Annotated in this window: 100 protein-coding genes, 11 tRNA genes, 6 rRNA genes, 3 riboswitches and 1 other annotated feature (2 of these 121 only partly in view); of the genes, 21 read left to right on the top strand and 96 right to left on the bottom strand. The window is 43.0% G+C overall.

Features of this window, described 5'->3' with window-relative positions; genetic code table 11:
• Positions 1–149, top strand: partial view of a TolB-like translocation protein gene (locus tag ACZ5B7_RS01565; protein WP_464492354.1) — the final stretch only. The gene continues 1,126 nt to the left of window position 1, outside the view; the window shows 149 of its 1,275 coding nt (coding positions 1,127–1,275); its start codon lies beyond the left edge, outside the window; its stop codon occupies positions 147–149.
• Between the two features lie 44 nt (positions 150–193).
• Here the strand turns inward: ACZ5B7_RS01565 and rrf (ACZ5B7_RS01560) are convergent.
• The 17 genes from rrf (ACZ5B7_RS01560) to ACZ5B7_RS01480 all read right to left on the bottom strand — a co-directional run bounded on the left by rrf (ACZ5B7_RS01560) (position 194) and on the right by ACZ5B7_RS01480 (position 24,197).
• Positions 194–310, bottom strand: a 5S ribosomal RNA gene (rrf, locus tag ACZ5B7_RS01560).
• A gap of 86 nt (positions 311–396) precedes the next feature.
• Positions 397–3,331, bottom strand: a 23S ribosomal RNA gene (locus ACZ5B7_RS01555).
• A gap of 310 nt (positions 3,332–3,641) precedes the next feature.
• A 16S ribosomal RNA gene (locus ACZ5B7_RS01550) occupies positions 3,642–5,191 on the bottom strand.
• The 16S, 23S and 5S rRNA genes sit together here, the layout of an rRNA operon.
• Positions 5,192–5,525: 334 nt before the next feature.
• A complete protein-coding gene (gene ptsG / locus ACZ5B7_RS01545) occupies positions 5,526–7,595 on the bottom strand; it encodes a glucose-specific PTS transporter subunit IIBC (RefSeq protein ID WP_464492353.1) in 2,070 nt (689 codons plus the stop codon).
• A 182-nt stretch (positions 7,596–7,777) separates the two neighbouring features.
• A complete protein-coding gene (gene glcT, locus ACZ5B7_RS01540; protein WP_464492352.1) occupies positions 7,778–8,620 on the bottom strand; it encodes a glucose PTS transporter transcription antiterminator GlcT in 843 nt (280 codons plus the stop codon).
• A gap of 119 nt (positions 8,621–8,739) precedes the next feature.
• The gene (locus ACZ5B7_RS01535; protein WP_464492351.1) at positions 8,740–10,068 is read right to left on the bottom strand and encodes an NCS2 family permease; all 1,329 of its coding nucleotides are present in this window, start codon (positions 10,066–10,068) and stop codon (positions 8,740–8,742) included.
• 109 nt (positions 10,069–10,177) lie between these two features.
• Positions 10,178–10,279: riboswitch (purine riboswitch) on the bottom strand.
• Positions 10,280–10,380: 101 nt separating this feature from the next.
• Positions 10,381–11,922, bottom strand: coding sequence for a glutamine-hydrolyzing GMP synthase (gene guaA / locus ACZ5B7_RS01530; protein ID WP_423800439.1), 1,542 nt, complete (start codon positions 11,920–11,922; stop codon positions 10,381–10,383).
• Between the two features lie 126 nt (positions 11,923–12,048).
• Positions 12,049–12,150: riboswitch (purine riboswitch) on the bottom strand.
• 33 nt (positions 12,151–12,183) lie between these two features.
• On the bottom strand, positions 12,184–14,373 hold the full coding sequence (locus ACZ5B7_RS01525) for a transglutaminase TgpA family protein (protein WP_464492350.1): 2,190 nt from the start codon (positions 14,371–14,373) through the stop codon (positions 12,184–12,186).
• Positions 14,373–15,590, bottom strand: coding sequence for a DUF58 domain-containing protein (locus ACZ5B7_RS01520; protein ID WP_464492349.1), 1,218 nt, complete (start codon positions 15,588–15,590; stop codon positions 14,373–14,375). The genes ACZ5B7_RS01525 and ACZ5B7_RS01520 overlap by 1 nt, the downstream gene beginning before the upstream one ends.
• A gap of 1 nt (position 15,591) precedes the next feature.
• On the bottom strand, positions 15,592–16,548 hold the full coding sequence (locus ACZ5B7_RS01515) for an AAA family ATPase (RefSeq protein WP_213148353.1): 957 nt from the start codon (positions 16,546–16,548) through the stop codon (positions 15,592–15,594).
• A gap of 132 nt (positions 16,549–16,680) precedes the next feature.
• Positions 16,681–17,511, bottom strand: coding sequence for a 5'-methylthioadenosine/S-adenosylhomocysteine nucleosidase (locus ACZ5B7_RS01510; RefSeq protein WP_464494412.1), 831 nt, complete (start codon positions 17,509–17,511; stop codon positions 16,681–16,683).
• A 252-nt stretch (positions 17,512–17,763) separates the two neighbouring features.
• Entirely contained in the window at positions 17,764–18,729 is a 966-nt protein-coding gene (gene aes / locus ACZ5B7_RS01505; protein ID WP_464492348.1) for an acetyl esterase, read from the bottom strand.
• Positions 18,730–18,734: 5 nt separating this feature from the next.
• Positions 18,735–18,863: a hypothetical protein gene (locus ACZ5B7_RS01500; protein ID WP_464492347.1), complete on the bottom strand. Its 129-nt coding sequence runs from the start codon at positions 18,861–18,863 to the stop codon at positions 18,735–18,737.
• Positions 18,864–18,889: 26 nt separating this feature from the next.
• Positions 18,890–20,446: a BCCT family transporter gene (locus ACZ5B7_RS01495; RefSeq protein ID WP_464492346.1), complete on the bottom strand. Its 1,557-nt coding sequence runs from the start codon at positions 20,444–20,446 to the stop codon at positions 18,890–18,892.
• A gap of 138 nt (positions 20,447–20,584) precedes the next feature.
• On the bottom strand, positions 20,585–21,664 hold the full coding sequence (locus ACZ5B7_RS01490) for a tartrate dehydrogenase (RefSeq protein WP_464492345.1): 1,080 nt from the start codon (positions 21,662–21,664) through the stop codon (positions 20,585–20,587).
• On the bottom strand, positions 21,664–23,115 hold the full coding sequence (locus tag ACZ5B7_RS01485) for an aldehyde dehydrogenase family protein (RefSeq protein WP_464492344.1): 1,452 nt from the start codon (positions 23,113–23,115) through the stop codon (positions 21,664–21,666). Before ACZ5B7_RS01485 ends, ACZ5B7_RS01490 begins: the two co-directional genes overlap by 1 nt.
• Complete coding sequence (locus tag ACZ5B7_RS01480; protein ID WP_464492343.1) at positions 23,112–24,197, bottom strand: aromatic ring-hydroxylating oxygenase subunit alpha; 1,086 nt, start codon at positions 24,195–24,197, stop codon at positions 23,112–23,114. The genes ACZ5B7_RS01485 and ACZ5B7_RS01480 overlap by 4 nt, the downstream gene beginning before the upstream one ends.
• Before the next feature lie 340 nt (positions 24,198–24,537).
• Between ACZ5B7_RS01480 and ACZ5B7_RS01475 the strand changes: the two genes are divergently transcribed.
• Complete coding sequence (locus tag ACZ5B7_RS01475) at positions 24,538–25,887, top strand: sigma-54 interaction domain-containing protein (RefSeq protein WP_464492342.1); 1,350 nt, start codon at positions 24,538–24,540, stop codon at positions 25,885–25,887.
• Positions 25,888–25,957: 70 nt separating this feature from the next.
• Here ACZ5B7_RS01475 and tatC read toward each other — a convergent pair whose 3' ends face one another.
• The 3 genes from tatC to ACZ5B7_RS01460 form a co-directional block, all read right to left on the bottom strand.
• Entirely contained in the window at positions 25,958–26,719 is a 762-nt protein-coding gene (gene tatC, locus ACZ5B7_RS01470; protein ID WP_464492341.1) for a twin-arginine translocase subunit TatC, read from the bottom strand.
• Between the two features lie 67 nt (positions 26,720–26,786).
• Positions 26,787–26,993 carry a twin-arginine translocase TatA/TatE family subunit gene (locus tag ACZ5B7_RS01465; RefSeq protein ID WP_213148362.1) on the bottom strand — a complete coding sequence of 69 codons (207 nt, stop codon included), beginning with the start codon at positions 26,991–26,993 and terminating at the stop codon, positions 26,787–26,789.
• An 85-nt stretch (positions 26,994–27,078) separates the two neighbouring features.
• Positions 27,079–28,830, bottom strand: a complete 1,752-nt coding sequence (locus tag ACZ5B7_RS01460; protein ID WP_464492340.1) for an alkaline phosphatase D family protein — start codon at positions 28,828–28,830, stop codon at positions 27,079–27,081.
• A gap of 374 nt (positions 28,831–29,204) precedes the next feature.
• On the opposite strand from ACZ5B7_RS01460, the gene ACZ5B7_RS01455 reads away from it, so the two are divergent.
• Positions 29,205–30,179: an L-lactate dehydrogenase gene (locus ACZ5B7_RS01455; RefSeq protein WP_464492339.1), complete on the top strand. Its 975-nt coding sequence runs from the start codon at positions 29,205–29,207 to the stop codon at positions 30,177–30,179.
• A gap of 55 nt (positions 30,180–30,234) precedes the next feature.
• Here ACZ5B7_RS01455 and ACZ5B7_RS01450 read toward each other — a convergent pair whose 3' ends face one another.
• The 3 genes from ACZ5B7_RS01450 to groES all read right to left on the bottom strand — a co-directional run bounded on the left by ACZ5B7_RS01450 (position 30,235) and on the right by groES (position 32,792).
• Positions 30,235–30,675, bottom strand: a complete 441-nt coding sequence (locus tag ACZ5B7_RS01450) for a hypothetical protein (RefSeq protein ID WP_464492338.1) — start codon at positions 30,673–30,675, stop codon at positions 30,235–30,237.
• A 152-nt stretch (positions 30,676–30,827) separates the two neighbouring features.
• Complete coding sequence (gene groL, locus ACZ5B7_RS01445; protein WP_464492337.1) at positions 30,828–32,462, bottom strand: chaperonin GroEL; 1,635 nt, start codon at positions 32,460–32,462, stop codon at positions 30,828–30,830.
• A 42-nt stretch (positions 32,463–32,504) separates the two neighbouring features.
• On the bottom strand, positions 32,505–32,792 hold the full coding sequence (gene groES / locus ACZ5B7_RS01440; RefSeq protein WP_464492336.1) for a co-chaperone GroES: 288 nt from the start codon (positions 32,790–32,792) through the stop codon (positions 32,505–32,507).
• Positions 32,793–33,093: 301 nt separating this feature from the next.
• Here groES and ACZ5B7_RS01435 point away from each other — a divergent pair, with 301 nt between their 5' ends.
• Both ACZ5B7_RS01435 and ACZ5B7_RS01430 read left to right on the top strand, forming a co-directional pair.
• Positions 33,094–33,816 (top strand): lysostaphin resistance A-like protein, encoded by a 723-nt coding sequence (locus ACZ5B7_RS01435; RefSeq protein WP_464492335.1) that lies wholly within the window; start codon positions 33,094–33,096, stop codon positions 33,814–33,816.
• Positions 33,813–34,016: a YdiK family protein gene (locus ACZ5B7_RS01430; RefSeq protein WP_213121189.1), complete on the top strand. Its 204-nt coding sequence runs from the start codon at positions 33,813–33,815 to the stop codon at positions 34,014–34,016. Before ACZ5B7_RS01435 ends, ACZ5B7_RS01430 begins: the two co-directional genes overlap by 4 nt.
• 414 nt (positions 34,017–34,430) lie before the next feature.
• Here ACZ5B7_RS01430 and ACZ5B7_RS01425 read toward each other — a convergent pair whose 3' ends face one another.
• The 6 genes from ACZ5B7_RS01425 to moaC all read right to left on the bottom strand — a co-directional run bounded on the left by ACZ5B7_RS01425 (position 34,431) and on the right by moaC (position 39,267).
• The gene (locus tag ACZ5B7_RS01425) at positions 34,431–35,306 is read right to left on the bottom strand and encodes an IS3 family transposase (RefSeq protein ID WP_464494408.1); all 876 of its coding nucleotides are present in this window, start codon (positions 35,304–35,306) and stop codon (positions 34,431–34,433) included.
• 11 nt (positions 35,307–35,317) lie between these two features.
• Entirely contained in the window at positions 35,318–35,611 is a 294-nt protein-coding gene (locus ACZ5B7_RS01420; protein WP_213140605.1) for a transposase, read from the bottom strand.
• A 163-nt stretch (positions 35,612–35,774) separates the two neighbouring features.
• Positions 35,775–37,388, bottom strand: a complete 1,614-nt coding sequence (locus tag ACZ5B7_RS01415; RefSeq protein WP_464492334.1) for an acyl-CoA dehydrogenase family protein — start codon at positions 37,386–37,388, stop codon at positions 35,775–35,777.
• Positions 37,389–37,514: 126 nt separating this feature from the next.
• A complete protein-coding gene (locus ACZ5B7_RS01410; RefSeq protein ID WP_464492333.1) occupies positions 37,515–37,940 on the bottom strand; it encodes a DUF4395 domain-containing protein in 426 nt (141 codons plus the stop codon).
• 152 nt (positions 37,941–38,092) lie between these two features.
• Complete coding sequence (locus ACZ5B7_RS01405) at positions 38,093–38,746, bottom strand: redox-sensing transcriptional repressor Rex (RefSeq protein ID WP_464492332.1); 654 nt, start codon at positions 38,744–38,746, stop codon at positions 38,093–38,095.
• Positions 38,747–38,778: 32 nt separating this feature from the next.
• Positions 38,779–39,267, bottom strand: a complete 489-nt coding sequence (gene moaC, locus ACZ5B7_RS01400) for a cyclic pyranopterin monophosphate synthase MoaC (protein WP_464492331.1) — start codon at positions 39,265–39,267, stop codon at positions 38,779–38,781.
• A gap of 162 nt (positions 39,268–39,429) precedes the next feature.
• On the opposite strand from moaC, the gene ACZ5B7_RS01395 reads away from it, so the two are divergent.
• Positions 39,430–41,349, top strand: a complete 1,920-nt coding sequence (locus ACZ5B7_RS01395; RefSeq protein WP_464492330.1) for an ABC-F family ATP-binding cassette domain-containing protein — start codon at positions 39,430–39,432, stop codon at positions 41,347–41,349.
• 436 nt (positions 41,350–41,785) lie between these two features.
• On the opposite strand, the gene tsaD is transcribed toward ACZ5B7_RS01395, so the two are convergent.
• The 19 genes from tsaD to ACZ5B7_RS01300 form a co-directional block, all read right to left on the bottom strand.
• Positions 41,786–42,811, bottom strand: coding sequence for a tRNA (adenosine(37)-N6)-threonylcarbamoyltransferase complex transferase subunit TsaD (gene tsaD / locus ACZ5B7_RS01390; protein ID WP_464492329.1), 1,026 nt, complete (start codon positions 42,809–42,811; stop codon positions 41,786–41,788).
• The gene (rimI, locus tag ACZ5B7_RS01385) at positions 42,808–43,257 is read right to left on the bottom strand and encodes a ribosomal protein S18-alanine N-acetyltransferase (RefSeq protein WP_213148376.1); all 450 of its coding nucleotides are present in this window, start codon (positions 43,255–43,257) and stop codon (positions 42,808–42,810) included. Before rimI ends, tsaD begins: the two co-directional genes overlap by 4 nt.
• Before the next feature lie 18 nt (positions 43,258–43,275).
• On the bottom strand, positions 43,276–43,977 hold the full coding sequence (tsaB, locus tag ACZ5B7_RS01380) for a tRNA (adenosine(37)-N6)-threonylcarbamoyltransferase complex dimerization subunit type 1 TsaB (RefSeq protein WP_464492328.1): 702 nt from the start codon (positions 43,975–43,977) through the stop codon (positions 43,276–43,278).
• Entirely contained in the window at positions 43,974–44,429 is a 456-nt protein-coding gene (tsaE, locus tag ACZ5B7_RS01375) for a tRNA (adenosine(37)-N6)-threonylcarbamoyltransferase complex ATPase subunit type 1 TsaE (protein WP_464494411.1), read from the bottom strand. The genes tsaB and tsaE overlap by 4 nt, the downstream gene beginning before the upstream one ends.
• A gap of 162 nt (positions 44,430–44,591) precedes the next feature.
• A tRNA-Asp gene (locus ACZ5B7_RS01370) sits at positions 44,592–44,668 on the bottom strand.
• A gap of 3 nt (positions 44,669–44,671) precedes the next feature.
• Positions 44,672–44,745, bottom strand: a tRNA-Met gene (locus ACZ5B7_RS01365).
• A 29-nt stretch (positions 44,746–44,774) separates the two neighbouring features.
• A 5S ribosomal RNA gene (gene rrf / locus ACZ5B7_RS01360) occupies positions 44,775–44,891 on the bottom strand.
• Positions 44,892–44,978: 87 nt separating this feature from the next.
• A 23S ribosomal RNA gene (locus ACZ5B7_RS01355) occupies positions 44,979–47,913 on the bottom strand.
• 317 nt (positions 47,914–48,230) lie between these two features.
• A 16S ribosomal RNA gene (locus ACZ5B7_RS01350) occupies positions 48,231–49,780 on the bottom strand.
• 114 nt (positions 49,781–49,894) lie between these two features.
• Positions 49,895–49,968: transfer RNA gene (locus tag ACZ5B7_RS01345), tRNA-Gly, on the bottom strand.
• A gap of 14 nt (positions 49,969–49,982) precedes the next feature.
• Positions 49,983–50,059, bottom strand: a tRNA-Pro gene (locus ACZ5B7_RS01340).
• 22 nt (positions 50,060–50,081) lie between these two features.
• Positions 50,082–50,155, bottom strand: a tRNA-Arg gene (locus ACZ5B7_RS01335).
• Positions 50,156–50,214: 59 nt separating this feature from the next.
• Positions 50,215–50,300: transfer RNA gene (locus tag ACZ5B7_RS01330), tRNA-Leu, on the bottom strand.
• 63 nt (positions 50,301–50,363) lie between these two features.
• Positions 50,364–50,448 (bottom strand) — tRNA-Leu (locus tag ACZ5B7_RS01325).
• 7 nt (positions 50,449–50,455) lie between these two features.
• Positions 50,456–50,530: transfer RNA gene (locus tag ACZ5B7_RS01320), tRNA-Gln, on the bottom strand.
• Positions 50,531–50,593: 63 nt separating this feature from the next.
• A tRNA-Glu gene (locus ACZ5B7_RS01315) sits at positions 50,594–50,665 on the bottom strand.
• 12 nt (positions 50,666–50,677) lie between these two features.
• A tRNA-Ser gene (locus tag ACZ5B7_RS01310) sits at positions 50,678–50,768 on the bottom strand.
• 4 nt (positions 50,769–50,772) lie between these two features.
• Positions 50,773–50,847: transfer RNA gene (locus ACZ5B7_RS01305), tRNA-Asn, on the bottom strand.
• Between the two features lie 120 nt (positions 50,848–50,967).
• Entirely contained in the window at positions 50,968–51,444 is a 477-nt protein-coding gene (locus tag ACZ5B7_RS01300) for a SprT family protein (protein WP_464492327.1), read from the bottom strand.
• A gap of 94 nt (positions 51,445–51,538) precedes the next feature.
• Here ACZ5B7_RS01300 and cmpA point away from each other — a divergent pair, with 94 nt between their 5' ends.
• On the top strand, positions 51,539–51,649 hold the full coding sequence (gene cmpA / locus ACZ5B7_RS01295; protein WP_213148129.1) for a cortex morphogenetic protein CmpA: 111 nt from the start codon (positions 51,539–51,541) through the stop codon (positions 51,647–51,649).
• Positions 51,650–51,666: 17 nt separating this feature from the next.
• Here cmpA and ACZ5B7_RS01290 read toward each other — a convergent pair whose 3' ends face one another.
• The 6 genes from ACZ5B7_RS01290 to acpS form a co-directional block, all read right to left on the bottom strand.
• The gene (locus tag ACZ5B7_RS01290; RefSeq protein WP_464492326.1) at positions 51,667–53,841 is read right to left on the bottom strand and encodes a Tex family protein; all 2,175 of its coding nucleotides are present in this window, start codon (positions 53,839–53,841) and stop codon (positions 51,667–51,669) included.
• Positions 53,842–54,953: 1,112 nt separating this feature from the next.
• Positions 54,954–55,304 (bottom strand): type II toxin-antitoxin system endoribonuclease NdoA, encoded by a 351-nt coding sequence (gene ndoA / locus ACZ5B7_RS01285; protein ID WP_007083556.1) that lies wholly within the window; start codon positions 55,302–55,304, stop codon positions 54,954–54,956.
• Positions 55,305–55,308: 4 nt separating this feature from the next.
• Positions 55,309–55,590, bottom strand: a complete 282-nt coding sequence (locus ACZ5B7_RS01280) for a CopG family ribbon-helix-helix protein (RefSeq protein ID WP_213120931.1) — start codon at positions 55,588–55,590, stop codon at positions 55,309–55,311.
• Positions 55,591–55,774: 184 nt separating this feature from the next.
• Positions 55,775–56,932, bottom strand: coding sequence for an alanine racemase (gene alr / locus ACZ5B7_RS01275; RefSeq protein WP_464492325.1), 1,158 nt, complete (start codon positions 56,930–56,932; stop codon positions 55,775–55,777).
• Positions 56,933–57,063: 131 nt separating this feature from the next.
• Positions 57,064–58,077, bottom strand: a complete 1,014-nt coding sequence (locus ACZ5B7_RS01270; RefSeq protein ID WP_464492324.1) for a LolA family protein — start codon at positions 58,075–58,077, stop codon at positions 57,064–57,066.
• Positions 58,078–58,242: 165 nt separating this feature from the next.
• Positions 58,243–58,596 carry a holo-ACP synthase gene (gene acpS / locus ACZ5B7_RS01265; RefSeq protein WP_423800406.1) on the bottom strand — a complete coding sequence of 118 codons (354 nt, stop codon included), beginning with the start codon at positions 58,594–58,596 and terminating at the stop codon, positions 58,243–58,245.
• A gap of 90 nt (positions 58,597–58,686) precedes the next feature.
• Between acpS and ACZ5B7_RS01260 the strand changes: the two genes are divergently transcribed.
• On the top strand, positions 58,687–59,277 hold the full coding sequence (locus tag ACZ5B7_RS01260) for a rhomboid family intramembrane serine protease (protein ID WP_423800405.1): 591 nt from the start codon (positions 58,687–58,689) through the stop codon (positions 59,275–59,277).
• Positions 59,278–59,285: 8 nt separating this feature from the next.
• Here ACZ5B7_RS01260 and ACZ5B7_RS01255 read toward each other — a convergent pair whose 3' ends face one another.
• The 8 genes from ACZ5B7_RS01255 to ACZ5B7_RS01220 all read right to left on the bottom strand — a co-directional run bounded on the left by ACZ5B7_RS01255 (position 59,286) and on the right by ACZ5B7_RS01220 (position 68,330).
• Complete coding sequence (locus ACZ5B7_RS01255) at positions 59,286–60,737, bottom strand: PH domain-containing protein (RefSeq protein ID WP_464492323.1); 1,452 nt, start codon at positions 60,735–60,737, stop codon at positions 59,286–59,288.
• Positions 60,727–61,206 (bottom strand): PH domain-containing protein, encoded by a 480-nt coding sequence (locus tag ACZ5B7_RS01250; RefSeq protein WP_464492322.1) that lies wholly within the window; start codon positions 61,204–61,206, stop codon positions 60,727–60,729. Before ACZ5B7_RS01250 ends, ACZ5B7_RS01255 begins: the two co-directional genes overlap by 11 nt.
• Before the next feature lie 79 nt (positions 61,207–61,285).
• The gene (gene uvsE / locus ACZ5B7_RS01245) at positions 61,286–62,248 is read right to left on the bottom strand and encodes a UV DNA damage repair endonuclease UvsE (protein ID WP_464492321.1); all 963 of its coding nucleotides are present in this window, start codon (positions 62,246–62,248) and stop codon (positions 61,286–61,288) included.
• A 98-nt stretch (positions 62,249–62,346) separates the two neighbouring features.
• Positions 62,347–63,837, bottom strand: coding sequence for a DEAD/DEAH box helicase (locus ACZ5B7_RS01240; RefSeq protein ID WP_464492320.1), 1,491 nt, complete (start codon positions 63,835–63,837; stop codon positions 62,347–62,349).
• A 220-nt stretch (positions 63,838–64,057) separates the two neighbouring features.
• Positions 64,058–64,747: an alpha/beta hydrolase gene (locus tag ACZ5B7_RS01235; RefSeq protein ID WP_464492319.1), complete on the bottom strand. Its 690-nt coding sequence runs from the start codon at positions 64,745–64,747 to the stop codon at positions 64,058–64,060.
• A gap of 79 nt (positions 64,748–64,826) precedes the next feature.
• Complete coding sequence (locus ACZ5B7_RS01230; protein WP_464492318.1) at positions 64,827–66,203, bottom strand: UDP-N-acetylmuramoyl-tripeptide--D-alanyl-D-alanine ligase; 1,377 nt, start codon at positions 66,201–66,203, stop codon at positions 64,827–64,829.
• Between the two features lie 96 nt (positions 66,204–66,299).
• Positions 66,300–67,376: a D-alanine--D-alanine ligase gene (locus ACZ5B7_RS01225; protein WP_464492317.1), complete on the bottom strand. Its 1,077-nt coding sequence runs from the start codon at positions 67,374–67,376 to the stop codon at positions 66,300–66,302.
• A gap of 174 nt (positions 67,377–67,550) precedes the next feature.
• On the bottom strand, positions 67,551–68,330 hold the full coding sequence (locus tag ACZ5B7_RS01220) for a hypothetical protein (RefSeq protein ID WP_213148141.1): 780 nt from the start codon (positions 68,328–68,330) through the stop codon (positions 67,551–67,553).
• A gap of 275 nt (positions 68,331–68,605) precedes the next feature.
• On the opposite strand from ACZ5B7_RS01220, the gene mgtE reads away from it, so the two are divergent.
• From mgtE to uptA, 3 genes are all read left to right on the top strand, one after another.
• Positions 68,606–69,964 carry a magnesium transporter gene (mgtE, locus tag ACZ5B7_RS01215; RefSeq protein ID WP_464492316.1) on the top strand — a complete coding sequence of 453 codons (1,359 nt, stop codon included), beginning with the start codon at positions 68,606–68,608 and terminating at the stop codon, positions 69,962–69,964.
• Positions 69,965–70,087: 123 nt separating this feature from the next.
• Positions 70,088–71,272, top strand: coding sequence for an FtsW/RodA/SpoVE family cell cycle protein (locus ACZ5B7_RS01210; RefSeq protein ID WP_464492315.1), 1,185 nt, complete (start codon positions 70,088–70,090; stop codon positions 71,270–71,272).
• Positions 71,273–71,417: 145 nt separating this feature from the next.
• A complete protein-coding gene (uptA, locus tag ACZ5B7_RS01205) occupies positions 71,418–72,011 on the top strand; it encodes an undecaprenyl phosphate transporter UptA (RefSeq protein ID WP_464492314.1) in 594 nt (197 codons plus the stop codon).
• Between the two features lie 37 nt (positions 72,012–72,048).
• Here the strand turns inward: uptA and ACZ5B7_RS01200 are convergent, their stop codons facing one another.
• From ACZ5B7_RS01200 to argS, 6 genes are all read right to left on the bottom strand, one after another.
• A complete protein-coding gene (locus ACZ5B7_RS01200; RefSeq protein WP_464492313.1) occupies positions 72,049–72,363 on the bottom strand; it encodes a DMT family transporter in 315 nt (104 codons plus the stop codon).
• Complete coding sequence (locus tag ACZ5B7_RS01195) at positions 72,363–72,704, bottom strand: DMT family transporter (protein ID WP_213148146.1); 342 nt, start codon at positions 72,702–72,704, stop codon at positions 72,363–72,365. Before ACZ5B7_RS01195 ends, ACZ5B7_RS01200 begins: the two co-directional genes overlap by 1 nt.
• Positions 72,705–72,769: 65 nt before the next feature.
• A riboswitch (guanidine-I (ykkC/yxkD leader) is annotated at positions 72,770–72,874 on the bottom strand.
• Positions 72,875–72,952: 78 nt separating this feature from the next.
• Positions 72,953–73,471 (bottom strand): methylated-DNA--[protein]-cysteine S-methyltransferase, encoded by a 519-nt coding sequence (locus ACZ5B7_RS01190; RefSeq protein ID WP_423800392.1) that lies wholly within the window; start codon positions 73,469–73,471, stop codon positions 72,953–72,955.
• Positions 73,472–73,530: 59 nt separating this feature from the next.
• Positions 73,531–74,727, bottom strand: coding sequence for an MFS transporter (locus tag ACZ5B7_RS01185; RefSeq protein ID WP_464492312.1), 1,197 nt, complete (start codon positions 74,725–74,727; stop codon positions 73,531–73,533).
• A gap of 94 nt (positions 74,728–74,821) precedes the next feature.
• Positions 74,822–75,292 carry a DinB family protein gene (locus ACZ5B7_RS01180; protein WP_464492311.1) on the bottom strand — a complete coding sequence of 157 codons (471 nt, stop codon included), beginning with the start codon at positions 75,290–75,292 and terminating at the stop codon, positions 74,822–74,824.
• Between the two features lie 71 nt (positions 75,293–75,363).
• Positions 75,364–77,061 (bottom strand): arginine--tRNA ligase, encoded by a 1,698-nt coding sequence (gene argS, locus ACZ5B7_RS01175; protein ID WP_464492310.1) that lies wholly within the window; start codon positions 77,059–77,061, stop codon positions 75,364–75,366.
• Between the two features lie 53 nt (positions 77,062–77,114).
• Positions 77,115–77,330 (bottom strand) — a binding site (T-box leader).
• Between the two features lie 112 nt (positions 77,331–77,442).
• On the opposite strand from argS, the gene ACZ5B7_RS01170 reads away from it, so the two are divergent.
• A complete protein-coding gene (locus ACZ5B7_RS01170) occupies positions 77,443–77,694 on the top strand; it encodes an alpha/beta-type small acid-soluble spore protein (RefSeq protein WP_213148151.1) in 252 nt (83 codons plus the stop codon).
• Between the two features lie 53 nt (positions 77,695–77,747).
• Here ACZ5B7_RS01170 and ACZ5B7_RS01165 read toward each other — a convergent pair whose 3' ends face one another.
• The 3 genes from ACZ5B7_RS01165 to ACZ5B7_RS01155 form a co-directional block, all read right to left on the bottom strand.
• Positions 77,748–78,326 (bottom strand): TetR/AcrR family transcriptional regulator, encoded by a 579-nt coding sequence (locus ACZ5B7_RS01165; protein WP_464492309.1) that lies wholly within the window; start codon positions 78,324–78,326, stop codon positions 77,748–77,750.
• A gap of 212 nt (positions 78,327–78,538) precedes the next feature.
• Positions 78,539–78,721 carry a type II toxin-antitoxin system antitoxin gene (locus ACZ5B7_RS01160; protein WP_464492308.1) on the bottom strand — a complete coding sequence of 61 codons (183 nt, stop codon included), beginning with the start codon at positions 78,719–78,721 and terminating at the stop codon, positions 78,539–78,541.
• Positions 78,722–78,733: 12 nt separating this feature from the next.
• On the bottom strand, positions 78,734–79,600 hold the full coding sequence (locus tag ACZ5B7_RS01155) for an SPFH domain-containing protein (protein ID WP_464492307.1): 867 nt from the start codon (positions 79,598–79,600) through the stop codon (positions 78,734–78,736).
• A gap of 182 nt (positions 79,601–79,782) precedes the next feature.
• On the opposite strand from ACZ5B7_RS01155, the gene ACZ5B7_RS01150 reads away from it, so the two are divergent.
• Positions 79,783–80,364, top strand: a complete 582-nt coding sequence (locus tag ACZ5B7_RS01150) for an undecaprenyl-diphosphatase (RefSeq protein ID WP_464492306.1) — start codon at positions 79,783–79,785, stop codon at positions 80,362–80,364.
• Positions 80,365–80,630: 266 nt separating this feature from the next.
• Here the strand turns inward: ACZ5B7_RS01150 and ACZ5B7_RS01145 are convergent, their stop codons facing one another.
• Genes ACZ5B7_RS01145 through ACZ5B7_RS01135 form a run of 3 tightly spaced genes read right to left on the bottom strand, consistent with a single transcriptional unit; the run spans position 80,631 to position 83,197 of the window.
• Positions 80,631–81,413, bottom strand: a complete 783-nt coding sequence (locus ACZ5B7_RS01145; RefSeq protein ID WP_464492305.1) for an ABC transporter permease — start codon at positions 81,411–81,413, stop codon at positions 80,631–80,633.
• Between the two features lie 6 nt (positions 81,414–81,419).
• Positions 81,420–82,223 carry an ABC transporter permease gene (locus tag ACZ5B7_RS01140; RefSeq protein ID WP_464492304.1) on the bottom strand — a complete coding sequence of 268 codons (804 nt, stop codon included), beginning with the start codon at positions 82,221–82,223 and terminating at the stop codon, positions 81,420–81,422.
• Positions 82,220–83,197 (bottom strand): ABC transporter ATP-binding protein, encoded by a 978-nt coding sequence (locus tag ACZ5B7_RS01135; RefSeq protein WP_464492303.1) that lies wholly within the window; start codon positions 83,195–83,197, stop codon positions 82,220–82,222. Before ACZ5B7_RS01135 ends, ACZ5B7_RS01140 begins: the two co-directional genes overlap by 4 nt.
• Before the next feature lie 172 nt (positions 83,198–83,369).
• Here ACZ5B7_RS01135 and ACZ5B7_RS01130 point away from each other — a divergent pair, with 172 nt between their 5' ends.
• Positions 83,370–84,287 (top strand): nuclease-related domain-containing protein, encoded by a 918-nt coding sequence (locus tag ACZ5B7_RS01130; protein ID WP_464492301.1) that lies wholly within the window; start codon positions 83,370–83,372, stop codon positions 84,285–84,287.
• Positions 84,288–84,928: 641 nt separating this feature from the next.
• Here the strand turns inward: ACZ5B7_RS01130 and ACZ5B7_RS01125 are convergent.
• The 8 genes from ACZ5B7_RS01125 to ACZ5B7_RS01090 all read right to left on the bottom strand — a co-directional run bounded on the left by ACZ5B7_RS01125 (position 84,929) and on the right by ACZ5B7_RS01090 (position 93,673).
• The gene (locus ACZ5B7_RS01125) at positions 84,929–86,119 is read right to left on the bottom strand and encodes a M14 family metallopeptidase (protein WP_464492300.1); all 1,191 of its coding nucleotides are present in this window, start codon (positions 86,117–86,119) and stop codon (positions 84,929–84,931) included.
• Between the two features lie 76 nt (positions 86,120–86,195).
• Positions 86,196–87,107 carry a class I SAM-dependent methyltransferase gene (locus tag ACZ5B7_RS01120; RefSeq protein WP_464492299.1) on the bottom strand — a complete coding sequence of 304 codons (912 nt, stop codon included), beginning with the start codon at positions 87,105–87,107 and terminating at the stop codon, positions 86,196–86,198.
• 141 nt (positions 87,108–87,248) lie between these two features.
• Complete coding sequence (locus ACZ5B7_RS01115; RefSeq protein ID WP_464492298.1) at positions 87,249–88,646, bottom strand: FAD-binding oxidoreductase; 1,398 nt, start codon at positions 88,644–88,646, stop codon at positions 87,249–87,251.
• A 110-nt stretch (positions 88,647–88,756) separates the two neighbouring features.
• Positions 88,757–90,136 carry a dihydrolipoamide acetyltransferase family protein gene (locus ACZ5B7_RS01110; protein WP_464492297.1) on the bottom strand — a complete coding sequence of 460 codons (1,380 nt, stop codon included), beginning with the start codon at positions 90,134–90,136 and terminating at the stop codon, positions 88,757–88,759.
• Positions 90,137–90,165: 29 nt separating this feature from the next.
• Positions 90,166–91,146 carry an alpha-ketoacid dehydrogenase subunit beta gene (locus ACZ5B7_RS01105; RefSeq protein WP_464492296.1) on the bottom strand — a complete coding sequence of 327 codons (981 nt, stop codon included), beginning with the start codon at positions 91,144–91,146 and terminating at the stop codon, positions 90,166–90,168.
• Positions 91,146–92,210, bottom strand: a complete 1,065-nt coding sequence (gene pdhA, locus ACZ5B7_RS01100) for a pyruvate dehydrogenase (acetyl-transferring) E1 component subunit alpha (RefSeq protein ID WP_464492295.1) — start codon at positions 92,208–92,210, stop codon at positions 91,146–91,148. Before pdhA ends, ACZ5B7_RS01105 begins: the two co-directional genes overlap by 1 nt.
• 169 nt (positions 92,211–92,379) lie before the next feature.
• Complete coding sequence (locus ACZ5B7_RS01095; protein WP_213148163.1) at positions 92,380–92,937, bottom strand: DJ-1/PfpI family protein; 558 nt, start codon at positions 92,935–92,937, stop codon at positions 92,380–92,382.
• Positions 92,938–93,070: 133 nt separating this feature from the next.
• Positions 93,071–93,673: a DedA family protein gene (locus ACZ5B7_RS01090; RefSeq protein WP_241114080.1), complete on the bottom strand. Its 603-nt coding sequence runs from the start codon at positions 93,671–93,673 to the stop codon at positions 93,071–93,073.
• A 172-nt stretch (positions 93,674–93,845) separates the two neighbouring features.
• Here ACZ5B7_RS01090 and ACZ5B7_RS01085 point away from each other — a divergent pair, with 172 nt between their 5' ends.
• The 5 genes from ACZ5B7_RS01085 (at position 93,846) to ACZ5B7_RS01065 (ending at position 100,121) form a co-directional block, all read left to right on the top strand.
• A complete protein-coding gene (locus tag ACZ5B7_RS01085; protein ID WP_464492294.1) occupies positions 93,846–94,682 on the top strand; it encodes an alpha/beta hydrolase in 837 nt (278 codons plus the stop codon).
• A 184-nt stretch (positions 94,683–94,866) separates the two neighbouring features.
• Positions 94,867–95,586 (top strand): response regulator transcription factor, encoded by a 720-nt coding sequence (locus tag ACZ5B7_RS01080; protein ID WP_213148165.1) that lies wholly within the window; start codon positions 94,867–94,869, stop codon positions 95,584–95,586.
• Entirely contained in the window at positions 95,583–96,992 is a 1,410-nt protein-coding gene (pnpS, locus tag ACZ5B7_RS01075; protein WP_464492293.1) for a two-component system histidine kinase PnpS, read from the top strand. Before ACZ5B7_RS01080 ends, pnpS begins: the two co-directional genes overlap by 4 nt.
• A gap of 186 nt (positions 96,993–97,178) precedes the next feature.
• Complete coding sequence (locus tag ACZ5B7_RS01070) at positions 97,179–99,083, top strand: PhoX family protein (RefSeq protein ID WP_464492292.1); 1,905 nt, start codon at positions 97,179–97,181, stop codon at positions 99,081–99,083.
• A gap of 126 nt (positions 99,084–99,209) precedes the next feature.
• On the top strand, positions 99,210–100,121 hold the full coding sequence (locus ACZ5B7_RS01065) for an EAL domain-containing protein (protein ID WP_464492291.1): 912 nt from the start codon (positions 99,210–99,212) through the stop codon (positions 100,119–100,121).
• 97 nt (positions 100,122–100,218) lie between these two features.
• On the opposite strand, the gene ACZ5B7_RS01060 is transcribed toward ACZ5B7_RS01065, so the two are convergent.
• Positions 100,219–101,148 carry a phosphate ABC transporter substrate-binding protein gene (locus tag ACZ5B7_RS01060; RefSeq protein ID WP_464492290.1) on the bottom strand — a complete coding sequence of 310 codons (930 nt, stop codon included), beginning with the start codon at positions 101,146–101,148 and terminating at the stop codon, positions 100,219–100,221.
• Between the two features lie 533 nt (positions 101,149–101,681).
• Between ACZ5B7_RS01060 and ACZ5B7_RS01055 the strand changes: the two genes are divergently transcribed.
• Positions 101,682–101,864 (top strand): hypothetical protein, encoded by a 183-nt coding sequence (locus tag ACZ5B7_RS01055; RefSeq protein WP_213120976.1) that lies wholly within the window; start codon positions 101,682–101,684, stop codon positions 101,862–101,864.
• 26 nt (positions 101,865–101,890) lie between these two features.
• On the opposite strand, the gene phoU is transcribed toward ACZ5B7_RS01055, so the two are convergent.
• From phoU to ACZ5B7_RS01025, 6 genes are all read right to left on the bottom strand, one after another.
• Positions 101,891–102,550, bottom strand: a complete 660-nt coding sequence (gene phoU, locus ACZ5B7_RS01050; protein WP_464492289.1) for a phosphate signaling complex protein PhoU — start codon at positions 102,548–102,550, stop codon at positions 101,891–101,893.
• A 14-nt stretch (positions 102,551–102,564) separates the two neighbouring features.
• A complete protein-coding gene (pstB, locus tag ACZ5B7_RS01045) occupies positions 102,565–103,338 on the bottom strand; it encodes a phosphate ABC transporter ATP-binding protein PstB (protein WP_464492288.1) in 774 nt (257 codons plus the stop codon).
• Between the two features lie 12 nt (positions 103,339–103,350).
• Positions 103,351–104,160, bottom strand: a complete 810-nt coding sequence (gene pstB, locus ACZ5B7_RS01040) for a phosphate ABC transporter ATP-binding protein PstB (RefSeq protein ID WP_464494410.1) — start codon at positions 104,158–104,160, stop codon at positions 103,351–103,353.
• Positions 104,161–104,188: 28 nt separating this feature from the next.
• Entirely contained in the window at positions 104,189–105,076 is an 888-nt protein-coding gene (gene pstA / locus ACZ5B7_RS01035) for a phosphate ABC transporter permease PstA (RefSeq protein WP_464492287.1), read from the bottom strand.
• Complete coding sequence (pstC, locus tag ACZ5B7_RS01030) at positions 105,076–105,996, bottom strand: phosphate ABC transporter permease subunit PstC (RefSeq protein ID WP_464492286.1); 921 nt, start codon at positions 105,994–105,996, stop codon at positions 105,076–105,078. The genes pstA and pstC overlap by 1 nt, the downstream gene beginning before the upstream one ends.
• Positions 105,997–106,073: 77 nt before the next feature.
• Entirely contained in the window at positions 106,074–106,985 is a 912-nt protein-coding gene (locus ACZ5B7_RS01025; protein WP_464492285.1) for a phosphate ABC transporter substrate-binding protein, read from the bottom strand.
• Between the two features lie 222 nt (positions 106,986–107,207).
• Here ACZ5B7_RS01025 and ACZ5B7_RS01020 point away from each other — a divergent pair, with 222 nt between their 5' ends.
• Complete coding sequence (locus ACZ5B7_RS01020; protein WP_464492284.1) at positions 107,208–107,417, top strand: hypothetical protein; 210 nt, start codon at positions 107,208–107,210, stop codon at positions 107,415–107,417.
• Between the two features lie 90 nt (positions 107,418–107,507).
• Here ACZ5B7_RS01020 and glmS read toward each other — a convergent pair whose 3' ends face one another.
• From glmS to rocF, 7 genes are all read right to left on the bottom strand, one after another.
• Positions 107,508–109,310: a glutamine--fructose-6-phosphate transaminase (isomerizing) gene (gene glmS, locus ACZ5B7_RS01015; protein WP_464492283.1), complete on the bottom strand. Its 1,803-nt coding sequence runs from the start codon at positions 109,308–109,310 to the stop codon at positions 107,508–107,510.
• A 449-nt stretch (positions 109,311–109,759) separates the two neighbouring features.
• Positions 109,760–111,112, bottom strand: coding sequence for a phosphoglucosamine mutase (glmM, locus tag ACZ5B7_RS01010; RefSeq protein WP_464492282.1), 1,353 nt, complete (start codon positions 111,110–111,112; stop codon positions 109,760–109,762).
• A gap of 36 nt (positions 111,113–111,148) precedes the next feature.
• Positions 111,149–112,366: a CdaR family protein gene (locus ACZ5B7_RS01005; RefSeq protein ID WP_464492281.1), complete on the bottom strand. Its 1,218-nt coding sequence runs from the start codon at positions 112,364–112,366 to the stop codon at positions 111,149–111,151.
• Complete coding sequence (cdaA, locus tag ACZ5B7_RS01000; RefSeq protein WP_213148181.1) at positions 112,359–113,186, bottom strand: diadenylate cyclase CdaA; 828 nt, start codon at positions 113,184–113,186, stop codon at positions 112,359–112,361. The genes ACZ5B7_RS01005 and cdaA overlap by 8 nt, the downstream gene beginning before the upstream one ends.
• 126 nt (positions 113,187–113,312) lie before the next feature.
• Positions 113,313–113,936 (bottom strand): zf-HC2 domain-containing protein, encoded by a 624-nt coding sequence (locus ACZ5B7_RS00995; protein WP_464492280.1) that lies wholly within the window; start codon positions 113,934–113,936, stop codon positions 113,313–113,315.
• 19 nt (positions 113,937–113,955) lie between these two features.
• Positions 113,956–114,519 (bottom strand): RNA polymerase sigma factor SigW, encoded by a 564-nt coding sequence (sigW, locus tag ACZ5B7_RS00990; protein WP_423800353.1) that lies wholly within the window; start codon positions 114,517–114,519, stop codon positions 113,956–113,958.
• A gap of 261 nt (positions 114,520–114,780) precedes the next feature.
• A protein-coding gene (gene rocF / locus ACZ5B7_RS00985) for an arginase (protein WP_464492279.1) crosses the window boundary here: on the bottom strand, positions 114,781–115,343 show its 3' portion. 337 nt of this gene lie beyond the right edge of the window; the window shows 563 of its 900 coding nt (coding positions 338–900); its start codon lies beyond the right edge, outside the window; its stop codon occupies positions 114,781–114,783.

Raw genomic sequence — 115,343 nt, 5'->3', positions numbered from 1 at the left:
CCCACTTTAATAAAAGAGAAAAACATTGGATTAAAAACATTACGGTGCCAAGCAGTTATTATGAAAGGTGGAATTGGGATGAGGTATTTGATTTATATACTGAGGTGATGCGTGGGGACGGTTCTCATGCATCATTCAATCCTAAATAGCCAACAAAAAAAGACAACCATTTTTAGGTTGTCTTTTTTTGTTGGCCCGGCAGCGTCCTACTCTCACAGGGACTTGCGTCCCAACTACCATCGGCGCTGAGAAGCTTAACTTCCGTGTTCGGGATGGGAACGGGTGTGACCTTCTCGCCATTACTACCAGACCTATTTATTTAGAGGTTTCATTCCCTCAAAACTAGATAACGCAGAAGAAGTTTAGTAAAAACGAGTTCACCTTATTTATTATGACTTGGTTAAGTCCTCGATCGATTAGTATCAGTCAGCTCCACACGTCACCGCGCTTCCACCTCTGACCTATCAACCTGATCATCTTTCAGGGATCTTACTAGCTTGACGCTATGGGAAATCTCATCTCGAGGGGGGCTTCATGCTTAGATGCTTTCAGCACTTATCCCGTCCGCACATAGCTACCCAGCGATGCCTTTGGCAAGACAACTGGTACACCAGCGGTGCGTCCATCCCGGTCCTCTCGTACTAAGGACAGCTCCTCTCAAATTTCCTGCGCCCACGACGGATAGGGACCGAACTGTCTCACGACGTTCTGAACCCAGCTCGCGTACCGCTTTAATGGGCGAACAGCCCAACCCTTGGGACCGACTACAGCCCCAGGATGCGATGAGCCGACATCGAGGTGCCAAACCTCCCCGTCGATGTGGACTCTTGGGGGAGATAAGCCTGTTATCCCCAGGGTAGCTTTTATCCGTTGAGCGATGGCCCTTCCATGCGGAACCACCGGATCACTAAGCCCGACTTTCGTCCCTGCTCGACTTGTAGGTCTCGCAGTCAAGCTCCCTTGTGCCTTTACACTCTGCGAATGATTTCCAACCATTCTGAGGGAACCTTTGGGCGCCTCCGTTACACTTTAGGAGGCGACCGCCCCAGTCAAACTGCCCACCTGACACTGTCTCCCACCCCGATCAGGGGTGCGGGTTAGAATTTCAATACAGCCAGGGTAGTATCCCACCGACGCCTCCACCGAAGCTGGCGCTCCGGTTTCTCAGGCTCCTACCTATCCTGTACAAGCTGTACCAAAATTCAATATCAGGCTACAGTAAAGCTCCATGGGGTCTTTCCGTCCTGTCGCGGGTAACCTGCATCTTCACAGGTACTATAATTTCACCGAGTCTCTCGTTGAGACAGTGCCCAGATCGTTACGCCTTTCGTGCGGGTCGGAACTTACCCGACAAGGAATTTCGCTACCTTAGGACCGTTATAGTTACGGCCGCCGTTTACTGGGGCTTCGATTCAGAGCTTCGCTTGCGCTAACCCCTCCTCTTAACCTTCCAGCACCGGGCAGGCGTCAGCCCCTATACTTCGCCTTGCGGCTTTGCAGAGACCTGTGTTTTTGCTAAACAGTCGCCTGGGCCTATTCACTGCGGCTCTTCGGGGCTATTCACCCCAAAAAGCACCCCTTCTCCCGAAGTTACGGGGTCATTTTGCCGAGTTCCTTAACGAGAGTTCTCTCGCTCACCTTAGGATTCTCTCCTCGCCTACCTGTGTCGGTTTGCGGTACGGGCACCTTTTATCTCGCTAGAGGCTTTTCTTGGCAGTGTGGAATCAGGAACTTCGGTACTATAATTCCCTCGGCATCACAGCTCAGCCTTACGGTGAACGGATTTTCCTATTCACCAGCCTAACTGCTTGCACGCACATATCCAGCAGTGCGCTTACCCTATCCTCCTGCGTCCCCCCATCACTCAAACGATAAAGAGGTGGTACAGGAATATCAACCTGTTGTCCATCGCCTACGCCTTTCGGCCTCGGCTTAGGTCCCGACTAACCCTGAGCGGACGAGCCTTCCTCAGGAAACCTTAGGCATACGGTGGATGAGATTCTCACTCATCTTTCGCTACTCATACCGGCATTCTCACTTCTAAGCGCTCCACCAGTCCTTACGGTCTAGCTTCAACGCCCTTAGAACGCTCTCCTACCGCGGACACCACAAGGTGTCCACCCACAGCTTCGGTGATACGTTTAGCCCCGGTACATTTTCGGCGCAGAGTCACTCGACCAGTGAGCTATTACGCACTCTTTAAATGGTGGCTGCTTCTAAGCCAACATCCTGGTTGTCTAAGCAACTCCACATCCTTTTCCACTTAACGTATACTTTGGGACCTTAGCTGGTGGTCTGGGCTGTTTCCCTTTTGACTACGGATCTTATCACTCGCAGTCTGACTCCCACGGATAAGTCATTGGCATTCGGAGTTTGTCTGAATTCGGTAACCCGATGAGGGCCCCTAGTCCAAACAGTGCTCTACCTCCAAGACTCTAACTACGTGAGGCTAGCCCTAAAGCTATTTCGGAGAGAACCAGCTATCTCCAAGTTCGATTGGAATTTCTCCGCTACCCACACCTCATCCCCGCACTTTTCAACGTGCGTGGGTTCGGGCCTCCATCCAGTGTTACCTGGACTTCACCCTGGACATGGGTAGATCACCTGGTTTCGGGTCTACGACTACATACTAATTCGCCCTATTCAGACTCGCTTTCGCTGCGGCTCCGTCTCTTCAACTTAACCTCGCATGCAATCGTAACTCGCCGGTTCATTCTACAAAAGGCACGCCATCACCCATGAACGGGCTCTGACTACTTGTAGGCACACGGTTTCAGGATCTCTTTCACTCCCCTTCCGGGGTGCTTTTCACCTTTCCCTCACGGTACTGGTTCACTATCGGTCACTAGGGAGTATTTAGCCTTGGGAGATGGTCCTCCCTGCTTCCGACCGGATTTCACGTGTCCGGCCGTACTCAGGATCCACTCAGGAGGGAACGAAGTTTCGACTACAGGGCTTTTACCTTCTATGGCCGGCCTTTCCAGACCGCTTCATCTACCCCGTTCCTTTGTAACTCCATGTTGAGTGTCCTACAACCCCGAAAGGCAAGCCTTTCGGTTTGGGCTGTTCCCGTTTCGCTCGCCGCTACTCAGGGAATCGCGTTTGCTTTCTCTTCCTCCGGGTACTTAGATGTTTCAGTTCCCCGGGTCTGCCTTCAATACCCTATGTATTCAGGTAAAGATACTGCTCCATTACGAACAGTGGGTTTCCCCATTCGGAAATCTCCGGATCGGCGCTTACTTACAGCTCCCCGAAGCATATCGGTGTTAGTCCCGTCCTTCATCGGCTCCTAGTGCCAAGGCATTCACCGTGCGCCCTTTCTAACTTAACCTAAAAGGTTTTACTTACTCTTAAAAATAAGAGAGAAAAACTAAAATGGCGATTACTCGGTTCTTACTTGGTTACTTCTTCTTTTACGATTATCTAGTTTTCAAGGAACAAGGCTACTGACTTCAATCACATCATGATTAAACATCAGAGCGTTACTTCTTGCAGCCTTGCGACGAGCTGAGGATTCACTTCCTCGAGTTACTGCGGCGCAGGAGCAAAAAAATAAGGTTTTGAGAGATAATTCCCTCAAAACTAAACAAACAGAAAACAGTCAACTTCTTATCAGTCCAAAAGGACTGCATTATCCTTAGAAAGGAGGTGATCCAGCCGCACCTTCCGATACGGCTACCTTGTTACGACTTCACCCCAATCATCTGTCCCACCTTAGGCGGCTGGCTCCTTACGGTTACCCCACCGACTTCGGGTGTTACAAACTCTCGTGGTGTGACGGGCGGTGTGTACAAGGCCCGGGAACGTATTCACCGCGGCATGCTGATCCGCGATTACTAGCGATTCCGGCTTCATGCAGGCGAGTTGCAGCCTGCAATCCGAACTGAGAATGGTTTTATGGGATTGGCTCCACCTCGCGGCTTCGCTGCCCTTTGTACCATCCATTGTAGCACGTGTGTAGCCCAGGTCATAAGGGGCATGATGATTTGACGTCATCCCCACCTTCCTCCGGTTTGTCACCGGCAGTCACCTTAGAGTGCCCAACTGAATGCTGGCAACTAAGATCAAGGGTTGCGCTCGTTGCGGGACTTAACCCAACATCTCACGACACGAGCTGACGACAACCATGCACCACCTGTCACTCTGTCCCCCGAAGGGGAAATTCATATCTCTAGGAGTGTCAGAGGATGTCAAGACCTGGTAAGGTTCTTCGCGTTGCTTCGAATTAAACCACATGCTCCACCGCTTGTGCGGGCCCCCGTCAATTCCTTTGAGTTTCAGCCTTGCGGCCGTACTCCCCAGGCGGAGTGCTTAATGCGTTAGCTGCAGCACTAAAGGGCGGAAACCCTCTAACACTTAGCACTCATCGTTTACGGCGTGGACTACCAGGGTATCTAATCCTGTTTGCTCCCCACGCTTTCGCGCCTCAGCGTCAGTTACAGACCAGAAAGCCGCCTTCGCCACTGGTGTTCCTCCACATCTCTACGCATTTCACCGCTACACGTGGAATTCCGCTTTCCTCTTCTGCACTCAAGTCCCCCAGTTTCCAATGACCCTCCACGGTTGAGCCGTGGGCTTTCACATCAGACTTAAAGGACCGCCTGCGCGCGCTTTACGCCCAATAATTCCGGACAACGCTTGCCACCTACGTATTACCGCGGCTGCTGGCACGTAGTTAGCCGTGGCTTTCTGGTCAGGTACCGTCAAGGTACCGGCAGTTACTCCGATACTTGTTCTTCCCTGACAACAGAGCTTTACGACCCGAAGGCCTTCATCGCTCACGCGGCGTTGCTCCATCAGACTTTCGTCCATTGTGGAAGATTCCCTACTGCTGCCTCCCGTAGGAGTCTGGGCCGTGTCTCAGTCCCAGTGTGGCCGATCACCCTCTCAGGTCGGCTACGCATCGTCGCCTTGGTGAGCCGTTACCTCACCAACTAGCTAATGCGCCGCGGGCCCATCTGTAAGTGTCAGCCGAAACCGACTTTCAACCTTCCCTCATGCAAGGGAAGAAATTATCCGGTATTAGCTCCGGTTTCCCGAAGTTATCCCAGTCTTACAGGCAGGTTGCCCACGTGTTACTCACCCGTCCGCCGCTAACCACCAGGAGCAAGCTCCCAGTGATTCGCTCGACTTGCATGTATTAGGCACGCCGCCAGCGTTCGTCCTGAGCCAGGATCAAACTCTCCAATAAAGTTGAGTTGATTAGCTCAAAAATGTTACGTTGGCTCATGTTTTCTATTTATATAGAAGAAACATGATAATTATTGTTTGTTGACGTTTTTGTTTGTTTAGTTTTCAAAGAACTATTTTTTAAAATCGCTTCATCAGAAGCAACTCTATTAATATATCACATCGTTCTTTCTAAGTCAACAACTTTTTTGAAGTACCTACTATCAATTTGTTGTTAACTCTTCGGTAACGACTGCTTTAATATACTATCACCCTGGATTAAATTCGTCAACTGTTTATATAGATTTTTTTCAAAAAAATAACCGGCCCTTATAAAGAGCCGGTAACTTAATACATTACTTTGTTATTTTAATAATACCTTCTTGCTTTATTTCTACAAGCCCCTGCTTTTCAATAACTACTTTTTCGCCTTCAGTTAAATTAGTAAAGACGATTGGTGTAATCGTTGATTTGGCATGCTCCTTAATATAAGCAATATCAAACTTTAACAGCGGCTGGCCTTTTGTAACACGGTCATTTTCAGACACCAATGTTTCAAAGCCTTCACCCTTCAGGTTAACCGTGTCGATACCTACGTGAACAAGAATTTCACGGCCGTTATCAGAAAGAATGCCTAGGGCGTGCTTTGTTGGGAACAGGTTAACAATTTTACCGTCGACAGGAGATACAACCATGCCTTCCTCAGGAACAATTGCAAAGCCATCACCCATCATTTTACCTGCAAATACCTGATCCGGCACTTCAGTGATTGGTTTGATTTCCCCTTTAATAGGAGAAACAAATACATCTTCACCCTTATGTTCAGATTGAAGCGCTTCAGGGTTTACCTCTTCAATTTGCTGCTGCACGCCTTTTTCCGGCGCATTGACAGCGGTTGTGCGCGGACGCTTTCCTTCCATTATATCCTTCATTTGACCCTTAATCGTTTCAGAACGCGGGCCGAAGATAGCTTGAATATTGTTTCCGACCTCAAGGACACCCGCTGCCCCAAGCCGCTTCAATTCATTTTTGTCCACTTCTTTAATATCATTAACGGATACACGAAGGCGGGTAATACATGCATCTAAGTGAGCAATATTTGCTTTGCCGCCCATGGCATCCAATATATTAGAGGCTAAATCGCCAGAGCTTGCTTTGCCAGTCGGCGCCTGGTTTTCTTCTTCCTCCAGTTCGCGGCCTGGTGTTTTCAAATTAAACGTGCGAATTGCGAAACGGAAACCAAAGTAATAAATAACAGCAAACACAAGACCGACAGGAATAACAAGCCAAGCATGCGTCTGCGGGTTAATTAACCCGAATAGAATGTAGTCGATTAAACCTCCGGAGAAAGTCATCCCGATTTTTACATTTAACAGGTGCATCGTCATAAATGACAATCCAGCAAAAATGGCATGGATTCCAAACAAAATTGGTGCAACAAATAGGAATGAGAATTCAATCGGTTCAGTGATACCTGTTAAGAAAGAAGTTAAGGCAGCAGATGCCATTAAGCCCCCGACAAATACTTTCTTCTCTGGTCTTGCTTCATGATAGATAGCAAGCGCTGCAGCTGGAAGACCGAACATCATGAACGGGAATTTACCTGTCATAAACGTACCGGCAGTCAGATTCTTCACGTGGTCTGAAATCTGGGCCATAAAGATCCGCTGGTCACCGTGAACTACCTCACCGGCATGAGTTGTATAGCTGCCAAACTCATACCAGAATGGAGCGTAGAAAATATGATGCAGTCCAAAAGGAATTAATGAACGCTCAATAACCCCAAAGACAAACGCCGAAAGCGTTAAGTTTGCATTTACCATGTTATTAGAGAACGCATTCAATCCGTGCTGGATTGGAGGCCAAATAACCAACATGATTAAACCTAAAATGATAGCTGTTCCTGCCGTAATAATCGGAACAAACCGTTTACCAGCAAAGAATCCCAAATAAGAAGGCAACTCAATTTCAAAGAACTTATTATATAATCCTGCGGCGATAATACCAACGATAATCCCGCCAAATACACCTGTCTGGAGGGTAGGAATCCCGAGGACACTAACATAGCTTGTGCCATTAATATCCTTTGCATCAATTCCTAAAACTGTCCCCATTGTGACATTCATAATCAAGTAGCCAATAATCGCTGCAAGTCCGGCTGTACCTTCTCCGCCAGCTAATCCGACAGCAACCCCGACAGCAAATAACAACGGCAGGTTACCAAAGACAATATCTCCGGCATTTTTCATTACATTAGCAACCATTCTGACCCCTTCATTATCTAAGAAAGGTGCCAAGTTTAATAAGGCCGGGTTAACAAGCGCTGCACCTAACGCCAGCAGAATCCCTGCAGCCGGCAGTAATGCAACCGGTAACATTAATGCTTTACCGACTTTTTGTAAGACACCAAAAGCTCTCTTAAACATATTTAAACCTCCTGAAATTGTATTCTAGCTCATTAAATGAATGCTTTTTATAAAAAAGACGCAAAAAAGGCATGAGCAAAAGACCAATTGAATGAAGATATGGGTATAGAGTTCCCATACATCCTCATTTCAATCAATTTTTTACTCATGCCTGATCGAATCAGTAACACGTAAATTGATGACTATTTAAATTTGTTTTGCAGCCGCTGCAAATGCATCGTCAGATAGACAGCTTCTGCATCGAACACTTTCATTTTTAAAGCTTGCTGCATTACCTTAATGAGCTTCCATGCAAGATTATAGCACACCGGATATTCATCCTTCAATAGGGAAGCGATTTTTTCTGGCTCTTCCACTTTTTCCCCATTTCTGACACGTTCTATCGTAAAACGAAGATGGCGGACCAGCCTCATATAATCAATGCTTTCCTTATCAATTTCAACCAGTAACTGCTCTTCCACCATATCCACTAATCTGCTGATCAACTGGGAATGCTGATTAACCTCAGAAAGATTCTTATTCGTTATGGCACTATGAATGTGGAGAGCAATAAAACCAATCTCCCCCACCGGAAGTTCAATACCGGTTTTATCTTTAATCAATTCCACGACTTCCTTCGCCACCTCATATTCATGACGATAGAGCGCTTTCGTTTCAACCAAAAATGGATTGCCCATTTCCATCCCTTGCGAGACACGCGTTAGCGCAAACGTTAAGTGATCGGTTAAAGCAACATGAATATGTTCATTTAGCTCTGAACGAGTACGCTGCTTTATTAGGTTAATGGCGGAAATGATTACTTCGTGAACATTTTGGTCAATAAAAGGAAGAAGTTTAATATAGTTTTCCTGCTCTTTTTCATTTTTAAGAACAAATAGCTTTTCAACTTTTTCCGTATCAATAAAATCGCCCTGTTTACGGTTAAAGCCAATGCCTTTGCCGATAATGACAACTTCCTTGTAGGCAGGGTGTTCAGCAATCAATACATTATTATTTAAAGCCTTATTTATCTGAAGTTTTGCCATACCCTTAATCCTCATTTCGAATAAAAACAATCAGTATTACCATACTAAAAGACGCCCATCAGGAAGTCAACGACAAAAAAGGAACTGTGAAAAATATCCACAGCTCCTTCATAAAGGATTTATTTTAAGAAAATAAAATACAGTACAAAGATAACAAAGAAGAAGTACATAATCGGATGAATTTCTTTCGCTCTGCCCTTTACCAGCATTGTAATCGGATAGAAGATGAAGCCAATCGCAATTCCCGTTGCGATACTGTAAGAAAGCGGCATTGCAATGATGGTTAAAAACGCCGGAACGGCAATTTCAAACTTAGTCCAGTCAATTTTTCCTAAAGAAGAAACCATCAGTACCCCCACAATAATTAATGCAGGAGCAGTAACCGGTGCTGTAATGACTGATAATACCGGGAAGAAGAATAATGATAAAAGAAATAATGCAGCAGTTACCAGTGACGCAAATCCTGTTCTGGCACCGGCAGCAACCCCCGCTGTTGATTCGATATACGAGGTGGTTGTTGATGTTCCAAGGACAGCACCGACAGTTGAAGCAACAGAGTCAGAAACCAAGGCTCTTCCTGCATTTGGTAGTTTACCGTCCTTCATTAATCCTGCCTGACCGGCAACCGCAACAAGTGTCCCTGCGTTATCAAAGAAATCCACAAACAAGAAGGTAAGGATAATACCCAGCATAGCTGTTGTATAAAACGAACTGTCTCCAAAGGAAGAAAACGCAGCACCAAAGGTTGGTGAGATACTTGGTACATGGCCAATAACTTTGTCAGGAACTTTAATTTCGCCAAAAATCATTCCTACGATTACCGTGATGATCATTCCGTAGAATACTGCACCACTAATTCCTCTTGTCATCATGATAACTGTTACTAAGATGCCAAAAATAGCCAATAATGTCCCTGGGGCTGACAAATCTCCCAGACCAACAAGTGTTGCATCATTGTTCACGATAATTCCAGCACTCTGTAATCCGACAAAGGTAATAAATAAACCGATACCAGCACCAACTGCATGTTTCAATTCAATTGGAATGGCATTAATAATTTTCTCCCGAAGACCTGTCAGCGTCAGTAAAAAGAAGAATACGCCGGAAATGAATACAGCACCCAAAGCATGCTGCCAAGGAATTCCGCTTCCTAGTACCACTGTATAAGCGAAGAAAGCATTTAATCCCATCCCCGGTGCTAACGCAAGCGGATATTTACCGAGAAGACCCATAATAATAGAACCTAATGCCGATGCTAATGCTGTAGCTACAAACACTGCTCCATAATCCATTCTCATTGCATCAGGAAGATCTTTAACAGATGCAAGTGACAGCGTTAATGGGTTAACAACCAAAATATAAGCCATTGCTAAAAACGTAGTCAGCCCGCCCATAAATTCGCGGCGATAATTTGTGCCTACTTTTTCAAACTCAAAGTACTTTTGCATTTTTATTCCCCCTGTTTTTTCCCTTTATTTTATGCAAAAAAACGTTCCGGCATTCTACCGGAACGTTGACTCTTGGCAGGTGAAAACAGAGAAAAGAATAAAAATGCCTCTCTATTAAACACTGCCTCGTAGTCAAGCCATTTACGGTGGCTCGGTAGAAACTTTTGGGCCATATCCCCAATATTATACGACGCAATTCGACAATATCTTCATTTGACTTTTTTATTTTAACAGCGTTTTTTATGTTTGTAAACAATAAAAACGAACGATACTAAAAAATATTTTTAGTATCGTTCGTTTTTTTACTTCCTCTTATTCCCATTCAATTGTTGCAGGTGGTTTGCTGGTGATGTCATAGACAACGCGGTTGATGTGCGGGACCTCGTTTACGATTCTTGTCGAAATAACTTCAAGGACATCCCACGGAATCCGTGCCCAGTCAGAAGTCATACCGTCAATCGAGGTGACTGCGCGAATCCCGATTGTATAATCATACGTACGGGTATCTCCCATGACACCGACGCTGCGGATATCCGGAAGCACGGTGAAGTATTGCCAAATATCGCGGTCAAGCCCTGCCTTTTTAATTTCCTCGCGGAGAATCCAATCTGATTCGCGGACGATTTCTAATTTATCTTCCGAGATTTCACCAAGGACACGAATACCAAGGCCCGGTCCCGGGAATGGCTGTCTCCAGACAATTTCATCTGGAATTCCCAGCTCGGTACCTAAGGCACGTACCTCATCTTTAAATAAAGTGTTTAATGGTTCGATTAATTTAAATTGCATGTCCTCAGGAAGCCCGCCAACATTATGGTGGGATTTAATCGTTTGCGCTGTTGCTGTACCGCTCTCGATTATATCGGTATAAAGCGTTCCTTGTGCTAAAAATTCAATGCCCTCAAGCTTGGCCGATTCATCATCGAACACATAAATAAATTCATTGCCGATAATTTTCCGTTTTTTCTCAGGGTCAGAAACACCTGCTAACTTTGATAAGAAACGGTCTTTAGCATCAACCTTGATAACATTCATATGGAAACCTTCAGTGAAAGTCTTCATAACGCTGTCTGCTTCGTTTTTCCGTAATAAGCCGTGGTCGACAAAAATACAGGTTAACTGGTCGCCAATAGCTTTATGAATTAATACGGCTACAACCGAAGAGTCTACCCCGCCGCTAAGCGCGCAAAGAACCTTTTTATCTCCGACAGTTGCGCGGATTTTTTCCATTTCCATTTCAATGAAGTTCTCCATTGACCAATCGCCGCTGCAGTCGCAAACGTTGAATACGAAATTCTTCAAAAGGTCATTTCCGTAAACTGAATGTCGCACTTCCGGATGAAACTGAACTGCATAAAGTCTTCTGTCAGCATCGCTCATCGATGTAATCGGACAGGACGGGCTTGTTGCATCAATAGTAAACCCTGCCGGTGCTTCTACAACAAGGTCACCATGGCTCATCCAGACAACCTGCTCTTCCGGCAGACCGCCAAATAGAGCTGATTGGTTCTCTACCTTCATTGTAGCTTTTCCATATTCACGATGCTTCGCTTGTTCAACCTTGCCGTTAAAATGAACAGTCATTAACTGCATTCCGTAGCAAATCCCAAGAATCGGCAGACCCATTTCAAAAATTTCTTCGTCACAGCGGAAGGAATTTTCATCATACACGCTATTCGGGCCACCGGAAAAAATGATTCCCTTCGGATTCATCTTGCGGATTTCTTCTGCTGTAATTGTATGCGGATGAAGTTCGCTGTAGATACCAAACTCACGAATTCGGCGTGTGATTAATTGATTATACTGACTCCCAAAGTCTAACACGACAATCATATCTTGCTTTCCAGACAACATGCCCACCCCTATTTTTATAAAATTTAGTTTAGTTTTCCCGTTTTTTCACAAAAAAACAAAAAAACTAGAATTCCCGCCCATAAGAAAAAGGAAGGCAGAATTCTAGTTTTCTCGTAAAAGATTATACTTAACCAATTCTGCCTTCATAGTCAGGCCCTTTACGGCGGCCCGGTAGAGACTCTCGAACCCTATCATCGAGGATATATGAAGGTTTACACCTATTAAATTACACCATATTGTAACAATAGGTTGATTTTTTGGTCAAGCGATTGTCTTTTTAATTAAATTTTCCCACAATTCACGCGCTTCCTTCCAGCTTCCCTCCGGAAGGTTTTGATGGTATAAGTACTGCTCATACGCCTGTGTTAAGCGAGTCATTTCCCTTGTAGAAAAGAATGTATCGATATAGCGGGCATAGTTACGAAGTGTTTGATTTTCCTTACGCTTTAACCCGTAACGGTGGAGCTGACTAAGTAAAACCAAATAGGCCACACCAATGGTTTCATCCTTTTTCCTAAAACGGTACCGCAGCATGACGAGATACGGGAACCATTTGCCGCGAATTCGATACAAAAGCGCAATAACAGCAGCAGCAAACACACCGCCAAACACAATCCATTTCCACTCATTCTTGAAAAACAACTGGATATTTCTCCAGATATCCTTGATATCAAAGGAGTTATCCTTCTTTTTATTTGCTGTTTCTTCGAGCGGCTTCTTTTCCGGTTTTTTAACAGGTGCAGGCGCAGGGGTTTGCGTATTTGTGGAAGTCTGCCCTGATGTAAAGTTAATGTTAATACTGTTTGAGAACCCTTTTGTCGGTTCAAAAGGAATCCAGCCTTGAGTCGGGATAAATACCTCTACCCAGGAATGAGCATTATTATTAGTGATTGTGTAAAGCTCCTTCGTTTCGTCATCCCGGCTGTATTCTAGGAACTCTCCTCCCGTAAATCCCTTTACCCAGCGGGTTGGAATGCCAATCGAGCGGAGCATGACGGCCATTGAGCTGGAAAAATTATCGCAGTACCCTGTTTTCGTATCGAATAAAAATTGGTCCACATAATCGTCTTTTCCCCCTGGGATCGCAACATTTTTCTGGTCATAGGTGTATTCTGTATTTCCAAAATACCGCTCGACCGCTCTTGCCTTATCGAACCAATTCGTTTCGGAAGCGGTGACCTCTTCTGTTAATTGTTTGATTCTTGGCGGCAGCTCTTCCGGAATCTGGGTATACCTTTTGTAAAACTCCTCGTTCATCACAGCCGGGTCATAGCCTGTCGTTTTTCTTAAATCTACGGCTTTGTATTTAGGCACTTTAAAATCAACGGTATAATCCACATTGCCGATATTTCTGATTTTCTCCGTATTTGTATCAATTTGAATCGGATACTGTTCAGGCAGCTTTGGTTGGAAATCGATGAACTTTTGAATTCCGGCCGGATAAACAACAAAAGAAACAAACTCCCCAGCCGGATTGACTTTAGCCGTTTCATTGGTGGTTTCCACATTACCTGGAATAGATAATACCGGCACTAAATCAGTCTGTCTAAAATCAATGGTTGTCGATCCCGATGCAAGCCAGCCCTTTCCGGTATACACATCCTTCGTTTCAACCTTCCAATAGTTCTTGCCATTCGACTCAACCGTAAAAACAGTGGTATCATCCCCAATAAACGGACCGCCCAATCGGGAGTCATTCGTCCCATAGCCAATCCGGCTGATACCGCCGATGCCATCTCCGCCTCCCTTGCTACCCGCCGCTTTTAAATAAGGAACCGGGTCGGGCCAAATCGGCGCTGCCTTCGGAGCAGCAATTCCAACAATCACGCTTAAGGCAACCATAATAACAAGCGGCACCATCCATTTTTTCATAAAAGCGGAGTCGCTGTTGATATTTTCTCTTCGATTGATGCGGAAAAACGTCAGCATGCCGATCACAGCAAATCCAGCTACCACAGTCTGGACGATGGCAAATTTGGCATCATAGATGGTAAACGTATCGAGAACCGTGATATACAGTAACGTCATAAAGAAAAAGATAAAAATCCGTTGCTGCCGCAGGAGCCAATAATGGATGAGGTAGACCATGATCCACATTAGGATAAAAAACAGCAGGGTGCGGAATTCGTTTGATAATTCGTCCCAGTTTCTCGCCACAATGAACCATAAGTTATTGATGATATCTTCGGAAAAGGACCCTAACCACCCGGAGTGAAAAAAACCTCCCTCGTAGTGGAACCGATTAATCGAAAAAAGAATGAAAGCAATCTTAATCAACCATTGCCAAAACCATCTCATTTGCAGATAGGACAGGGCAAATGCAATAATCAAAAAAACAATAAATGTTTCGATATGGTCCGTATCTGTTAATTGTTCCACCGGCCTAAGCCATTCCCATAGCAGCAAAAATCCAAAGGTATATAAAAGAAGGGTTGGGAAATCTCTTTTCATTAATATAACGACACCTCCGAGAAGGCAGATGCGAATTGACCGTCATGAACCAATATCACTCGGACGCCGCGGGCGTTTGCTACTCCAATGAGCGAGCGTTCATTGCCATCAGGCGCTTCATGTTCACCTTTGATAAGGAAAAGGGTAATCGCCCCTTTTCTTTGGCCGTGAAAGCTGGCTTTTTCAATCAAAGACTTGGTTAACTGGGCTGTGACGAGCATGAATGAAACGGTTTGCTGAATAAATAGGCCATCAGCTTCAATGACCTTTTCTAGCGGTGAAAAGCTTTTTGCCTCGATTTTGGCGAGATGATAGAAAAGCTGCTGCAGCTGCTGTTCCCCGCCTCTGATTGAAAACGAGGCTCGTTCCTTGCTGATGGTAAGAAGGCCTGTTTGCGCCCCTTTTTTCAAAACAGCCCTTAGTAAAGAGGCCGTGAACGAAACTACTGCTTCAAAGCGTTTATCCGGTACACAGTCCATCACCACAAATACATCATGAGACTGCCGCTGTTCAAACTCTTTTGTCATAATTTCATTCCGCTTGGCAGTTGCCTTCCAGTTAATCCAGGAAAATCGGTCGCCCGGCTGGTAGTCCCTGACGCCGACCGCCATGGTCGTATCGCGCTGGATCCGTTCGCGGGATGCTGTCAAACCTTGGTCATACTGATGCTCAAAGGGACGGTAAAGGAGCTCGGTATAGGCCGGATAGACAATGATTTTCCCTTCAGCTGGGTGTGTTTTTTCCTTTTCAAATAAGCCTAGCGGGTCGCCGGCCCTAAGGGTAAAGGTTTGAAAAAAATGCTCGCCGCGCGGCAATTTATCGATGGTATATTCATAGGTAAACTCTTTTTTAAACCCGGGAAACAGAATGGCCTTCGGGGAGCTGGCTTTATCGGCATATTCTAATGATTGGTCCAGGTTATCTTGGACGATTAAATAAAATAACGGAAAGCCTTTCGACCTTTTTATCTGGACGGTTACTTTTAACGGCTCCCCGGCATTGTAATTCGTTTTGGGCAGAACCCTTTTGACTTCCAATTCGTTCAAAGAATAGAAGGAAAGTGCAACGCAATAAATCGCAAACGGCAGGAAGCTGTAAAACAGAAACCAGCTGACAAATCCCCCTTGGAACATTGCATAGGAGAAGGTCAGGAAGATCAAGAAAAATAACAGGATAAACTTCCAAGCCCTTTTAGTGAATTTCCATAGTTTTTTCATTTTACTTCACAAGCCTTTGGACAGGAACGGGAACTCTGTTAACTACACGGTTCACTACTTCCTCCGAGGTGATCCCTTCAAATTTAGCTTCCGACTTTAAAATAATCCGGTGCGACAGGACGTATGGCGCTAAATATTGAATATCATCCGGCAGCACATAGTCACGTCCAAAAATAAAGGCATAGGCTTGCGCAGCTTTCATCAGAGCAATGGATCCCCTTGGGCTTGCGCCGAGGTATACACTCCCATACCCCCTTGTCCGGTTAACGATATCCACGATATAACGCTTGATCGTATCATCGACAAAAACCTCTTTGACCTCTTGTTGTAGCGCCCGCAGGCCCTCCAGATCAATAACAGGCTGAAGGTCCTCGATTGGCGGCACCTTTTGAGCACGGTTCAATACCTCGATTTCTTCCTGAATGTCCGGGTAGCCCATCTTCATTTTTAATAAAAAGCGGTCAAGCTGTGCTTCCGGAAGCGGATATGTACCTTCATATTCTATTGGGTTTTGCGTCGCCATGACGAAAAACGGTTTTTGGAGTTTGTGGGTCACTCCGTCAATCGTGACACTCGCTTCCTCCATGCCTTCAAGTAGTGCCGACTGCGTCTTCGGCGAAGTCCGGTTAATCTCATCCGCGAGGATAATATTACCCATCAGCGGGCCAGGGCGAAATTGAAACTCCATTTCCTTTGGGTTATAAATGGACACCCCGGTTACATCTGATGGCAGCAGGTCCGGGGTGAACTGAATTCTCCGAAAGTTAGCATTAACTGATTTAGCTAAGGCACGAACCATCATCGTTTTTCCGACACCCGGCACGTCTTCAAGCAGAACATGGCCTCCTGCCAGCAGCGCGACAAGGCTTAGTTCCGCGACATTTCTTTTTCCAATCATAACCTTTTCAATGTTCGCGAGAATTTTATCTATTGTGGGATTCCATTGTTCATGGGCCAAGGCTGACTCCTCCTTATTCAAAAAACCAAATAATTACATTCCATCTATGTATTCGATTTTTCTCCGAAAAATTCCTGTGAAAAAGACACAGATATTTCAACTATTAGACGGATGATAAGGAGGAAATGTTTCTTACTTTTCTGTTAAATTGTAAATGTACGTTTTAACAAGTTTATACACATAACTCTGGCCTGCTGTTTCTGTATCGGGGTTGTATCTTTCACCGTTTACAATGTTATTAGAGACAATTCGAATCCCCAAGAACGGGACTTGGAAGCTTTCTGCAACTTGGGCGGATGATGCTGCTTCCATTTCTTCCACAGAGGTGCCGAATAGGCTGTTCAGCCAATTGATTCGGTCCACTTCGTTATTCCATACATCCGATGAACCGATTGTACCTTCGACAACTTTTCCTTTGTGATACTGTTCCCTTATTTTCATAGCATCAGCAAGCAATCCTTGATCCCCTTCGAAGTAGCGGATTTGCCCCGCCTTCACCTCTTCTTCACTTTCTTCCGAAGCGGTTAAGTCCATCGGCATCCACCTAGTCGGGGCAATCCCATGATTTTTCTCTCTTATTTCTGTTTTAAACGAGCCGATATTGGTCACTCTTTTTCCGACGACAATATCAAAAACATGTATATCAGGAACATGGCCGCCTGAGGTGCCTTGATTAATAATAGCAATCGGGTGATATTTGACGATAGCAATGGCCGTAGCCGCCGCGGCATTTTCCATTCCTTTCCCTGTTTTTGAAACGATAACCGGATAGCGGTTGATTTCGCCTTTATAAAAAACAAACGATCCATACTTTTCCTTTTTAACTTTTTCTAATCCCTGAATTAACTGGTCAACCTCGACCGGCATGGCCCCTTGTATTATTATCGGCCTTTGTGCTGATTTTGCGTGTACCTCTATTTCGCACATTAAAAATAGGTTTAACAAAAATAAGGCTGCTGCCATTATTTTTCGAACAATCATACAGGCAACTCCTTTCACAGAATCATTCAAATAAAACAAAGCCCTCCTTATTATCAGAAACTAACTCCTGATTTATGAACCGAGTGTTTATCCTGTTATGATAGTTCGAAGACAGGAAAAAAATTTTTATATTTAATCTAAAGAAATGCAAAAAACCACTTCCTAGATTTTTTAGGAAGTGGTCTCTGCTAATGTTATAAATTTTACTAGACTGTTTCACCAGCTTAGCAGGAATTACCTCATACAAGATTTATAGAAATTTGCACCTTTTTGAATTGCCTCTTTGGATTCCGGAAGAATACGAGAATGGTGTAAAAAGGCATGGATCACGCCTTTATATTCTTCTAACTCTGCTTTAACATTATTATATGCTAATATATCATATAATAGTTTACTGTCATCCTGAAGCGGATCCAAATCGCCATAAGCAATATAGCACGGGGGCACTCCTTTAGTTAAATCATTCGAAAAACAGTCATAGTAACGTAAATCTGCATTTCCGTCACCTAGATACATTTTTGAATAGGCCATTAAATCTTTACGGCTTAATCCATCATAATCGCCGCCAAATAAGCGCATTGATTTCGAGTCAGTGAGTCCATAAGCACCGTAATAAAGAAGTAAAGAACGTATATAAGACACATCTTTCTTTGTATCCCGCAAATATAAAGCCGTTGCTAAGGATAAATTGGCTCCACCTGAATCCCCTGCAAGGGTAATATCATCCCTATCAACATCATATTCTTCCGAATGACTTCGCAACCAATCAACTAAGAAAGCACACTCTTCAACTTGTGTAGGATAGTTAAATTCAGGAGCTAGGTGATAGTCGATGCCTATTACGACTGATTCCGTTTCTTCCATTAACAAGCGCATAATTTTACTATGTGTGTCAAGATTCCCTACTACAAACCCGCCGCCATGGATATAAACAATTGCACCTTTTCCAGTCCTTCGCATTGGGTAGTGGAAACGAATTGCAATGGGTCCGTATGGTCCTTCCACCTCTAAATCAAAGGTTTTTCCCGGTTCAGGACCGCCTTCGTTCCAAAACTTTCTTTCCTTCACATAGTTTTCACGCATCTCTTCAAAAGTTACATCAGTTGAAAATGCATCTTCAACAAGTTCATTTTGTTTTGTTAATGTTTCTAGCATTTTAGGAGTCATCATTTTGTAAGCATTATATTTGTTCGGTTCCAATTTTTCTAGTCTCCTTCAATGTTATTATTTTTTTCAAATAATAACTTTACGTTCCACACGATAAAAAGTAACATTCCGATTTGCAGCACTTTTTCAGCAATAAGTTCCCAGCCATGCAGATAATATAAATCCATCCTGTGATTTCCCCCTCAACATAAAATTATACTTGCGGCTTATCTTTCATTAGCTGTTTAATGAATGCAGTTATCATTAATATAAAGAAAAACAAATAAGGATACGATAGAGTAGTTGCCAGTGATTTTACCGCATTTAAAGCATCGTTTCCACCTAGGGTAGTGGCAAAAATCCCCGTTAAAGCGATAATGGTAATGAGTATAACCCATACGCCACTTCTAACAGGAGCTGCTTCTTTTCCATCTATATCTGTCATTCGTGCTAATGATAAAGCGGCACTTGTCACTGTTGTTGAAATAAACATAATCAAGAGAACGATTGTTGCAATAGAGGTTAACTTTGGCCAAGGCATGGTCTGCAAAATAGCAAAGAAGGTCATATCTGGGCTTTCCATAGCGTGTTTAGCAATTTTTCCAGTTCCCAAAACGGCATCTAAAAGAGCGATTCCGCCAAACGCAGCATGCCAAATCAACATAAATAGTACCGGTATTGTCATAGTGGCGAAGGCAAATTGGCGAATCGTTCTGCCTTTTGAAATAGATGCAATGAATACGCCCATAAAAGGTGTCCATGAAATCCACCACATATTATTAGCAACATCCCATGTGGTTGTATAGGTAGGATCCTTACTAAATAAAAACATATCGAAATTTCTTGGAATCAGTTGATCAATATATGTTCCCAGCATTTGCACAACTTGATTTAATATATAACGCGTTGGTCCAAATAATATGGCAAAAAGCAAAATTACAATGGCCAAATAGACATTCCAATCGCCTAACACTTGCATTCCCTTACCGACTTTCTTAGTTGTAGATGCAAAAAAACAGACGATAAGCAATATGATTAATACAAGATACGGAAGGACTCCTTTAATAGAAATGTCCATTACCAGTTTAATCCCGGTAGCGATTTGTACACTTCCTAGCCCCATGGTGGCTGCAATGGTCATGGCAGAGCATACAATGGCTAAAATATTCATCGTGTTTTTCGTTGCAGGGACCCATTTTCTCCTGCCGAAGCTTTTTTCAATGACATCACCTGGCAAATAGCGGATGTTATGTTTTGTAACAAAGTAAGCCATGACTAAACCCACAACACTAAAAATAGCCCAAACAGAAACGCCCCAATGGTAAAGGGCTGTCCCCATTGCTTCTTTGGCTGCTTCCATTTTATTTGGAGCCTCCGTGCTGCTCGGTGCTAAATAATAGGCATAAAGAGGCTCATTTACACCAAAATAAATGATTCCTATACCAATGGAGGATGTAAACAACATTGCTAGCCACGAAAACATAGAATAATCCGGCTTGGCATCTTTGCCACCTATGACGACCTTCCCGTATTTTGAAATTCCCAATGCAACTAAAAATCCCATACATAAAACTGGAATTAACATGGCAGTCCACCCATACTGAGTAGCAAATAGATTCTGAATAAAGGTCATAATTTTCGCAAGTGTACTCGGGCTAATTAACGAAAAGATAGAAAAAAATGCAGTAATTAAAGCGGAAATAAGGAAAATAGTCGTGAAAATCTTTGGTTTTTTTACAGTAGTCTCTTTTATGACAGTCTCTCCTTGCACAATGATCCTCTCCTATCCTAGCATATATTAATTAAAAGGTTACTCCGTTTATTCTATCAATCTCTCTAAATATTTTAATCAGATAGAATTTTCCAATAATTCGGAGCGTATTATGATAAAAAATAATATTTATACAGTTTATTTCTCACCTATAAGAACGACCAGAATTTCCGCCACCCGTTTTCCAACTTCAGAGGTGGAATTTGCCCCCTTCATATCAGGCGTCAATACCTTGCCTTCCACAAGCAATTCCTCGATGGCATCAAGAACCAGCTTGCCATAGTTTTCGTATCCCAAATGATCTAACAGCTGACTCACTGACCAAATCGTCGCCAGCGGATTAGCCAATCCTTTACCTGCAATATCCGGTGCAGAGCCATGAATTGGCTCAAACATCGATGGGAAGTTTCTTTCTGGATTAATGTTTGCACCGGCAGCCAGTCCAATTCCTCCAGCTAGAGCTGCACCTAAATCTGTTAAGATATCACCAAATAAATTTGAAGTAACCACCACCTCAAATCGTTTCGGATTGGTAATCATCAGCATCGCTGCTGCATCAACGAGATAGGAAGCCGTTTTCACATCCGGGTAGTCTTTGCTGACTTCCTCAAATACTTGGTCCCAGAAAACCATCGAATAGTTTAAGGCATTTCCCTTACTGATACTAGTTAGAGATTTACCTTCTTTTCTTGCTGTTTCAAAAGCGTAGCGGATCACCCGTTCAGTGCCTTTGCGGGAAAACACTCCGGTTTGCAGCACGACTTCATTTTCTTGGCCCTTAAATAACCAATCACCAGCCCCGGCATACTCCCCTTCACTGTTTTCACGGATAAACAGCATGTCCACATCTTTCCGATTAATATCATTCAATGGACATGGGGCGCCATTGATTAACTTAATTGGACGGATATTGATGTATTGGTCAAAGCTTTTTCTGATTTTCAACAACAAATCCCATAAGGAAATATGGTCAGGTACACCCGGAAATCCGACTGCACCTAGAAAAATAGCGTCAAAACCCTTGAGCTTTTCGATTCCATCCTCATCCATCATGACACCGTGTTTAGAATAGTACTCACAGCCCCATGGAAAATATGTGTACTCGAACTTTAGGCTGCCATCTAACTCTGCAATTTTATTTAAAACCTTTATTCCTTCCTGCAATACCTCGGGGCCGATTCCATCCCCGGGTATTACAGCAATATTATATGTGCTCATTATTTGTCTCCTCGGTTCCAAACAACTAATTTCAATTCTGTCATTTCCTCAACTGCATATTTGATCCCTTCGCGTCCAGTTCCGCTTTCCTTCACACCGCCATATGGCATATGGTCTACCCGGAAAGTAGGAATGTCGTTGATCATCACCGCCCCGACTTCTAGCGTTTCGCTTGCAAACAAAGCCTTATCAACATTTTTTGTATAAACCCCAGCCTGGAGCCCGTATCTTGAATCATTTACATATTCAATTGCTTCTTCAACGGAACCTACCTTATTCACAATTACAACCGGAGCAAATACTTCCTGGCAAGACACCTTTTGTTTCGGGTCAACATTGGTTATAATAGTCGGCTCTAAAACCCCATCTCCTGTAAGCTTACCGCCAGCTGCTATCTCTGCGCCATTTTGCTTCGCTTCTTCAATCCAGTATGCCGCGCGCTCTGTTTCTTTTTTGGAAATTAACGCTGATATATACGTATCAGGGTTTAACGGGTCACCTATTTTTAATAGTTTTGCCGCCGCCGCAAACTTTTCAACAAATTGATCATACACATCTTCATGGGCATACACGCGCTGTAAAGAAATACATACTTGGCCTTGGTTGGAGAAAGCCCCCATCACACAGCGGTCGATGATTTGATCAATATTTGTATCTTTATCCAAAATAACTGCTGCATTAGAGCCAAGTTCTAAAGTTGTTCTTTTCAACCCCGCCTTATTGCGAATCGCAATTCCAACTGCCGGGCTGCCGGTAAATGTAATCATCGCAACTCTGTCATCGCGGATGATCGCTTCCCCTACAACCGAACCAGAACCTGTTACCACATTTAATACACCGTCCGGAAGGCCTGCCTCTTTGAAAAGCTCTGCAATGTAAAGAGCGGATAATGGTGTTTGCGAAGCCGGCTTTAACACAATGGAATTGCCTGATGCAATCGCTGGTCCTACCTTATGGGCCACTAGATTCATAGGGAAGTTGAACGGCGTGATCGCACCGATCACCCCAATCGGCTTGCGGAGAGTATAACCGACTCTTCCTACACCGCCGGGAGAAGCGTCAAAAGGAAGAGTTTCCCCGTGAATTCTTTTTGCCTCTTCCGCTGCAAATTTATAGGTTTCGATTGTTCTTGAAACCTCTCCTCTCGCAAAAGAAATCGGCTTAGCTGACTCACTTGAAATAACTTCTGCCGCTTGCTCTAACCTTTCTTCTAATAGTTTTACGACATTCTCCAAAATGGCTGCCCGCTGATAGGACGGCATTTTTGAAATTACTCGAAATCCTGCTTGAGCTGATTTTATGGCGTCCTTTGTCAGTTTTTCATCTGCCAACGCAATCTCAGCAATCAGTTCTCCAGAATATGGGGAGTAAAGAGGGGCATATTCTGCCGCCTCTACGTCTGCTCCATTAATAAACAAATGCTTTTTCTCAGCTGCTGCCACCTTACTCATCGTCTTAACGCCTCCAATACCATGTCATGGAATTGTACAATTGCTTTTTCGGAGGAAGAATAAACTCCTTGGTTAAAGGCACGGGAACGGAATCCAATCTGCTCCAACTCTACTAACTCCACATCTTCTTGTCTTACTTGCTCCGCAAATGTTACAAGGTCCTGTTCTTCTTGGGATAAATTCTCATCCCTGAAATAGTAAGTGTACACTCCTAAAGTTGTTTCTTGGTCAATCGGAACCATTTGAATAGTTGCCATATTGGCAGGTCCTGGATAGATTGTTACCATTAGGTTTGGCCATAACCAGTAGAACTCCCCACCTTGGAATTCAGCTTCATTTAAGTCAGTTGTACCCATTGTTTTATCCGGTTTAACCACTGATGCTTGAACGGAATAGTTTTGGCAAGTAACAATTTGATAGTTTTTCATATCAAGAGTTGCTACAAAGCTAGGGTGTGCAACATGGCAGTGGTCACACTCTAAATAGTTGTCGATAAACGCTTTCCAGTTTGCTTTAATCACACGCGTTTTTTGGTTAATTCTCTTAAGTTCGCCTAAGAATGGGAACTTTGCTAGACGATCGAAGAAATCGCCGTACACTTCAGCTAAAGGTGCAGCATGATCATCAAGATTAACGAAAATGAGTCCCTCTCCAATTTCCATTCTTACAGATCGTAAGCAGCGATCGCTGACACAATGGGCATCTTCGCCAGTGAAGTTTGGAGCCTTATTCAACTGTCCATCTAAATGGAATGTCCAGCCGTGGTAGCCGCAGGCAAAAATTTTCTTCGTTCCAGCGTCTTCTTTTTCAAGTTTTGTTGCACGGTGCGGGCAGACATTGTAAAATGCACGAATCACTTCGTCTTTGCCGCGGGTAACAAGAATTGGCTCGCCTGCCACTTCACAGGAAAAGAACTGGCCGACTTTCTCAACTTGGCTTACATGACCAACTAACTGCCATGACTTAGCGAACACATCATTCATTTCCTGCTGATACACCTTTGGGTCTGTGTATAAATCATAAGTTAATGTTCTTTCATAAACTTTGTTCGACTTGTTTACGACTGGATTATAAGTTGCCATACTAATTCTCTCCTTTTATCCTAAAATTCTTTATTAACAAGATAAATTGCTATGAATCTTCTAGATTACGTAATTGAGTCAGAAACAATTCATCTTACTTGTTCCCAATAAACGAGAGAATTCAGAATAAACCGTTTACAAAGGAACGAATATTTTGTTAAATTGTATTAGTGTGATTTAAATCACTTATTTTTATAAATGCAAGTATCATGCCAATTATTAAATCCGCGTTATAATTAGGAAAAGTGCCAATTTTCATTCAATTCTTAGCCTAAAATCGAGTTGTTTCCAACTCATTCGAATCACATTCAACTCAAACTCATTAAGGAGCTGTCCTCCTATGTTAGAAAATATCCAAATACCCGAAATAACAGGTGAAACATTAAGAAAGATCTTGGATCATTCCTCTGACGAAATATTTGTCATTGACCGGGATCAAAGGATTATTTTTGTTAATAGTGTTTGCGAAAAGCATTATGGTTTAAAGCCAGAGGATGTCGTCGGAAAACTAAATGCGGAATTATTTGAAATGGGGTATTGGAAGCCCTCGATTGTTCCTTTGGTATTTAAGGAAAAAAAGCCAGTAACCATCCGGCAGTCCACCTATATTGGGGCTGAGCTATTAACGACGGCAGTTCCCATATTAAACGAGGATAATGAAATTGAACTAATTGTCACGACCTCACAAGAGATGCAAACGTTTAAGCAGATTAAAAAAGAAAGAGAAAATCATCCAGCAGAATCTCATCACTCCACTCCAATCACGAATTGTCAAAAAATGAAGGACATTCTGAAGGTCTGTGAAAAAATTGCGAAGGTAGATTCAACCATATTAATTCAAGGGGAATCCGGAACAGGAAAAGGCGTGCTGGCTCAGTACATTCATGACATAAGCAAGCGGAAAAACAAAACATTTCTGAAGCTAAACTGTGCAGCCCTGCCTGAAGACCTGCTCGAATCAGAGCTTTTCGGTTATGCCGAAGGAGCATTTACCGGTGCCAGCAAGCATGGTAAAAAGGGATTACTGGAGATAGCGGATCAAGGGACATTGTTTCTGGACGAAATTGGTGAGCTTCCTTTGTCGCTGCAAGCAAAATTATTGCAGGTCATCCAGGACAAACAATATCTGCCGATTGGCGGTTACGAAATGAAAAAAGTGGATGTCCGGATCATCGCAGCCACAAACCGAGATTTAGTTGAAATGGTGGGGAAGAAAGATTTTCGCGAGGATTTATTTTACCGTTTAAATATCATCGATATTCACCTTCCACCGCTAAGGGAGCGCAGAGAAGACATTATTCCTCTGACTTATAATTTTTTATATAAATTTAATAAAAAATATGAGATGAATAAAATTATCTCTCAAGAATGCATGAATATCTTTTATGGATACTCATGGCCGGGAAACATCCGCCAGCTTGAAAATGTAATGGAAAGGCTAGTTGTCACCAGCGACTCTACCATCCAGAGATATGACCTGCCTGAGCTCATTTCGCAAAACATCCAGCCGCAAACTCAGTACAGCCTTCCCGCAAAACTTGACGATGCCATTGAGCAGGTAAAGAAAACGTTAATTGCCCAGTCGTATAAAAAATATAAGAGTTCGAGAAAAGTAGCAAAGGATTTAAATATCAGCCAGACCCGGGCAGTAAAGCTAATCAGCCAGTATTGCGGAGAAGTTGAGGAGTAATTGATAGAGGATTTATTCAAAAAAAGGTTGCGGGAGTTCTCCCGCGACCTTTTTTCTTAGCCAATAGGCATTATGAATATGACTGTCCGCTTTCTGCTAAGCCATGGTTTTCTAGAGCGGCCTCAAGCTGCAATTTTTTTCTGTACACAATTCTAGACAGTGATACGCTCACTTCATATAGGACAAGCAATGGGACAATCACCAGAACATCCGAGAGGAAATCTGGCGGAGTGATAAGAACGGATACGACAATCAGTCCAAAATAGGATAGTTTCCTAGCCTTGGCCAGCCTAACCGGATTGAGAATCCCTAGTCTCGTTAAAAACATGACAACAAGCGGCATTTCAAACAGAAATCCAAACGGAAGTGTAAGGTTGATCATGAACCTGAAATATTTTTCCGCGGTGAACATCGTTTCAAATTGTCCAGCTGACAGTTTGGTTAAAAATCCGAGAACGATTGGAAACAGCACAAAATACCCGAATGAGATCCCCGCTATAAACAGCAGGAATAGCCCAGGTATGAACCTTAAGGTTACCACCCTTTCTTCACGATGCAGTGCGGGTGCCACAAAGCGCCAAATCTGGTAGGCAGCAACCGGAATGGCTGCCGCGATTGCAAATACAGCCGCAATCATCATGTAGACCCAAAGGATGTCACTTGGACCAAGGACTGCCAGTTTTCCATCAAGATCTTTTACAAGCCATTTATAAATATCCTGCGCAAAAATAAAACTGGTGATGAGAAAAATAATAAATGCCAGCAACGTGATAATCAGCCGCCGCCGAAGCTCCTCTAAATGATCTCCCAGATGCAGCTCTTTGTTTTCCATCCTTTGAACCCTCCTATTTTTTACACAGAAAGAGAGCGGACGTGTAGCCTCGCCTGCTCTCTTTCCATTAGTTTTCTTTTTTCACAGCGGAAAGCGCGGGTTTTTTCGCTTCCTCTTTGTTGTCATCAGATACTAAATCCTTTGCCGCACTTTTGAATTCGGTTAATGTCCGACCAAATGCCCGGCCGATTTCCGGCAGCTTGGATGGCCCGAATATGATCAGAGCGATGACAAGCACTAAAATTAATCCTGGAATACCGATATTGGACAGCATTGTGGATCATCTCCTTTTTACGTAAATGGCAGCCACCAGTTTGTTGCAAATAACTATGTGCCATTCATCCATTTTTCTGTTTGATTTAATTAGGAACGGCTTCTTTTTTGCGCTTTTTCTCCAATTGAATTTCATGCGCACGGGCATGGGCACGGTGGCGGTCTTCTTCCACTTCTGCAGACATTTGGACACCCATAGGCACCGTAGTGGTTGCTATTTCCTTTAGCCCGTTCTCGTCTTTCTCATAAACAAATGATGCTCTTGTTGAAATATCTGCTCCCAGCTCGGTCACGAATGGAACGACACGATAATCGGCGCGCCATTGTTCTGGAGTGACCTGGCAGCGAACGTAACCGCGGTAATTATTAAAGAATTTGATGTGCGGGTTGTCCGCTAAAGTTTTCGCCGTGTCAGCACGCAAATCGGAGCCGTTTCCACCGGAAGTAATCGAAGTCCCGACAAACTCGGCGCCAAAAATTGGAGCATCAGGATTGTTATAGTCAGTAGTCAGGTTGCTAGCCCAGCTTGCATGAACGTCTCCTGTAAGAACAATTACGTTATCCATGTTCTTGCCGGCAATAAAATCTGTCACACGTTGGCGTTGGGCCGGATAGCCGTCCCATGAATCCATGCTGAACTTCGGCGGAGTACTTGCAGATTTGCGCTGTGCAAAGAAAATCTGCTGAGCAAGAACGTTCCAATGAGATTTCGAGTTTCCTAGATTGTCAAACAGCCATTGTTCCTGTTGAGCACCAAGAAGAGTCCGTTTTGGATCTAAGGATTCAGGTGTATGAGCTTTCGATCCATCTCCATTCGCCTGGTCATCACGGTACTGGCGTGTATCAAGGACAAAGAAGTTTGCCAAATCACCATAAGTGAAATCCCGGTATAATTGCATGCCGCCGTCTTGAGGAAACTGCGACTTGCGAAGCGGCATATGCTCGTAATAAGCCTGATAAGCAGCGGCACGACGCTTGATAAACGCTTCAACAGACTGTCCTTTTTCAGGGGTAATATTTGCGTAATTGTTTTCCACTTCATGGTCATCCCATGTCACCACCCAAGGGAATGCAGCATGCGCTGCTCTGAGGTGTTCATCGGAACGATACTGGGCATAGCGGTTGCGGTAGTCTTCAAGAGTGATTATTTCGTCACCTTGATGGGCACGGACATTACCCGTATCCGAAAGATATTCATTTGTGCCGTATTCATATATGTAATCTCCGAGATGGAACACAAGATCTAGGTCCTCTTTGGCCAAATGCTTGTAGGCCGTATAATAGCCGTGTTCAAACTGCTGGCAGGAAGCGAATGCGAATGTCATGCTTGCTACACTGGCACCTGCTGCAGGAAGTGTCTTTGTTTTTCCAACAGGGCTTAGTTCATTTCCACACTTGAAACGGTAATAATAAACCGCATTGGCCTTTAGGCCGCTCACTTCAACGTGAACAGAGTGACCGAGACTGGGTGAAGCATGTTCTGTTCCCCGCCCGATGACGTTGCGGAAGTTTTCATCAGTAGCAAGCTCCCAATTGACCGGAACGACATGAGACGGCATTCCTCCGCCATTCAATGGATCCGGAGCTAGTCTTGTCCACAAAACGACGCTGTCTGACAGGGGATCGCCAGAAGCAACACCAAGGGTAAATGGGTAGACACTGAAATTTGGAGCAGCTTCTACCTTAAAGCCGCCCAATGAATTAGCAATGGCCAGCCCTAGGGACACCCCCGCTATCTTGCCGGCTCCTTGAAGGAAACTGCGGCGGTCAATATTTTTTTTCATACTATCTTCGGTAAACTTCCTTACTAGTTCGTCCAATGCTCTCTCATTTGTCATGATTTTTCTCCTCTCAGGATTAAAATTCTGAACCACAAATTTGATTATATTTGGCATTTGTTAATGGCGTATAAAGATATGTAAATAGATGGATATTCCGGTGAAGACCCCCATTTTATAATAATTAGACTTTCAGATGATAAATGGCTGGATGTTCCTCAATAAATGGGGTTATCTCTTTAATCAACGGCAAATTATCCTAATTTTTCATAGTCCTATTTTCTTGGTTTTTTTTATTTTATTTTCAAAAGAAATTTACAAACAAAAATATGTATTGATCGATATGAGGAAGGAGTTAGTAAATTGACAAAAAATAAAAATTATTTTCCCTATTGTGATAAAATGTTTACATTGATTGTTTAGGAGGTTAACCAATGAAAAGAAATAAGTTAGTTGTAGTAGGAGTGGGCCATGTCGGCTCTTATGTTCTCGCAGATGCCATGAAATTAGGATTATTTGCGGAAATTGCAGTCATTGATATCGATAAGGATGTTGCTTTTGGCGAAGCGCTTGACCAAGCGCACGCAACCTCTCTTACCTATATGTCGAACACAACGGTCCGTTCCGGTGATTATTCCGAATGTGCCGATGCGGACGTGATTATCTGCGCTGCCGGCCCGAGCATGCTGAAAAGCGAAGATGATAAGATGCCGGACAGAGCCCAATTGGCAGCTGTTAATGCAGAGGTCATTCGTGAAGTCATGACGGGAATTACGAAATATACAAAAGACGCGATCATTATTTTGATTACAAATCCGTTAGATACTATGGTCTACATAGCAGAAAATGAATTCGGTTATCCGAAGGGGCGGGTATTTGGAACCGGCACGATGCTTGATTCCGCCCGCCTTCGTAAAATCATTGCCGACAATTATGACATCGATCCAAAAAGCGTAACAGGTTATATGATGGGCGAACACGGCCATACCGCTTTCCCTGTGTTAAGCCGCTTAAATGTGCAGGGCTTTGGCGAAAAAGAATTAGACCAAGTTTTTCAAGGTAAAGAACCATTAAGTCGTGAGAAAGTTAAGCAGCAGGTGGTAAAGGCAGCCTTTGATGTGTTAAATGGTAAAGGGTGGACCAATGCCGGTGTTGCCCAGGCCGCAGTTACACTAGCTAAGGCGGTTATGCTGGATGAACGCAGTGTGTATCCTGTTTGCACAACCTTACACGGACAATATGGCTATGATGGCGATGTTGCCTTAAGTATGCCATGCATCGTCGGCAGAAATGGTGTGGAGCAGCAATTGGAAATTTCAATTGATTCTCAAGAAATGGAATGGCTGCATCAATCGGCTGAGTATATTAAAGAGGCGATGAAAGTAGCAAAGACAGGTAAGAATTCGTAATAACAACAACAAAACCACTTCCTAATTAGCTATAGGAAGTGGTTTTTGCAATTGATTATTTAGTATAGTAACGTTTTCTTTGTTTTTCCTTTGAAGCGGCATTATAATTATTTAATTTTGTAAAACGTTTCTTCTTTTTTACGTACTTTTCATTAAGTACAACCACTTTCCGGTTTTCTGTGGTCATGTATTTTCGGTAAATTGATCTATATTTTTCAACTCCGAAATGACCTAATATATAAATTGGGAGGATCATGCATACGTGGATGACCAATTGCAAAATTAAGCCAAATTCAGTCCCAAGGACGTATTTAGTCATTACAGCATGGGCCAAAAGAGAAGCCATTAAAATGATTACTACATTACAAATATGGAAAGGGACAGTATCTGTCTTTTCATGTAATACCCGCTCTAGTTCGGACTTAATATAAAGAGTTGTAAATACTGAGATCACAATCACGAACAGGGAAACAAAGTATGTAAGAATAGTGTACATTTTTTCCGATCCCCCCACTCTCATGTTTTGAAACAAATAATTATATATTCATTTTAACACAAGAAATGGAAAAAGAAGCTTCCCACAAGTTTATTCAACTTATGAAAAGCTTCCGATTTGACGTTTATAAACCCTAGATATTGGGGCTGATATTACATCATGCCGCCCATTCCACCCATTCCGCCCATGTCAGGCATACCCATGCCTGCACCAGCTGGTTCTGGCTTATCAGCAACAACTGCTTCAGTTGTTAAGAACATAGCAGCAACAGAGGCAGCGTTTTGAAGAGCTGAACGAGTAACTTTAGTTGGGTCAACGATACCAGCATCGATCATGTTTACCCATTGGCCGCTAGCAGCGTTGAAGCCTGTACCTACTTCTTCATGCTTTAAGCGCTCAACGATAACAGATCCTTCAAGACCAGCGTTAGTAGCGATTGTGCGGACTGGCTCTTCCATCGCACGTAAAACGATGTTGATACCTGTTTGCTCGTCGCCTTCAGCTTGAAGCTCAGCCACTTTGCTGTATACGTTAAGAAGGGCAACACCACCACCGGATACGATACCTTCTTCAACTGCAGCACGAGTTGCGTTTAATGCGTCTTCGATACGAAGCTTACGCTCTTTTAATTCTGTTTCAGTTGCAGCACCAACTTTGATAACTGCTACACCGCCAGCCAATTTAGCAAGACGCTCTTGTAATTTTTCCTTGTCGAATTCAGAAGTAGTTTCTTCTAATTGAACGCGGATTTGGTTTACGCGGGCTTGGATTGCTTCAGTGCTTCCTGCACCTTCAACAATTGTTGTGTTTTCTTTTGTGACAACGATTTTAGCAGCGCGTCCTAAAGAAGCAATTGTAGCAGACTTAAGGTCACGGCCAAGCTCTTCAGTGATCACTTCAGCACCAGTTAGAGCAGCGATATCTTCAAGCATTGCCTTACGGCGGTCACCAAAGCCTGGAGCTTTAACAGCAACAGCATTGAATGTTCCGCGAAGCTTGTTCAGTACTAAAGTTGCAAGTGCTTCACCTTCAACATCTTCAGCAATCAGCAATAATGGCTTGCCTTGCTGTACCACTTGCTCAAGAACAGGCAGGATTTCTTGAATGCTTGTAATCTTCTTATCAGTGATTAATACAAATGGATTGTCTAAGATAGCTTCCATTTTGTCAGTATTTGTTACCATGTATGGAGAAGCATAGCCACGGTCAAATTGCATACCTTCAACTACATCCAATTCAGTAGTGAAGCCTTTAGATTCTTCGATTGTAATAACGCCGTCGTTGCCTACGCGCTCCATTGCTTCAGCGATTAATTGGCCAACTTCTTTGTCATCAGAAGAAATAGCGGCAACTTGAGCGATAGACTCTTTGCCTTCAATTGGTTTAGAAATAGCTTTAAGCTCTGCTACAGCAGCAGTAACTGCCTTTTCGATACCTTTACGGATGCCCATTGGGTTAGCGCCTGCAGTTACGTTCTTTAAGCCTTCGCGAATCATCGCTTGAGCAAGAACTGTTGCAGTTGTTGTACCGTCACCGGCAACATCGTTTGTTTTGCTGGCTACTTCAGCAACAAGCTTTGCACCCATGTTTTCAAATGCATCTTCTAATTCGATTTCTTTTGCAATCGTTACACCGTCATTTGTGATTAATGGTGAACCGAATTTTTTCTCAAGAACCACGTTGCGTCCTTTAGGTCCAAGAGTAACTTTAACTGCATCTGCAAGTGTATCAACACCGCGAAGCATTGCGCGGCGAGCGTCTTCACTAAACTTAATCTCTTTAGCCATTGTTAAAAAACCTCCTCTTATAATTAAAGCTAGTTATTTTTCTTATTCTCCAACTACAGCAAGGATGTCGCTTTCACGTAAAATTAAGTATTCAGTACCTTGGTATTTCACTTCAGTACCAGCGTATTTTGAGAAGATGATGCGATCGCCTACAGAAACTTCAACAGCTACGCGCTCGCCATTGTCAAGCACACGGCCAGTACCTACAGCTACAACTTTTCCTTCCTGAGGCTTTTCCTTTGCTGTATCCGGTAATACGATACCGCTTGCAGTTTTTTCTTCTGATTCAACGAGTTCGATGATGATGCGATCACCTAATGGTCTTAACATTCAAACAACCTCCTCAAATATGTGTTATTCGGTCATTTATTAGCACTCGACTATGATGAGTGCTAACACAATTATTATAATAATCAATCTAAAAATCTTTTGCAAGTCTGATGCATAAAATTTATTAAAAAAAGTTACCCTTTTTTTCCACCTTATAAAGTATGGATAAAATCCATATTTCTATTCAATCTTTTCAAAGCAGGCATTATAAATTGAAACTAATTTGTTATTAAAGGTAGAATGAAGAATAGTGATTGATTACATTTCGATTGGAAAAAATAGATGGAAAAGGAGTTTTGATTTGAAAAAGGAATACTGGATTGTCCTTATTGTTTATATTGCCATGCAGCTTTCCAGCTTTGCTGGGATTCCTGCATTTATGTTTGGATTTCGCCTTTTTGGATGGAGGCAGGAATTTGTGGTACCGGTTTGGCTGATCACAAGTTTCACCCTTGCCTTTCTCATCATTCTTGTTATCCTAAGAAAAGAAATGAAGCCTGAGGTCCATAGTGAGAGAAACACTTCAATCGGACATTCGATAAAGTGGGCGATTTTAGGGGTTTTCCTTGCCCTTTTTGCCCAATATACGGCTGCCATCATTGAGCGCCTTATTGGGATTGAATTGGGCTCTAAAAATACACAGGAAATCCTCACGATCATTAATGCCTTTCCCTTGGCCATTCTTGTAACGAGTATTATCGGCCCTATTTTAGAAGAAATTGTGTTTCGAAAAATTATCTTTGGGGCTTTTTATAAACGGTTTAATTTCTTTATTTCTGCCCTAATCAGCTCGGTGGTCTTTGCGCTTGTCCATATGGAGCCTGAGCATCTGCTTATTTACTCGGCGATGGGCTTTACCTTTGCTTTTCTTTATGTAAAAACCAAACGCATCCTGGTGCCGATTTTCGCCCATGTATCCATGAACACGATGGTCGTCCTTGTTCAGTCGGTCTATAAGGACGACATTGAGCGGCTGATCCGTGAGGCAGAGGCAGTTCAAAACTTTATCGGAGGATTTCTATGAGACGTTCACCTTTGTTTTCCGGTTTGATTTATTTAATACTTGGTGCCCTGTTCACCTATTTTGCTATCGATGATGTCCAAAACAATGGCTGGGGCTTCTTCAGCTACCTTTTGGTCATCCTCGCAACCTTTGATTTTGGGTCAGCCTTAAAGATGATTGCAATTCATTTTAAGTACAGGGATAAAATGAATAAACAATGATGTCTTTATTTTTGATTGGACCAATGAAAGCCATTTTCCTTTCTGAATCCACTTAAAAAGTCCTTCATTCGGCTAATGAAGGACTTTTCCCTTTCAGCTTTCACTCTTAATGTTCTTCATCCCGCCTATCAAGGACATTTCCCTTTCCGAATTCACTCAAATTGTCTTTGATACCGCCTATCAAGGACATTTCCCTTCCCAATTTCACTCAAATTGTCTTTGATACCGCCTATCAAGGACATTTCCACTCCTGATTTCACTCAAATTGTCCTTGATTGGTCTTCTGTCAAGAAAGTGGACAGTAAAATTTAAGACTTTTAGAAACCAAACCACTACCGCACTTCGTTTGGTACGGTATTAGAAATGATCAGTCGAAAAGCATGACTGCTCATTTCCTAACACCAAATGGCTATATTATGAGGTATATGCAACTTCATCTTGCCGGTGGTTTCTCTCGAATTGATTCGGTGAATTGTGCCCTAAAGTAGAGTGTTTTCGTTTTTCATTATAAAAACTATTTAAATAATGATTAATGGCTTTTACGGCTTCAGCCCTGGTCTTAAAGCGTCTTCTGTAGATCAAGTCTTTCTTGATTGTGGCATGAAAAGACTCAATACATGCATTGTCGTAAGGATCGCCCTTTCTGCTCATACTGATATGCATGTTTTTCCCTTTCAGGATGTCGATATAATCATTTGAACAATACTGGGACCCACGGTCCGAATGATGGATTAACCCTTCACTAGGCTGCCTTGTAACAATCGCCATATTTAATGCTTGTATGGATAGCTCCTTTTTCATATGTGAAGCCATACTCCAGCCTACGATTTTTCTTGAGAATAGATCCATAACGGATGATAAATAAACCCAGCCTTCAAGCGTCCAAATGTACGTAATGTCAGTTACCCATGCTCGGTTGGGCTTTTCAACATTAAATTGGCGATTAAGCAGGTTAGGATAAATGTGTAAATCATGATTTGAATTAGTAGTAATGACAAACTTTTCTTTTGGTGTGGCTGTTAAACCCATCTCTTTCATCATACGTGCAACCGTCTTTTGAGAAATGGTATAACCCCACTCCACCAAGTCGGCATGGACCCTGGGGCTCCCATACGTACCATAGCTCTCGTGAAATGATTTACTTATTTTTTGCTTGATTTCTTTACGGTAGGCATCTTTCTCAGATTGAGGTTTATTCTGGATCCTTAGCCATTTATAATAGCCACTTGATGATACTTTAAGAACTTTGCACATCTTCGCCACAGCGTGCTCATCAGAGTGGGCTTGAATGAACGTATAAATTACGCTTGGTTTTTCGTGAAGATGTGCATGGCCTTTTTTAGAATTTCGTTTTCCTCTTTCAATTTTTGTATCTCTTTCTCGTGTTGCTTTTTCAGTTTTTCAAGTTCTGTGGGTGTAAGATAGTTTTCTCCAGCTTTCCCAGCACTTGTTTTAGTCCTGTAAGCTGCCACCCATCGACTAACAGTTTTAGGGGAGATCTCGAGTTCAAAAGCTACCTGGGAGGCTTTTTTCCCCTCCTCAACGATTAACTTTGCAACATATTCTTTATACTCTTGAGAATGATGTTTACCCATGTGAACACGTCCTTTTAAATGATGATTGTATTATAATCTAAATCTCATTTTTACGTGTCCACTTTTTAGACTAACCTCATGATACCTCCTATCAAGGACATTTCCACCCCCAATTTCACTCAAATTGTCCTTGATACCGTCTATAATGTTACGCCCCGCTCCATTAATTGACCTCTTTTAGAGCTATCAGCTGGTAAGCCTTAAAGAAGGAGTCACAGAACGCATCCCATTCTTCCGCGGCTTCCATCGATGCTTCACTTACTTCTCCTAAAACAGGTCTTTGCAGCAAGTCCTCTAGTTGGTCCGTAAACTTTTTAATCGTCTCTGAATCGGCTCCCTCAAGAACGCTTGCCACAAACTCGGCAGGTGAATACCAATCAGAAACCCTGCCCAAATCGCGGTAAATTTGCGTTAACAGCAGATTACGCGGTCCCTCCCACTGTTCGTTTACGACCACATCGCGGAAGATACGCGGCAGCGACGAAAATTCCTCCATTACTCCATGGCCGGCAAACACGGAGATAGCCTCCCGTAAAATTTCCGCTCCCTCATTCGTTGCACAGATTTTCTGCAGCAAGACAAGTTCACGCAGATTAAATAACTTTTTCCTAACTTCAATTGGATGGTCCGATTTAATTCCTGGATTAAGCGGCTTATCCAACTGCAAGAAAAGATTATAGATTTTGAATGCCCCCGCCGTCGTTCGCTCAGCGGCATGCTGGATTCGTTTCAACTTGCTTGCTGCGAGTGGATAGTCTTTTACCTTCTTCCCAAAAACACTTCGGAAATCACTGTACAAATTTGCCTCCCGAGAGGCCCTCAGCATAAACCCAGCACAGGCAATCCCAATTTCCAACCGCGACAAGGTCAATACAATTCCGACTGCAACTGCAATCCCCTTATCCTTTGGACCGATTGGATAGGCACGCGCCCCCTTATATTGAATCTCCCCAGTTGGCAGCTCGGCTGTTCCCAGCTTCCATTTGATCCGATTAATCTCGTACCCGTTGCGTTTCTCCTTCTCCTTATCCCCCGGAAGCCAGGATGGTACGATAAATGTCGAAACTTTGTCAGTTCCCGATATTTTTGCCGTCACCACAGAATAATCGGCATGAGCCGCAGAACAGAAAAACTTATTCCCATACAAACGATAACACTTGCCTTCCGGAACCGCCTCCAAAACATTAGCCGGCAAATCAGAACCACCCTGGATTTCTGTCATAAATTGAGCGCCAATGGCAAATTCGCCGTTTAGCCCTTCTTTTGTATGATGTAATATATCTTGAAGTTCTGGATATTCTTCATCCGGAAATTGGTCAAGCAAAGCCACTAAACCATGTGTACATGTCAGCGGACAGGTCACTCCTGCCTCACCCAGCTGATGGATCAGCATTCTTTTCACAAAGCTTTCCCAAGGTGTCATGTTACTGGAAAAAAGACCTTCTCCGAAAATTTCATTCTCTAATTGATGAACTTCTTGAGGACGAACAATCCGGTCAATCCGATGATTAAAAGCATCAAAGTGAAGCATATAGGGGCGGACTTCCGGTCTGGCAATTCTTTCGGCTAACCGGTTCCATTTTGCAGATACTATTGGTGAAAAGGATAATAGTTTTTCGTGGATTTGGCTGTGCTGAGAACCCGTAAATTTCTTGACCACTTTTTGTAAAAACGGTTCATCACGGTACCAATCAAGGTTGTCACGTTTTTCGAGAAATTCATCAAAGCTGTAAGAATTTTTTCCTCTTGCTTCTGTCTCTTGGGAAACAAGCTTCATAAAAACGCCACTCTCCTCATGAATGATAATTCATAATTTTCAATTTAATTTTAAATGTAAGGATATGGAAGCGTCAAATATAAGCAGAAAAACAAAAAAAGAGGCTGAATAATTCAGACCTCTCCTTTATTGGTGCGCCCTTCTATAACGGTATTGGTTCCACTGAAAATGAATAAAGCATCCGATGCAAAAACCTAGAATTGCCACAAAGGCAGCCACCGCGACAAGAATCGTGAACACATAGCCAACACCATTCCATCCCAGCAGGAATCCTACAAATCCAATTCCCAAACACGATACGGCAATTTTTTGATTAAATTGCTGCTGCTCCCAATCCTCAGGGATATAAGCCTTTGGGTCCTTTCTTAAAAATAGTTTTGCTATTTGCATAATCGGATTAAATTCGAATAAAAGACCAGACATACCGGCAACAAATGGTACTAACAAAAACCATTCCTGTCCGGATAACCATGTTAACACAACACTTAAAACAATTGTCCACTGGTTTGTTTTCACGAGCGGACGTGGGATTGAACGAACTGTTTCTGTCATTTTAATCCCAACCTTTCCTATTGGATTACAATAATTACTTGTGTAATCATTTTACCCGCTTCAACTCCTTTTGTATAGTGATCTGTTTAGGAAAAATGTTTCAAAACGAAAAATGGGCCTCTCACCATTTTGGCGAGAAGCCCATTGATTATTTATTCTTCTACTTCGTCGTTTGGATAATGCTTTAAAAAGTAAACAAGTGATTGCAGCTCCACCGCCAGGTCAATATGATGCACGCGGATCGATGAAGGTACATTCAGTCTCGCTGGTGTAAAGTTTAAAATCCCTTTTACATTCGTTTTCACAAGCTTATCTGTAATCTGCTGTGCAACCGGGGCCGGCACCGTCAAAATCGCCACCGAAATATTTTCATCGATCAAATACTGTTCTATATCGTCCATCGAATAAACGGGAACATCGCCTATCGAACCGCCAATTTTTCCGGGGTCCACATCGAAGGCGCAAGCGATTTTTGTATTATTATTTTTTAAAAAATTGTAGTGTAAAAAGGCTGTGCCGAGATTACCCACCCCGATTAACGCTACCTTTGTTAATTCATCTTGATCAAGTGTTTTCCGGAAAAACGATAACAAATAGTTTACGTTATAGCCGTACCCCTTTTTCCCAAGGGCCCCGAAATAAGAGAAATCCCTGCGAATAGTGGCCGAGTCCACCTTTACTGCTTCACTCAATTCTGCAGATGACACCCTCTGCTTGCCAGAAGAATGAAGGTTTTGTAAAAATCGATAATATAAGGGCAGACGCTTTGCTGTTGCCTGTGGTATTTTCATCGTTTCATTGGACATATTTCTCCCACCCTTCAATTTTAATGGATATATTAGATTTCTCTTCTAAAATCACCGTTTTTGCCGCCGGTTTTTTCCACCAGAAAGGTTGGTCCAATCACCATCCCTTTATCAACTGCCTTACACATATCATAGACGGTCAGGGCACAAACAGAGGCGGCTGTTAGCGCTTCCATCTCAACCCCCGTACTGCCTTTGGTTTTCACTGATGCAGCAATATGCAGTGTATATTGTTCCTGCCCGGCCTGCTCCCACGAAAAACTAATATTGATACCTGTTAATGGAATCGGGTGGCACATTGGAATGATATCCCATGTCTTTTTCGCTGCCATCACTGCAGCAACCTGGGCAACTGCTAAGACATCGCCCTTTTTCATTTCGTGGTTTGTGATTTTTTCATAAATTTCAGTGCTTACTGTTATGCTAGACTGGGCAATTGCCGTGCGTGCCGTTTCCGGCTTATCGCTGACATCGACCATCTTGGCCCGGCCTTCTTCATTAAAATGAGTAAATTCAGCCATAAAAAAATCCTCCTACAAAAAATAATACAATATTTTTATGTCCATGTGTGTGAAACTTTGAACTATCAGTATATTTTTTTATAATTCCATTAAAAATTTCACTTCATTGCCGACATTCGGGTAATACGGTAAACTAGTCGTAAGGTAATAGAGGTGAAAAAAATGATTTTATTACAGGTTAACCAATTACAAAAATATTATGGTGCTGAACTTATTTTATCGAATATAAAACTGGAATTACAAACCCGTGACCGTGTTGCCCTTGTCGGACGCAATGGAGCGGGGAAATCAACGTTATTGAAAATCATCGCCGGCGAAATGGGCTATGACGGCGGCGAAATCATCAAACCAAAGGATGTTACCGTTGGTTATTTGGCGCAAAATACGGGTTTGGAGTCCAATCTGTCCATTTGGGAGGAAATGCTGACGGTTTTTGAGAACCTGCAGGCGATGGAAAAATCGCTCCGGAAGCTGGAGAAGCAAATGGCCGATCCTGCTGTTTTCGGAGACCCAGGAAAATACGAACGGGTATTAAAGGAATATGATGAATTGCAAATAAAGTTTAAAGAGCAAGGCGGCTATCAGTATGAAGCCGATATCCGCTCTGTATTGCATGGGTTAAATTTTTCCGATACTACGTTAATGATTTCAAGTCTAAGCGGCGGACAAAAAACGCGTCTTGCGCTAGGCAAGCTATTGCTGACAAGACCTGATATTTTAATTTTGGACGAGCCAACCAACCACCTGGATATCGAAACCCTTTCCTGGCTGGAGCAATATCTGCAGGGCTATGATGGCGCGATTTTAATTGTTTCGCATGACCGCTATTTTTTGGATAAAGTGGTTACAGAGGTGTATGAACTATCACGCCGCCTGATTCAGCGATTTACCGGTAATTATAGCACTTATCTTGAGCAGAAAGCTGCCAATTATGAACGCGACATGAAGCTTTATGAAAAGCAGCAGGAGGAAATTGCCGCGTTAAAGGATTTCATCCAGCGCAACATCGCACGGGCCACTACTACTAAGAGAGCGCAAAGCCGTCGGAAGAAGCTTGAAAAGATGGAAGTCATGGACCGCCCATCAGGGGATGAAAAATCCGCTTCTTTCTCATTTGAAATTGAGCGGCAAAGCGGCAATGATGTACTGACTGTTGATTCTCTTGCTGTCGGCTATGATGGAGAGAAGGTTTCCGAGGATATTTCCTTTCGTGTGTATAAAGGCGACAGCATTGCCCTTGTCGGCCCTAACGGAATCGGGAAGTCGACCCTTTTAAAAACAATTATTAAAAAGCTTCCCGCTTTGGCTGGAACTATTCAATACGGAACCAATTTGTCCATCGGGTATTACGATCAAGAACAAGCCAACCTAACCTCCAATAAACGGGTCTTAAACGAACTATGGGATGAATATCCACTGAAACCGGAAAAGGAAATCCGTACGGTGCTTGGGAATTTCTTATTTTCCGGTGACGATGTGCTTAAAAACGTTTTGTCATTAAGCGGCGGCGAAAAAGCCCGCTTAGCCCTTGCCAAGCTAATGCTCGAGAAAGCAAATTTATTAATATTGGACGAACCTACCAACCATTTGGATTTGGACAGCAAGGAAGTACTTGAGAATGCCTTAATTGATTATCCAGGTACTATTTTGTTTGTCTCACACGACCGTTATTTTATTAACAGAATCGCAACCAAGGTACTAGAATTGAGCCCCACGGGCAGCACTGAATACCTCGGCGACTACGATTATTATGTGGATAAAAAGCTGGAGCAGGAGGAACTTACGGCACTCGCATTGGCTGCCTCCCAGAAGAAGGTTTCTGCTTTAGAGCCTGCTGAAAAAAACAGTTATCAACAGGATAAAGAAACGAAAAAACTGGAACGCCAGCGAAAACGCAAATTGGAAGAAATCGAGGAACGCATTTCGGAGCTTGAAGAAGAGATTCAGAATTATGAACAGCAATTATGCGAGCCAGAAGTTTTTCAGGACCATGAAAAGGTTTTAGAGATTAATTTAAAAAATGAAAAGGCTAAGACCGAGCTTGACGAATTAATGGAAGAATGGGCCGAGCTGGCAGAATAATGTGGATAACCGGACTGTTGGAGTCCGGTTTTTTGTTGTGCTTGTAATCCAAAAGGCCTAATTTTCCACAGAATTATTCACATTGTAAATGCCATTATTTCAGTTATCCAATTAACTTTTCCACATTATCCACAAAAAAATGTCGATTTATCCACATTATCAACATTACCCACTGAATTATCCACAAGTCATTTGAATTTTCCACTTTTTCAAAAAAATCTTATCCACAAAATTGCTATTTTTATATTAGCCAAGTTTAATCAAATGTTTGTTTAACTCTTAAAATGCCTATATTTTAAGCATTTGCCGTTTTCAATCAATCGTTTGATTAGTTTATTGCCCATATCAATTAAACGTTTGATTAGTTTATCAACCAAATCAATCAAACGTTTAATTAGATTTTTTTATTAAAAAAACCCTTCCTTGTTAGGAAAGGTCAGGTGTTATATGTTTCAATATCCAATCCAGGTATTGCGTTTAATGATAAGTCTCCTCTAATACCTTTTTCAAACATGACACTTCCAGCGGCAGCTATCATGGCTGCGTTGTCTGTGCATAAGGATAATGGAGGAATGACTAATTCAACATCCGCCTTATCTGAAAATGCCTTTTCCAGGGCTGCTCGAAGCCCCTTATTGGCCGCTACTCCTCCGGCCAATAATATTTGGTTGACACCATATTCTGCAACGGCCCTTACGGTCTTCGTCACCAATACGTCAATGACACTTTCCTGAAAGCTCGCGGCCAGATTCTCTGAAGCAATCGTCTCACCGCGCTGCTCGGCATTATGAACCGTATTAATGACCGCTGATTTTAAGCCGCTAAAGCTAAAATCATAGGAGCCTTCCTCCAGCCAGGCACGGGGCAAATCAATAGTCGGACTGCCTTCATGGGCCAAACGGTCAATATGCGGACCGCCTGGATATGGCAGATTCAACGTTCTCGCAACCTTATCATAGGCTTCACCCGCTGCGTCATCCCTTGTTTCGCCAATTACCTCAAATTGTCCATGCTCTTTCATGTAGACAAGCTCCGTATGGCCCCCTGAGACCACTAAAGCCAACAAAGGGAATTTCAGCTCTGTCACCAGCCTGTTTGCATAAATATGACCGGCAATATGATGGACGGGCACAAGCGGTTTATTATGAGCAAACGCGAGTGCTTTGGCGGCATTGACGCCAATTAATAGGGCACCCACCAGACCTGGCCCTTCCGTTACCGCAACGGCATCAATTTCAGCAAATGATAGATTCGCCTGCTTTAATGCCTCTTCTATCACGATCGTGATCTGTTCAACATGATGGCGTGAGGCAATTTCCGGAACGACCCCGCCAAACCGTTTATGACTTTCGATCTGCGAGGCAACCACATTGGCCGTTATCTCTCGGCCATTTTTGATAATCGCCACCGCCGTTTCATCACAGCTTGTTTCAATACCTAATATCAACTGATCTTTTTTCATAAATTCACCCACATTACCAGCGCATCCTCCAAATTATCTGAGTAATAATTTTTCCGGATTCCGCCATTTTGAAACCCTAGTTTGCGATAAAGAGACTGAGCGACATGATTCGTTACCCTTACCTCTAAGGTCATGCTTCTTGCACCCCTCTCACGGCAGACGGATATCAGCTTTCGCATCATCATCTCCCCAAGCTTTTTGCCGCGGTATTCAGGAAGAATCGCGACATTCGTCACATGACCTTCATCAATAACAACCCAAACTCCACAATAGCCAATAATTTTATTTTCATGTTCGAGGACGATATAAACAGCAAAGTTATTATTGTGCATCTCATTATAAAATGCTTCCCTGCTCCAAGGGGTTGTAAATGATGCATGCTCAACCTCTAATACTTGATCGATATCCTCTTCCCTCATATAGCGAAAAACATAAGAATCTTCCATCTTTCTCTATCCTTATCTTTATAAAGTTTTCCCTTGCGCCTCTAACCACTTTGCTTCCGCTTCTGCTAACCGAATGTAATTAGGGACAAAGGTGTGTACATCTTCCCCTTGTTTGTCTTTTCCCAGCATGGCCAGCTCGGACGGACGGGGATTGTTTTCTGTTATGCTTGAAAAAACGGCCTGAGTACCAAGTCTCTCTGTTATTCTTTCACGGTGAATTGACAGATCATTGCCGACAAATAGAACCGGTTTGTCCAATTCGGATAACTTTCCTGCCCAGTCAACCGCCATTGTTAATTGATCAGGCTCAATTACTTTTAGCTCTCCATTCTCGACTTGATACAGACCTGTATAAACCTGTCCCCGTCTCGCATCGAATATCGGGGAAATAAGCCCGTCAAAATATCGCCCGGGCCCTGCTGCCAGAATTTCAAGGCTTGATATTCCAACAAGTGGAATGTTTAAAGTCCATGCTAGCGTTTTTGCTATCGTAACGCCGATTCTAACGCCTGTATAAGATCCTGGGCCTTTGGCGACGACGATTTTTGTTAAGTCGGACGGCACCCTTTCACAATCCTTCATTAACGTCTGAATGGCAGGCATGATCCGGACAGAATGGTTCTTTTTCAAATTTGTTATGTACTCGCCAAGTACTTCTTTCTCTTCTAAAAGTGCTACTCCTAAGGCATAATTAGACGTATCAATTGCTAAAATGGTCATGCCAAAATCTCCTTACATAATTGCTCATACCGCTCACCTTTTGGTACCAATACCAATCTTCTATGGTCTTCCCGCTCGCGATATAAATAAATAGTCAGCAGTTCCCCTGGCAGCTGGTCTTCAATTAAATGAGCCCACTCAACCACTGAAACCCCATCGCCTTCAAAATATTCATCAAAGCCCAGGTCTTCCATGGAATCTGCTACCCGATAGACATCCATATGATATAATGGCAGCTTGCCTTTATATTCTTTAATAATCGTAAAAGTTGGACTGTTAACAGTTTTTTGTACATCTAAACCTTTTGCCAAGCCCTGGGTAAAGGTGGTTTTTCCTGCACCCAAATCACCCTCAAGTGCAATCACATCACCCGGCTGCAAAAGCTCAGCCAATCTTGCGGCAAAATGTCCAGTTTCCTCCGCATTAGCTGTGTTCCATTCAAATTGGTTCATAGCATCACCTTTTAACCTTACCATATCTATATCTTCATTTTACCTTAATTACGTGCAAAAAAAACCTTAGGAAGCCTCCTAAGGGTATAATTATATATGTATGAACAAAAATAGGCATAAAAAAAGCCGAAACATTGTTTCGTGCTTGTTTTTACGTATAAATGGCGGTCTGGACGGGACTCGAACCCGCGACCTCCTGCGTGACAGGCAGGCATTCTAACCAACTGAACTACCAGACCGAATTGCGGGGGCAGGATTTGAACCTGCGACCTTCGGGTTATGAGCCCGACGAGCTACCGGACTGCTCCACCCCGCGATAATAAAAAGTGTTTAATTTAATAAACAGCCTGGCAGCGTCCTACTCTCACAGGGACTTGCGTCCCAACTACCATCGGCGCTGAGAAGCTTAACTTCCGTGTTCGGGATGGGAACGGGTGTGACCTTCTCGCCATTACTACCAGACCTATTTATTTGGAGGTTTGATTCCCTCAAAACTAGATAATGCAGAAGAAGTTTAGTAAAAACGAGTTCACCTTACTTAATTATGACTTGGTTAAGTCCTCGATCGATTAGTATCAGTCAGCTCCACACGTCACCGCGCTTCCACCTCTGACCTATCAACCTGATCATCTTTCAGGGATCTTACTAGCTTGACGCTATGGGAAATCTCATCTCGAGGGGGGCTTCATGCTTAGATGCTTTCAGCACTTATCCCGTCCGCACATAGCTACCCAGCGATGCCTTTGGCAAGACAACTGGTACACCAGCGGTGCGTCCATCCCGGTCCTCTCGTACTAAGGACAGCTCCTCTCAAATTTCCTGCGCCCACGACGGATAGGGACCGAACTGTCTCACGACGTTCTGAACCCAGCTCGCGTACCGCTTTAATGGGCGAACAGCCCAACCCTTGGGACCGACTACAGCCCCAGGATGCGATGAGCCGACATCGAGGTGCCAAACCTCCCCGTCGATGTGGACTCTTGGGGGAGATAAGCCTGTTATCCCCAGGGTAGCTTTTATCCGTTGAGCGATGGCCCTTCCATGCGGAACCACCGGATCACTAAGCCCGACTTTCGTCCCTGCTCGACTTGTAGGTCTCGCAGTCAAGCTCCCTTGTGCCTTTACACTCTGCGAATGATTTCCAACCATTCTGAGGGAACCTTTGGGCGCCTCCGTTACACTTTAGGAGGCGACCGCCCCAGTCAAACTGCCCACCTGACACTGTCTCCCACCCCGATCAGGGGTGCGGGTTAGAATTTCAATACAGCCAGGGTAGTATCCCACCGACGCCTCCACCGAAGCTGGCGCTCCGGTTTCTCAGGCTCCTACCTATCCTGTACAAGCTGTACCAAAATTCAATATCAGGCTACAGTAAAGCTCCATGGGGTCTTTCCGTCCTGTCGCGGGTAACCTGCATCTTCACAGGTACTATAATTTCACCGAGTCTCTCGTTGAGACAGTGCCCAGATCGTTACGCCTTTCGTGCGGGTCGGAACTTACCCGACAAGGAATTTCGCTACCTTAGGACCGTTATAGTTACGGCCGCCGTTTACTGGGGCTTCGATTCAGAGCTTCGCTTGCGCTAACCCCTCCTCTTAACCTTCCAGCACCGGGCAGGCGTCAGCCCCTATACTTCGCCTTGCGGCTTTGCAGAGACCTGTGTTTTTGCTAAACAGTCGCCTGGGCCTATTCACTGCGGCTCTTCGGGGCTATTAACCCCAAAAAGCACCCCTTCTCCCGAAGTTACGGGGTCATTTTGCCGAGTTCCTTAACGAGAGTTCTCTCGCTCACCTTAGGATTCTCTCCTCGCCTACCTGTGTCGGTTTGCGGTACGGGCACCTTTTATCTCGCTAGAGGCTTTTCTTGGCAGTGTGGAATCAGGAACTTCGGTACTATAATTCCCTCGGCATCACAGCTCAGCCTTACGGTGAACGGATTTTCCTATTCACCAGCCTAACTGCTTGCACGCACATATCCAGCAGTGCGCTTACCCTATCCTCCTGCGTCCCCCCATCACTCAAACGATAAAGAGGTGGTACAGGAATATCAACCTGTTGTCCATCGCCTACGCCTTTCGGCCTCGGCTTAGGTCCCGACTAACCCTGAGCGGACGAGCCTTCCTCAGGAAACCTTAGGCATACGGTGGATGAGATTCTCACTCATCTTTCGCTACTCATACCGGCATTCTCACTTCTAAGCGCTCCACCAGTCCTTACGGTCTAGCTTCAACGCCCTTAGAACGCTCTCCTACCGCGGACACCACAAGGTGTCCACCCACAGCTTCGGTGATACGTTTAGCCCCGGTACATTTTCGGCGCAGAGTCACTCGACCAGTGAGCTATTACGCACTCTTTAAATGGTGGCTGCTTCTAAGCCAACATCCTGGTTGTCTAAGCAACTCCACATCCTTTTCCACTTAACGTATACTTTGGGACCTTAGCTGGTGGTCTGGGCTGTTTCCCTTTTGACTACGGATCTTATCACTCGCAGTCTGACTCCCACGGATAAGTCATTGGCATTCGGAGTTTGTCTGAATTCGGTAACCCGATGAGGGCCCCTAGTCCAAACAGTGCTCTACCTCCAAGACTCTAACTACGTGAGGCTAGCCCTAAAGCTATTTCGGAGAGAACCAGCTATCTCCAAGTTCGATTGGAATTTCTCCGCTACCCACACCTCATCCCCGCACTTTTCAACGTGCGTGGGTTCGGGCCTCCATCCAGTGTTACCTGGACTTCACCCTGGACATGGGTAGATCACCTGGTTTCGGGTCTACGACTACATACTAATTCGCCCTATTCAGACTCGCTTTCGCTGCGGCTCCGTCTCTTCAACTTAACCTCGCATGCAATCGTAACTCGCCGGTTCATTCTACAAAAGGCACGCCATCACCCATGAACGGGCTCTGACTACTTGTAGGCACACGGTTTCAGGATCTCTTTCACTCCCCTTCCGGGGTGCTTTTCACCTTTCCCTCACGGTACTGGTTCACTATCGGTCACTAGGGAGTATTTAGCCTTGGGAGATGGTCCTCCCTGCTTCCGACCGGATTTCACGTGTCCGGCCGTACTCAGGATCCACTCAGGAGGGAACGAAGTTTCGACTACAGGGCTTTTACCTTCTATGGCCGGCCTTTCCAGACCGCTTCATCTACCCCGTTCCTTTGTAACTCCATGTTGAGTGTCCTACAACCCCGAAAGGCAAGCCTTTCGGTTTGGGCTGTTCCCGTTTCGCTCGCCGCTACTCAGGGAATCGCGTTTGCTTTCTCTTCCTCCGGGTACTTAGATGTTTCAGTTCCCCGGGTCTGCCTTCAATACCCTATGTATTCAGGTAAAGATACTGCTCCATTACGAACAGTGGGTTTCCCCATTCGGAAATCTCCGGATCGGCGCTTACTTACAGCTCCCCGAAGCATATCGGTGTTAGTCCCGTCCTTCATCGGCTCCTAGTGCCAAGGCATTCACCGTGCGCCCTTTCTAACTTAACCTAAAAGGTTTTACTTACTCTTAAAAATAAGAGAGAAAAACTAAAATGGCGATTACTCGGTTCTTACTTGGTTACTTCTTCTTTTACGATTATCTAGTTTTCAAGGAACAAGGCTACTGACTTCAATCACATCATGATTAAACATCAGAGCGTTACTTCTTGCAGCCTTGCGACGAGCTGAAGATTACTTCTTCGAACTACTGTGGCGCAGGAGCAAAAAATTAAGTTTTGAGAGATAATTCCCTCAAAACTAAACAAACAAGAAACAATCAAACAAACATGTATTGTCTGGCTCATATGTCCAGCTTATATCCTTAGAAAGGAGGTGATCCAGCCGCACCTTCCGATACGGCTACCTTGTTACGACTTCACCCCAATCATCTGTCCCACCTTAGGCGGCTGGCTCCTTGCGGTTACCCCACCGACTTCGGGTGTTACAAACTCTCGTGGTGTGACGGGCGGTGTGTACAAGGCCCGGGAACGTATTCACCGCGGCATGCTGATCCGCGATTACTAGCGATTCCGGCTTCATGCAGGCGAGTTGCAGCCTGCAATCCGAACTGAGAATGGTTTTATGGGATTGGCTCCACCTCGCGGCTTCGCTGCCCTTTGTACCATCCATTGTAGCACGTGTGTAGCCCAGGTCATAAGGGGCATGATGATTTGACGTCATCCCCACCTTCCTCCGGTTTGTCACCGGCAGTCACCTTAGAGTGCCCAACTGAATGCTGGCAACTAAGATCAAGGGTTGCGCTCGTTGCGGGACTTAACCCAACATCTCACGACACGAGCTGACGACAACCATGCACCACCTGTCACTCTGTCCCCCGAAGGGGAAATTCCTATCTCTAGGAGTGTCAGAGGATGTCAAGACCTGGTAAGGTTCTTCGCGTTGCTTCGAATTAAACCACATGCTCCACCGCTTGTGCGGGCCCCCGTCAATTCCTTTGAGTTTCAGCCTTGCGGCCGTACTCCCCAGGCGGAGTGCTTAATGCGTTAGCTGCAGCACTAAAGGGCGGAAACCCTCTAACACTTAGCACTCATCGTTTACGGCGTGGACTACCAGGGTATCTAATCCTGTTTGCTCCCCACGCTTTCGCGCCTCAGCGTCAGTTACAGACCAGAAAGCCGCCTTCGCCACTGGTGTTCCTCCACATCTCTACGCATTTCACCGCTACACGTGGAATTCCGCTTTCCTCTTCTGCACTCAAGTCCCCCAGTTTCCAATGACCCTCCACGGTTGAGCCGTGGGCTTTCACATCAGACTTAAAGGACCGCCTGCGCGCGCTTTACGCCCAATAATTCCGGACAACGCTTGCCACCTACGTATTACCGCGGCTGCTGGCACGTAGTTAGCCGTGGCTTTCTGGTCAGGTACCGTCAAGGTATCGGCAGTTACTCCGATACTTGTTCTTCCCTGACAACAGAGCTTTACGACCCGAAGGCCTTCATCGCTCACGCGGCGTTGCTCCATCAGACTTTCGTCCATTGTGGAAGATTCCCTACTGCTGCCTCCCGTAGGAGTCTGGGCCGTGTCTCAGTCCCAGTGTGGCCGATCACCCTCTCAGGTCGGCTACGCATCGTCGCCTTGGTGAGCCGTTACCTCACCAACTAGCTAATGCGCCGCGGGCCCATCTGTAAGTGTCAGCCGAAACCGACTTTCAACCTTCCCTCATGCGAGGGAAGAAGTTATCCGGTATTAGCTCCGGTTTCCCGAAGTTATCCCAGTCTTACAGGCAGGTTGCCCACGTGTTACTCACCCGTCCGCCGCTAACCACCGGGAGCAAGCTCCCAGTGATTCGCTCGACTTGCATGTATTAGGCACGCCGCCAGCGTTCGTCCTGAGCCAGGATCAAACTCTCCAATAAAGTTGAGTTGATTAGCTCAAAAATGTTACGTTGGCTTCATTTCAAAAGAAATGAATAATTATTGTTTGTTGACGTTTTTGTTTGTTTAGTTTTCAAAGAACTATTTTTCTAAAGTGGAGCGGGTGATGGGAATCGAACCCACAACAACAGCTTGGAAGGCTGTGGTTTTACCACTAAACTACACCCGCATATAAAATTGTGATGGTCGGGAAAACAGGATTCGAACCTGCGACCCCTTGGTCCCAAACCAAGTGCTCTACCAAGCTGAGCTATTTCCCGATATTGGAGTTATACTTTAGAACGCGCCCGACAGGAGTCGAACCCATAACCTTCTGATCCGTAGTCAGACGCTCTATCCAATTGAGCTACGGGCGCTCTTTTAAACCAACTTTTATATCTTATCACATTCGATTTATTATGTCAATATATTTTTTTGGTGCGGCCGAGAGGACTTGAACCTCCACGGTGTTGCCACCACTAGGCCCTCAACCTAGCGCGTCTGCCATTCCGCCACGACCGCATTTTAAATTAGTGACAAAGAAAATCATAACATGTTTCCTGAGGTTTTTCAACAGGAAATTATTGGTGCGGGTGAAGGGAGTCGAACCCCCACGCCTTGCGGCGCCAGATCCTAAGTCTGGTGCGTCTGCCAATTCCGCCACACCCGCATAAAAATGGCTGGGCTAGCAGGATTCGAACCTACGAGTGACGGAGTCAAAGTCCGTTGCCTTACCGCTTGGCTATAGCCCAATATATTTATCTTTCAAGAGAGAAAGAAACAGGAAATGAATTTGTTTCATTCCCCATTCCTGATGACCCCTACGGGATTCGAACCCGTGTTACCGCCGTGAAAGGGCGGTGTCTTAACCGCTTGACCAAGGGGCCGATATTTTAACCTGGCGGAGAAGGAGGGATTTGAACCCTCGCGCCGCTTACGCGACCTACACCCTTAGCAGGGGCGCCTCTTCAGCCACTTGAGTACTTCCCCAATATGGCTCCGCAGGCAGGACTCGAACCTGCGACCGATCGGTTAACAGCCGATAGCTCTACCACTGAGCTACTGCGGAATAATAGCAAATATGAAGCTAGTCCAATAAGGCGTTGCCCTATCGACTCTTTAAATTATAATGACGTCTTTATCTAAAGTCAATACGAATTTTCATAGAAATAAATGGTTCTTCAAACTTTCATTCCAAAAGATATTCTTTGACCTTTTCTAATTTCCCTTTACAATTTCCACAAACATAGCGACTTGTATCAATGCTTCTTCTGCGCTGATATGGAAGGCTGCACTTTGTGCATTTATATAAAAGTATTTTTTTAGCTTTACGTTTTCTTTTCGGGACATCCGGAAGCTGATTGCAAAACCTTGGTGCTCCCACCTTTTTTAAGAGTATTTTAAAATCTAAATCACGATGCTTGTATCCCTTGCCTTCAAGGTGAAGATGATAGTGAACTAGTTCGTGTTTGATGATCCCAATTAATTCTTGTTCGCCAAGCTGCTCCAAATACTTTTTATTAATTTCGATATTATGTGTCCCCAAAAGATATCTGCCGCCAGTTGATCTGAGCCGAGAATTAAAGGATGCCTTATGTTTGAATGGCTTCCCAAAGTACTCCATCGAGATTTTTTCCACCATCAACTGAAGCTCCGAATCCTTCATTTAAGGTTCCCTCACTTTCTTTGCGAACGTGACAACCTATTATAGCATATATTGTATATACCCTTGTGGAGAAACTTTTCGGGAGGTTTAATTTATGCCTACTTGGTTTCAAAACCAAATGAAAAGAGCATTTTATGAAAAAAATCGATATCAAATTAAGATGTTAAATCAATGCTGGTTTTTTTACAGAAAAAAACACTGCTAAGCAAGCAGTGTTTTCGTTTATTTTGCTGGAGGAAGCATCGTTAGTGCTACCCGGCCTTTTTTCATATCAACCGAATCTACCCAGACGGTTACTACATCCCCTACTGAAACAATATCGAGCGGATGTTTGACGAATCGAGTACTTAGTTTTGAGATATGAACAAGCCCGTCCTGTTTAACACCAATATCTACAAAGGCTCCAAAATCAACAACATTTCTGACTGTACCTTGGAGCTCCATTCCGGATTTTAGGTCTTCCAGTTTTAAAACATCTTTTTTCAAAAGCGGACGGGGCAGGTCGTCACGCGGATCACGTTCCGGTCTTACAAGTGCGTCAACAATATCCTTCAATGTTAACTCACCAATGGATAACTCTTCAGAAACAGACTTCAAATCAAGTCCGTTCAAGGCAGATATCAACTCTTCAGACCCTAGGTGAGCAGTTGTAAAGCCGAGGTTTTTAAGGAGCTTTTCTACCTCTTTGTAATTTTCCGGGTGAATTCCGGTCCGGTCCAGTGGCTGTTTTCCATCTAATACCCGCAGGAAGCCCACCGCTTGTTCATAGGTCTTTGCACCAAGGCGAGGAACCTTCTTTAATTGCGAGCGGCTGGTGAATTTCCCTTCCTCATCGCGCATTTTCACAATATTATTGGCTGCTGTTTTATTAAGGCCGGCAACATACTGCAGCAAAGAAGACGAGGCAGTATTCACATTCACTCCGACCTGGTTAACTGCCGTTTCCACGACGAAATGGAGTGATTCGGACAAAAGTTTCTGAGATACATCATGCTGGTATTGGCCGACGCCTACTGATTTCGGATCTATCTTAACCAATTCCGCAAGCGGGTCCTGCAGACGGCGGGCAATTGACACGGCACTCCGTTCTTCAACTTGGAAGTTAGGGAATTCCTCTCTTGCAAGATCGGAAGCAGAATACACACTTGCCCCGGCCTCATTCACAATTAGATAAAAGATCTCTCCCTTAACTTCTTTTAAAATATCAGCTACGAATTGCTCTGTCTCTCTTGAGGCGGTCCCGTTTCCGACCGCAACCATCTCAACCTTATAGTCCCGCAATATTTTGATAAACTTGTCTTTTGCTTCCTCGGGCTTCGCTTTCGGTGGGTGCGGGTAAATGACATCAATCTTTAGGACTTTCCCGGTTTCATCCACAACCGCCAGCTTACAGCCAGTCCGATAGGCCGGGTCGACACCTAAGACGATTTTTCCCTTTAACGGCGGCTGGAGGAGAAGGTTTCTCAAATTCTCTGAGAATATATGAATGGCCTGTTCCTCTGCTTTTACAGTCAATTCACTGCGGATTTCTCGCTCAATAGATGGCTGGATTAATCTTTTGTAGCCGTCTTCAATTGCTTCTAATACCAATGGGGCTGCCGGCGAGTGCTCCTTTTTAACCCATTTTCTGGACAAATACGAAATGATGATATCTGGGTTCATTTTAATAGATACTCTTAGAATGTCTTCTTTTTCACCGCGGTTTAGGGCAAGGATACGGTGCGGAACGATTTTATTTACCGGTTCCTCGTATTCATAGTACATTTCGTAAACGTTTTTCTCGTCCTTTTCCGTTTCCTTTACAACAGAGACAACCGTGCCGGATTTGAAGGTATCCCGACGAATCCACTTGCGGCCTTCCGCATCGTCTGACACCATTTCCGCAATGATATCCTTTGCACCAGCTAGCGCATCTTCTATTTTAAGGACCTCTTTTTCTTCCGATAAAAATTCTTTCGCCTTTTCTTCAACACTTTCTTTTGGGAGTGTCAGTAACCATTCGGCCAGCGGCTCAAGGCCTTTTTCTTTAGCTATAGTAGCCTTGGTTCGTCTTTTTTGTTTATAGGGACGGTATAAATCTTCTACCTCTTGGAGCTTTTCAGCTTTTACGATGCTTTGCTGGAGCTCTTCGGTCAGCTTTCCTTGTTCCGCAATGATCCGGAGAACTTCTTCTTTTCTTTGTTCGAGGTTTTGTATGTATTGCCAGCGTTCTAGAATGTTCCGGATTTGCACCTCATCGAGGGCACCGGTCATTTCTTTCCGATAGCGAGCGATAAATGGGACGGTATTTCCTTCATTCAGTAAGGAAATGACATTTTTTACTTGCTTATGATTGATTGCCAATTCAGCAGCAATTTTGCCTAGTAACTGTTCGTCTTTTACTATTGTTTCGGTCACAACTTTACCTCCAATTTCCTTTTAACACTTATTGTATCAAATTAGCGCGGGGGTTTCATTATACGGTAAATTAGTACGCTCTTCCTTTCACTTACTTATGAAGGACATTTTCGTCCCGTTCAACCCCTGCCTTGTCCTTCATCACGTCTATGAAGGACACTTTTATCCTGTTCAGCCCTCGTTTTGTCCTTCATCACGCCTATCAAGGACACTTTTATCCCGTTCAGCCCTCGTTTTGTCCTTCATCACGCTTATCAAGGACAATTCGCTCCAAGTTCCAACCCGTTTTGTCCTTCATCATGCCTATCAAGGACATTTCACTCCTGGTCACAACCCTTTTTGTCCCTCATAACACTTATCAAGGACATTTCACTCCTAGTCACAACCCTTTTTGGCCTTCATCACGCTTATCAAGGACATTTCACTCCTAGTTCCAACCCGTTTTGTCCTTCATCACGCCTATCAAGGACATTTCACTCCTGGTCACAACCCTTTTTGGCCCTCATAACACTTATCAAGGACATTTCACTCCTAGTCACAACCCTTTTTGGCCTTCATCACGTTTATCAAGGACATTTTACTCCTGGTTCCAACCCGTTTTGTCCTTCATACCGCTTATCAAGGACATTTCACTCCTGGTTTCAACCTGTTTTGTCCTTCATAACACCTATCAAGGACATTTCACCCTTAGTCACAACCCTTTTTGGCCTTCATCACGCCCATCAAGGACAATTCACACCTAGTCACAACCCTTTTTGGCCTTCATACCGCTTATCAAGGACATTTTTACTCCTAGTCACAACCCTTTTTGGCCTTCATCACGCCTATCAAGGACATTTCACTCCTAGTCACAACCTATTTTGTCCTTCATACCTCTTATCAAGGACATTTCACTCCTAGTTCCAAACCGTTTTGGCCTTCATCACGCCTATCAAGGACATTTCACTCCTAGTCACAACCCGTTTTGGCCTTCAACCGTCTTGCTCTACCTTCCAAGATCAAGTTCCCCTTGAAAAAATAAAAGAGGCAAGCTTCCATGAGCTTGCCTTAGCAATATGAGGGCAGAATTATGTACGAAAAAACGCTCTTTTTTTCACAAAGAGCGTTTTAAGTTAAAATTCGATGAGACCAAGACTTACCTGCAAGGCTTCATCCACTTTTTCCATCATTTCGTCATCGAGATGGGTAATTTTATCGGTTAACCGCTGCTTATCAATTGTGCGAATTTGCTCTAACAGAATGACTGAGTCGCGTTCAAATCCGTAGCGCTTCGCATCAATTTCAACATGAGTAGGGAGCTTCGCTTTCTGAATTTGAGCTGTAATCGCTGCAACAATCACTGTGGGACTAAACCGATTCCCGATGTCGTTTTGGATGACTAGTACAGGGCGGACGCCGCCTTGTTCAGAACCAACAACTGGGGAAAGGTCCGCAAAATATACGTCACCACGCTTGACAATCAAGGGATTATCCTCCGCTTACAAGACGTTCAACAGTATGCTCTGCCTCATATTCTGCTTGAAATGCTTCTGACGCAATCCTAAGATTAATCTTTGCCATTTCCATGTATCCACGTCTCATGGATTCGCGAATTTGTCTCGTTTTTCGTTCGCGTAAATACATTTTTGTTGCTTGGTAGATAAACTCACTGCGGTTTACATTTTCCTGCTTTACGAAACCATCTAATTCAGTTAATAGATGCTGCGGTAATTTTACCAAGATTTCCGTAGTTGCGCTGGATTCAGACACCCAACATACACCTCCACCATCACTACACACCATTTTTTTATCTATACCATATTTTATAATAACACTAAACGCTCTTCATGCATAGACTAAATATGATTCCTACTGTATTATAAGCCAACTAAACAAGCTTTTATGCACAAATTACCGCAATATCATAAATATGTTTCCTATGCATGATTTACACCTATACCAGGTAATTTTTTATCTCGACAATTCTTTCACTTTTTTTATAAATGCGCGGGACCCGGCTCGCAATGATACACGGTATCTCGTAATTAATGGTGTCAAGCTTGGCGGCAATTTCATTAACGGAAATCAGCTGGTCACCTTCGCTTCCAATTAACGTGACGGTTGTTCCAACAGGAATCTCAAAAGGAAGACGGATCATGCATTGGTCCATACAAACCCTTCCGACAATTGGTGCGCGAAGCCCTGCAATTAGGACCTCCTGCCCCTGCAGCCTGCGAATCCATCCATCAGCATATCCGATTGGCAAAGTGCCAATCCATTCTTCCTGTTCACTTTCATATGTGGCCCCGTAGCTCACTTTGTTTCCTTTTGGAAGCTTCTTAATATGGACAAGCTTTGTCTTTAACGAAAAAGCCTCTTTTAGGGAAAAAGGAATTTCCTGTTCCATTTCCGGTGATGGGGTTAACCCGTACATTACAATCCCAAGCCTGACAGCATTGAAATAGGCTTTTGGAAACCGAATGGCCGCTGCACTGTTGCTGGCATGAATATACTTTGGCCGTTCAGCCAGTGTGCCTACAAGTGCTTCGAATTTGCCTAATTGCTCATTGAAATAAGTAGTTTCCAACTCATCAGCCGTTGCGAAATGCGTAAAAATCCCTTCAAACAAAAGTCGGCTATCAGTTGCAATGGTTTGTTCAACAGCTTTTAATTCCTCGACAGTACGGACGCCGATCCGTCCCATTCCTGTATCCACTTTAACATGGACCTTTAGCTGATCATTTGTATTCAACTGCTGTTTTGCTTCCTCGAGCCATTCCTTTTGAAATACAGTTAGGGTGATATTATTTTGAACAGCCACCAAGGCGTCCCATGGACGAGAAGCCCCTAAAACAAGTATAGGTGCCGTTATCCCTTTTTTTCGGAGTGCAATCGCTTCATCAATAAAGGCTACCGCCAGATACACCGCCCCTGCATTCAGTGCGGTTTCAGCCACTTGGATATCCCCGTGGCCATAGGCATTAGCTTTCACGACAGCAAAAATGTCCACCCCTTCAGGCAGTTGTTTTTTGACAGATGTGACATTCTCCGCAATACAATCCAAATCTACTTCTACCCATGTATCCCGATAAAAAGAGTCTTGTTCTCCCATGATTCCACTTCCTAAAAACATTAATACCAGTATTATAACATATAAAAAAACAGGCCCCTAAGAGCCTGCTGATGTAAATTATTGGTTCCAATCAGCGGCAGGTGCAGCACCTCCGCGGCTTGAAACTTTATTTATTTTACTGCTTCCCCTTGGACCGATTTAGCGATCTCGACCATCTCTTTCTTCGTTAGGTTTTTGGAGGCAATCATATAATCGACTCCGCCCTGTGACCAGGAAATCGAATGATCAGTAACGGCCCCAATCGTAATGCCTAGGTCAACCAAGTCACCTTCTACATAAGTCGGAGTAGTCGAGGCAACCTTCGACTTCACCTTTTCCTGAACAAGGGTAAATGATTTTTTACCGTCGTAAGTAAGGACAACCCGTTTTCCATCCTCAATCTTGACAGATTTCTCCTCAATCAGTTTTGTGCCTTTAATTTCATAGGTTGGATATTTAACCGTAAAGGCTTTATCTCCTCCGTCTGCCATTGCCGGCATATTTAGCTCTGCACGGGTCATGTTCTTCTTCATATCGAAGTCGTCCTTGTCAAAGCTGGCGTTGAATTTAACCTTTGTAAATTCTACTGTTACAAGAGCATTTCGATCAGGGTCCATCACTTTAACGACTGCTGGTGACAAATCCTTTTTATTCAGCTTAATTTCCTGGATTGGAAGCATACTATTATTTTGATAGCGGGTTTTTGTTTCAAACACGTAGTGTTCTTTCGTAGTGGAAAATTTGGCGTCTTTATCGGCCACAATGTCTTTAATTAATGATTCATAAAGATAAGCCTGGCTGCTGTTTTGCGGCCAATCGCTTTGGAAGCGGAAGCTCTTTTTCAGGGCAGGTGTTAACACAAACACGCCTTCATTATTTCTTAAAATCATTTGGCTTTGGTCTTTTTCCGCATTTTTTAGGTTAACACGGTAAAAGTTTGGGTCCATATGCCAGATTTCAACGTCGTAAACCTGAGAATCTGACCCCATTTTGAGGGTCATTTTTGCTTCAGCTTTATAGCTTGATAAGTCCTTTTGCTTTCCATTTAAATCTTTTACCACATCATCCTGTGATTTAGAACCGCAGGCAGCGAGCATGAAGATTGCGATCAGCCCCGTGATGAGCAGCACTAACTTTTTCCTCATTCCTTCAACCCCTTCTTGTCTCATTTCAGTGTATTGAGAAGAGAAAGGCAGGGATCAGGCATGATAACCAAAATGACCAAGCTGACCTTGTCTCTCCTTTTTCCCTATGAATATATGAGACAACCTTGGGGAATATGCTAACAGGCCTGACAAGCTTTTTTTAAATTAGTGATCCTCTTCAATCACAACCTGGGCGACAGCGTAATCCCTACTATGGGAAATGGACAAATGGGCACATACTTCCGGCTTTTTAATGACCGGTTTGCCCAACCCATCCGAACTAATTTCGATGTCCAAAAAGGAAAGCTCTTTACCAATCCCCGTTCCAATCGCTTTTGAGAAAGCTTCTTTTGCTGCAAATCTTCCAGCTAAAAATTCGACCTTTCGACGCTCTGCCAATTCTGAGAATCTTTGTTTTTCGCTGGCCGTCAAAACCCGGTCGATAAATTTGGGCTGACGGCTGATGATTTCGTGAACTCTGGAAAGTTCAATAATATCAATACCAATTCCTTTAATCATCGCTAATCTTCCTTCTATTTCATTTCCTGTCAGCATAATAGTGTACAAGATAAAATAATAGTCTATGATGGTAGTAAGAGGTGGAAAATAATGTTTACTCGAACAGAAAGTCTTCGCGAGTTTCTTCGCTATTACCCGGTGGTTTCTATTATTGTGGCCATTCATCTCATTCTTTTTATCTGCACCATTTTACCAATATTCCCTAATTCCTGGTTTATTGAAACCCTCTCCGGGGTCAATCTTTACATTATGGAGGGCGAGTATTGGCGGCTGATTACACCGATCTTTATGCACAGCGGTTTCTCCCATATGCTTTTTAATAGTTTTGCCCTTGTATTATTTGGACCAGGGCTAGAGCGGATGCTCGGCGGCGGACGATTTTTGATTGTATATCTGGTTTCCGGATTGATCGCCAACGTTGCCACCTTAATGCTTGAGGCGCTCACCTATACACATGTCGGATCAAGCGGGGCGATATTCGGGCTGTTCGGCTACTATTTGGCGCTAATTCTTTTTAAAAAAAATACACTTTCCAAAGCAAATTCCCAAATAATCATCACACTTACGGTTATCAGCTTAGTAATGACATTTCTTGAACCTAACGTGAATATTACCGCCCATCTTTTTGGGCTGCTGGGCGGGCTTTTGCTTGGGGCAGTTTCACGACAAAGCTTAGAATAGAGGGGGCTTCAACCGTGCGCCCCCTCCCTATTCTTCTCCTTAGAGTACCAGCCGAAAATCTTCTCAACCTCACTTTTTTCCATGTCGACAACTGTCCCGCCGGCACCGCCTAGTCCCGATTTTACATAGGCCTCAATTGTCCCCAATTCTTTATTTCGTTGAAAATAACTTCCCCTTATTTTCAAGCTTTGAATATTGTTTTTCTTCATAAAGACAGTGGTGCGGTTGGTGGTCTGAAATCTAAGGGTCAGCTGCTGACCATCCAAACTCCAGCCTGCGGTTTTATATTTCAGTATAGCCCAAAATGTAAATATTCCAATTAGGATCAGCGAAAAGAGACCCCATATTTTGAAAAAAAAGATGGCTGCCGCTGCGATTGGAACTGGAATGAACCAGCTCCGGAAAATATAACGCCTAAATGCCCGCTTCGGGACTGGCGTGAAGGACGCCGTGAAATGATACTCCGGCAGGTAAGGACCAATCAATGCAGTCAATTCCTTTACCTTCATGATTGGCAGTAGGATGACATTTGCGCCATCCTTGTTCTCAATGGATCCCCCGGCACTTTCCACATACACCGTTCCATAACCAAGCAATTGCCTGATTGGATTCTCACTGATTCTTATGGCTTGAATCCGGTTTAAAGGAATGGTGATTTGTTTTTTCTCAAGAAGCCCTTGTGAAATAACGAAGTCCTTTTCTGTTTGTACTACCGTGAATTGCGCATATTTCAGCATCGTCATCACTAAGGCAATCAGCCATGCCAGGAAAAAGCCGGCAAAGACAAGGATGGCGATAAGGATAAGATTGTGAACCGCCCAGTCTTCCAACCCGCCAAAGACTTTTTTAAAAGGTATGAAATCGTCAAACTGGGAAAGCAGTGCGAATAAAGCAGATATCACCACCCCGATGCCTCCTGATGTTAACGATAAGAGCAATAATTCCGGTGTGGTTATTTTAAAAATCGGCTTAGCCACTTGGTGCCTTGCTGTTTCTGAATCACCCGTTTTAGCTGCTGCGACATACTCTTGAATGAGCTTTGCCTCTTCCTTGGTAATGGCTGAAAGAACAGCCTCCGCTTCCTCGTCTCCACTTGAGCCGGCTGTTTCAATCTGTACCTTCACAAGCCCAAACAGCTGCTGCAAAATGCCTTCTGTCAAATCGATACTTTGGATTCGTTCAAAAGGGATATATCGTTTTTTGCGAATGAAAATCCCGTATTCAACTCGAAGCTCATTATTTTCAAAACGATAAGTATATTTTAACCAAAATATCAGGCCGGAGATAAAAGTGGAAATAACAACAACAAAGGCTATACCAAGTGTAATAAAAAGAGATTCCTTGCCTTCTCGCCCTCCCGATAAAAATATTGCAGCTAAGGGGATGAAAAGGTTTTTTAATCTTTTTCCGGTATTAATGACGCTGGCAATTGGGTGAAGCCGTTTTGGTTCAGACATCATCCTCAGCCACCCTTGCCAATTTTGAAATATAGAATCGTAATTCTTCCGCTTCGCTCTCCTCCAGGGCAGGGATTTCATGAGCGGTGGCCGCCGTATGGACGATGACCGATGCCAGCTTATATTTTCTTAAAATCGGGCCTTGTACGGTATCGACATGCTGAACACGGACCATCGGCACGAGCGTACGACTAATGATAAAAATCCCTTCCAATAGTTCAATTTCTTCTTCACGGACATCGTACCGCCAGCGTCTCCATCTGATTGATGGGAATAAGAAAACATGTAAATAGGTTAATATGATGGCGAGCGCTATAAGGATAACCGATACCCAAATGGGTCCGTTAAATATATGTATTATTATGATGGCTGTAACAGCTAAAGCCCACTCTATCGCCGCTTTTATAACACCAGAAATGCGCCAAACTTTCAGGGCACTTTCCGAGATGCGTTTTTGCGGTTCAGTCTGCATTCTATTTCCCCCTCCCTTTTAAATGAGAAAATGGCAAACTTTCACATATTAGTATACATAGAAAGGAATGGAAGCTCTACTATTCCATCAGAAAACTTGACTGATCCAGCATTTTGATTCCGCTCTTACCTTGCAAGTCCCGAGAAAGTTGAAAGAGTGCGGCATCCTTTTGCTTCGCTTCGATCATGCAATGAATCTCAGGAACCGTCCCCTTGATTTGAGCAAGAAACCGAAGGAACATCTCAACATCCACATAATCCGCATGAGCACGAAAGTCACGTTCGGACCGCGGGCTAGAAATATGCATTTTTATCGGCAGGGGAGAATCCTTCCAGGTCTCCACCACTCGCCCCCAATCCTCCTGCCAATTTTTGTCCTCATGATTGGCCAGATGATGATGATAATCAAACACCATGGGAATGCCCAGTTTTTCACAAAGATATAAGGTCTCTTTAACGGTAAATGTCGTATCATCATTTTCCAGCATAATCATTCTTTGGATGGAGGGGGAAATATAGGCCCAATTATGAATAAATAATTCGAGAGCCTTTTCCTTATCATCATAGCCGCCTCCGACATGAAGGACACAGCGGTGTTCCGTGTCTACCCCCATACCCTTCAGCAGGGCTTTATGCATAACAAGTGTTCTCAATGAGTTTTTTAAAATCTCTTTATCCGGTGAATTAAGAACAACAAAATGATCAGGATGGAAATCAATTCTTGCTGGGTGCTTCTTGATGTAGTCTGCCAGCTCTTTTAGGGGCTCTATTAATGGCTTCATGTAATTCCAATCGAGCAATTCCTCATGGTTTGCCAGTGGTACGAGCCGCGAGCTTAACCGAAAGAAGTGAATTTGATTGGCTTCATTATGCTTTAGGAGACGGAGGCAATTATGTAAATTTGATTCAGAAATTCTTTCCAGTTTACGAATAGCTGCATCCCTGTCTTTAATTTTGCTGAATTGTGCAAATGTCATTGTTTGCGATGGGGATGCATTTTGAAGTTCCACACTCATGGCGACATATCCGAGACGTATAATCATGTTATAACCTCCAAAAGGTATTTAACATTTAGTCTTCCCTTTTTGCACATATAAAAAAAGCACGGACACAGCCAGCATCCATGCTTTAATACATCATCTTAATATGTTTTTGATTTCGGTTTGCCGCCGCCGGTTTTTCTTTCACCGCGAGGTTTTACCGGTGCTTTTTTTCTGCGGTCAGAATTATAGTTCCGTGAATCGTCTCTTCTGCGGCGATCCCCGCCACGGTCTCCACCACGGTCATGAGGTCTTCTTTCCTTTTTAGACGGAAGCGGTGTCTCTTCAGTCAATTTAACTGGTGTTGTATCAGGCTCTTTTGTCAGCATCTTCAACACTGCTGCCACAACAGTTGAAGCATCATTGGCTTCCAGTAATTCTTCGGCCGCATTCTTATAATAATGAAGATTGTTGGATTCAATCGTCTGTAGGATTTTATCAACAACTGCCCGCTGCTGGCCTTCCAATGCCTCATCAAGGGTTGGCGGCTTCATACGTTCCATTTTGCGCTTCGTTGTTTTTTCCACCACAAATAAATATGGCTTTTCACGTGGTGTAATAAACGTCATGGCTACACCCGTTTTACCGGCACGGCCGGTACGTCCGATGCGGTGTACATAGCTTTCCGGATCCTGCGGGATATCGAAATTATAAACATGGGTAACGCCAGAAATATCAAGTCCACGTGCCGCTACGTCAGTTGCAACGAGAACATCGATATTACCTTCTTTAAACTTACGTAACACAGAAAGGCGTTTGGCCTGGCTTAAGTCACCATGGATGCCTTCTGCAGTATAGCCACGAAGGTTCAAGGCTTCGGATAACTCATCGACACGGCGCTTCGTACGTCCAAACACAATCGCTAATTCCGGTGATTGGATATCAAGAAGTCTGGTTAAAACATCAAACTTGTTTTTTTCCTGCACTTCAACATAGTATTGTTCAATCAACGGAACCGTCATTTCCTTCGTTTTCACACGGACAATCTGCGGGTCCTTCATGAACTTTTCAGCAATACGCTGAATAGGTCCTGGCATAGTTGCCGAGAACAGCAATGTTTGCCGTCCTTCTTCAGGAACGCCAGCCAAAATGGATTCAATATCCTCAATGAATCCCATGTTTAGCATTTCATCTGCTTCATCAAGTATAACCGTATTAATCTGATCTAATCGCATCGTTTTGCGGTTAATATGGTCAAGAATCCGCCCAGGAGTTCCGACAATAATATGAGGTGCTTTCTTTAAAGAGCGAATTTGCCGGCCGATATCCTGACCGCCATAAATCGGCAATACCCGGACTCTTTTACCGGCACCAATTTTATATAGCTCTTCAGATACTTGGATGGCAAGTTCTCTTGTTGGGGCAATAATAATCCCTTGGATGGCCTCTAGTTTCGTATCAACCTTTTCCACCAATGGAATCCCAAAAGCAGCCGTTTTCCCTGTTCCAGTTTGAGCCTGACCGATTACGTCTTTATTTTCCATGCTCAATGGAATCGTCTCTGACTGAATAGGAGTTGCTTCTTCAAATCCCATCTTAAGGACAGCTTTCAACGTAGCCTGGCTAATGCCTAAATCTTCAAACTTCGTCAATGTATTCATTCTCCTTCATCTATTTAACAATATTTTTAATATCTAAAGCTAAATCTATTCTCAAGAAACACATCAAGTAACATCTTTATTTTACCAAAAAAAAGACATTCCTCCCAAGGAGTATGCCCATTTTTCACCAATCTTTAGACACATTGCTATTAATGATAACATTATCAATAGTATTATGCAAATAAAGTTTGGATGGTTCGTGCCTTATTGTTTAAGAATCGCTTAAAAAATCCAGCACTTGGAAAAAGAGGACATTTCGCTCCTCACAGTGGCAAATATGATGTTTAGATTCCCTTATATAGGTAATCTTTTTTTCCTTTGCACCAATCGTTCGATATAAATATTCCGCGCTTTTCGGCGGGACAATCCCGTCAGATTCCCCTTGGGCGATAAAGGTCGGCACCTTTACCTGATTCAGCATTGGCCGGATGTAGGCAACAAGCCGGCGGAATTCCAGTGTTGCTGCAAGCGGGGTCTCAGTTATTTTCCTTTTATAACGCAGGAACAGCTCATTATTCCGGATGCTGCCGGTAAATATATCCTTAATAAACATCTTTACATCAGCCGCTAGTTGTTTGGGATGAATATAGTAGGCAGCAGCACTAAGCAAAATGAGCTTGTCCACAGGATAATGTGCTGCAAGAAAGCTTGCAATTAAGCCGCCCATGGAAAAACCAACGACATACACCTCATCACAAACTTCCAGAAGTTCCTTTAATTCTTCCTCGGCATGGCGGATCCATTCCTGGTAATGAACTCCTTTTAAACGAAGGGTTTCACCATGCCCCGGCAGCGTAGGAACACGAAAAACCCAATCTGTACGGTTCTTTAAATACTCCACCAAGGGCTCCACTTCATATGGGGCGCCCGTAAAGCCGTGAATGCACAAGCAGCCTATCATCCCTTTGTCACCTGCCCCATGGCCAAAAGCGGATTAACATCCGGTCTGCAAGAGACTCAAATAACCGCTCGGCCAATCCTTATTTTTGCAGTGCCTTGACAACTTCCTCCAATTTCATCCCTCTTGATGCTTTAACAAGCACGAGAGTCTGCCCATTTAGATATTTTTTTAACGACTGAATTAATTCCTCTTTATCAAGAAAGTCAAAAACTCTTTCATCACCCAATACATTTCTTGCCCCCGCAGCGATATGGCTGCCAAGTTGTCCATAGGTGAACAAGAACTCAATTTTGTCAGCATTTAAACCTTCACCTATTTGCAAATGATACTGCTCCTCCTGCGGCCCAAGCTCGAGCATGTCGCCGAGAACGAGGATTTTCCGCTCATAGCCCTGAAGGTTTGACACTAATTCAATTGCCGCCATCATGGACGTAGGGCTTGCATTATAAGCATCGTTAATGATTTTCTCACCATGCTTCCCTTCCACAAGCTCCATCCGCATATTCGTCAGTTTGGTTGTTTTTAATCCTTCAGTTACTTCTTCAAAGGAAACGGAAAAATATCGGGCAATCAGCATCGCCGCAAGTGCATTTAAAATATTGTGTGTCCCTAAAACCGGCAGTTCAAAGGTTTTATTAGAAGCATTAATCTTGAAGCTATTCCCCTGTTCAAGCTGGGTAATTTCAGTTGGAAATAAATCATTCGAATCGCTTCTGCCAAAGGTTTGAACCTGAACATCTCCTTTAAATTGATGAATACGCTCCATCAACAGCGGCTCATCACCATGGAGTACTGCCAGTCCGCCTTTCCGAAGTCCCTGAAGAATTTCAAGTTTGGCTTCAGCAATCCCTTCTCTTGAGCCAAGATCAAGCAGGTGGGATTCACCGATGTTTGTAATGACAACGGCATCCGGACAGGCCAGTTTGGTAAGGAATTCAATTTCGCCGCGGCCGCTCATGCCCATTTCTAGGACAGCTATCTCCGTATCTTCATTTAAGCCAAGCACTGTTAAAGGAAGGCCAAGATGATTGTTGTAATTACCCTCGGTTTTTTGGACCTTATACTTAAGTGACAATAAGCTTGCGGTCATGTCCTTTGTTGTTGTTTTTCCATTGCTCCCGGTAATTCCCACTACTTTAACAGACAATTCCTTCCGGTAATTGCGCGCCAATTCCTGCAGGGCTGCGAGGCAGTCATCAACAATCAAAAGTGGCAGCCCTTTGGGCGGATTCGGAACATCCTTTTGCCAGAGCGCCGCGCCGGCCCCTTTCTTGATGGCTTCTTCCACATATTTATGTCCGTCTACCTTCTCACCTTTAAATGGAACAAATAAGTTGCCCGGTTCAATTTTTCTGGAATCAATCGTTACACCTGCAATAACGATGTCAAGATATGACGTGATATCATTTTGCGCAGAGACCATTTCGGCAATCTGCTTTAATGATCGTTTAATCATGATTAACTCCTCCTCTTATGTCTTATTTATAAAAATGGACACGGCAAAAACAGCCGTGTCAAATGTTGTTTTTTATCCTAAGCTGCGCTTTTGTTGTTAAAAAGTATATTTAATCTGTTGCTTTTCGGCGTGTCTTTCTTTGGCTAGGTCCACAAGCCGCTCAATTAATTGCGGATATTCTACTCCGGTGTGCTTCCAGAGCAGCGGGAACATACTAAATGGCGTGAAGCCAGGCATCGTGTTCACCTCATTAATTAACACCTTGCCATCTTGTGTTAAAAAGAAATCAGCCCGGACCAATCCCGAACAGTCAAGCGATTTAAAGGCACGAATTGCCATGTCCTTCATTACTGCGTATACACCCTCAGGTATCTCCGCAGGAATAATCAACGCCGTTTCCCCATCTTCGTATTTCGCCTTATAGTCATAAAAGTCCTTTTTCGGGACAATTTCTCCGGCAACGGAGCATTCTGGTGCATCATTGCCAAGAACAGCAATCTCGATTTCGCGGGCAGTGACACCCTCTTCAATAATGACTTTTCGGTCAAATTGGAAAGCCTCTGAAAATGCAGTATCAAGCTCAGCCCGGTTGCGGCATTTGCTGATTCCAACGCTTGAGCCAAGATTGGCCGGCTTTACGAAGCATGGATAGCCAAGCTCCTTCTCAACCTGTTCGTAAGCTTCTTCTTTGGCGCCCTGCCATTCACTCTTAATAAAAGAAACATAGTTTACCTGCCCAAGACCTGCTTGTGCAAATATATTTTTCATGACGACTTTATCCATGCCGGCTGCTGAAGCCAAAACACCGTTCCCGACATACGGCAGGTTTAGGATTTCCAATAACCCTTGAACGGTTCCATCTTCCCCATTCGGTCCATGCAAAAGTGGAAAAATGACATCCAGCTCAGCGTTCTCTTGGTTCTCCGATTGGAATAGAGCAGGCGATAAAGCGGCCGGCACTTGACTGTCAGCGGAGTATGCCAGTTCCTTTACTGTTTCAGCCGGTTCCATTAGCTGCGGACCTTTAATCCAGCGGCCTTCAACATTTATATAAATTGGATGAATTTCAAATTTTTCAAGATCTAATGCTTTCATGACAGCAAGAGCAGTTTGTAATGACACCTGATGCTCTGCGGATTTTCCTCCGTAAAGCAATCCTAATTTTGTTTTCATGCTGAAAACCTCCATCTTTTCATTCACATTTTATTTTATCACTTTCTTTAATCAGAAAGGAAATTCGATATACCTAAGTTTACTTGTTTTTCAAATTTATATTATGAAGCCCATAGTTTGTTTGTTTCCTCTTGGTTTTTCCACGACAAAATAAGGCTGACTTTTAGGTCAGCCTTAAACAACGTTAAGTTTCCATTCTTTTGTCTTTTTGTCAAAAATAATTTTTGCATGATAAGGCTTTGTCCTAATATATTGATATTCCTCATACATATCATCCATATTGGCATAGTCGCCAATCACCCAAATTGGAATTTCAATTCGGGTCCGCTGAGCGTCCGCATCCCTAAACGAAATGCAAATTCCTTCCTTGATGAACGGCGTCAAGGACAGCAGGATTTCCTTGTTCACCGGCGTATATGTCCGTTTTTTACGAAGTCCAAGCAGCGACTTTTCCGGTTTTATTTCCCCCAGCTTATCGGAAACCACTTCACTTAGTAAATGGAAAAAGTCCTTGAAGCTGCGGTAATATGTTTTATTAAACCAACCGTCATCATGAGCTAAGTAAACGAAACGGTTGCCCAATTTATTGTAGAACGGGGTTTTCAAGTGTTGTTTATGGTGGCCTAAGTATAATAATTCCGCCATTTCCTGCCCAGAAAGTTCATTTAAAACATCTTCTTCCAGAAAATCAATCCAGCAGAAATCTCCGTAACCGTAAACATCATCCGCAGCCAATTTGTTTATTCCTTCTTCCGGACAGTACTCGAGCAGTGTGTGCATGTTAAAATCAGCATCATCATAGCGGTGCTTAAGTAACAGCAGGTGATTTAAAGACCCGGAAAAAGCTGCCGCAAATTCTGCGAATTCAATCCCATAGGATAAAACATACTGGTCTGATTGATTTAAATGTAAATAAATAAGGTCCCGTATGTCTTGATGATGATGCTTTTTCAACGCCAAACTCCTCCGTTCAAACACGTTTTATATTTTATCAGTTCCAGTTTCCACGAAACTTCCAAATACTTATAGACAATACCTCCTCATTTTATCAAAAAATAGGAAAAATAGCTTATTTCATTTCTTTTACAAATAATAATATTCGATTAATGATTTAACCTAAAGGTATTACCCATAATGACGTATACTATGGATTAACCATATTGACTATTCTATGTACTCCCGCCTTATTTAATTTATAGCGATTTGGTCTAGGAAAGGAGTGATAAACCTTGGTTAAAGATATGACTCATGAGGAAATAAGTTTTTATATTATCAACACATTAACTGAAAATAAAAAGGCCGAATTCGAAGCTGCTCTGGATGAACTTCAGCCCTACGATGTCGCGGCGATTTACAAAGAGTTGCCAGAAAAGCAAAAGAGCCGGTTTCTACTTTATTTAAGATATGATCTTCTCGCCGACCTGATGGAAGAGCTGGAAAAGTCCGAACAGCTTGAATTGTTGAATATGCTGGGGATTGAGAAATCCAGCAAGGTCCTGGATTTAATGGACAATGATGATTTGGCCACGCTTCTGCATGAATTGTCTCCTGAAAAAATAGATTCCCTCCTTTCGGAAATGGATACAAAGGAATCTAATGCCGTCAAAGATATCATGAGTTATCCTCCTGAAACAGCAGGAAGAATTATGACGAACCGGTTTGTTTGGATTCGCAACTATTATACCGTCAGGGAAGCGGTTGATAAGCTTAAATCGTTTGCCGAGTTTGCCGAAACGCTGAATTATTTATATGTCATTGATGAAGATAGCAAGCTGGTGGGAGTTGTATCCTACCGCGATTTACTGCTGGCTGGTGAAGGCGACAGGATTGACAACATTATGTTTGAAAGGGTTATTTCTGTTACCGTCACAACAGACCAAGAAGATGTCGCCAAGACCGTTGAACGTTACGACTTTATCTCTGTACCGGTTGTCGACGAGGATCATGTGCTGCTCGGGATTATTACGGTTGATGACGTCATCGATGTCGTGATTAAAGAAGCAAATGAGGATATCGAGAAGCTGTCTGCTTCAGGTAAAGCGATCGATTTTGATACGAAAACGCTCGTTGCCGCAGCAAGAAGGCTTCCTTGGCTTATCCTGCTTCTGTTCATTGGGCTTATTTCAGGACGGATTATTTCAAGCTTTGAAGACACGTTGAAGCAGGTGGTCGCCCTTACCTTTTTCATGCCAATGATTGCCGGAATGACCGGTAACACCGGAACGCAATCGCTTGCGGTCGTTGTCAGAGGACTAATCTCTCACGATATTGATAAAAAGGTTATCTTTCGTTTAATCATGAGGGAGCTCGGAGTGGGAATTTCCATCGGCGCAACGTGTGCGATATTAATATCGATCATTGCGTATATTTGGCAGGGAAGCCTGACGTTAGGTTTTGTAGTCGGCAGCTCATTGTTTTTCACCCTAATCATCGGAACGCTTGCCGGGACCATCATTCCGATTATTCTTTATCGTATAAAAATTGACCCTGCAGTGGCCTCAGGGCCGCTGATTACCACCTTAAATGATATTTTTTCCTTACTCACTTATTTCGGGATTGCGACGATGTTTCTTCATTATTTAATGTGAGACTGAAACTTTTCCTTCGTTAAAATCGTTAAATAATATGACAGATTTTGCCTATGTTGTTGTAGGCTTACCATTTCTTTGTTAGTCTGATAATAACTAATTGTTAAAAATAAGGTGTGGTCTATGGATACAGAAATAAAAAAAGCGGACCGTTTTGATTGGACATTAACATTATTATTATTTCTTTTCTTTCTTATCAGCTGCCTGGCAATTTACAGTGCCCAATCGACCGGTCAATACGGGGAACGGAATTTCCTGATTATGCAGGTCTTTTGGTATGTAGTCGGCGCTGCCATTGTCTTGGGATCCATTCTTTTCGACAGCTATCAGTACCGCAAACTTGCCTGGGTACTATATGGCTTTGGGATTTTCCTGCTAATCCTGTTAGCGGTTGCCCCGCCAAGTATTGCACCAGAAAGGAACGGCTCGAAAAACTGGTTTGTGATTAAAGGCATTGGGACCATCCAGCCTTCAGAGTTCGTCAAAATCTTTTTAATCTTGGCCTTAAGCCGGGCAGTGGCCGCTCATCATGAAAAGTATATTGAAAAAACGCTGACGACCGACCTGCTGTTGTTGCTTAAGCTTGGCCTTATTACCGTGGTGCCGCTTGGCTTAATCGTAGTGGAGGACTTAGGGACAGCCCTTGTCATAATGGCGATTTTGACCGGTGTTATCCTTGTTTCCGGCATTTCGTGGAAAATCATCTTGCCCATTTGCAGTGTTGGCGCTTCGTTTGTTGCCCTAATCTTTTATCTTGTGTTAAATAAACCGGAAATTCTTGAAAAATATCTCCATGTGGAAACCTATCAATTTAATCGAATATATTCTTGGCTTGACCCGGCTAATCATTCATCCGGATCAAGCTTTCATCTGCTGCAGTCATTAAAAGCAATCGGGTCAGGTCTTATATCTGGCAAAGGCTTCAGCAATGGGGTGGTTTATGTCCCCGAAGCCCATACCGATTTTATTTTTAGTGTGATCGGCGAGGAATACGGCTTTGTCGGTGGCAGCGTTGTCATCGGACTGTACTTTTTGCTAATTTACCATTTAATTAAAACGGCGCTGGATACGAATGAACCGTTCAATACATATGTTTGCACGGGCATTATCTGCATGATTACCTTTCATGTGTTCCAAAATGTCGGCATGACGATTCAAGTGCTTCCGATTACCGGAATTCCCCTGCCCTTTATCAGCTACGGCGGCAGCTCGCTAATGGGGAATATGTTTGCGATGGGTCTTGTCTACAGCATCCGCTATCATCACCGAAACTATATGTTTTCTACAGAAAAATCATTAAGTTCCTGATTGTATATGAGGCAGCGGCTGTTAAGCTGCTTTTTTCTTTTTAAATGGAATGTCTGGATGAAAAAGACCATATATATTTCTTTATGAGACAAACTATTATAAACTGGGTTAGAGTGACTATTATTTACATAAGTGAAGGTGTGCTATGACAGAGTTTATTTTTTCGGTATTGGATTTTCTATCACAGTTAGGTTATTTCGGGATTGCTTTGGGATTAATGATTGAAATCATCCCAAGCGAATTCGTTTTAGGATATGGCGGCTACATGATTTCGCTCGGAAAAATTAATTTTGTCGGGGCCGTAATAGCCGGGACCATCGGCGGAACACTTGCTCAGTTGTTTTTATATTGGGCGGGCTATTATGGCGGACGGCCATTTTTGGAGAAATACGGAAAGTATGTCTTGATTAAAAAGAAGCATATCGATGTAGCGGAGCATTGGTTTGAAAAATATGGCGCCGGCGTCATCTTTTCAGCCCGATTTATTCCTGTCGTCCGCCACGCGATCTCGATTCCGGCAGGTATTGCCAAAATGTCAGCGCTCAAATTTACTCTTTATACGATTGCTGCGATAATCCCTTGGACCATCCTGTTCCTAGTGCTCGGCAAAACTTTGGGAGCAAACTGGTCGCATATTAAAGAAGCGGCGCAGCCATACGTCATGCCAATTCTGATTGCAGCAGTTGTGCTGGGAGTTATCTACTTTATAATTAAAAAAACGAAGAAAACCACTGACTAGACTTGTCAGTGGTTTTCTTCGGATAATGAAAGGCAAACTAGGAAACAACCTTCAAGCCAACCGCCGCACTCAAAACCATGGCAATGAACACCAGTCTCTTCCATTCCCTCGATTCACCATAAAATAACATACCTAATAACGCCCCGCCTGATGCACCTATACCAGTCCAAATGGCGTAAGCAGTGCCCATCGGCAATGTTTTCATCGCATTAGCGAGAAATAAGAAACTGCCGCCGAAGCCAATCACCAATAACACAAAGGATTGCCAGTTTCGATCCCTATGCACTTTGTTAATCATCGCCACACCAAACATCTCAAAAAAACCAGCCAACATTAGCGAAATCCAAGCCATTAGGAATCAGCCCCTTCCTCAGCAGAATCTGTCGTTACTAATTTCAAGCCGACCACTCCTGCCAGCAGCACGAGTATTAAAAGAATTTTTACTATATCAAACGGTTCCCCAAAAAAGAGAATATCCGAAATAACTGTACCGGCTGTGCCTAATCCTACAAAAACTGCATATACCGTACCTACAGGGAGTTTATTCCCCGCAGCGATTAAAGCATAGAAACTGATAATTATAGACACACCCGTACCCGCCCATTCCCAAACATTATCAGCATGCTTTAATCCTACCACCCAAAAAACTTCGAAAAATGCTGCAAAAAACACCTTCATCCACTGTAAATTCATTCTATTCACTCCTTCCCCAAATACCGGAACAAACAAAAAAAGCCCGGAGATAACTGTTTATCAGTATCTCCCAGGCTTTTATCCCTCCGTGTACACAGATATATCTGTGCGTTTTCTCTCGGACCAGACTGGTGCAGATTTTGCGCCACGGAACCCTAGAAAACTTTTCAGCTATTTAATTCATACCGCCATTATAGCACAATTTATTTATGAAATTGGTTAGCAGTTTCGACCATTTCAAACCAAACCTAGAGCATCACCTTATGCGGCGCTTCTTCTTTCATTTTGCGGCCTTCGAGTTCAAGCAGCTGCTGTTTAATCGGGGTATTACTGCCGGCATAGCCGGTTAGGCTTCCGCTTTTTCCAATTACCCGATGACACGGGATAATAATCGGCAGCTGGTTCGCCCGGTTGGCTTGTCCGACGGCCCTGACCGCTTTCGGATTTCCAATCGTTTCCGCGACATCCGCATAACTGCGAACTTCGCCATAAGGAATCCTAAGCAGCGCATCCCAAACCTTCCTGCGAAATTCGGTCCCCTCGACGGAAATCGGTAAGTCAAAATCACGGCGCTGGCCGCAAAAATATTCATCCAATTGCCGGACCGCTTCCTGGCAAATGGCTGTATCCTCTTTTAAATCAGGATTTTCTTCCAAAAACTTAACCCAGTCCTCTTCAAACAATTCAATTCTTTTCAAACCCGTTTCGTCTGCAATAATCCGCAATATTCCAACTGGGGACTGATAAACAGCAAAGCCTAAACTCATCGTAATCGCTCCCGGACTTTGTATTTATGTTTATTATACAAAAAATAAAGAAGACTTGCCTAAGCAAATCTTCGATTCGGTTTTTCCTTATTCATTTTTTCCTTATATATGAAAAAGGCATACAAAAGCATTGAAACGAATACAGAGAATGCCGCTGCTTTATAGATGCTGCTATAGCCCAATAGATGGCCGATTTGTCCAAACACCATTGCTCCTATACCGATTCCCAAATCAAAAAAGGAGAAAAAGGTGGCATTGGCCATCCCTCTGCGGTTAATGGGGGTCTTTTCAATGGACCACGCCTGCAGGGCAGGCTGAACCGTGCCAAAGCCAAGGCCATACAGGCCTGCTGCAGCAAATAGAATAGTGCTGTTGGGAAGCCATGATAACAATAGCATCGCCGCTAAAATTAACAACGTCCCGGGAATAAAGACTGCCTGATGCCCCTTTCGATCGTAAACTTGGCCTGCAAAGGTTCTCGTAATCATTAAGGCAATGGCATAAATCAGAAAATACCATTCAATTCCTTCAATCTGTTTTTGGGCCGTATAAAGAGGGAGGAATGACGCTATACCGCCAAAGGTAACGGTTAAAAAGAACATCAGCATCGATGGCTTTAGAGCGCTTTTTTCGTAAAAATTAAGTCTCCCCTTTGGCTTTTCCTGTCTCGGCTCCACCTTTTTATAGGTTATTCTTGATGACAATAATAAGGCAATCAGCCCTAAACCCGAACAAATTAGAAAAAATGTTTCAAACTTCAATACCCCGGCTAAAACCAAACCTAGCGCCGGACCAAAGGCGAGGGCCAGATTCCCCGACAGCCCATAATAGCCCATCCCCTCTCCGCGCCGGGATGCCGGAATTAAATCGGTGGCGATGGTTCCCGATGCGGTGGTGGAAAGGCCCCAGCCCACCCCTTGGACAACACGCATCACAAATAGGAAGGCAATGCTTGTCAGGAAGCCAAAGGATCCCACTGATAGGACAAAAATGGCCAACCCCAATAAGTATACGAAGCCTCTCCCCTTTGTCTCCAGTGCTTGCCCCGCAAAAGGGCGGAGAAGCAGTGCAGAAAAGGTAAAAATACCAATGACGAAACCTATTAACTGGTCATTGCCACCTAGTTTCTCAACAAAGAGCGGAATTGTTGGCAAAGTCATTTGAAATCCTAGGAAGATAAAAAAATTAGCAAATATAATAAGGACAAAATCCTTTGTCCAAATTCTCTCTTTCAGTCTTTCCTGCTGATTATCCATAAAGATTGTTAGACGTCCTCTCTTTTTTCTATGTTTCCCTATATATAACGAAAAATCGTTTCTACTAGAGCAGAAACGAAATTTCACTTTTTATTTATTTCACTTGAGCCGCCGCTTGGACAACTCGTTTCATCGCTGCAATTTGCCCTAAATGCATGGACTCATGGAAGATGGCAAAGCTCGTCAATTCGCCGTACGTTTCTTGGCCAAGAAATGGTGTTTTAAGTTTCTCTGCGAAACTTTCAACCGGAATTTCTTGAATTCGTTCAAATTGTTCCTTTAACTGAACCGTCAATTCCTGGACAGATGGGACTTCACCATTCCAATCAGCCGGTTTTGTACCGTTGCCAAATAGTTCTAAATAATTGGCTGGTAAATTAGCTGACTTTTTCGGAAAGCCAAACATAAATTGTTCGGCAACAGTTAACACATGGCCCACATGCCAGTGGATTGTATTATTGAATCCTTCTGGCTGGATATCTACAATGTTTTGATCCAGCACCTCTACATTTTTTAGCAGGTAATTCCTCGCTGTTGCAAAACTTTTTAATAATACCTCACTCATCCCTTAGCCCTCCAATCATTAATCTAACTTTTATTGTATCCCATTTTTAACCAATGGTTAAGTGAAATGCTTTACATTTCTTCAGGCGCCTCAATCCCTAAGAGACGCAAACCTTCTTTAAGAACGACTGTTACAGAATAAACAAGTGCCAGGCGTGCATTTTGCTCCTCGCTCTGCTCGAGTACTTTAACTTCGGCATAGTATTTATTGAAGACTTGAGCAAGGTCAACAATGTATTTTGCGACTTGGGATGGATCATAATTTTCGCACGCGCGCTTAATGGCGTTGGAGAATTCCATTAACATGCTGATTACCTTCCACTCGTTTTCCCATGTAGTCTGGTATACGGACGCCGGTGCCGATTCCGCCTTCCATCCAGCTTTGCGTAATATTGAGCTGGCTCTCGCAAATGTATACTGAACATAAGGGCCGGTTTCCCCTTCAAAACGAAGCATTTCCTCTAAGGAGAATTCAATATCATTCATCCGGTTGTTTTTTAGGTCGTGAAAAATAACTGCACCGACACCGACCTGTTTGGCCACACCATCTTTGTCTGCCAGATTTGGATTTTTTTCCTCAATATTATGCCGGGCCATCGCGATTGATTCGTTCAAAACTTCCTCCAGGAGGACAACCTTGCCTTTACGGGTTGACATTTTCTTGCCGTCTTTTAGCATCATCCCAAATGGAATATGGACCATTTTATCGGCCCACTCGAAGCCAGCTTTATTCAATACCGCAATCAGTTGTTTAAAATGAAGGCTTTGCTCATGGCCGACGACATATAAGGATTGTGCGAAGTCGTAATTTTCTTTCCGGTAGATAGCAGCCGCTAAATCACGAGTGGCATACAGCGTCGCTCCGTCCGATTTTTTAATGAGGCATGGCGGAAGCTCCTCTTCGGTCAATTCGACAACTTGGGCCTGGTCAGATTCCACGAGCAGCTGTTTTTCCTCGAGAAGCTGGACAACACGGTCCATTTTATCATTGTAAAAAGCCTCCCCGGCATAGGAGTCAAATTCCACGTTCATAAGCTGATAAATTCTTGAGAACTCCTTTAGGGACTCATCACGGAACCATTGCCATAAGAAGTGCGCTTCTTGGTCGCCATCTTCAAGCTTTTTAAACCAGCCGCGTCCTTCGTCTTCAAGAGCCGGATTCGTTTCTGCCTCTGCATGGAATTTAATATACAGGGCAAGCAGTTCCTTGATTGGATTTGCCTTGACCTTTTCCTCATCTCCCCAGCGTTTATAGGCAGAAATCAGCTTTCCGAACTGGGTGCCCCAGTCGCCTAGGTGGTTGATTTTGATTGGCTTGTAGCCGCACTTTTCAACAATTAAGGCAAGCGCATTTCCAATAACAGTAGAACGCAGATGTCCCATGGAAAATGGTTTTGCGATATTAGGAGATGACATGTCAATGGTAACATTGCCACCCTGGCCAAAATCATGGGCACCATATTGGCTTTTTTCAGTCATAATGTTGTTAATGATTTGTTCGGAGACAAGCTTTTTATTTAAAAACACGTTAAGATAGGCTCCGACCACTTCTACTTTTTCAAAAGTGGGAGACGGGATTTTTTCACTTAACTCTTGGGCAATTAAATTCGGTGCCTTACGCTTCAGCTTCGCGAGTGAAAAACACGGGAAAGCTAAATCCCCATGGTCCTGATTTTTTGGTTTTTCAATTAACTGCTCGATATTCTGGGAGGCTAATTCGCCTTCTAATGCTTGATATAAGACTTCTGCAAGCTCTTTCTTAAAATTCATTCCCTATGACCTCCTTCATTTTTCTATAAATGCAAAAAACTCCCGTCTCTATTTAAAGAGACGAGAGTTTGAAATTCCCGCGGTACCACTCTAATTGTTCATACTGAACCGGCTTTGATCTTTGTTAACGGAGGATTCTCCGGCACCCCCTACTATTTTCAAGGGCACTTCTCCAAAGTGCGTTTCATTATCTGCTCCGTATCAGGCTTCCACCGCCCCTGACTCGCTTGAACTTACGAGATAACTACTCTCTTTTTCACCGAATTTATTCGCTTAATTATTGGTTATTATACTGGAATGAAACAGTTTTATCCAGTCCTTGCCGGTGTTTTTGATGAATTTTTCCGTTCTGGAAATTCTATTCGTAAAGGAGGGATTTGTATGGCGAGAAGGAACAAAATTCTTGTCCCAGAGGCGAGAAGCGGGTTGGATCAGTTAAAGGCTAAGGTCGTGCAGGCACAGCGTCCTGAGGATGCCAAATTTGAGGCCGCTGAAGAAGTGGGCGTACCCTTGTCAAAAGGCTATAACGGCAAGCTGACCTCGGAACAAGCCGGCAAGGTTGGCGGCCGTCTTGGCGGCAGCATGGTCCGCGAACTCGTCAAAATGGCTCAGCAAAACCTAAGCAAAAAATAACCCAAACTAAAAGCACTGGAGCACTGGGGCCTGTCCCCCAGTGCTTTATTGCGTTACTTTCCTCTTGGCAGCCCCTTTAACAAAAACACCTTCATAATTTCCGCAATTTGCTCAGAGCTTAACGGGTCATGATTTTTTTCCCAATCCGAAACCAATGCAATATACATTTTTAGCAAAAGAAAGCTAGTTATTTCTGGATTCACCGCTGGGATTGCTCCCTTAGCAATAGCCGTTTCGATTTTTTCCTTTAAATAGCCGATAATTTCGTCCTCCACATGCTGGAGCATTTCCGAAACTGCTAAAGTTCCCATTTCCGCCTCTTCTTGTACCAATTTAATCATTAATTGGTGCCTAGAGCGGAATTCCAGTAAACGATAAAGGGCCCGATGGACATTTTCCGTAAAGGGCAATTCCGGGTTAATGACAGAATCCGCCTCCGCAATCATTTCCTTCACCAAAGAAGAAATAATTTCTTCAAATAACTCCTCTTTATTTTTAAAAAATGTATAAATGGTTCCCTTTCCGACGTTTGCAAGCTTGGCAACTTGGTCCATGGTTGTTGCTTTATAGCCAAACAAGGAAAAAGACTTAGTTGCTGCCTCCACAATCATTCTTCTGCGATCAGGTGCCATAGCGCACATCCTTCTCATTGACTAATTTGGTTCTACGGTCAATTAATATGCTTTTACTATAGCACAGCCTGAATTCGGTTTCAAATTTATCTGGAAGGTTTTTGGAAGGCTGTCAAACTTGCGAAATTTGTCTAGTCAATAATTATAAAATCGTACAGTGTCAATCTCAGACACTCTGCTGTTAAAAAACCAGAGGCGGTTTGCCTCCGGTTTTAATCTTCTTCTTTTTCTCTGGACGTCTTTAAGTTTTTTAATCTTCCGGCATCCTTTAATGCCTTTTTTATAATCAGTTCAATCTGGGCATTCACACTGCGGAATTCATCGTCTGCCCATTTCTCCAAGGCATCATATATTTTCTGATCAACGCGCAGTAAAAACCGCTTCTTATCGGCCACATTATCACTACCTTAATAAATCGATCCTGTATTAATTACCGGCTGGCTTCCCTTATCAGAAACGATGGCAACCATTAAATTATTCACCATTTGCGCTTTCTTTTCCTCATCCAGTTCGACAATTCCTTCATCCTTTAATTGGTCAATTGCCGATTTGACCATGGATACCGCACCTTCAACAATGACCTTGCGCGCTGCGAGGACCGCTTTGGCCTGCTGTCTTTGCAGCATTGCATGGGCAATTTCACTCGAATACGCCAGATGCATGATCCTTGCTTCAATAATCTCCACTCCGGCCAATTCCAAGCGTTTCTGCAAGTCCTTTGTCAACTCGTCACCAACCTCATCCGAGTGCTGCCTTAACGATACTTCATAATCATTGTTGACATTATCATATGGGTACTGGCTGGCGATATGGCGCAGGCCTGTTTCACTTTGCGTATGCACAAACGTTTTGTAGTTTTCAACATCAAAAACGGCTTTGGCAGAATCAAACACCTTATATACAACTACCGCAGCGATTTCGATCGGGTTCCCTTCCAAATCATTTACCTTTAATTTATCACTATTGAAGTTAATTACCCTTAGGGATACTGTTTTTCTTAAGGTTAAAGGAATCGTCAACCAAAATCCTTCCTGTTTGATCACTCCGAGGTAGCGGCCAAATAAAGTAAATACCTTTGCTTGATTCGGCTGAATGACAGTGAACCCGGAAAGCAGGAGAAACAACACCACAACACCAATCACTGCGAGGACAAAAGATACAGGACTTTCAGTTAAGGTAAATTGCCTGAATGCAAATACTACCGCCGCCCCGATTAACAGAAACAATAATACCCCCAAAAATCCATTAATTTTGAACATATCTTTCTCTCTCATCCCAACCACTCCCCTTTTGAAAATTTTTTCCATCTATATCATTATGATATCATTTTGGTATCAAAAGGTGAAGGAATATTTACCTATATTTTTTTACCCCGTTCGCGTTATTTACGGTAACATTTTCACTAACTTTATAGTATAATCCCTTTATCTGGTAGATTCGGAGGTTATAATTTAGCATGTCTATTATGGAAATTAATATTAATGTGTTTCGAATGATTAATAATTTGGGGAAACAATACGACTTTTTGAATCCTCCCATTATGGCTATCGCTGAATACACGCTGTATGTGTTAATAGTGGCTTTAGTGTTGTATTTGTTTACAGGCGGTCGAAAAAATAAAGTGATGGTCATTTGCTCGGTATTCACCTTGTTAATGGCAGAAGGTCTAGGAAAACTAGCAGGAATGCTCCACTCCAATAATCAACCCTTCGCTGAACTGTCCAACGTCAATAAACTTATCGAGAAAGCAGTCGATAATTCCTTCCCTAGCGACCATACGATGATATTTTTCTCCCTATGCGTAACGTTCTGGCTTTTCAGGAGAGGCTGGAGTTTCTTGTGGGTCCTGTTGGCTGTGCTTGTAGGGTTTTCGCGGATATGGGTAGGGGTTCATTATCCAGGGGATGTTTTGGTCGCTGCTATCCTTAGTATCATATCTGCTCTAGTTGTGCACCGGTTCGTTCCGAAACTTAAATTTATGCAAAACATAGCAGGAGAACAAAACATTCCAAACCGGACGAAATATGAAGAGCTTTAATATTTAAATAGCATAAAGAAACGCTTGGATAAAAATCTAGGCGTTTCTAATTGTACTATACTATTCAAACGTTTGATTAAAGCGGTTAGGCTAATGTGTTTACTATTCAAACGTATAATTAAATTTTGTAATGGGGGGAACTTCTGTATTAATGGGGTTCTCCTTTATTTATGATATGCTATTCAATCGTTTAATTAAAAACGGTACTATACTATTCAAACGTTTAATTAACTCAATCAGGGGGGTGACCAGGAATCTCCCTCAGTTTACGAACCTGTTGATCGATAGCGCCTAACACCAAATTGCCAGATTAGCAGGCATGGCAGGATAAACAGGCTGCCCAGTACAGGGAGCAACATAAAGTAAATGGCGCTGCCCGTTGTTTTTCCAAGAAGGTACATAAGCGGCAAATAGTTAACCGTCCCAAAAGGGATGACATAGGTAAAAAAGCGGGTCACCCATTTTTGATAAATATTTAGCGGGTACTGTGCCATCTCCCGGCCGCCGTCGGTAAAAATATTAGCCACCTCCAAACCTTGTACCGTCCAAAAACACAGCGTCGCCTGAAGAATGTAGATGCCTGTGAAAATGAGAACGCCGCTGGTAATCATCAGGAATAGGGTAATGATTTTTGCCGCGGTCCATCCGATAGTGAGATTGTCTAGGGTCCAAGCCAAGACAATTAGACTTTGCAGCAGCCGACCGAATTTCGTGAATTCAAATTTTGACCCAAGGACCTGAAGGAACGTGCTCCGCGGCCTCACCAGCAGGCGGTCAAACTCCCCTCTGACCACCAGCCCCGAAAACGTATCAAACCCCCGGGCAAAACACTCGCTTATACTGAATGCCGAGTGAATTACCGCAAAGCAAAGCGCCACCTCGAAAAATTGCCAGCCTTTTATTTGCCCGAAGCGTTCAAATAATAAGTAAAGCCCTGCAAAAATGGAAAATGGAATAAAGAACTGGCCTATTGTTAACAGCCAAAACGAAGCCCGATATTGCATCTGTGATTTAAAAAGAATTTTTAAATACTTAAAATATAGCCCCACCTTTTTTCACCCGCCTTGGACGACTACTTGATTTAGGATTCTGTTTAGCGCTAGCCTGCCCGACCAAACTAGAACTAGAAGATACACCAGCTGAATGACAATACCGATGAGCGCCTCATGCTGCGGAATGTGCCCCGAGTAAACCCTGAATGGAAAATCGGCGGTCCAGCGAAACGGTAGGACGTAGGCCATTTTTTGGAGCCACCCAGGCATCAACGGAACAGGGATAATTAACCCCGCAAAAAATTCACCGAGCACACTAAATATTAACAGCGAACCGGTTGGTGACATTGTTATAAAAACGGATATATACATGAACATTGAGACCGCCACTAACAGAAGTAGGCCAAGAAGTAATGAGCTTACGAATAAGATAAATGCGGTAAAGCTTGGCGGCAGTGTCATGCTGTAGGGCTTTGGTAAAAAAAAGGCGACCATTAAAATCGGGAAGCAGCGGAGAAGAGCGCTCGAGAGCCGCTGGGCAAGAAGCTTGGCGTACCAAAAGCCATACAATTCACAAGGACGGCAAAGCTCATAGGCAATGTTTCCACTCGTAAACAGTTCAAACAGTTCGGCGTCGCGGAACCATATGGTCACAAAAACAAGAAACGCCTGCTGCAGCCATATGTACGTGATGATTTGTGTTAAAGAGATGGGCGAAGCCGTGACGGCCGATTCATAGAAAGCCTTAAACACCATGATGGTTATCATGCCCCAGAAAAACTGCGTCGCCACCCCGGCGAGCGCGGCCGCGCGATACTGCATGCCCATTAAGAGACGAAGCTTCAGAACCGATGTGTATACTTTCATATTTGATACTCCTCATAAAGCTGGACGATGATATCCTCGATCGGCTGTACTTCAATCGCCACATCCTTTAAATCTACTAGTTTGGTTAATTCAGTGATTACTTGGGACGTGCTTATTTTACCGGTTTCCACACTTATGATTACCCTCTCCGGGGTCCACGAAAGTGTCTGCGTGCCTGCGATTTGAATAGGTTTCTGGACTTTATGATAATCCGCCGTGATTGTTTTTTGCGTTTCATAACGCTTTTTCAATTCCTCTAATTGGCCATCGTATAATAATGAGCCCTTTCCGATTAAAATTACTCTGTCTGCCAGCGCCTCGATATCATTCATATCATGGGTCGTTAGGATGACAGTAACGCCTTTTTCTTTATTAATAGTTTTAATAAATTGACGGACAGCTATTTTTGAGACCGCATCCAACCCTATCGTCGGCTCGTCGAGAAAAAGAATTTTGGGACTGTGAATCAGGGATGCGGCTATTTCACAACGCACCCGCTGCCCCAGGCTAAGTTGTCTTACAGGTGAATTCATGATGTCTTGCAGTTCGAGAGTTTCAATGAGGAGTTCACTAGTAGTTTGATAGTCTTGCTGTGGAATTTTGTAAATATCTTTAAGGAGTTCAAAAGAATCGATCACCGGCACATCCCACCACAGTTGCGAACGCTGTCCGAAGACGACGCCGATATTTTTAACATATTCAACCCGGTCCTTCCAAGGGGTATAGCCCATGATTGAGCAGTGGCCGCTATCTGGAACGAGGATGCCACTCATGATTTTGATGGTGGTCGACTTGCCAGCTCCGTTCGGGCCTATGTATCCAACGATTTCTCCTTTATTGATAGAAAATGAGACATCTTTGAGTGCCTCGACAGTGGTATGTTCCCTTACGAACAGGGCTTTTGCTGCCTGTTTTAAACCAGTGGTCCGCTTGGCCACTTTGTAGGATTTGCTTATGCCTTTTAGTTCAATCAATTAGTTTTCCTCCTTTTTTGGAGTCATGGAGGAAAATAATAACATCCGTCTGTTTGAATTGTCAATAATTTTTGAATGTTAACAAAATATTCACCTCTTGGAGCGGTGGGGTCGGCCGATTCCGTTTAAAATGGACTTGGAGTTTATTTTCTTGAGAAGGATGTGATCGGATGTGAATGTAAAACCGCTCGCTGAATCGAAGAGATTTAAAATTTACCGTTCACTAAACACGAGGATGGAGTTGCTGCCAGATGATAGGTGGAGTTACCAAAAATTAAAAAGCGGCTTCGAAGGTGAGATGTTTTTTAAGTCATTAACGGATAATCTTCAATGCGACTGTTATGTGTTAAACGATTTACTATTTGAATTAAATGGCAATACGTTCCAAATCGATTCATTGATTATTTTTCAAGATATTATCTCTTTGAATGAAGTTAAAAATTTTAGAGGGGATTATTTTTATGAAGGTGGTAAGTTCTATGATTCTAATAGAAAAGAACGAAAAGACCCCTTAGTCCAATTGGAAAATTGCGAGTCTATGTTTCGCCAATTACTGCAAAAACTTGGCTTTAAATTCATTGTTGTAGGAAAAGTTGTCCACGTGAACCCCGAATTTACCCTTTACCAAGTTCCTCTAAAGGTCCCGATCATTTTTCCAACTCAACTTAATACTTATATGCGGAAATTAGAGGCTGCTCCTGCGGCGCTTAATAGCAAACATCGGAAACTCGTAGAAAAATTATTAGCTCTTCATCTGGCGGAGAACCCGTATACCAAATTGCCTGCCTATGAGTATGGCAAAATTCGGAAAGGCCTTACTTGCGCGAAGTGCTTATCTTTCGAGGTTTCAGTTGTGGGTCAGCGGTGTGTTTGCGGTGATTGTGGGCATGAGGAAAAAGTTGAGTCGGCGGTGCTGCGGCATGTGGAGGAGCTGCGGCTGTTGTTTCCGGATTTAAAGATTACTACTAATTTGGTTTATGAGTGGTGTGGGGGGATAGTGGATAGAAAAAGAGTACGCAGAATTCTGTGTAAGCATTTTGATATAGTCGGGGACCGAAGATGGGTCTATTTTGTGCAGAAACAACAATAGAAACGATATTTTTGCTTTTTTGAAAAGGTAGTTTAATAATGCACGATCCCCTTTTTTGGGGATTTTGTTTTTTAAGGGCATTTTAATAGACATTTTCACTCTTCCACTCGACCGTTTTGTCCTTTAGACGCCTTTTATTGGACTGTTCCTCTCTTCCTCTCGGCCGGTTTGTCCTTTAGGCGCCTTCTATTGGACTGTTCCTCTTTTCCTCTCGGCCGGTTTGTCCTTTAGACGCCTCCTATTGGACTGTTCCTCTCTTCTTCTCGACCGATTTGTCCTTTAGACGCCTTCTATTGGACTGTTCCTCTCTTCCTCTCGGCCGGTTTGTCCTTTAGACGCCTCCTATTGGACTGTTCCTCTCTTCCTCTCGGCCGATTTGTCCTTTAGACGCCTCCTATTGGACTGTTCCTCTCTTCCTCTCGGCCGATTTGTCCTTTAGTGGCCTTCTATTGGACTGTTCCTCTCTTCCACTCAACCGATTTGTCCTTTAGACGCCTTCTATTGGACTGTTCCTCTCTTCCTCTCGCCGGTTTGTCCTTTAGAAGGTCACTTCCCCTTTTGCCTTGGATGGTTTTGATTTTCATAGACCTAAAAACAAAAAAACTGGCAGCCACTCCCCACAAGTAGCTGCCCTAAAAAATTCAAAGATACAACCCCGCCAAAAAGATCCCCAAAGCCTTCTCATAAATTTCATCAAACTGCGAAAGGGGCAGTGGATTCACCCCGTGGCCAAGTTCGACCGTGAAGCCTGGCCGCTGCCAATCCTGAATGAACCAGTCTTTGTAGCCAGCATAGCTCTCGAGGGTTTTAACAGGTTTATACCCGCTTACCCTGCTTAACTCATTGACCATCCCCTCGGATACCGGCGGTTCCATGTTCTCAAAGCCCCAATAGATTTCCTCGCCCTGGGTATGGAAGGCAAAGACTCTGGCATAATCGCGGTTCCGGGTTAAGTCTGCCATTGCGATAGCTTCCGGTTCTGACAACGGCTTCTCGCCGCCATAATCGCGCGGGCCCGGCTCTTTTGGATTCCGTGCCCGTTCCAGCTCCCAGCGTGCCGGGAACTGATCATTCAAATCGACACCCCGGATATTCGCTTTCCAGCCGGAAAAATCCGTGCTTCCTTTGTTGAATTCGACGACTCTATTTTTCCACTCAGGATTTTCAGGTGGTCCATGCAAAACGAGATTAACCCCATCCGGATTGACCATAGGCACCACCGATAAAGCGGTTTGCTGATACAATCTGGACATCTCAAGGCCGCGGATCGGATTTTGATTAGTCAGCGACAACAGGTAATCGTTTAGAAATGTCATTAACACGGCTGTCGTGATCCACTCATTGGCATGAAAGGATGCGTTATAATGAATTCTCTTTGATCCCTTGCCTATCCGCAGTTCAGATAACTCGTTGCTGAGAACCGATTTCCCGATTGTGTTTAGCTCCATAAATGGATACACACTCTGCAGCCGTCCTATATCCTTCGTCAACAGGATGAAATCGTAATTCTGCTTTCCTTGGACCAATCTCCAGGTAATCCTGAGCGGTACTTTTATCATTTGCCCAATCTGAAGCTGGTTCGGGTTAATATGTTGATTAACGAGTAATAATGCATCCACACCCAGATTCCGATGGCGGGCAATCGCCCATAAGGAATCACCCTGCTGAACCTGGTAGTCCTGTGCAACAAAGCCAGGAATTCTAATTCGCTGTCCGACGGAAATTTTATCGGGGTCAATGTCCCGATTTGAATCCAAGATAAGCTGTAAATCTAGATGAAACAATTGGCTGTAGTACCATAAAGAGTCCCCACGCCTAACGATAATATCCATGCATGCCTCCTACAGCTAAAAATTGGTATCAATAAAAATGTATGCAGGCATTCCTGAAATATTAATTTGCCTCCAGTTATTTATGCACAGCCAGATGCGCAAAGTGAAAATGGTCAAAGGCGTGGAGACTATCTTCCCTGTTGGAAAAATATAAATCTTCGATATTAGCGGGAGCCAGGTTTTCATACACGAGCATATTACAATTCTGCAGTTCGAGGTCCAGTTCCAACGGGTCAAAGCCTGTTTTCATTGGTTCTCCCGTTTGAGCAGTAATTTGCCGCATCTGAATCAGTCTTTTGGAGGCAAACTGGTCATCAAACGCAGCAGCATCTAGGTAATCGAATACGAAAGAAGTTCCCTTTACAGACATTCCTGAAATGGTCGACAAAAGTTGAAAAAAGTCTTTTTTCTCGAGGTACATCACCACACCAAGCAAACTAAAAAAGCTTAATTTTTGCGGATCATAGCCGTGTTTTTTGAGTTCGTTTTGAAGTGAATTGTGTTTAAAATCTACGGGGACAAATTTTACGTTGGCTGGCAAGTCAATGTCTAGTTCTTGAAGCCGATTTTGTTTAAAGGCTTGGGTTGCGGGATGGTCGACTTCATAGATGGTGAAATCTTCGGGTAAATCCAACTGCCTTAATGAAAAGGTATCAAATCCTGCACCTAAAATCACATATTGCCGAACACCGCGTTCAATCGCTGCCATTAGCGCATCCTCTGCATATCTTGCCCTGCTGACCAATTGCGGAACCGTCTGATTATTCATGACCCAGGCTAATTTTTCCTCAAAGGCAGTCAATTTTGTACCTGGATCAAAGAAGGCAATGGCGTTGGCCCAATTGGCGCCAATCAATTGCTTTTCCTCCTCAAGCAAAAGGGCATTGGCCATATTGTCTTGAAAAATTGGCTGGCTTGATGCAGCTGCATGATAGCCTCTGGCAAAGCAGCTTACTAACGCGGTCAAACTTTCCTTTGTTTTTTCCAAATTAATTCCCCCTTCTTTTAAAAAAGAAAAAACCCCCAGCAAAAAAATTCGCTAGGAGTTAATAGTAAGTCATCCATCAATACGTGTCAATTACGCAATATTCCATTATAACATAAAAATTTTTATTTGTCAATACATATTTTACTTAAGTTCAAATGAAGCTGACAAAGGAACATTGTCGAATATCTTCCCTGGATTTAAGATATTGTTAGAGTCAACCATTGTTTTTATTCCCTTCATAATGGAAAGAGTGTCCCCATGTTCCTCTTGAAGGAATTTCTTCTTGCCAAGGCCAATCCCGTGCTCACCTGTACAGGTTCCCCCTTTGGACAGGGCATACTGAACGATTTGCGTATGAACCTCCTCGACCTGCTTCATGTGCTCTTCATCCTGCGTGTCCACCGAAAAAACGGCATGGTAATTCCCATCGCCAACATGGCCGAAAATGACAGCATCAATTCCATACTGGTCAACAATTTTTCTAGTATATTGTAAGGCATCGGAAAGCTCCGATAACGGTACGCATACATCCGTTACCATATGCCCCTTACCTGGATTCGCGGCGATGATGGCCAGAGCAGCCTGGTGGCGCGCCTCCCAGAGCTGTGCTCTTTTAATGGAATCATTTTCGAATTCAAAGGTGACACATTGCTCATCCTTGATAATTTCTTGGACGATTTCGAGGCTGTTGGTGACTTCCGGTTCACTGCCGCTAAATTCCATAAACAGCGTCGGTTCCTCCCGATATGATGTGTTTTTAAAGGCATTAACGGCTTGGATTGTTTTTTGATCAACGAGTTCAATCTTCCCAATCGGCAGGCCGGCTTTTAGAAGTACAGTGGCCGCTATTCCCGCTGCTTCAATCGATGGGAATGTTGCTTTGATATCAATGGTGGTCTCAGGGATGCCTTGCAGCTTCAGGATAATCTCTGTAAATACTCCCAGTGTTCCTTCCGAGCCGACAAATAAACCGGTTAAGTTGTATCCTGCTGATGATTTATACGAATATCCTCCAGTGCGAATGGAGGAACCGTCTGCCAGGACTAGCTCCAGTCCGAGAACCTGGTCCCGCATGACTCCATACTTAACTGTATTCGTCCCACTCGCGTTGGTAGCCGTCATGCCGCCTATCGTCGCATCTGCCCCCGGATCGACCGGAAAGAAGAGTCCATACTTTTTCAACGCTTGGTTTAGCTGATTTCTCGTAACCCCCGGCTGAACCGTGACAATAAAATCATCAGGGCGAACGGAGATAATTTCATTCATCAACGTAAAATCAAGACTAATGCCGCCGTTTAAAGGGATGATATGCCCCTCAAGGCTCGATCCCGCCCCAAACGGAACAACCGCAACCTTATTTTCATTTGCAAACCGCATGATACGGCTGACCTCTTCCTTAGAAACCGGGAAAACCACCACATCAGGCATCCGCGGCGAGTGATACGAAATCCCCTTGCTATGCTGCTCCAACACCGCCCCATTCACACTAACCCGCTCAGCATCCCCAACAATCCTTAACAACTCATCATACAGCCACACAACCTAGCCCCCCTCACAAACTCATAAATTCACAAATTCACAAACTATCACCCACGGCGGACAAATGTCCGCGCGCGGTGCCTGACTCCATATTAATTCACCCAATCAAATTATCGCCCTTCCAGGATGAATAGTTCCGGGTTTCCGATTAGGGTGCCGATTTCTTCCATGAAGGCGTTGGCAGGGCCCCCGTCGATGACGCGGTGGTCGAAGGTGATGGACATCCCCATGACTTGACCGATGACGATTTGGTCGTCCAGGACGATTGGTTTTTTCTTGATGCTGTGGACACCCAATATGGCGACTTCTGGATAGTTGATGATTGGAGTGGCAAACCAGCCGCCATTTCCGCCTGTACTCGAAATGGTAAATGTACTGCCCGAAAGCTCATGCGGTTTTAATTTTCTTTCTCTCGCCCGCTTTGATAGGTCTTGAAGCTCCGCTGCTATTTCCAAAATCGTCTTTTGGCCAGCATGTTTGATGACCGGGACGAGCAAGCCGTCATCCGTGGCCACGGCAACCCCAATATGAATGTTTTTCTTATAGATAATTTCCAGCTTCTCATCGTCTACCGTTGCGTTAAAGATAGGATACCGGCTTAGTGCCTTGGCTGCGGCCTTCACGAAAAACGGAAGATATGTAAGCTTGACTCCGGCCCTTTCAGCATGCGGCTCCAGCTGTTTCTTTAATTCAACAAGCTTAGTGACAACGACCTCGTCCATCCCGCTGCAGTGGATGGCTGTGGATTTTGATAGTTTCATGTTTTGATAGATTTTTTTCCTTAAGCCCCGGATCGGCTGCCTTACTTCTTCTTCAGGCCCAACTGCTGTTTCACGTTCTGATAGAGATTCCATAGGCTGGGCGGATACCGCTGGAGCATCCTGCAATTCGAAAGTCGCAACAGCCGCCGCTGCCTCCTTCTCTGCAAGCGTCTTGAAGTTCCTGACGTCCTCTTCCGTCACCTTTCCGCCTTTTCCTGTTGGCACAACCTCGGTAATATCGATACCAAGTTCCCTTGACAGCTTTCTGACAGACGGTGCCGCAATGACGCGTTTTTTTGGTAAAATACCTACTGAATTTTGCTGTAAATTATGTTGAGTAAATGAATTGGTTTGTGTGGAGACTTGTTTCGTGTGTTCAAATTGTGTGGATTCTCGTTGTAATGTATTGATCCCGTTTGAGCCTTGTTGGATGGATTCATGTTGTCCTGACGTTTTACTAGCTGAGACCAGCACTCCCGCTCCAGCCTTTACGTCCTCAAGAACTGTGAATAAAACTTCGCCGACCTTAACAACCTCGCCGACTTCCGCGCCGAAGGATTGTACTACTCCCCCGACTGGTGACGAAATTTCCACCACAGCCTTATCGGTTTGCACCTCTACGATGTTTTCATTTTCCCTTACATAGTCACCGGCTGCCTTAAACCATGTCAAAATCTCTGCTTCGTGTAAGCCTTCGCCAATATCAGGAAGACGGAATTCATAAGCCATATTTTTATGCCACTCCCATTTTTGAAAAATTAATGTGCTAATACCTCTCTAATCCCTTGGCTGATTCTGTCTGCATTTGGAAGCCAGTCTTCTTCCACTGATGGCACCGGATATGGCGTGTCAAAGCTTGTAACCCGCACAATTGGCGCCGACAGATGGAACAACGCCTTTTCGTTAATCATTGCGGAAATTTCAGCACCCGGTCCTCCGGTTTTCACCGCCTCATGAACAATCATGGCCCGTCCTGTTTTTTGCACGGAAGCAATGATGGTATCCTCGTCTATCGGCGACACCGTCCGCAGGTCAATAATCTCAATCGAAACAGGCTGCTCCTGCTCCCACTGTTCAACTACCTTGCTTACGAGCGGCACCGTCTGTCCCCACGTAATTACCGTTAGGTCTTCGCCATCTTTTACAACCTTGGCTTTGCCAATCTCAATGATGTAATCATCTTCCGGCACTTCCTGCTTGAAAGCACGGTATAACTTCATCGGCTCCAAAAATAAAACAGGGTCATTATCGCGGATAGCCGCTGTTAACAGCCCCTTGGCATCATAAGGGGAACTTGGCATTACCACTTTCAGCCCCGGTGAATGCAAAAATAAACCTTCTAAACTATCAGAATGCAGCTCCGGAGTCTTGACTCCCCCGCCATACGGTGCACGGACAACCATTGGCGCACCCAGCACCCCGCCAGACCGGAAGCGAAGTCTCGCTGCCTGTGCTGCCATTTGGTCCATCGCTTCATAAATAAACCCGAAGAATTGGATCTCCGCCACCGGGCGCAAGCCCCTTGCTGCCATGCCGACTGCCGTGCCGACGATTGCCGATTCCGCAATTGGCGTATCTACTACCCGATCTTCTCCAAAAATAGCCTGCAGACCGTCAGTTGCCCGGAACACACCGCCGTTTTTTCCAATATCCTCTCCCAAGCAAATGACTCTCGGGTCTCTCTCCATTTCCTTCTTTAAGGTAAAATTAATTGCCTCTATCATTGTCATCGCGGTCATTATTTCAAAACCCCCTCTGATGAAACAGATTGCTGCTGCTCAGTAAGCTGGCTGGTCTTTTTCTCATAAACAATTTCAAATATATCTTCCACTTTGCTTTTCGGAGTATTTGTAGCCATTTCAAAGGCCTCTGTGACCTTTTGCTCTGCTAGCGCAAATTCTCTCTGTTCCAGTTCTTCGTTCCAGATTCCTTTATCTAGCAAAAACGCCTTTATCCGCTTGAGCGGATCCTTGGCGAGCCACTCATCTACATCACATTTATCCCGGTATTTCGTCGGATCGTCCGCTGTTGTATGTGGGCCCTGTCTGTATGTAACAGCTTCAATTAAAACAGGCTGTCCACTTCGTGCCCTTTCTAACGCCTGCTTCATAGTCGTATAAACCGCCAGGACATCGTTGCCATCTACCTGGATTCCGGTGATTCCATAGGCAACCGCCTTTTGGGCAATCGTTCCGCTCGCCGTTTGTTTTGATCTTGGAACACTGATGGCCCACTGGTTATTCTGAACGAAAAAGACCATCGGAAGCTTGTAAACACCGGCAAAGTTGAGGGCCTCGTGGAAATCACCTTCGGAGGTGCCGCCGTCACCGATGTAGGTCACACTGACACTGTTTTCACCTTGGTATTTACCTGCCCAGGCCCCGCCTACAGCATGAAGGCACTGCGCACCGATGATAATTTGTACTGGAAAAACATTGGCCCCTTCGGCATCCGTTCCCTTTAAATGCCCCATCGTATAAAGGAAAAAGTTTTTCATTGGGAATCCGTGAACAAAAAGGGCCGCCCCTTCCCGATAGCTTGGATAAATCCAATCCTGCTTTTCTAGTGCGAAAGCGCTGCCAACTTGCGCCGCTTCCTGCCCGCTTAACGGTGCATATGTACCAATTCTCCCCTGCCTCTGAAACTTTAAGGCTCTTTGGTCAAATACTCTTGCTTGCACCATCCATTTGTACATCGAAATTAACTCGTCATCACTTACCTCAGGCGCCCCGATTGTCAGCTTTCCGTTTTCATCTAAATACTGAACCCTGTTAACTGGCAATTCATTTGGTTCAATCCACATATAAGTACCTCCTTTTAAAAATCTCCCTAATTCCACCTGCTGGCATTTGTCCATGCTTGCGACTAGCATATATGCCCTCTATGTTTTTGTCAATACAGTTGTTCGAAGGTTCAGAAAATACACTTATTTTTAAAAAAGCAGGAGCATTGCTGCGCTCCTGCCTAAATTGTTATTTATTTTGGTTTAATTGATTAATAAATTCCCTCATAAAGCCAGGCAGGTCTGGCCAGGCATGGCCGGAAACGAGATTTCCTTGAACATGGAGATGGTTTTCAATATAAGTCGCTCCTGCCGCTTCCACATCTGGTTTGCAGGCAATATAGGCAGTTAACTCGCGTCCTTCCATATACTTGCGTACAGTTGTTAGCACGAGACTAGCATGGCAAATGGCACCGACTGGTTTGTTTGCCTCAAAGAAATGGGCAACGATTCGCGGCACATTCTCATTTAAGCGGATGTATTCCGGCGCCCTTCCCCCTGGAATAATCAGCCCGTCAAATTCCTCAGGATTTACATCCTCAAAAGCAGTTTGGGCTTCGATTAAGTATCCTTTGCTTTCCGTATAAGTATCCCAGCCGATAAAATCATGAACGACCGTCTGTAGCTTCTTTTTCGAAGGAGCTGCGATTTGCACCTCAAACCCTTCTTCCAAGCAGCGAAAATATGGATAATAGACTTCCAGCGCTTCTACAGCGTCCCCTGCTAAAATCAGTACCTTTTTAGACATTGAAAATTCCTCCTCTCTAAAAATAGGGCCATTGCCCTTTATTTATATATTCTGAATCTCGAATTCTATTTCCTTCCAATTGGATGTTTTTTAACAATTAAAAAGAGCAGGAGTTTAAGCCCCCTGCCCCGCCTTACACCTTTCCGACCATCCCTCTTTTCCGCCAATAAAAATAAAAAACAACGCACAGGATGAGTGCCAACAAAATAATGTAAATACTGTATTTAGATAAATATCTCTCAACCAAGATCCAGTCCTGCCCAAGTTTTTTTCCTAATGTAATGAATGTAAAGGTCCACAATAGTGCACCGCTATAAGCATAAACGGTAAATTTTTTAAATGGATATCTATTTATTGCAGCCACGTAGGCTACCAGGTGGCGGATTCCTGGAATAAAGTAGCCGACCAATAAAAGAGGCGGTCCAAATTTTTCAAAAAGCCTTCTGGTTCGATTGATTTTGGTTTCGGTAATATGTATTTTTGGACCGTACTTCAATAACAGAGGCAACCCGAATTTATATCCAATCAAGTAGCTTAGCGAAATTCCTCCGGCTGCACCGACGAAAGCGCAGACCAATGAGTTAAAGTAAACCATTTTTCCTTCGTAGATGTTATAACCAAGGTAAGTTAAGAGAACCTCATCAGGTATTGGAAGTCCGATGATGCCGCCTATTAATGCGATAATGATGCCAAAATAGCCATAATGCATGAGCAAATGATCAATATGGTGCTCCACTCTAATCCCCGCCTATTTAAAACAATTCAACATTCTTTATATTGATATTAAACCGCACAAATCATGCATTTAGCAAATCCATTTATCCCTCATATAATCTAAACAAACCTTGAATAGTTTTACCAATAATTAGGGTAATCTATTTTTTAAAAAGAAGAAAGAGATGAAGCCAATGCTTTTCAGACTATTTCTATTGTCCGTTACTTTGGTTATAACAATGTCCTTTACTCAATCTATCAATGGGCAAGAATTGAAACATATGAACCTTCATTATGGTGCGGATGTGAAGCAAACATTAGACATTTATACACCAAGTGGTAAAGAGAGCATAAATCACCCGGTTATCATTTATGTCCATGGCGGCGGCTGGATGCGCGGGGATAAATCTAATGTCTCGGATAAGCCCTCTTTTTACACAAACATGGGGTATGTATTCATATCCGTTAATTACCGGCTCCACCCTAATGCAACGTACAATGACATGGCGAATGATATCTCTACCGCGGTGAAATGGGTTTACGACCGTGCTGACCAATATCATATAGATAAACAACGGTTCAATTTGATGGGTCACTCTGCAGGCGGACATTTGGTCATGCTCATCGGTACGGATCATAGCTATTTGCAGCATGCGGGGATACCAGCAAACACAGTACAATCCATAGTGAACCTGGATGGACCAATCGACTTAGTGAAGTTTCTCCCTAAAAATGAGCAATATAAAGAGGTTTTTGGATATGATCGTAACGCATGGATGGAGGCATCCCCTGCTGCTAATGCTGTTAATCAACACTTGCCGCCCATGTTGTTGGTTACCCAAAACAGAAATAGCGTTTTTGATTTTATAGAAAAAACAAAAAACGCCGGCAATTCAGCAGATATATTTGTAACCCATTCATTAACACATCGGGAGATTACCAAGCTGCTTGGTTCAAATAATAACTCGGCTGAAGCGATGAGTTTGACTAAAGCAGTGGAGGATTTTCTGAAGACTAATAACTCAATGTAAGGGCGCTTTTGGATAAAGGGTAAGCTGAGGCTTACTTTTTCTTTGTTGTTATTTACTCGCTTTTAGATATTGAGGTAGAAGAACCGTCCCCACGTCTCAAAGATTTACATTGTCTTTACTTTAGATTTACATTCCCCTAATAAAGGATTAACAATTTGTATGTATTCTTGAATGGGGGTGTATTATGAAAACTAAAGTACTTGTTGTAGATGATGAACAGTCTATTGTGACGCTTCTTCAATATAATTTGGAGCAGGCTGGTTTTGAAGTTATAACAGCGATGGATGGTGAAGAAGGAAAACTGTTAGCGGAACAGGAGTCACCGGATATTATCGTTTTAGATGTAATGCTTCCAAAATTAGATGGAATGGAAGTATGCAAACAGCTTCGTCTGGAAAACATCAAGACTCCTATTATCATGTTGACAGCAAAAGATGATGTATTCGATACCATATTAGGTCTTGAGCTTGGCGCCGATGATTATATGGTAAAGCCATTCAGCCCGCGAGAAGTAATTGCCAGAGTAAAAGCGATCTTAAGAAGAATCCAGGCCCAAGCGGAGCAATCTTCTGAAAAGACTAATGAGGAGCAACAGGAAATAGTAATTGGTAACTTAGTCATCCATCCTGAACGATATGAAGCCTACCTTCAGAAAAGACCGCTATATTTAACATTAAAGGAATTTGAATTGCTTCTATTTCTAGCCCAAAATAAGGGTCGAGTGTTAACACGGGAACAGCTGCTCAGTGCTGTTTGGAATTATGACTTTGTAGGGGATACTAGAATTGTCGATGTAAACATCTCGCATTTAAGAGAAAAAATAGAAGAGGATACAAAGCGGCCAGTTTATATTAAAACGTTACGTGGACTGGGCTATAAACTTGAGGAGCATAAAGACGAATGACCATATTTAGGACAAGGTTAGTAATGGCATTAATCACCCTAATCAGCCTCGTATTAGTGGGTTTAGGAATATTGCTTGGTGAGCTGCTTAAAAGCTTCTATATAGAATCAATGAGCGATGGCCTAAAAATGGAAATCATATGGGGCATTGCCTTATTCCTTGTCATTGCCGTAGTAGTCATCATTTTTCTAGGAATAAGAATTACCTCAAAGTTTACAAAACCAATTGTTGAAGCAACAGATGTAGCTATTGAACTTGCCAAAGGAAATTACCGGGCAAGAACAAACATAGATCGGCTGGACAAAACAGGCATGTTGGGCACATCCCTTAATAGACTTGCCCAAAACCTTCAAGAACTTGTTAAATCCCAAGAAATGCAGCAGGAGCAGCTTAAGGTATTGATTGAAAATATGGGAGCGGGTTTGGTCCTAATTGATAGCAAGGGTTATATTAATTTAATAAATAAAGGATTTATTGATATTTTTCAAGTAAGCCAAGCCGATTATTTAAATAAGCTTTATTACGAAGTCATCGATCAGGAAGAAATTCGTGATTTAGTGACTGAAGTTTTTCGGATAGAACAAAAGGTAAGTAAACAATTACTCATTCCATTATTTATTGAAAGAAGATATTTTGTTGTATACGGCGTGCCGATTATTGGAACAAATCATGTTTGGAAAGGTGTTTTGCTCGTCTTTCACGATATTACAGAAATTAAAAAGCTTGAGCAAATGCGAAAGGATTTTGTCGCAAATGTTTCACATGAATTAAAAACCCCGATTACATCGATTAAAGGTTTTACTGAAACTTTGTTGGATGGTGCTATGAACAATCAAGAGACGTTAGAATCGTTCCTGTCTATTATTTTAAAAGAAAGTGAACGGCTCCAATCACTCATACAAGACCTTTTAGACCTTTCGAAAATAGAGCAGCAAGGCTTCAAGTTAAACATACAGAAAATCGATTTATTTAAATTGCTTGAAGACGTTATTACACTCCTCCAAGGGAAGGCTGAGGAAAAGACCATTAGTCTCGAACTTCTTTGTCCAGAGGAACACGTACAAATACATGGGGATGTAGATCGGCTGAAACAAGTGTTTATCAATTTAATTGGCAATGCCATTACCTATACACCAAGCAATGGGAATGTAGGGGTAATCCTTCTCGAGCATGGTGAAACTGTCCGTGTTCATGTTAAAGATACAGGCATAGGAATTAAAAAAGAAGAGATCCCCCGTATTTTTGAGCGGTTTTACCGCGTCGACCGTGCCAGGAGCAGGAACTCAGGCGGCACAGGTCTTGGCCTGGCCATCGTTAAACATTTAATCGAAGCCCATCATGGTCAAATCAGTGTAATAAGTGCTCCTGGTGAAGGAAGCGAATTTATTATTGAACTTAAAAAATAATTGTTGTTTATTATTGAAGAAACAGTTCACTTTCCTGAACTGTTTTTTTCTTTGGTTCCATTTGAGATAAGGTTTTAACCTAATCTTTTCATTTCCTTAACAAAACTCTAATACGCACTTAACAAGTATTTTGTTTAATTGAATAGGAGAGTTTAATTTTTCTATTATACGAGGAGGGTCATCCTAATGAAAAAGATGTACTTTGGAAAGAAATATCCTACTATAGCTCTTGCTCTTTCATTAACAATTCCTGCCTTAACACCAGCGGCAGCTGCATCCAATAATCAAGTAAAAATTGATTCTGTTAAGTTTAACGGAATGCCAGCACCTACTACTATTGATAAAATGGTAAAAACGTACACCGAAGCAACAGTAGATGTAAAATACAGCAATGGTGAAGTAAAGAACTTCCCGCTTACTTATAAGAAACTATTTAAATCTGAAGATAAAGTGGCTATCAATAAAGGCGAGCTGATTCCTGCTGGTACTCCGATTGATGTAAACGGAAATCCGATCATGGATACTAGTGTAGAAGGGAATCCAACGTACTATGTATCCGATGCTCCTGATTCTAATAGTTTATTAAAGCCAATTGCGGGAAAACAATACATGGTCACCCATTATGAATACCAAACAATTGATGCTGCTGGCAAATCCGCTTATGGAATTGTTCCTGCATCCATGTCCCTGACAACTCTTGACCAAAATAATAAAACCGGTGAACTAACAACGAAAGAGGTAAAGAAGATTGATTTTTCGAGCGTAAATGGCCTTTGGATTCCATGTAATGGATCCCTATCACCTTGGAATACCCATTTAGGTTCTGAAGAATATGAGCCGGATGCCCGCAGTTTTGAATTGGATTCAACATCTTATGCCAGAACTCAGGTAGAAAGCTTTGCAAAGCTTTATTTCGGGGATGCTTCAAAGGCAAATCCATATTTCTATGGATTCATTCCTGAAATTACTGTAAACAAGGATGGTTCTACTTCGGTCGAAAAACATTATAGTGCTGGACGTTTCTCGCACGAAGTAATGAAGATGATGCCGGATAAGCGTACTGCCTTCTTCGGAGATGACGGATCCTATACGACGTTGTTTATGTATGTAGCAGATAAAGCGAAGGATCTTTCTGCTGGAACACTATATGCGGCTAAATTCCATCAAACAGGAACTGAGAATGGCGGTGCTGGAGACTTAGAATGGATTAAACTCGGTCATTCAACTGATAAGGAAGTCAAAGCCATCATCGACAGCGGGGTTAAATTCAGTGATATTTTCGAAACATCCGATGTACCAAAAGAAGGCTTTAAAGCCATTAAGCAATATTCATACGGAAAAACGGAATACTTGAAATTGAAGCCTGGTATGGAAAAGGCTGCTGCGTTCTTAGAGTCCCGCCGTTATGCAGCAATGCTTGGAGCTACAGCTGAATTTAACAAAATGGAAGGCGTAACTCTAAACGAAAAGGACAAGAAAGTATACATTTCGATTTCCGACCAAAGCAAAGGTATGGAGGCAAACTCCGCGGATCCAGTTGATGATATCCATCTTCCAAAAATTAAATCAGGTGTTACGTATCAATTGGATTTAACATCTGGGCAAAAAGACAGTGAAGGGCAAAAAATAAACAGTGAGTATGCAGCGGCTAAAATGTCAGGGCTTATTGCCGGGAAGGACATGCCATCTGCAGATGCATTTGGAAATACAGCAGATGTGAATTCAGTGGCCAATACTGATAATCTAAGCTATTCCGAAGCATTAAGAACATTGTTTATAGGGGAAGACAGCGGAATGCATACTAATAACTTCGTATGGGCCTATAATGTTGATACGAAGGAATTATCAAGAGTTTTATCAGTACCAGCTGGGGCTGAATCAACCGGTTTATTTGCAGCAGATAATCTAAAAGGTCACTCTTATATTATGAGCAATTTCCAACATCCTGGTGATGAATTAGATGCTAAGAATATCACGGCAGTAGATAGGACTGAATTAATAAATGCCATGGAGAAAGAAATTGGTATTAACCGTACCGGTGGAGTTGGGTATATTTCTGGACTGCCTTCACTTGAAAACTTGAAAAAATAAACAGGTAAAGATGCTGATTAAAATCTTACTCCGGTAATCTACTGATTCCCGGAGTTTTTTCAGGTCCATCTAAATGTTAACAATTGTAAATTAAATATAATCTTACTTAAAGCAGGTGCACCCAACATGGATATTCAAGAAGCCAGCCAATTATTTTCGACATTTAAGCGTAGTATCTTTTATTCTTATTTCAAGCACTTAAATAACAGAAGAATGAAGGAGGTTTTGTATTATAAAAGATTGAAGGAATTACAAAAAATAATGAAAAATAATACATTAGATACATTCTTTCAGCCAATTCTTAAGTTACAGTCAGGAGAAACGGTAGGATATGAAGCATTAAATCGCCCTAATGCAACGAACCTATTTCCAAATACAGAAGCGTTTTATGATTTTGTTGGTAAATCTAATCAGGTGTTCCTATTTGAATGTTTTTGCAGAAATATTTCTCTTAAACGGTTTATGAATCGGTTAAAAGGAAGTGTCCGCAATAAGAACTCATTGCTTTTTATTAATATTCACCCCCATGTTTTATTAGATTCCAATTATCATAGCGGCGAAACACTTCAGCTTTTATCCGAGCTTGGAATCGAACCAAACCAAGTTGTTTTTGAATTAACAGAGAGAAGTGCTGTTACAGATTTTGTGCTGTTTGAAAAGGTCCTTTCCAATTATCGTTCCCAAGGATATCGAATTGCCATTGATGATGTGGGTTCCGGGTACAATAGTCTTAAAACATTAATCTATTTAAAGCCTGAGTTTATTAAGCTAGATCGATCATTAATTCAAAACATTGATCAAAATATGGAGCAGCAGCAATTGGTAAAATTAATTATTGAATACGCAAAACAATCTTCTACGGAGATAATTGCAGAAGGAATAGAGAGAACGGAGGAACTGCATTTCATACGTGAACTAGGAGTCCATTACGGTCAAGGCTATGCACTAGGTAAACCACATCAGGAAGTACAGCCTGGGATTCTTCCCAAGTATTCAGTAAATCATCAGAAGGCCATCGTCGAAGGTGAAGCCAGCTAATACATAAAAAAGCATCGTTGGGAAATCCCACGGTGCTTTTAGTTAATTAGATGTTTAAAAAAGGTAAGTGCGTTAGCACTTACCTTTTTTGTGAACATTATAGATTTTTTTGTTTTCCTTCAGCGTCACGTTCTACTTTCATTTTCGTTACAGGAAGGTATCCTTGTTCTTTCAATAAAGTTGTTTGAACATCGTCACTCATTAGGTAGTCAAGGAATGCTTTTGCAATTTCAGTTGGCTCACCTTTAGTATATGAGTGCTGGTATGCCCATACTGGGAATTTACCAGATTGAACGTTTTCTGCAGTTGCTTCAACGCCATCGATTGCAAGTGGAGTTACAGTATCATCAGTGAAGTAAGAGAATGCAAGGTAACCAATAGCACCGTCTGTTTCGCTAATAATCTTTTTAACAGTGTTTGAAGAATCCTCAGTTACGCCTTCAGCAGGTGTTGCACCGTCAAGAGCAAACTTATTGAAAATAGCACGAGTACCTGAAGAGTCAGGACGGTTTACAAGAACGATCTTTTGATCTTTCCCGCCAAGTTCTTTCCAGTTTGTGATTTTACCAGTGAATACTTTGATTAAGTCATCTTTTTTAATATCTTTAATTCCAACTTTAGGGTTAACAGCTGCAGTCATTCCTACAACAGCTACTTTATGGTCTTTAAGTTCGCTTGCTTTATCAGGAATTTTTTCTTCAGCAAAAACGTCTGAGTTACCAATTTGAACAGATCCTTCAGAAACTTGAGATAAGCCTGTACCAGATCCGCCCGCATTTACTTGAATATCAACCTTAGGATTTTCAGCCATAAATTCTTCTGCTGCTGCTGCAACTAAAGGCTGCATTGCAGATGAACCAGAGATAACTAATGAACCTGATAGTTCTTTCTTTTCCTCAGTTTTAGGTGTTTCTTTGCCGGTATTCCCCTCTGTCTTTTCTGTAGAAGCTCCGCCTCCACATGCCGCCATGAATACCATTAATGCAGCAAATAATGTAAGAAGGCTTAGTTTTTTCAAGCTTTTCATCGTATTGGTTCCTCCTCAGGAAGTTTGATTATATTTATTTGCCTTACACATATAAAGATAGTCCAAAAGTATTAACGTGGTTTTAATTGGATGTAAAGGTTATGTAAAGATAAGTTAAATAATGAGAATCATGAATTTACAATACTTCAGGCTGTCGAGAAACTATCGATAGCCTTTTATTTTATCCATTTTCTTTAATGATTCTCCGTGTTAATTTGTTATAGCGTAATTAATAAAAGGCTTTTTCAACAGGCCTGTTAGCAGGGATGATTAATAAAAATTGGATAATTCAGGTTTTGACAAAATAAAAAATTGGCGAGAAAAATACCCTTTCTCGCCAATCTGATGAATTTACTATTCTTTTTTGGATCTAAAAAAAGACGCCAAGTATAACTTTTACTTGAACGTCCTTTTTATATATTTAGAAACTTAAACAAAAACATGAAGATCTTTTACACATCTTTCATACTGACTTAATATACCGATTTTACAATAAGCATGAAAAACAACTTCAACATAAAAGGAGGATATCCATGTTTTTAAGACAGTTTACTAACAATCGCATGATTACTATTGATTATGATACAAATGGAACTTTGAAGATACTGAAAGGTAAAGTTTGCGGTGTTAATTTAAAAGAACAAGTCCTTTTTTTAAAGGATGAAAAGCAAAAGTCCTTTTCAATTAAATTATCAGGTATTAGACATATTCATTAGCTCTATCATCATTCTAACGAACAATCTTAAGCATTTAAATCATAACGTTCCCCAGTCACAAGGTAAATAACATGCTCTCCAATATTAGTTGAGTGATCCGCAATCCTTTCGATATATCTGCATACAAATGCTAACTGATTAATTTGATTAATATGATCTGGATATTTCTGCACATATCCCATAAGCTCTTTTATTAGTTTTCCGTACATATCGTCAACCTTATCGTCTTTCTTAGCACACGTCTTAGCCAGTTCGACATCTTCCGAGAGGAAGGCGTTTAAAGAATCACTTAGCATCTCCAATGCAAGATTCATCATAATTGGGATGTCGACTATTTCTTTAATATGTTTTTCTTTGCCGATATGTACAGTTGATTTTGCAATATTAACAGCATTATCAGCAATACGTTCGACTTCTGATGATATTTTTAGAGCGACAATGATTTTCCGGAGATCCCTTGCTACAGGAGATTCCTTTGCAATTAGGATAATGGCTTTATTATTAATTTCATGTTCCAAATCATCGATGATTGTATCATTTTGAATAATCTCATTTGCTTTATCAATATCTTGATTTATGAGGGCATTAATACTGTCCTTAATGGCATTTTCCGATTTGCGGGCCATTTCCATCAGCATATCTTTTAATTCTTTTAAATGACTATCGAATTTTGACCTTGTATTCACTATTGTCCCCCCTATTATCCAAATCTCCCTGTAATATAACCCTCAGTCCGTTCATCCCTTGGGTTCGAGAAAATCTTTGAAGTTTCATCGAATTCAATTAATTCTCCCATTAAAAAGAAAGCTGTTTTATCCGACACCCTTGAGGCTTGTTGCATATTGTGCGTAACAATGACAATCGTATATTTTTCCTTTAGCTCTAAAATTAATTCTTCAATTTTCAAGGTGGAAATGGGATCAAGGGCGGATGTAGGCTCGTCCATTAATAAGACTTCTGGTTTTGTGGCAAGAGCCCTAGCAATACACAACCTTTGCTGTTGACCGCCCGAAAGCCCGAGAGCAGGTGCATGTAACCGGTCCTTTACCTCATCCCACAAAGCAACGTTCATCAATGATTTCGTGACAATCTCATCCAGATGCTTCTTTTTTTTGATTCCATGGATTCTAGGTCCGTAAGCGACATTATCATAAATTGACTGTGGAAAGGGATTTCCTTTTTGAAAGACCATTCCAACCTTTTTCCGCAATTCTACCAAGTCCAATTTTTCATTTAATATATTGTGGCCATTAAAATTGATTTCTCCCGTCATCTTTACATTCGAAACATAATTAATCATCAAGTTCAACGTCTTTACAAAGGTTGACTTTCCACACCCGGAAGGACCAATCATAGCTGTGACCTCTTTTTTGATAATGGGAAAATTAATATTCTTTAATGCATGATGTTCACCATACCATAAATTAAGGTCCTTTATATCAAATACATTCCTAGTTAAGGTTGCAAACGTCACATCATCCCCCCCTTATCCGAATCTTCCCGAGATATATTCCTCTGTTTTTTTAACAGAAGGATTGGTAAATATCGTATCTGTGATGTCATATTCTATCAAATCACCGCTCAGGAAGAAGGCTGTTTTATCAGAAATACGCGACGCCTGCTGCATATTATGAGTAACAATGATGATTGAATAGTCCTTTTTCAACTCCACGATAAGATCCTCAACCTTGGCATTCGAGATAGGGTCCAGCGCTGAAGATGGCTCGTCAAGGAGCATGACCGTTGGCTTCATAGCAATCGTCCGAGCAATGCAGAGACGTTGCTGCTGCCCCCCAGACAGTGATAATGCGGATTTATGCAGCCGATCTTTTACTTCCTCCCACAATGCTGCTTTCTGAAGACTTTCCTCAACGATTTCATCAAGCCTGCTTTTCTTTCTGATGCCTGCAAACTTCAAAGCGTGGGTGATATTATCGTAAATGGATTTTGGAAATGGGTTCGGCTTTTGAAAAACCATCCCAATTTCTTTCCGTAACGCCACCACATTTATTTGTTCTGATAATATATTTAGGTCATCATATAAGATTTCCCCTTCTGCCCTAGCTCCGGGAATCAAATCATTCATCCTGTTGATACTTCGCAAAAAAGTCGACTTTCCACAGCCGGATGGGCCGATAAGGGCGGTTACTGAATTTTCTTCAATGTCCATGGAAATTCCATTTACAGCTCGTTTTTCGCCATAAAAAATTTCTAAATTTTTTACATGCAAAACCATATTTTTTTGCTGTTTTTCATTACTTTGAGTCATTTCTGTTTCGGCTGGTCTTTGCTTCATTGCTGTCGCCATGTTTTTTCACCTGCTTTTATTTAGTTGCCGTGATTTTGCGATGAATCAAACTTCCAATCCATCTTGCCAATAAATTAAAAATTAATACGAAAAGGACTAAAACGGCAGCCGCACCGCTTGAGACCTCTTCCACATCCGGAATTAAGCCCTGAGTATTGACAGCCCAAATATGTACTGCCAAGGTCTCAGCCGGACGAAATATATTTAATGGGGAAGTGGCAGAAAAGGGATTCCAGTTTGCATAATCAAGTCTTGGTGTAGACAAGCCGGCAGTAAATAATAATGCCGCTGCCTCGCCAAATACACGGCCGGACGCAAGGATGATACCCGTTAAAATAGTGGGAAAAGCGCTAGGCAATATAACCGTTTTAATGGTGTGCCAATGAGTAATCCCTAATGCAAGGCTGGCTTCTTTTAACTCCCGGGGAACAGACCGAATCGCATCCTCACTCACCCGCACAATGACTGGCAGATTGAATACGGTAAGAGCTAATGCCCCCCCTAAAATCGTATAACCCCATCCTGTTAAATTAACAAACATCAATAAACCAAACATCCCAATCACAATCGAAGGAAGAGATGCTAGAACTTCGATACAGGAACGAATAGTATCCGTAAGCTTACCGGGTTTAGCGTACTCTGCCATATAAATGCCTCCGCCTATCCCTAATGGGACGGCAATCACCATCGTTATGACCAAAACATACAAGGAATTGAACAATTGATCGCGGATTCCCCCTCCAGCTCTTACGTTGCTAGAGGGAGTTGTTAGGAATTCTAGCGAAATATTTTTTAATCCGTTAACCAAAATATAGTAAAAAAGGCTAACAAGAATTGCAATGATAATAAGTGCTATGCAATAGAACACACCAGTAGCTATTCGATCAGCAGTTTTCGTATTCATTACAATTTCCTCCTTGCTGATAAATAACGAATAAGGAGAATAAATGCGAACGACATGACTAATAGGATCAATCCCATCGACCAAAGAGTATTATTTTCCACACTTCCATATGTAGTATGACCCATGTTTAACGTAATAATGGTAGTTAACGTGGCAGAAGCATCCAATAAGCTTGAAGGCAAATTCTTTACGTTTCCAATTACCATTTGGACTGCCAAAGCTTCACCAAATGCTCTCGCCATTCCTAATACGATGGCTGTCAATAGTGATGGCATGGCAGCAGGAATAAGTACTTTTTTGATGGTTTGCCAACGGGTGGCACCTAAAGCAAAAGAACCTTCTCTTAAGGCCCCTGGCAAAGAACCCATTGCATCGGTAGCAATGGATGTTACTGTTGGCAAAATCATAATGGAAAGAACAATGGTTCCGGAAAGCAGGCTAAATCCAAGTCCTCCTATATTTTCCCGGATAAAAGGGACTAATACGGAAAGCCCGATGAACCCATATACAACAGAAGGAATTCCAACTAACAACTCAATAACAGGCTGTAATATTTTCCTTCCCCAGGATGGGGCAATTTCCGTCATAAAGATGGCCCCGCCAATCCCTAATGGTGCTGCAACAAGTGCAGAGAGAAAGGTGACGGCAAATGAGCCAAAAATAAACGGCAGTGTACCATATTTCGGATTAGCCTTATCCGTAGGATTCCAAGTCTTACTAGTTATGAATTCGATAAGACTGACACCATCTTTTAAAAAGGATTGGAGCCCTTTTGTCCCTAGAAATATCGTAATGGCAATAGTGGCAGAGATCATAATGACAGCACATAAGATGACCAAGGTCTTTCCCCTAAATTCTCCACCCAGCCAATCTTGGCCGGATTTCAGCAGCCTATCTTTTGCAGAACTCGCTTTTTCCATATTGCACCAACCCCCTAAAACTACGTCATAAGGGGTAAATGTGGTGACACATTTACCCTTTAACTGCCACATTCGACCTATTTGTTTGTTTGATTACCTTTTGCGTCACGTTCTACCTTCATTTTTGTTACAGGTAAATACCCCTGCTCTTTTAACAACTTATTTTGAACATCATCAGACATTAAATAGTCCAAAAATGCTTTTGTCGCACCGCTTGGTTCACCCTTGGTATAAGAGTGTTCGTACGCCCAAACTGGGAATTTGCCTGATTGGACATTTTCATCTGTTGGTTCAACGCCATCAATCGACAGAGGGGTCACCTTATCATCGGTGAAGTAAGAGAATGCCAAGTAACCAACTGCCCCAGCGGTTTCATTAACAATTTTTTTAACCGTGTTGGAGGAATCTTCTGTAATTCCTTCCGCAGGTGTTGCTCCATCTAGTGCAAATTTATTAAATACCGCGCGTGTACCTGAAGCATCTGGACGGTTTACTAAAACGATCTTTTGATCCTTGCCGCCGACATCTTTCCAGTTTGTAATTTTGCCTGTAAAAACTTTAATAAGGTTTTCTTTTGAAATGTCTTTAATTCCGACTCCTGGGTTAACTGCAGCAGTGATTCCAACAACTGCAACTTTATGGTCCACTAATTGATCAGCCGGAATCCCTTCCTTTTCTTCCGCGAAAACATCAGAGTTTCCGATTTGAACAGATCCTTCAGCAACCTGGGATAATCCTGTACCAGACCCGCCCGCATTTACTTGAATGTCTACTTTTGGATTATTAGCCATAAATTCTTCTGCCGCCGCCGCTACAAGAGGCTGCATGGCAGATGAGCCGGAAACGACCAAGGAGCCAGAAAGTTCTTTTCCGGCTTTATCACCGGTATCTTTAGTTGTGTCTTTTTTCGCTCCTCCGCCACACGCAGCCGCAAATATCATCAAAGCTACCATTGTTATCAATAGGCTGATTTTTTTCAAACTTTTCATTGCGTAAATTCCTCCCGGATAAGGTTAGTATTAGGAATAGCATCATTCTTTTTTATAATGCCTCTGCCAAAAATAATTATTTAAGTAAGATAAATATTTTTCATTGCAAGCAGCCTTTACTATCTTTTTCCTAAAATATTCCTTGGCGTCCTGTGAATTTAATTTTTCAAAAAAATGAACATTAGAAGGGAAAATAGATTAAAAAGTAAGAGAGGGATTAGCATGTCCGATGGTGAACAAAACAAAAATGAGGCTAAAGAAGCAAATCACAATTTAAGTGAAGAATTTAAAGATTATAGTGCAAGATATTCTCAGGTAAACACCGAAACAGAAAAGGCAAATCAAGAAATTCAGGAGCAATTTTATGGAGAAAAAGAAAACAACCTGCTTCCTTTTCATGTTGATAGTAACACTCCTCCCATAAAAAAGTAACAAGCCTCTATTGAATCAAGCTATACCTAAAAGCAAAAAAAGACGGTTCCTTTGCTTCAAAAACTGAAGCAAAAGAACCGTCCCCATGCCTTACTCCACTGTTACCGACTTCGCGAGGTTGCGTGGTTTGTCGACGTCGCAGTCGCGGTGCAGGGCTGCGTAGTAGGCAAGGATTTGTAATGGTATGACAGAGATAAGTGGTGTTAATAATTCATGCACTTCTGGAATGACGAAGCTGTCTTCGTCCATGTTAAGTCCGTTCATTGAGATAATGCATGGATTGGCGCCGCGGGCAACAACTTCCTTCACATTGCCGCGAATGCTTAAATTCACGCTTTCCTGAGTGGCAAGAGCAACGACCGGAGTACCTTCTTCAATTAAGGCAATCGTTCCATGCTTTAACTCGCCGCCAGCAAAGCCCTCTGCTTGAATATAAGAAATTTCCTTAAGCTTCAAGGCGCCTTCTAAGCCAACATAAAAGTCAATGCCGCGGCCGATAAAGAAAGCATTCCGTGTAACTGAGAAGAATTCACGGGCAATAACTTCAAGTATTTCCTTAGAGTCACATAGAACATCCATCGCATTAGCAACTAAGCCTAGCTCATGAATCAGATCAAAGCCAACTTCTAAACTGCGGCTCTTGGCTGTCACTTCGGCTAAAATTGCAAGAACTGCCAACTGTGCTGTATAAGCCTTAGTCGAAGCTACAGCGATTTCCGGACCGGCATGCAGCAATAAAGTATAATCCGCTTCACGTGATAATGTCGATCCAGGCACGTTTGTAATCGTCAACGCTGGATAGCCCATTTCTTTTACCTGAACGAGCACGGCACGGCTGTCGGCAGTCTCACCGCTTTGTGAAATGAACACAAACAATGGCTTTTCAGATAAAAGCGGCATATTGTAGCCAAATTCGCTGGAGATATGGACTTCAACCGGAATCTTTGCCATTTTTTCAATGAACTGCTTACCAACAAGTCCTGCGTGATAAGAAGTCCCTGCAGCAATGATATAGACGCGGTCCGCAGCGTTTACAGCATCAATGATGTCGCGGTCAATCACAAGCTTGCCTTGCTCATCTTGATAATGTTGAATGATTTTACGTATAACAGCAGGCTGCTCATCAATTTCCTTCAACATATAGTGAGGATATGTCCCCTTTTCAATATCGCTGGCATCAAGCTCGGCTGTGTATGGCGTACGGCCGATGACTTCTCCATCTAAGTTTTGAATAGTTACAGTATTTTTTGTTACGATGACGATTTCTTTATCCATTAATTCAACAAACTGATCGGTTACTTGAAGCATTGCCATCGCATCGCTTGCGACCACATTGAAGCCGTCCCCTAGGCCGACAAGCAGCGGGCTCTTATTTTTTGCTACATAAATGGTGTTGTTGTCTTCTGCGTCCAAAAGCGCTAGTGCATATGAGCCATGCAAAAGTGTCAATGTTTTGCGGAAGGACTCTAATACGCTCAGACCTTCGTTTGCAAACTTCTCAACAAGCTGCACAATGACTTCTGTATCGGTTTCACTTTTGAAAGAAACATCCGCTAAATATTCGCGCTTTAGCAGATCATAGTTTTCGATGACGCCGTTGTGAACAAGTGTAAAGCGGCCGGATGCGCTTTGATGCGGATGGGAATTTCCTCTGCTTGGAACCCCGTGTGTTGCCCAACGTGTATGGCCAATTCCAACGTGTGCCAATACTTTTTCATCAACAATGCTGCGAAGGTCGGCGATGCGTCCTTTTTCCTTAAAAATCTGAATCCCGTCTTCGTTTTTAACAGCTATACCTGCTGAATCATAGCCTCTATATTCAAGCTTTTCTAAACCTTTTAGTAAAATTTCTTTCGAATCTAAATTTCCAATATATCCAACAATTCCGCACATATTTATTCTTTTCCTCCCTGATATAGGGGGCAAGAAGCTTCGGAGGCGTACCTGCCCCCTTATCTCTGTTTTTTTAGGTATCTGTCTATACCTTTAAACATTATCTTTAGTATGCGCATTTTCTTCTCTTTGTGCACCAGGTTGCCCCAGTGTTTTAAAGAAGAAATTGACGGTTGTGCGTTTCAACCGGGAGGTATCCGCCGAACATTTCGATAATCCTCCACCTCGTCAACTAGCCAAACCCTCTTTCGGCTAGTTCTGGCGCTTTTGTAAAACAACTGTCCTACCTCTGCCCCCCTTCCAATAACATTGCTTTTATTAAACAAAGCAAGTTAATAGTACATGATACGCATTGGTTCGTCAACTTAAAACTTTATGGCGAAATTTAAACCATACATAATAAAATATGCATAAGGAAACTAGATGTTCCCTTATGCATATCGCGAATTTTAATCTTCGTTTAAACCCATTTCCGCCTTAACAACAGCAGCAATGCGGTTCACATATTCTTCGCAAAGCTCCTCTGAAGATGCCTCTGCCATTACGCGGACAAGTGGTTCTGTTCCTGACGGACGAACAAGAATGCGTCCGTTTCCAGCCATTTCGCTTTCCACCTGTGCGATAATCTCTTTTACCTTTTCATTATCGGTTACATGGTGTTTGTCTGTAACCCTGATATTGACAAGTTTCTGCGGGTACTTTTTCATTTCGGCCGCTAGTTCGGAAAGCTTCTTTTGAGTTGCTTTCATAATATTCACTAACTGCAGCCCTGTTAATAAACCATCACCAGTCGTGTTGTAGTCAAGGAAAATAATATGACCGGATTGCTCACCGCCAAGGTTATAGTTATTTTTCTTCATTTCTTCAACAACATAGCGGTCACCCACTGCCGTAGGAACACTTTGAATGGCTTGGCTTTCTACTGCTTTATAAAAACCAAGGTTGCTCATGACGGTTGAGACTATTGTATTATGCTTTAATCGGCCCTGTTCCTTCATATATTTTCCACAGATATAAAGGATATGGTCGCCATCAACGATGTTCCCTTTTTCATCAATCGCAATCAAGCGATCCCCGTCGCCGTCAAAGGCCAAACCAACGTCTGCCCCTTTTTCCTTTACCAAAGCAGCCAGTGCTTCTGGATGGGTTGAGCCTACGCCCGCATTAATATTTAACCCATTTGGGGCTGCTCCCATCGTCGACAAATCTGCATCCAAATCAGCAAACAAGTGCATCGCAAGCGACGAGGTCGCCCCATGGGCACAGTCCAATGCCACATGGATTCCGGAGAAATCCTCATCCACAGTATTTTTTAAATATTGCAGGTATTTTTGACCGCCTTCGAAATAGTCCATGACAAGACCAAGGTCGGCCCCTATCGGCCGCGGCAGCTGATCCTCTGGCAAGTCCATCAAACCCTCAATTTCCAATTCCTGCTCATCAGAAAGCTTAAAACCGTCCGGACCGAAGAATTTAATTCCGTTATCCGCAACAGGATTATGGGAGGCAGAAATCATAACACCTGCCTGTGCTCCTAATGCTTTCGTTAAATAAGCCACACCTGGTGTGGAAATTACACCAAGGCGCATGACTTCGGCTCCAATTGAAAGCAAACCGGCCACTAGGGCGCCTTCTAACATATGTCCGGAAATCCGGGTATCACGTCCAATTAAAACCTTTGGACGGGCATGTTCCTTTGTTAACACATATCCGCCAAACCGGCCAAGTTTAAAAGCCAGTTCCGGAGTTAATTCGCTGTTTGCGACTCCACGTACTCCGTCGGTTCCAAAATATTTTCCCATTCTATTATCCGCTCCTTCTATATCTATTACTCCGAATTAAGCATTGTTTGTTATCGTTATTTTTGCTGTAGATTTATCAGGCTTATAATTAACATTCGGCGGGCCATCAACATGAATATTCACTTCATGATTTCCTTCCGGAAGGCTTGAGAGATCAACATATGCGTTAAAATCATCAGGCCCGAGACCGCTTAAGGCAGTGCTTGGCCCATTCACGATTAAATTAATCACTTTGTTTGCCGGATCTGTAATGTCTGCTTTCAAATTGGGCCCCAAGCCTCTAATTTTAAGCGGAATTCCGGAAACGGTTGTTTCCGCCTGCTTGCTAACCTTTACAGTAGCTTTTACCATTTGCGGGGTTACCTTCGAGATGCCATTTGAAATAATAACAGGCAAATCCAATGTCGTATTATCATTTATTTTACTGACATCCACTTCTACCCTGACACTTTCGGTATTTTTTAATATATCTTCATCCCCTGTGATGACAGCCTCCACTGTATCTAGGTCGATGGAATCTATTGTCACGCCGGCCGGCGGCGAACCTTTTCTAATTATATTGATGGGAACCGTTTTGGCGGTTTCTTTGATTGGAAGTGTGACCCTAACGGTTTCCGGTTCCACCGTTACATCCAGTTTATTTAAATCCTTATCAAGAACCTGAATCCGAGCCGAGTTTGTTGTGGTTTCCTTCAGCTTTTCTTTTTCCTCAAGGACGGCCTTAACATACGTAATTCGGTCGATTTCACTTTTGGCTCCAGTAATTTTTACCCTTTTCGGTTCCACTACTGGGGTTCCGGCAGCATATCCATCTTCAATTTGGCCTGGGTTAAACTCTGCCTCAATCTTAAATTCCTTTGTTATTTTTTCCTGTATGGTTACATAAACGGAGTTCGGCTTAATGGAAGCCTGCAATTTATCGGATAAATCCTTAACCTTCAGATTCACCTTTTGCCGACCTATTTTGGCATTGGTTAAATCCACATAAACCTCAAAGTTTCTTAAAGCCTTAGCCGACTGAATATGTGTGATCGGCCCTTTGAGGCCCACATCAACTGTATATGGTACTCCCGAGACGACTAGGTTTTCAGTATCATAATAAATCTTTACCGGTATATCCTTTATGGTCTCACTCGTTTGCTCTCCAGGCACATATACATCTTTGCCGGCATGCGGAACCGAGGAGTATAACAAAACCGCCAATACAAGCGCCAAGATTTTTATAAACCATGGGGTATCCATTAATTTATCCATTGCTTTTTCCCCTCCAGTTCCAACGAGCTGAAGAAGCTTGTTTTGCTTTGTGCTGATCCAGCAGTTCATTAGTCAGTAATTCGCGAAATTCATCCGCTTTTACATCACGGTGCAACTCGCCATTTTTGGTAAGTGAAATGGCGCCCGTTTCCTCCGATACGACAACCGTGATACTGTCTGTCACTTCGCTTATTCCTAAAGCCGCCCTATGCCGTGTTCCCAATTCTTTTGAGATAAAGGGGCTTTCTGATAAAGGCAGATAACACGCCGCTGCCGCCACATTATTTCTTTGGATAATGACTGCGCCGTCATGAAGCGGTGTATTCGGAATAAAGATATTGATCAGCAACTCGGAAGAAATTCTTGAATTTAATCCAATTCCCGTTTCTATGTAATCGCTCATCCCCGTTTCTCTTTCAATCGAAATAAGGGCTCCAATCCGCCGTTTTGCCATATAATCTGTTGCTTTCATTATGGCTTCCACTGTTTTCTCCTGATCTTCATCTTCAGGATTGTTTGATCTGGAGAAAAACCGGCCTCTTCCCAACTGCTCAAGAGCCCTTCTAAGCTCTGGCTGAAAAATAATGATAATGGCTAGGAATCCGTAGGTAATAACCTGCTCCATCATCCAACTCAAGGTGGTCAGCCCGAAAAAATCACTAGCGACCTTCACAAGCAGAATAACAAAAATTCCTTTTAAAAGCTGAACCGCTTTGGTTCCTTTAATAATATTAATTAATTTATAAATGACATACCAGACAAGGACAATATCAATTGTACTCGATATATACTTCCAGAATGTCCAATCGGCAAACGGCATGGTTTTTCCTCCGTAAATTTGCTAGTAAAACAATATAACCAATACATTATATCACAAACTAAACTTGTACTTATTATATGTTACTGTTTAAAAAAACAAATCACTCCATTTTGAGTGATTTGTCATTTATTTAGTTTCCGTCTGGTCAAAAACACCTACAACGTCTTTAGCTGTTTTTTTCATCTGGTACCAGACCCAATCAAACACTTCGTTTACTACCTCAATATCGCCCGTAACATGGCCTGCAGAAGCGAGGTACTTTTCCCCATTGATGACAGTTGCGTCTCCCTGGATTTCTCCTTCTATTCTGAGTGTTCCATTTCGAACGACAACGTCACCCTTTACGACTTCTCCCTTAGGGACTATGACGGTGTTGTTTTTGACAATTAAATTCCGTTGTTTTGTCACAGAGAACTCCCGCTCATGATTCCACGTTGACATTAGGCTGCCACCCATTAAGACAACAAATAAGGACGCTGCCGTTAGAATTGGGTGATTCTTAAACCAGCGTGTCATTAGTACCTTCTTCTTTTCCTTCGGCAGATGTGCCAAAACATTGGCTGTAAAATTGGCTGGGGCCTGCATATTTGAAACGCTTTTGACAAAAGCGATCGTTTTCTTCAGTTCGTTAAAAATCGTTTCACAGTCTTTACAGTTTTGGAGGTGTAGTCGTAAAACCTTCTCCTTTTCTGAATCAATTTCTTCGTCCAAGTATTCGTGCATGAGTTCGATGATATGGTCTGGACACATTCTTGTTTCACCTCTTTTTTTACACATACCTTAATTGTTGTTTCAATGCTTCTCGTCCGCGGTGAATTCTTGTTTTGACTGTTCCAACCGGAAGGTCGAGAATTTCACTTATTTCGTTTAAGGACAAATCCTCCATGTATTTTAATACGATGGCTGACCGATATTTTTCGGGGAGTTTTAAAATTTCCTTTTGGACTGACTCTTGCAGCTCCATGCTTTCTAATTCCTTTTCCGGCAGTTCGGTATTGGATGGAATCTGCGAATACATCGTCAGCCCTTCCGTACCGGCCACCTCTGCATCCAAATAATGGTCCGGTTTCTTTTTGCGCATCCGGTCGATACAAAGATTGGTGGCAATACGAAAAAGCCAGGTGGAGAACTTTAAATCTTGGTTAAAGGACTTTATATTCACATAGGCACGGATGAATGCTTCCTGTGCTGCATCCTCAGCCTCATGCCGGTTCCCAAGCATTCGAAAACAAATCTGAAAAACACTGTTTTTATATATTTCAACAATTTCCCCAAATGCGTCTTGGTCGCCTTTTATGACTTGTTTTATTCTCTTTTTTACTATAGCTTCCATTAAATTACCTCAGCTCCAATGCTGCTATCCGATATACGTATCGTTAGCAAAAAGGTTTCGTTTTAGGTAAAAAAAGTTCTCAATACCTATAATTTTAACAAAAAAATAGTAAAAATTGCTAAAAGAATTCATAGAGGTATTAATAGTAATATTACATTGGAATTATGAACGATTTGTGGAGGAATGATAAATGAATTGTAAAAATTGCAGCTGCAGAAAAAATTAGCAGCTGCCCTTGTTTCGGCAGCTGCTGTGTGGTTTTTATAGAAGTTTTTCGCCAAATAAAGACCCCATCAGTCCGACAGCAATGGAGGCGGTTTTATTTTTTTCATCGAGAATTGGATTTACCTCAACAAATTCTGCGGAGGTAATTAATTTTGATTCCTCGAGCATTTCCATAGCAAGATGGCTTTCGCGGTAGCTGATTCCCCCCATTACCGGCGTCCCAACACCTGGGCATTCGCTTGGATCTAGGCCATCGAGGTCAAGCGATAGGTGAACACCATCGGTTCTTTCCTTGAGGTAAGCGATTGTTTCTTCCATCACCTTTGCCATACCGAGGCGGTCGATTTCGTGCATAGTGTAAACCTTGATGCCTCTTTCTTTAATTAGAATCCGTTCTCCTTCATCAAGGGAACGGGCGCCGATAATGATAACATTCTCAGGCTTTACCTTTGGTGCATAGCCGCCGATATTTGTTAATAATGGATGTCCCAAGCCAATGCTGACCGCAAGAGGCATACCATGGATATTTCCGGATGGGCTAGTTTCAGCCGTATTCAGGTCACCATGGGCATCGTACCAAATAACACCAAGGTTTTGAT

The sequence above is a fragment of the Neobacillus sp. S1115 genome, assembly GCF_055385565.1.
Note: the sequence above shows the minus strand (reverse complement) of the source record. Positions and strands in the feature narration are given on the sequence as shown.

Coding starts and splice junctions, on each gene's coding strand:
- ptsG (WP_464492353.1), bottom strand. CDS start 7,595: ATGTTTAAGAGAGCTTTTGGTGTCTTACAAAAAGTCGGTAAAGCATTA.
- glcT (WP_464492352.1), bottom strand. CDS start 8,620: ATGGCAAAACTTCAGATAAATAAGGCTTTAAATAATAATGTATTGATT.
- ACZ5B7_RS01535 (WP_464492351.1), bottom strand. CDS start 10,068: ATGCAAAAGTACTTTGAGTTTGAAAAAGTAGGCACAAATTATCGCCGC.
- guaA (WP_423800439.1), bottom strand. CDS start 11,922: ATGTTGTCTGGAAAGCAAGATATGATTGTCGTGTTAGACTTTGGGAGT.
- ACZ5B7_RS01525 (WP_464492350.1), bottom strand. CDS start 14,373: ATGAAAAGAGATTTCCCAACCCTTCTTTTATATACCTTTGGATTTTTG.
- ACZ5B7_RS01520 (WP_464492349.1), bottom strand. CDS start 15,590: ATGAAAAAACTATGGAAATTCACTAAAAGGGCTTGGAAGTTTATCCTG.
- ACZ5B7_RS01510 (WP_464494412.1), bottom strand. CDS start 17,511: ATGGCAGCAGCCTTATTTTTGTTAAACCTATTTTTAATGTGCGAAATA.
- ACZ5B7_RS01500 (WP_464492347.1), bottom strand. CDS start 18,863: ATGGATTTATATTATCTGCATGGCTGGGAACTTATTGCTGAAAAAGTG.
- ACZ5B7_RS01490 (WP_464492345.1), bottom strand. CDS start 21,664: ATGAGCACATATAATATTGCTGTAATACCCGGGGATGGAATCGGCCCC.
- ACZ5B7_RS01485 (WP_464492344.1), bottom strand. CDS start 23,115: ATGAGTAAGGTGGCAGCAGCTGAGAAAAAGCATTTGTTTATTAATGGA.
- ACZ5B7_RS01480 (WP_464492343.1), bottom strand. CDS start 24,197: ATGGCAACTTATAATCCAGTCGTAAACAAGTCGAACAAAGTTTATGAA.
- ACZ5B7_RS01475 (WP_464492342.1), top strand. CDS start 24,538: ATGTTAGAAAATATCCAAATACCCGAAATAACAGGTGAAACATTAAGA.
- tatC (WP_464492341.1), bottom strand. CDS start 26,719: ATGGAAAACAAAGAGCTGCATCTGGGAGATCATTTAGAGGAGCTTCGG.
- ACZ5B7_RS01465 (WP_213148362.1), bottom strand. CDS start 26,993: ATGCTGTCCAATATCGGTATTCCAGGATTAATTTTAGTGCTTGTCATC.
- ACZ5B7_RS01460 (WP_464492340.1), bottom strand. CDS start 28,830: ATGACAAATGAGAGAGCATTGGACGAACTAGTAAGGAAGTTTACCGAA.
- ACZ5B7_RS01455 (WP_464492339.1), top strand. CDS start 29,205: ATGAAAAGAAATAAGTTAGTTGTAGTAGGAGTGGGCCATGTCGGCTCT.
- ACZ5B7_RS01450 (WP_464492338.1), bottom strand. CDS start 30,675: ATGTACACTATTCTTACATACTTTGTTTCCCTGTTCGTGATTGTGATC.
- groL (WP_464492337.1), bottom strand. CDS start 32,462: ATGGCTAAAGAGATTAAGTTTAGTGAAGACGCTCGCCGCGCAATGCTT.
- groES (WP_464492336.1), bottom strand. CDS start 32,792: ATGTTAAGACCATTAGGTGATCGCATCATCATCGAACTCGTTGAATCA.
- ACZ5B7_RS01430 (WP_213121189.1), top strand. CDS start 33,813: ATGAGACGTTCACCTTTGTTTTCCGGTTTGATTTATTTAATACTTGGT.
- ACZ5B7_RS01420 (WP_213140605.1), bottom strand. CDS start 35,611: ATGGGTAAACATCATTCTCAAGAGTATAAAGAATATGTTGCAAAGTTA.
- ACZ5B7_RS01415 (WP_464492334.1), bottom strand. CDS start 37,388: ATGAAGCTTGTTTCCCAAGAGACAGAAGCAAGAGGAAAAAATTCTTAC.
- ACZ5B7_RS01410 (WP_464492333.1), bottom strand. CDS start 37,940: ATGACAGAAACAGTTCGTTCAATCCCACGTCCGCTCGTGAAAACAAAC.
- ACZ5B7_RS01405 (WP_464492332.1), bottom strand. CDS start 38,746: ATGTCCAATGAAACGATGAAAATACCACAGGCAACAGCAAAGCGTCTG.
- moaC (WP_464492331.1), bottom strand. CDS start 39,267: ATGGCTGAATTTACTCATTTTAATGAAGAAGGCCGGGCCAAGATGGTC.
- ACZ5B7_RS01395 (WP_464492330.1), top strand. CDS start 39,430: ATGATTTTATTACAGGTTAACCAATTACAAAAATATTATGGTGCTGAA.
- tsaD (WP_464492329.1), bottom strand. CDS start 42,811: ATGAAAAAAGATCAGTTGATATTAGGTATTGAAACAAGCTGTGATGAA.
- rimI (WP_213148376.1), bottom strand. CDS start 43,257: ATGGAAGATTCTTATGTTTTTCGCTATATGAGGGAAGAGGATATCGAT.
- tsaB (WP_464492328.1), bottom strand. CDS start 43,977: ATGACCATTTTAGCAATTGATACGTCTAATTATGCCTTAGGAGTAGCA.
- tsaE (WP_464494411.1), bottom strand. CDS start 44,429: ATGAACCAATTTGAATGGAACACAGCTAATGCGGAGGAAACTGGACAT.
- ACZ5B7_RS01300 (WP_464492327.1), bottom strand. CDS start 51,444: ATGAAGGATTCGGAGCTTCAGTTGATGGTGGAAAAAATCTCGATGGAG.
- cmpA (WP_213148129.1), top strand. CDS start 51,539: ATGCCTACTTGGTTTCAAAACCAAATGAAAAGAGCATTTTATGAAAAA.
- alr (WP_464492325.1), bottom strand. CDS start 56,932: ATGGGAGAACAAGACTCTTTTTATCGGGATACATGGGTAGAAGTAGAT.
- ACZ5B7_RS01270 (WP_464492324.1), bottom strand. CDS start 58,077: ATGAGGAAAAAGTTAGTGCTGCTCATCACGGGGCTGATCGCAATCTTC.
- acpS (WP_423800406.1), bottom strand. CDS start 58,596: ATGATTAAAGGAATTGGTATTGATATTATTGAACTTTCCAGAGTTCAC.
- ACZ5B7_RS01260 (WP_423800405.1), top strand. CDS start 58,687: ATGTTTACTCGAACAGAAAGTCTTCGCGAGTTTCTTCGCTATTACCCG.
- ACZ5B7_RS01255 (WP_464492323.1), bottom strand. CDS start 60,737: ATGATGTCTGAACCAAAACGGCTTCACCCAATTGCCAGCGTCATTAAT.
- ACZ5B7_RS01250 (WP_464492322.1), bottom strand. CDS start 61,206: ATGCAGACTGAACCGCAAAAACGCATCTCGGAAAGTGCCCTGAAAGTT.
- uvsE (WP_464492321.1), bottom strand. CDS start 62,248: ATGATTATACGTCTCGGATATGTCGCCATGAGTGTGGAACTTCAAAAT.
- ACZ5B7_RS01235 (WP_464492319.1), bottom strand. CDS start 64,747: ATGATAGGCTGCTTGTGCATTCACGGCTTTACGGGCGCCCCATATGAA.
- ACZ5B7_RS01230 (WP_464492318.1), bottom strand. CDS start 66,203: ATGATTAAACGATCATTAAAGCAGATTGCCGAAATGGTCTCTGCGCAA.
- ACZ5B7_RS01225 (WP_464492317.1), bottom strand. CDS start 67,376: ATGAAAACAAAATTAGGATTGCTTTACGGAGGAAAATCCGCAGAGCAT.
- ACZ5B7_RS01210 (WP_464492315.1), top strand. CDS start 70,088: ATGGATACAGAAATAAAAAAAGCGGACCGTTTTGATTGGACATTAACA.
- uptA (WP_464492314.1), top strand. CDS start 71,418: ATGACAGAGTTTATTTTTTCGGTATTGGATTTTCTATCACAGTTAGGT.
- ACZ5B7_RS01200 (WP_464492313.1), bottom strand. CDS start 72,363: ATGGCTTGGATTTCGCTAATGTTGGCTGGTTTTTTTGAGATGTTTGGT.
- ACZ5B7_RS01195 (WP_213148146.1), bottom strand. CDS start 72,704: ATGAATTTACAGTGGATGAAGGTGTTTTTTGCAGCATTTTTCGAAGTT.
- ACZ5B7_RS01190 (WP_423800392.1), bottom strand. CDS start 73,471: ATGAGTTTAGGCTTTGCTGTTTATCAGTCCCCAGTTGGAATATTGCGG.
- ACZ5B7_RS01185 (WP_464492312.1), bottom strand. CDS start 74,727: ATGGATAATCAGCAGGAAAGACTGAAAGAGAGAATTTGGACAAAGGAT.
- ACZ5B7_RS01180 (WP_464492311.1), bottom strand. CDS start 75,292: ATGAGTGAGGTATTATTAAAAAGTTTTGCAACAGCGAGGAATTACCTG.
- argS (WP_464492310.1), bottom strand. CDS start 77,061: ATGAATTTTAAGAAAGAGCTTGCAGAAGTCTTATATCAAGCATTAGAA.
- ACZ5B7_RS01170 (WP_213148151.1), top strand. CDS start 77,443: ATGGCGAGAAGGAACAAAATTCTTGTCCCAGAGGCGAGAAGCGGGTTG.
- ACZ5B7_RS01165 (WP_464492309.1), bottom strand. CDS start 78,326: ATGGCACCTGATCGCAGAAGAATGATTGTGGAGGCAGCAACTAAGTCT.
- ACZ5B7_RS01155 (WP_464492307.1), bottom strand. CDS start 79,600: ATGAGAGAGAAAGATATGTTCAAAATTAATGGATTTTTGGGGGTATTA.
- ACZ5B7_RS01150 (WP_464492306.1), top strand. CDS start 79,783: ATGTCTATTATGGAAATTAATATTAATGTGTTTCGAATGATTAATAAT.
- ACZ5B7_RS01140 (WP_464492304.1), bottom strand. CDS start 82,223: ATGAAAGTATACACATCGGTTCTGAAGCTTCGTCTCTTAATGGGCATG.
- ACZ5B7_RS01125 (WP_464492300.1), bottom strand. CDS start 86,119: ATGGATATTATCGTTAGGCGTGGGGACTCTTTATGGTACTACAGCCAA.
- ACZ5B7_RS01110 (WP_464492297.1), bottom strand. CDS start 90,136: ATGGCTTATGAATTCCGTCTTCCTGATATTGGCGAAGGCTTACACGAA.
- ACZ5B7_RS01105 (WP_464492296.1), bottom strand. CDS start 91,146: ATGACCGCGATGACAATGATAGAGGCAATTAATTTTACCTTAAAGAAG.
- pdhA (WP_464492295.1), bottom strand. CDS start 92,210: ATGTGGATTGAACCAAATGAATTGCCAGTTAACAGGGTTCAGTATTTA.
- ACZ5B7_RS01095 (WP_213148163.1), bottom strand. CDS start 92,937: ATGTCTAAAAAGGTACTGATTTTAGCAGGGGACGCTGTAGAAGCGCTG.
- ACZ5B7_RS01085 (WP_464492294.1), top strand. CDS start 93,846: ATGCTTTTCAGACTATTTCTATTGTCCGTTACTTTGGTTATAACAATG.
- ACZ5B7_RS01080 (WP_213148165.1), top strand. CDS start 94,867: ATGAAAACTAAAGTACTTGTTGTAGATGATGAACAGTCTATTGTGACG.
- pnpS (WP_464492293.1), top strand. CDS start 95,583: ATGACCATATTTAGGACAAGGTTAGTAATGGCATTAATCACCCTAATC.
- ACZ5B7_RS01070 (WP_464492292.1), top strand. CDS start 97,179: ATGAAAAAGATGTACTTTGGAAAGAAATATCCTACTATAGCTCTTGCT.
- ACZ5B7_RS01065 (WP_464492291.1), top strand. CDS start 99,210: ATGGATATTCAAGAAGCCAGCCAATTATTTTCGACATTTAAGCGTAGT.
- ACZ5B7_RS01060 (WP_464492290.1), bottom strand. CDS start 101,148: ATGAAAAGCTTGAAAAAACTAAGCCTTCTTACATTATTTGCTGCATTA.
- ACZ5B7_RS01055 (WP_213120976.1), top strand. CDS start 101,682: ATGTTTTTAAGACAGTTTACTAACAATCGCATGATTACTATTGATTAT.
- pstB (WP_464494410.1), bottom strand. CDS start 104,160: ATGAAGCAAAGACCAGCCGAAACAGAAATGACTCAAAGTAATGAAAAA.
- pstA (WP_464492287.1), bottom strand. CDS start 105,076: ATGAATACGAAAACTGCTGATCGAATAGCTACTGGTGTGTTCTATTGC.
- pstC (WP_464492286.1), bottom strand. CDS start 105,996: ATGGAAAAAGCGAGTTCTGCAAAAGATAGGCTGCTGAAATCCGGCCAA.
- ACZ5B7_RS01025 (WP_464492285.1), bottom strand. CDS start 106,985: ATGAAAAGTTTGAAAAAAATCAGCCTATTGATAACAATGGTAGCTTTG.
- ACZ5B7_RS01020 (WP_464492284.1), top strand. CDS start 107,208: ATGTCCGATGGTGAACAAAACAAAAATGAGGCTAAAGAAGCAAATCAC.
- glmS (WP_464492283.1), bottom strand. CDS start 109,310: ATGTGCGGAATTGTTGGATATATTGGAAATTTAGATTCGAAAGAAATT.
- glmM (WP_464492282.1), bottom strand. CDS start 111,112: ATGGGAAAATATTTTGGAACCGACGGAGTACGTGGAGTCGCAAACAGC.
- ACZ5B7_RS01005 (WP_464492281.1), bottom strand. CDS start 112,366: ATGGATAAATTAATGGATACCCCATGGTTTATAAAAATCTTGGCGCTT.
- cdaA (WP_213148181.1), bottom strand. CDS start 113,186: ATGCCGTTTGCCGATTGGACATTCTGGAAGTATATATCGAGTACAATT.
- ACZ5B7_RS00995 (WP_464492280.1), bottom strand. CDS start 113,936: ATGTGTCCAGACCATATCATCGAACTCATGCACGAATACTTGGACGAA.
- sigW (WP_423800353.1), bottom strand. CDS start 114,519: ATGGAAGCTATAGTAAAAAAGAGAATAAAACAAGTCATAAAAGGCGAC.